We start from the raw sequence: 109,752 nt of genomic DNA, 5'->3' as shown, positions 1-109,752 counted from the left end.
GGTGAAGTTTCTCGACAACCAGTACGTCGAGGTGGATGGGCGGCAGAGCAAGTTTGTCGCCGGGGTCTTTTGCATTTTCGGTCACGGCAACGTGCTGGGGCTGGGCCAGGCGTTGCAGCAGGCGCCGGGCGAGCTGTTGGTGCACCAGGGGCGCAACGAGCAGGGCATGGCCCACGCCGCCATCGGCTTTGCCAAGCAGCACCTGCGACGCAAGATCTACGCCTGCAGCGCCTCGGTGGGCCCCGGCGCGGCCAATATGCTTACCGCGGCGGCCACTGCCACCGCCAACCGCATTCCCTTGCTGCTGTTGCCCGGGGATGTGTTCGCCAGTCGCCAGCCAGACCCGGTGCTGCAACAGATCGAGCAGTTCCATGACCTGAGCATCAGCACCAACGATGCCTTCAAGGCAGTGAGCAAATACTGGGACCGGATCAATCGCCCGGAACAGCTGATGAGCGCGGCGCTGCAGGCCATGCGGGTGTTGACCGATCCTGCGGAAACCGGCGCGGTGACCCTGGCGCTGCCTCAGGATGTGCAGGCGCAAGCCTACGATTACCCGGATTATTTCTTCGCCCGGCGGGTGCACCGCATCGACCGGCGCCCGGCCACCGAGGCCATGCTGGCGGACGCACTGGCGCTGCTGCAGGGCAAGCGTCAGCCGCTGATTATCTGCGGCGGCGGGGTCAAGTACGCCGGGGCCAACCAGGTGCTGCAGGACTTTGCCGAACGCTTCCAGATCCCGATCGCCGAAACCCAGGCGGGCAAGAGTGCGCTGCTGTCCAGCCATCCGTTGAATGTCGGCGGGATCGGTGAGACGGGCTGCCTGGCCGCCAATCTACTGGCCCGGGATGCCGACCTGATCATTGGCGTCGGTACCCGCTACAGCGATTTCACCACCTCGTCGAAGTGGTTGTTCCAGCACCCGCAGGTGCAGTTTCTCAACCTTAATATCCATCCTGGCGATGCCTTGAAACTTGATGGCGTGCAACTGCTGGCGGACGCCAAGGCCGGTTTGCAGGCGCTGGGCACACTCCTGGCGAGCCATGCCTACCGCGCCGACTGGGGCACGCAGGTGGCGGCGGCCAAGGCGCAACTGGAGGCGGAAGTGGACCGGGTTCATGGGCTGCACTACCAGAGCGATGGTTTTGTTGCCGAGATCAGCGACCGCCTGGACCCGGCAGTGCTGAGGGAATTCATCGAACTGAGCGGTTCCTGCCTGACCCAGAGCCAGGTGCTTGGAGTGCTCAACCAGACCCTGGCCGATGACGCGGTGATCGTCGCCGCTGCCGGCAGCCTGCCCGGTGACCTGCAGCGCAGCTGGCGCAGCAAGGGGGTCAATACCTACCACGTGGAATACGGCTATTCATGCATGGGCTACGAGGTCAGCGCGGCCCTTGGGGTCAAGCTCGCCGAGCCCGAGCGCGAGGTTTATGCCCTGGTGGGGGACGGTTCCTACCTGATGCTGCATTCGGAGCTGGTCACCTCGATCCAGGAGCGGCGCAAGATCAACGTGGTGTTGCTGGACAACATGGCCTTCGGTTGCATCAACAACCTGCAACTGGGCCAGGGCCTGGACAGTTTCGCCACCGAGTTTCGCTACCGCGATCCGCACACCGGCCAGCTCGATGGCGGCCTGATCCCGGTGGACTACGCAATGAGCGCCGCCGCCTATGGCTGCAAGACCTACACGGTGTGCACCCTTGAACAGCTGCACGCGGCCCTTGCGGATGCGCGCCGGCAGACCGTCTCGACCCTGATCGACATCAAGGTGCTGCCCAAGACCATGCTTCACGGCTACCTGTCGTGGTGGCATGTGGGGGTGGCCGAGGTCTCCACCAGCGCCCGGGTTGCCGCTGCCGCCGAGGGCATCCGCGAGCAACTGGCCAAGGCCCGGCAGTATTGAAACTCGCGAACCGAACAATCACAGGAGTACTTGCATGACTCTGCAATTAGGCGTTATCGGCACCGGTGCCATTGGTCAGGATCACATTCGGCGTTGCAGCCAGACCCTGTTGGGCAGTCGAGTGGTGGCTGTTACCGACATCAATCTGGAGCAGGCGGCCCGGGTGGTCAGCGAGCTGGGGCTCGACGCCGAGGTCTACGCGGACGGCCATGCGTTGATCAAGGCCGCGCACGTGCAGGCGCTGCTGGTCACTTCCTGGGGGCCGAGCCACGAGGCGTTCGTGCTGGCGGCGATTGCCGCCGGCAAGCCGGTGTTCTGCGAAAAGCCCCTGGCGGTCACCGCTGAAGGGTGCCGGCGCATCGTCGAGGCCGAGATCGCCCATGGCCGGCGACTGGTGCAGGTGGGCTTCATGCGGCCCTACGATGCCGGCTACCAGGCCCTCAAGGCGGTGATCGACAGCGGCCGGATCGGCGAGCCGCTGATGCTCCACTGCGCCCACCGCAATCCCAGGGTGGGGGAGAACTACCAGACCGACATGGCGATCACCGACACCTTGATTCATGAACTGGACGTGCTGCGCTGGTTGCTGGCGGACGACTATGTGTCGGTGCAGGTGCTGTTTCCGCGTACCACCCGCAATGCCCATGCCCGGTTACGCGATCCGCAGATTGTGCTGCTGGAAACCGCCCGTGGTACGCGCATCGACGTCGAAGTGTTCGTCAACTGCCAGTACGGCTACGACATCCAGTGTGAAGTGGTGGGGGAGAGCGGCATTGCCCGTTTGCCGGAGCCGTCCCAGGTGCAGCTGCGCAGCGAGGCCACGTTGTCCACGGCGATTCTGATGGACTGGAAAGACCGTTTCATCGCCGCCTATGACGTTGAGTTGCAGGCGTTTATCGACGGTGTGCGGGCCGGCCAGGTCGGTGGCCCCTCGGCCTGGGATGGCTTTGCTGCAGCGGTAGCGGCTGATGCCTGCATCCAGGCCCAGCAGAGCGGGGCGATTGTGCCGGTGAGCCTGCCTGAGCGGCCAGGGTTCTACGCCTGACTGTTGCCCAGAGGCTGGCGTGTTGCAGGGGCGGCAGGGCGGCGTTGCGTTGGCCGGTGCAGGCAGGCTCAAGACCGCGACAAAACTTGCCGGCCTCTGCGCCGGTAAGCCGCCACATGCGCAGGGATTAATGGCGGGTGGCGGGTGTTCGGAGGCGTCGGTGGGGGCTGCCAGTAACCGCATCTTGCCGGGATGGAAGAGCAATAGAATTAAATTCTAAAAGTTGTTGATATAGAAATTATTTTCCAATAAAGTCATTTTCAGGTTGCCGACTATCAAGGCTCCCACAGCCCTCAAGCCCCGCTTGAGAGCATGGCGAGCCAACCAACAAGAACAAACAGGTGCCGTTGATGAAAACCTTTCGCTCTGTTTTGCAACTGCCGTTCCGCGCACTTGCCACTTCACCCCGCGACCTGCTTCGCGTCCCGTGGTCTTCTCGATTGTTATCCCTGCTCAGCGGCCTGTGTGTTGAACACCAGGGCTCGTTGCTGTGCTGCATGCCCGGCGCGCCAGTGCTGTATGCGCCGGCTTGAGCGGCGACTGCGTTTTATCCATGAAAACCGATAAGAATGTGGAGAACGACTTTTGATGAACATTCAGATCCGAATGCTTTCCCTCAGCCTGGCGCTGATGGTGTTCAGCGGCGCGGCGCTGGCCCAGGTGCGAATCGGCGTGAGCATGTCGCAGTTCGATGACACCTACCTGACCTACCTGCGCGAGTCCATGGACCAGAAGGCCAAGTCCATGCCCGAGGGGGTGCAGTTACAGTTCGAGGACGCCCGCAGTGACGTGGTCAAGCAACTGAGCCAGGTGGAAAGCTTCATCAGCCAGAAGGTCGACGCGATTGTGGTCAACCCGGTGGACACCGCCGCCGTGCGCAAGATCACTGAAGCGGCGGTCAAGGCCGGGATTCCCCTGGTCTACGTCAACCGCCGCCCCGATGACCTGAACCTGCCCAGGGGCGTGGTCACGGTGGCGTCCAATGACCTGGAGGCGGGCAAGATGCAGATGCAGTACCTGGCCGAGAAAATGGGCGGCAAGGGCAGCATCGTGATGCTGCTGGGGGACTTGGCGAACAACTCCACGACCAACCGCACCAAGGGCGTCAAGGAGGTGCTGGCGCAGTACCCGGGCATCAAGGTCGACCAGGAACAGTCCGGCGTCTGGTTGCGGGACAAGGGCATGACCCTGGTCAATGACTGGCTGACCCAGGGCCGCCAGTTCAATGCGGTGGTGGCCAACAACGATGAGATGGCCATTGGCGCGGCCATGGCCCTGAAACAGGCCGGCGTGGCCAAGGGCAGTGTGCTGATCGCCGGGGTCGACGGCACGCCGGACGGCTTGCGCGCGGTTGAGCGTGGCGAGCTGGCGGTATCGGTGTTCCAGGACGCCAAGGGCCAGGCCGATGGCTCGGTGGAGACCGCAGTGAAGATGATCAACCAGCAACCGGTGGAGGCCGCAGTGTGGATTCCCTATCGGCTGATCACCCCGGAAAACGTCGCCCAGTTCAAGTAGCCAGCCGGTCCTTCAATCATCAAGCCGGCCGGGCGGCCATGCGCGCCGGGCGGCTGGAGTAGCTGATCATGCACGCTTGCGCGTCTGTTTCGAGCCTGGAACCCCTGAGCACGGTAGCCGTCGTGCCGCCCCAGGAGCCTTATCTGCTGGAGGTGATCAATGTCAGCAAGAGCTTCCCGGGAGTGGTGGCCTTGTCCGAGGTGCAGTTGCGAGTGCGTCCCGGCACGGTACTGGCGCTGATGGGGGAAAACGGCGCCGGCAAGTCGACCCTGATGAAGATCATCGCCGGCATCTATCAGCCCGACTCCGGCGAGCTGCGGCTCAAGGGCCGGCCGGTGAGCTTCGCCTCGCCGCTGGCGGCGCTGCAAGCGGGGATCGCGATGATCCACCAGGAGCTCAACCTGATGCCGCACATGAGCATCGCCGAGAACATCTGGATCGGCCGCGAGCAGCTCAACGCCCTGCGCATGATCGATCACCGGGAAATGCACCGCTGCACCGCGGCCTTGCTGGCGCGCTTGCGCATCGACCTGGACCCCGAGGAGCAGGTGGGCAACCTGAGTATTGCCGAGCGGCAGATGGTGGAGATTGCCAAGGCGGTGTCCTACGACTCCGGCGTGCTGATCATGGACGAACCGACCTCGGCCATCACCGACAAGGAGGTGGCGCACCTGTTCTCGATCATTGCCGACCTCAAGGCTCAGGGTAAGGGCATCATCTACATCACCCACAAGATGAACGAAGTGTTCGCCATCGCCGATGAAGTGGCGGTGCTGCGCGACGGTGCCTATATCGGCCTGCAACGGGCCGACAGCCTGGACGGCGACAGCCTGATTTCGATGATGGTGGGGCGCGAGCTGAGCCAGCTGTTCCCCCAGCGCGAGAAACCTGTCGGCGACCTGCTGCTCAAGGTCCGCGACTTGCGCCTGGACGGGGTGTTCGACGGGGTGTCGTTCGATCTGCATGCCGGGGAGATCCTGGGCATCGCCGGGCTGATGGGCTCGGGGCGCACCAATGTGGCGCAAACCCTGTTCGGCATCACCCCCAGCGACGGCGGCGAGGTGTTCCTCGACGGTCGGCCGCTGCACATCAGCGAGCCGTACATGGCCATCAGCCAAGGGTTTGCCCTGCTCACCGAGGACCGCAAGCTCAGCGGCCTGTTTCCCTGTCTGTCGGTCCTGGAAAACATGGAGGTGGCGGTGTTGCCGCATTACACCGGTGGCGGTTTCGTCCGGCAGAAGGCCCTGCGTGCGCTGTGCGAGGACATGTGCCAGCGGCTGCGGGTCAAGACCCCGTCGCTGGAGCAGTGCATCGATACCCTGTCCGGCGGCAACCAGCAGAAAGCCTTGCTCGCGCGCTGGCTGATGACCCAGCCGCGGATTCTGATTCTCGACGAGCCGACCCGGGGCATCGATGTCGGGGCCAAGGCCGAGATCTACCGGCTGATTGCCTTCCTCGCCAGCGAAGGCATGGCGGTGATCATGATTTCTTCGGAGCTGCCTGAGGTGCTGGGCATGAGCGACCGGCTCATGGTCATGCACGAAGGCCAGCTGATGGGCACCCTGGACCGCGCTGAGGCGACTCAGGAACGGGTCATGCAACTGGCCTCGGGCCTGAACTAGATATTCAACCCAGGGGCGCTGGCCCGGCGTGTCCGGCGCTGGCGTCGCTGTTGATCAAGGTGAGCGGTTATGAACGCAATACTGGAAAAAAAACCGGCAGCGGCAGTGGTCAACCGTCGCCGGCGACTGCCGAGCGAGTTGAGCATCTTCCTGGTACTGATCGGCATCGGCCTGGTGTTCGAGCTGTTTGGCTGGATCGTCCGCGACCAGAGCTTCCTGCTCAACTCCCAGCGCCTGGTGCTGATGATCCTCCAGGTGTCGGTCATCGGCTTGCTGGCCATCGGCGTGACCCAGGTGATCATCACCACCGGCATTGACCTGTCCTCCGGCTCGGTGCTGGCGTTGTCGGCAATGATTGCCGCGAGCCTGGCGCAGACTTCGGACTTCAGCCGCGCGGTGTTTCCCTCGCTGACCGACCTGCCGGTGTGGATTCCGGTACTGGTCGGGCTCGGGGTCGGCCTGCTGGCGGGGGCAATCAACGGTAGCGTGATTGCCCTGACCGGCATTCCGCCCTTTATTGCCACGCTGGGGATGATGGTCTCGGCCCGTGGCCTGGCGCGCTACTACACCCAGGGCCAGCCGGTGAGCATGCTCTCGGACGCCTACACCGCGATTGGCCAGGGCGCGATGCCGGTGGTGATCTTCCTGGTGGTGGCGGTGATCTTCCACATCGCCCTGCGCTACACCAAGTACGGCAAGTACACCTACGCCATCGGCGGCAACATGCAGGCGGCGCGCACTTCAGGGATCAACGTCAAGCGTCACCTGGTGATCGTCTACAGCATCGCCGGGTTGCTGGCGGGGCTGGCCGGGGTGGTGGCCTCGGCGCGGGCCGCGACCGGCCAGGCGGGGATGGGCATGTCCTATGAACTGGACGCAATTGCCGCCGCGGTGATCGGCGGCACCAGCCTGGCGGGAGGGGTCGGGCGCATCACCGGCACGGTGATTGGGGCGCTGATCCTCGGGGTCATGGCCAGCGGCTTCACCTTCGTTGGCGTCGATGCCTACATCCAGGACATTATCAAGGGCTTGATCATTGTGGTGGCGGTGGTCATCGACCAGTACCGCAACAAACGCAAGCTCAAGCGTTGAGTGCTGGAGTGGGGGCGGGCGGCCGAGGTTGATCAAGGTTGTTTTCGCAGCCACTTTTTGCCTGCAAAGAGGTTGGAAAACTGCAAGAAAACCGTGAATCTGCTGTCTGGTACTGCCGTTTGTCTTCTAACAGGCCCGCGGTTATGGAATTTTTTGTTATAAACGCACTCCGATAATCGCCACCAAAGCCCGCAATTGCGGGCTTTGCTCGGTTTGTCGGACAGATTCGCTGTCATTTCAGTTGCTGCGCCCTCAAACCGGCCTTAGACTGCCGCCCCTCGTAAATTGAGTGCCGGGTGGCGCTTAGAAGGTATGGCGCCTTTCTGATGACCTGACGGGTCAACCGGAAACAGTTTGAATTCGCCTTAATGCACGTATTTTTTATAGAGAAATCAATGACCAAGGAAAAGTTGCTGGCCATGCCGGCGGATGACTACATGAATGCCGAGCAGCACGCTTTTTTCAGCGATCTGTTGCAAGCCATGAAGGTGGAAACCCACGAGCGCATCGAACAGAACCGGATCGCCATTGAAAGCCTGGACACCCCGGCTGACCCGGCTGATGCCGCCTCCGTTGAAGAAGAGCGCACTTGGTTGGTCAACGCCATTGATCGTGACCAGCGCATGCTGCCGCAACTGGAGCAGGCCCTGGGCCGGATCAGTGACGACAGCTTCGGCTGGTGCGATGACAGCGGCGAGGCGATTGGCCTCAAGCGCCTGCTGATCAGCCCGACCACCAAGTACTGCATCGAAGCCCAAGAACGCCACGAGCAGATCGACAAGCATCAGCGACAGGCTTGATAGCCGCTGCAAGTTGCAAGCTTCAAGCGGCAAGAGAGGCGCCGGGCCCATGACCATGTGCTCCGGGGATCGACCTGCTCAATCCTGGCATTGTCCATTCGCTTGAAGCTCCGCCAGTGCGGGCGCAAGGAACGCGCCCACAGCGAACCTCCCAGGTTCCACCCCAGCCCTCATCGCCGAGTGCAAAAAGCCCTGCGCCTGCCGCTGCTTTATTGATCTCCTGCAACCCCCGCCCCCACAGACCCTGAATAATGGCCGACGCATGCCTCTGGCCGTTTATGGTTTGGAGCCTGCCGCTGCGCTGTCCTACTAAGGGACCATGGATAATGGCTTTCTAGTGGCGTCTAATGCCGGAAAACAAATAGAACGATGTGGGGTGAGCAACATGTCAAGAGAAGGATCTCTAGCGGTGCCTGTCGCGCAACCGCTGGCAACACCCGGGACTGCCAGCTGGTGGGCGCCGAGCTTGCAGAGCGCGGCCTTGATGGGGTTGCTGGGTGGCCAGGCCCTGGGCGAGTGGCCGCTATACCTGTGCCTGCCGCTGGCGGTGCTGGTGGTCTGGCTACCCAGGCTGCGGACGCGCAAGGCGCCCGAGGCGTCGACGGCAACCGCTGAAAATGAACTGTCCACGCTGACCCGCGACCTGTCCTACAGCACCACCCATAACGCGCTGTCCGCCGCCGGAGTGGCCTACTCGGTGACTCAACTGGCGGGCAAGCTGCAATCCCAGCTGGACGCTGCGGCACGCATCGTCGGCAGCGCCGAAGTGATGATCAAGACCGAACAGGCCACCTCGCAACTCAGTCGCCAGGCCCTGAGCGCCGCCAGTGAGGCCCACGCCCGCAGCGCGGAAGGGCGCACGGTGCTGGGCGAGTCCATCAGCCGCATGCACTCCTTGAGCCAGCGCGCCAATGGCAGCCGCGAGCTGATCGAGGCCCTGAGTCAACGCAGTGAGGAGATCCAGCGGGTGACCCTGGTGATCCAGTCGATCGCCAGCCAGACCAATCTGCTGGCCTTGAACGCCGCCATCGAGGCGGCCCGGGCCGGGGAGCATGGCCGCGGTTTTGCCGTGGTTGCCGACGAGGTGCGCGGGCTGGCCGGGCGTACCGCCACCGCCACCGATGAAGTCGGGGTGATGGTGGCCGATATCCAGCAACGCACCAGTGATGTGGTGGAGCAGATCCGCCAGCTGTCCGACGACCTGAACCTGGGGGTCGAGCAGGTGGAGCACACCGGCCAGCACCTGGACACCATCGCTCACTTGGCGGCAGGCGTGGAAGGGCAGGTCGGCGAGATCGCCCGGGGCGCCGAGACCAATCGCGAGCAGTTGGACAGTCTGTTCCATGCGGTGGAACAGATGCGCAGCGATCTGGCGGTCAGTGACCAGCAGACCCGCAGCCTGGCCCAGGCCGCGGTACAGATGGAGGGGCAGGCGGAAACCATCAGTGAGCGCCTGGCCGCAGTTGGCCTGGATGACTACCACCAGCGCATCTATGACCTGGCGCGTGAAGGTGCGAAACGCATCACCGAGCAGTTCGAGACCGACCTGGCAGAGAACCGGATCAGCCAGGATGACCTGTTCGACCGTCACTACCAGCTGATCGCCAACACCGATCCAGCCAAGTACCAGACCCGTTTCGACCGCTATACCGATCAGGTGCTGCCGCCGATCCAGGAATCCCTGCTGCCGCGCCACAATGGCCTGGTGTTCGCCATCGCCTGTACCCAGGAAGGTTATGTGCCGACCCACAACCAGGTGTTCTCCCAGCCACTGACCGGTGACCCGCAGGTGGACAACCTGCATAACCGCAGCAAGCGCAAGTTTGCCGATCGCACCGGCATCCGTTGTGGCAGCCACCAGCAACCGCTGTTGCTGCAGACCTACACCCGCGATACCGGCGAGCTGATGCATGACTTATCGGTGCCAATCATGGTTCAGGGGCGGCATTGGGGCGGCCTGCGCCTGGGCTACAAACCCGAGCAGGCAGCGCCGCAGCGCAAGGGCTGAGAACGGCGATTGTTACGCGTGATGTAACGCAGCTGTGCAGAATCAGGCTGTTGCGAGGACCAGGAAGTTATTAGTATGCCCAACATCGTTAGGCAGCTAACTAATTTCCTGGAGGGTTCTCCATGCACGGTAAAGTCGATGTGGCGGTGATGATAGGCAGTGGCGTACCGAGCTCACTGCGAGCCTTGGGGCGCAAGGCCTGCTGGGTGGTGCTGGTCAATGGCGAACAGCGCGGCACGGCCTTTGCCAGTCGCGCCGAGGCCGAAGAGTGCCGCCAGGCCTGGCAGCAGCAACTGGCGGTCTGCCAGCCTGGCCAGCGACACCTCAAGCACTCGGCTTAGCCCGCTTGATGCAGGCGCAGGTTGAGTTCGTCTACTACCGGGGTCCAGTCGGCGTCTTCGCGCAGTTGCTGCTTGAGGAAGGCCGCTTGTGGTGCGGTCCTGAATTCGGCGTCCACCAGTTTGCAGTCTTCGGCCAGGGGCGAATATTGGCTGATGAAGGCGTCGATGGCCGCGGGGCTGGAGTCCAGGCCCAATTGATCGAACAGGCCTTCGAGGGTGTGGGTTGGCGCTTCCATGATGATCCCCTTGCTTGGCGTGGCAGCACCGGCGCTGCCTCTGAGTCTCTGAGGCAGTGCGGGCTCGCAAGTTCGATCGGCGTCGTCAGGTCAGGGTGCCGCTCTGGGCTTGGAACAGCGCGGACTGGGCCATCGACAGGGCGGTGCTGTAGGCCATGACCTGGGCCTGCGCGGATGACCGGGCCATGGCGTGACCGGTCTCGGAGCTGGAGGTGGCCCCCTTGACTGTCTCCAGGCGTACCTTGGCCCGTAGCAGTTTGTGTTGCAGTAGCTCGATCTGTTTTTTCAACTGGCGGATGCGTTTCTTCTTGGCCAGCAGTAATGCCTCGGCCTCGCTGTTGGCACTGGAGCGACTGAGGACCAGGGTCTCGCCGTCGTCCGAGGGCTCCAGTGTGGCGGTGCCGGGAGGCGGGGTGAACAGTTCGGCAAGGCGAGTCGGTGGATTTAAGTTAATCATCGTGATGCTCTTAAAACGGATCTCGCCTTTGTGTCGGTCGCGCCGCCGGATCCTTGATCGGCGCGGCACACATCAGGCGTTCAGGGCGCCCTGGTCGACGGCCAGCTTGAGGGCCTTGGCGGACTCCCTGGCTGCCGCTGCCGCCTCTTCCGAGGTCTTGAACCAACGGTCGCGTTCCACTTGGTGGAAGGTGATCTGGGTGAGTGGAGGTTTGGCGCGCATGGCAATCACGGCCTGGAATTCGCCCTCGACTTCTCTGCACTCGCCACGAATGAAAAACTCGCCAATATCTAGTTCGATCACTTCTAGCCTTCCCTTGGAGATGAGTGAGTGCTTGAACGTCCGCATGCTGCGGTCATTCAACCAACAGCGGAGTATGGCAGTTGTTGCGCTGTGGTGGGCTGAGTTATGTCACCTGGGCTCTAGGTGGCGAGGAGTCTGATGGCCTAAACTGAAACTTCTTCTGTTTAACTCCGGCAATGTGCAGCAGCGTTTCAGAGTGTCAGTGGTTAGAATAGAGACGCCGTTGAGCACTGGTTCAGGGCAACATTACCCGCCGAAGAGCAAAAGAGCGGTTTGTTTGAGTACGCAGGTGCGAAGTGACAAGTCGCTTTAAATAGTCGAAATGCACAAAGTTGCTCTAGAATTGCCTCTGCAACCCGCAGTGGCTGCCGAACCGGGATTCATGATCTGGGTGTGTCCGGCCAGTTGGCCTGTTTCAGCCCTGTCCCGGATTATGCGCTGCCACATCGGGCTGTCAGAGCCTACTCCTTGAGCCTTCGACATGTGCCTGATGCATCGGCGAATTACGCTTTGCCCAGCGCCGTGGCCGCAGGAGTGCCAGGTTCACTAGAGCAATTGATGGATGATTGATTGGAGTCACTACGCCGCCATGGCGGTTTTTTCGTGCTGTCCGTTTTTCCTCGGGCGGCATCATTTTGAGTATCGGGGAGTGTTCCTTGGCAGTAAGTAATCTTGAAATGCATGCGTTGTTCGTTTTGGGCGATTTGCGCGCAAAACTGGTCAAGCAATTCCAATCTCGTTTTGTCTATGTCACCGAACAATCCGCCGAAGGTACCTACATCGCCGAGATCGACACCGAGACGGCTCTGGTGGTGGACGATAAGCAGCGCCTGGAACTCAAGGTCGGCGATCACTTTCGCGCCGCTGTGCTGCCCAGCCGAGAAGGCGGCAAGCTGGAGATCCGCTTTCGCGAGATCAAGCTGACGGTCTATGGTCTGGGCGACTACGCCTTTGTCAGCAGCCCTCTGGGGCAGGGGATCGTCTTCAAGGAAGGGCATTCGGTGGTGACGGTCTTCGCCGCCCACGAGCAATTGCAGGAAGGCCTGACCAAGACCCTCAAGGCCGTCACCGCCAAGGCCGCCAAGTTTCGCAAGGGTGAGTTGGTGAGCTTCAAGGCCAGCGAGTGACGCGCCAGAGCCGTGCCGAGTTTCATCAGCAGCACCTGGCCGCCGCCTGTAGCGAGGCCCAGCGCCTGTTCGCACAGAAGGCGGTGTTGCAGGGGGCCTGGCTGAGTTGGGTGGCTGCACAGATCTACGGCCTGCGCCCGGCGGCCTACGCCAGCATGGTGCGCCGTGAATTGCAGCGCCTGCAGGAGCCGGCGGAGCGATGACCGCCCGATCCGGCGTCACTCCGGGTGGAAAATGCGCAACCTCTACTACAGTCAGTTGACTTAATGCTTCAGGGGCCTGGCGTGCATACGCAGGAAGACCCTTTGGCCCTGATCCCGAGCCAAGAGGAGCACCCCACGCAAGGATTCCGAGCGCTGCTTGCCGGCAACCTGTTGACCCTGGCCGCGCTGAGTGCGCCGCCGGTGGCCGCGGCGTCCCAGCCGATTCACTTCGCCGACCGGAACTGGGAAAGCGGCAGCCTGATCACCGAACTCCTGCGGATTATTGTCGAGAGCGGTTATGGCCTGCCCACCGACACCTTGCCGGGTACCGGCATCACCCTGGAGACGGCCCTGGCCAACCACCACTCCAGATGCCGAAGCCTGGAAGACCCTGACCGACGCCGACAATCCCAACCCGCGCCCGACGCGTTCCCTGGCCTCGAAATTATCGATTGGTGTGTCCGCGCCTTTTCATAAGCAGTACCCGCAGTTGGTGGTTTCTTCAGCAAGGTCGACCTGCCCATCGACCCCTTGAACCAGGCCCTGGCGCAGATGAGTGAGAACCACAGCGCACCACGCGAGGCGGCCCGGGCATTCCTCAAGCAACACCCCGACATCTGGCGCGCCTGGGTGCCCGAAGACGTCGCCGATAAACTCAGCGCCGCCCTGTAGGCGCCGAACCTAAGGCCCCGGCAGACCTGCTCGTCGACCGGGGCGCGGTCTGGCTTAGAAGCGTGTCTGCACTGCGACCTCGAAGGTGCGCGGTGTGCCCAGGTAGTAGGCCGGCGAGACATGGGCAAACTGGCCGTAGACCTCGTTGGTCAGGTTGCGTACGCGGCCGGTGACGCTGGTATGGCTGTCGACCTTGTAGCGCAGGAAGCTGCCGTACAAGGTGTAGGCGGGCATGGTCAGGGTGTTGGCGTTGTCGGCGTAGACCGAGGCCACGTAGCGCGCATCGACCCCGGTCTGCCAGCTCGGCGTCAGGTCATAGGTCAGCCACAGGTTGGCCACCTGGTCCGGGACGTTGGTCGGGGTGTTGCCCTTGCGCGAGACCACCGCGCCGCTGGCGATTTTCTCGTTGAATGCACCGTACTCGGCATCCACCCAGGCGAAGTTGGCTTCCGCCAGCAGCTTGGGGGTGATGCGCAGGGAGCTGGCCAGTTCGATGCCCCTGGAGGTCTGCTGGCCCACCGGGATGCTGTTGGCCGGGTCCAGGGGATCGGTGACGGCAAAGTCCTTGCGCTCGATGCGATAGGCGGCAACGGTCGCCGAGCCGCGTCCGTCCAGGTAGTCGAACTTGCTGCCCACTTCCCATTGCTTGCCGGTCGACACCTCGAAGTTCTGGGTCCCGCTGGGCTGTTCGGCGGCGGTGCTGTATTGCACATAGACATTGGCACTGGGCAGGAACTGGTAAGTCAGCCCCAGGCGGCCGGTGATCGGCTCCCAGCTGCGTTTCAGGTGCCTTGGGTTGCTGGCGCTGATCACCCGGTGGTTGGTCACGTCGAGGTCGATGGCGTCATAGCGCAGGCCGCTGAGCAGGGACAGTTCATCGGTCAGCGCCAGGCGGTTCTCGACGAACAGCGCGTGGGTGGTGACCTGATTGGTCTTGTCCTTGACGAAGCCCTGGCGGGTGCCTTTCAGGTCATAGAAATACCCCGGCTGGAAATTGCCAGGATCGACACTGTTGGTGGCCGGCACATTCCACGGCGAACTGGTGGTGCTGTTGACCTTGTACTCCAAGCCCCCGGACCAGGTGGTGTCGAGCCCTAGCAGTTGGTCATCGTGGCGCAGTTCGAACTGGTTGCCGTATTGCTCGCCCTGGTGCCGTACCAGGTAGGCGGTGGAGCGGTTCACCTGGGTGTTGTCGGGGCTGTAGCGGTAGGTTTCCAGGTTGCGGTAGTCGCGCTGGCTGTCCAGGTGATAGAGGGTGCTGCGCAGGGTGGTGCTGGGGTTGATCCGATAGTCGATGATCGAGCGCAGCCACACCGTGCGCTGTTCATAGAGGCCGTCGGCGACGTTGTAGTTGTTGAAGCGGTTGTGCTTGTCGATCTTCAGTTCGCCGGCCTTGGGGTTGAGCACCGGGGTGCCCCAGTAGGGGCTGTCTTCGTGCTCGTCCTGGTACTCCAGGGCCAGGGTGTGGGACAGGTCCGGGGTCAGGTCGCTGAGCAGGGAAAACGCCAGGCTCCAGGCATCCCGCTGCTGGCGGTCGATGTAGCCGTTGCTGGTGTTGTGGCTGACGTCGAAGCGCGCGTAGTGCTGTACCTCGGCGCCGGCCGGGCTGAGGCCATGATTGACCCCAAAGGCGGTTTGCGTAGTGTCGTAGCTGCCATAGCTGAGCAGCCCTTCGGCAGCCTGTTCGCGACGCTCCGCGAGCTTGGTCACGTAGTTTAGCGAGCCGCCCACGGAGCCTGCGCCATTGACCAGCGACGAGGGCCCGCCCAGCAGTTCCACCCGGTCATAGATCCAGGCGTCCACCGGCCGCGCCAGGCCGGTGGCGACGTTGATGCCGTTGAACATCTGGGTGATCTGGCTGCTGGTAAAACCTCGGTAGGAGATGAAACCGCCAAAGCCTGGCGGTGCACTGGCATTGACCCCGGGCAGGGCATTGGCGGCGTCCTGGAAGGTCCGGGCGCCACGCCGTTCGAGGTCCTGGCGGCTGGCCACGGCCACCGAGGCCGGCGTCTCCCGCAGGCTCAGGCCCAGGCGCGAGGCCATGCCGCTGGACTGGTCCAGGCTCAGGCCCGGTTCGGCATCGGCCTCATCGGCGCCCACGGTGGTAGGGGCCAGTTCGAGGCTCGGCTGGCCCCAGGCGTTAACGCACAGGCAGCCCAGCAGGCTCGCCAGTAAAGGAAGGTGTTTCATCGGTGCATCCTGAATTCTTGACTAGGAAAAGGCCCACGAGACAGCGCCGCGCAAAGGCGCAGTGGGCTGATTGAGCACGAGCAAGAGTCAGGCGAGAGGCGGTGCCCGGGGATGGGCGTCGGGCCAGGTGTAGCGGGCGGGGAGATGAGGCGGGGCCGGGAGTGCCAGCGGCGGTGCCTGGGGTTGCGGCAGCACGACCAGGCTCAGGCTGGAGTTCAGCGCCGGGCCCATGCCGCCGGTGGAGCACAGCGGGCAACCGAAGGCCTTGGACAGGGTCGGCAGCGAGTCCTGTTCGGCCGGGTTCTGCGCCGGTGCCTGGGTGTTGGGATCGATGCTGCAGAACTGCCCGCCAATGCCGTTGAGCTGCATGCCGAGCATCTGCCCGTGACCGATGCTGCAGGCGAACACATTGAACAGGACGCAGCAATAGAGCATCCAGGCAACGAGTGAGCGATCGGATCGGGCAAATTTCATGGGGCGGCACTTTATCATCGAAGGTGACAGACGTACTTACAAAAGTTGCGATTCGGGTCCATTCTCTTTACGACTTTTTTACAAGGATGTCGGAACATGAATCTTCTGCTTGCGCAGGGAGTGGCTGGCAGCTTCCTGTTGATCAGCATGGCCCATCTGTACTGGGCCACCGGTGGCAAGCGTGGCAGTGATGCGGTGATTCCCCAAGTACCGGGGCCGTTGCCGGGAATGACCCAGCCGGCGTTTCACCCGCCGGCCTTGGCCACGATGCTGGTGTCGGTGGGGCTGCTGCTGGTGGCGATGCTGGTTTGCCTGCGGGTCGGGCTCTACCTGCCGACGGTGAGCCATCCCTCCCTGCAGTGGGTGATCAGCGCCATTGCCTTGCTGATGTTCGCCCGGGCCATTGGCGACTCCGAACTGGTGGGTTTTTTCAAGCAAGTACGGGATTCGAAATTCGCCCGCCTCGACACCCTGTTCTACTCGCCGCTGTGCGTACTGCTGGGCACCGGGCTGCTGGTCCTGGCCTGGGCCTGAAGGGCCGCCAGCTCGCTGCAGGCGCTGACGGGTGTAGGAGCTGGCTTGCCAGCGAAGGCGTTTTCAGAGTCGCTGCAAGGTTCACGGAGCTCCTCGCCGGCAAGCCGGCTCCTACGCTTGGCGGGCGTGGCTAATTGCCGGTCTCGTTGCGTTTGCTGCTGATTTCCGCCGGCACATCGTCGCCGGCCATGCGCTTGCGGAACAGCGCTGCCCGGGCCAGCAGCAGGGTGGTCACCGGCACGGTGATCGACAGCAGGATGGGGATCAGCCAGGCGTGCAGTACCAGCTCCGACTTGAGTGTCGAGAAGTACAGGATCGAGGCCAGGGCCACGCTCCAGGAGCCCATGGTCGAGGCCAGAGCCGGTGGGTGCATGCGCTGGAAGTAACTCTTCATGCGCAGGATGCCCAGGGCGCCGATCAGCGCGAAGACGCTGCTGATCACCAGCAGCAGGGCCACCAGGATCTCCACCCACAACGGCAGTTGTTCCAGGCTGTTCATTCGATCACCTCGCCACGCAGGAGGAATTTGGCCAGGGCAAACGAGCCGACAAAGCCGAACAGGGCGATCAGCAGCGCCGCCTCGAAATAGGTGTCACTGGCATAACGGATGCCCAGTACCAGCATCATCAGCATCGCCAGGATGTACAGGTAATCCAGGGCCAGGACCCGGTCCTGGGCCGAGGGGCCCTTGAACAGGCGCACCAGGGTCAGGACCATGGCCAGGGAAAACAGGAACAGGCTCAGCAGGATCGCGTTGGTCAACAGGACGCTCATTCGAAAATCTCCATCAGCGGCCGCTCGTACGTGGCCTTGAAGTGCTGGATGAATTGCGCCTCGTCCTGCAGGTCGAAGACGTGCAGCAACAGCAGGCTGCGGTCCAGGGACAGCTCGGACCAGACCGTGCCCGGCACCACCGTGGTGATGGTGGACAGCGCCGCCAGGCCGTTGGCGTCCCGCAGGTCGAGGGGGATCTTGACGAAGGCCGAGTGCACCGGGCGCCGGCTGTCATTGAGCACGCCCCAGGCCACCAGCAGGTTCGACACCAGCACATCGCGGCCCACCAGCAGGAACAGGCGCAGGATGGTGCCGGGGCGGCGGATGCGGATCGGCAGCGGCCGCAGCGGGCGCATCAGCAGCGGCGCGAGAAAGCCCAGCAGAGCGCCCAGCAGCAGGTTGCCCGGGCTCACGGAGAGGTTCAGCACCAGCCACAGCAGCCACAGCGCCAGGGACAGGAAGGGGGCGGGAAACAGGCGCTTCATGGTTGCACCTCCAGCACGGTGGCGGCCTTGGCTTCAGGGCTGAGTACGGTACGGGTGCCGAGCACCGCCATCACGTAATGCTCCGGGTGGTTGAGGCTGTCGGCGGTGGCCTGGGTGAAGCGCAGCAGCGGCTCGGCCTTGATGCTGAGCAGCACGCAGAGCCCCAGCAGCGCCACGATCGGCACGCACTCCAGACGCCGCAGCACCGGCGACGGGCGTTCCTCCGGGGTCCAGAAACGCTGGATACCCAAGCGTGCAAAGGCGATCAGCGACGCCAGGCCGGAGAGGATCAACAGCGCCAGGAAGCACCAGGCCGCCACCGAGATCGGTGTGCCATCGCTGACGCCCAGGCCCAGCGGGTTGAGCAGGGCGGCAATCAGGTTGAGCTTGCCGATGAAACCCGACAGCGGCGGCATGCCGATGATCAGCAAGGCGCAGGCAATGAAGCTCAAGCCGAGGAAGGCCATGGTCCAGGGAATCACCTGGCCCACTACGACCTTCTGTTCGTCATCCAGGTTGCTGCCCCGCGGTGGATGCAGCGACTCCAGCGGCCGCGGCAGGACCTCGCCTTCGTCTTCCAGGGGAATCTCGTTGGCCGAGCGCGAGCGCTCGATCAGCTCCGCCAGCAGGAACAGTGCACACAGCGCCAGGGTCGAGCTGAACAGGTAGAACAACGCCGCGCCGGTAAGGGCTGGCTGGGCGAAGCCGATCACCGAGATCAGGATCCCCGCCGAGACCAGGATGCTCAGGCTGGCCATGCGTTCCAGGCGCTGGGCGGGGAGAATCGCCAGGGCCGCGCAGAACATCGTTGCCATGCCGCCGTACACCAGCCACTGGCTACCGAAGTAGGCCGAGGCTCCGGCCTGCCCGGAGAACAGCAGGGTCCACAGGCGCAGCACGGTATACACCCCGACCTTGGTCATGACGGCGAACAGGGCCGCCACCGGGGCACTGGCCGAGGAATAGGCCGGCACCAGCCAGAAGTTCAGCGGCCACATCCCGGCCTTGGCCAGGAAGGCGATGGCCAGGATCGCGGTACCGGCGTGCAGCAGGCCGCGGTCGGCTTCCGGCACCAGGGGGATCTTCATCGCCAGGTCGGCCATGTTCAGGGTCCCGGTCACGCCATAGATCATCGCCGTGCCGATCAGGAACAGCGAAGAAGCCACAAGGTTGATGGTGACGTAGTGCAGCCCGGAGGATACCCGCGCTCGTCCCGAACCGTGCAGCATCAGGCCGTAGGAGGCCGCCAGCAGCACCTCGAAGAACACGAACAGGTTGAACAGGTCGGCGGTCAGGAAGGCCCCGTAGAGGCCCATCAGCTGGATCTGGAACAACGCGTGGAAGCTGGCCCCGGCGCCGTCCCAGCGGGCCATGGCGAACAGCAGCGCGCTGACCCCGATGATCCCGGTGAGCACCATCATCAGCGCCGACAGGCGATCCACCACCAGGACGATGCCGAAGGGCACTTGCCAGTTGCTCGGCAGGTACACGCCAAAGGAGCCGGTGGCGCCCTGGACCTGGGTCCAGTACAGCAGGTAGCAGGCCAGCCCCAGCCCCAAAAGACTGGAGAACAGGTTGATCCGGGCCTTGAGCGGGCGGTGTTTCTCGCCCAGCAGCAACATGATCGCCGCGGTCAACAGCGGCAGGAGGATGGGGGCAACTATCAGATGGGACAACGCACTCATTCCTTGGGCTCCCGGCCGTCGACGTGGTCAGTGCCGGTCAGGCCCCGGGAGGCCAGCAGCACCACCAGGAACAATGCGGTCATGGCGAAGCTGATGACGATGGCGGTGAGTACCAGTGCCTGGGGCAGGGGGTCGGTGTAGTGCAGCAGGTCCTGGGGTACGCCGTCCTTGATGATCGGCTCCTTGCCGATGAACAGGCTGCCCATGCTGAAGATGAACAGGTTGACCGCGTAGGACAGCAGGCACAGGCCCATCACCACCTGGAAGGTCCGCGGCCGCAGCACCAGCCAGACGCCGGATGCGGCCAGCACACCAATGGCGATTGCAATGACTTCTTCCATCAGGCGGCTCCGCTCTTGATCAGGGATTTGGACTGGCTGGCGGGCTTGTGGGCCCGCACCGACTGGTGCGCCAGTGCCGTGAGAATCAGCAGGGTCGCGCCCAGCACCACGGCAAACACACCGATGTCGAAGAACAGTGCGCTGGCCAGGTGAATGTCACCGAACAGCGGCAGGTCCAGGTGCAGGGTGTGGGTGGTGAGGAACGGATAACCCCAGGCCAGGGCGCCGAGCCCGGTGGCCAGGGCAAACAGCAACCCGGTGCCCATCCAGCGCAGCGGCCGCAGGCTCATTTGCGCCTCGACCCACTGGGTGCCGGCCACCATGTACTGGAGAATGAACGCCACCGACATCACCAGCCCGGCGACGAAACCGCCGCCCGGCAGGTTATGCCCACGCATGAACAGGTAGAAGGACACCACCAGGGCAATCGGCAGCAGCAGGCGCACCAGCACCGCGGGCACCATCATGAAGCCCAGGGCGGTGTCGCTGGCCTGGCGTGGGTTGACCAGGTCGGTGACCACGTCAGGCGCCAGCAGGCGCTGCTGGGCCGGCAACTGCATGCTTTCCTTGGGCGGGCGGAAGCGCCGCAGCAGGGCGAACACGGTCAGGGCCACCGCTGCCAGCACGGTGATCTCGCCCAGGGTGTCGAAGCTGCGGAAGTCCACCAGGGTCACGTTGACCACATTGGTGCCGCCGCCTTCAGGCAGCGCACGGCTGAGGTAGAACGAGGAAATATCGTTGGGGGTCGGGCGGGTCAGCATGGCGTAGGACAGCACGGCCATGCCCAGGCCGACGGCAATCGACAGGCACAAGTCGCGCAGGCGCCGGATACGTGCCTTGGGCACACTGCTGGGCAACGGCGAGACGTCTTCGATCCGGCGCGGCAGCCAGCGCAGGCCGAGCAGGATCAGCACCGTGGTCACCACTTCCACCACCAACTGGGTCAGGGCCAGGTCCGGTGCGGAGAACCAGACGAAGGTCACGCAGGTCATCAGCCCGCAGACGCTGACCATGGTCAGGGCGGCGAGACGGTGGTACTTGGCCTGCCAGGCGGCGCCCAGGGCGCAGGCAATGGCCAGCAGCCAGAAGGTCACAAAGACGATGGAACCGGGGATCTTCGGCCGGTCGCCCCAGGTCAGCTGGCTGTAGAGCATGGGGATCAGTCCGGCGATCACCGCCGCCAGCACCAGCAGGAACAACTGGGTCTGCAGGCGCTTGGTGCTCAGTCGGCGTTCCAGGCGCCGCGCCAGGCGCATCATGCCCACCAGGCTGCGTTCGAACAGGCGCTTGCCGTTGAGGCGGCCGACTCCCGGCGGGAAGGCGAAGCGACCCCGCACCAGCGGCTTGCGCAGCAACAGGTAGAGGAGGATGCCGCAGGCCATGGCAATCAGGCTCATGATCATGGGCGCATTCAGGCCGTGCCAGATCGCCAGGCTGTATTCCGGCAGGGTGCCACCCACCACCGGCAGGGCCGCGGCGGCCAGTGACGGGCCGATGATCTGCGCCGGGAAAATCCCCACCAGCAGGCAGGTGAACACCAGCAGTTCCACCGGCGCGCGCATCCAGCGTGGCGGCTCGTGCGGGGTGTGCGGCAGGTCAGTGGCCGGCTCGCCGAAGAATACGTCGACGGTAAAGCGCAGGGCATAGGCGACGCTGAAGGTCCCGGCGATGGTGGCGATCACCGGCAGGGCGGTTTCCACCCAGGCGGTGGAGTTGATGAACACCGTTTCGGCGAAGAACATCTCCTTGGACAAGAAGCCGTTGAGCAGCGGTACACCGGCCATGGAGGCACTGGCGACCATGGCCAGGGTCGCGGTAAAGGGCATCAGCTTGATCAGGCCGTTGAGCTTGCGGATATCGCGGCTGCCGCTTTCGTGGTCGATGATCCCCGCAGCCATGAACAGCGAGGCCTTGAAGGTGGCGTGGTTGAGAATGTGGAACACGGCCGCCACCGCCGCCAGGGGGCTGTTGAGGCCCAGCAGCAGGGTAATCAGGCCCAGGTGACTGATGGTGGAGTAGGCCAGCAAGCCCTTGAGGTCGTTCTGGAACATCGCGCAATAAGCGCCCAGCACCAGGGTGCAGGCGCCGGCGCCGCTGACCATCCAGAACCATTCATCACTGCCCGACAGCGATGGCCACAGGCGGGCCAGGAGAAATACCCCGGCCTTGACCATGGTCGCGGAGTGCAGGTAGGCCGAAACCGGTGTCGGTGCGGCCATGGCGTGGGGGAGCCAGAAGTGGAAGGGAAATTGTGCGCTTTTGCTCAAGGCGCCGAGCAGTATCAGAGGAAGCAGGACAGGGTAGAGGGCATGGGCCCTGATCTTGTCGCCGGCAGCTAATACCTGATCCAGGTCGTAGCTGCCGACCACATGGCCGAGCAGCATGACCCCCGCCAGCAGGCAGAGTCCTCCTGCGCCGGTCACCATCAGCGCCATGTAGGCGCCGCGGCGGGCGTCGGAGCGGTGGTGCCAATAGCCGATCAGCAGGAAGGAGAAGAGGCTGGTCAACTCCCAGAAGAACACCATCTGGATCAGGTTGCCGGAGATCACCAGGCCAAGCATGGCCCCCATGAACGCCAGGAAGAAGGCGAAGAAGCGCGGCACCGGATCTTCCGGCGACATGTAGTAGCGCGCGTACAGCGACACCAGGGTGCCGATCCCCAGTACCAGCAGCGAGAACAGCCAGGCGAAACCGTCCAGGCGCAGCACAAAGTTCACCCCCAGGCTCGGCAGCCAGGTGAACTCCTCGCGGATGACCCCTCCATCGGCGATCTGCGGGTACAGCAACGCCACCTGAATGGTGCCAATCAATGCCACCAGGCCGGCCAGCAGCGATTCGGTGTTACGTGCGTTGTGCGGCAACAGGGCCGCCAGACAGCTGCCTACGAACGGCAGAAGCAGTAGAACTATCAGGGACATAGGCTTCTAATCTGCGGAAAAGTATGAGGCATAATACGTGCCAGGCTCTGGATCACCAACCGCCAAGCGCAGCTAGGCCTTCATAAGAAATGTTACATGCGCTTTCAAAGGTAGGAGACAAATGCCCAATGCGCCCACTTACCGGGAGCTGTGGGGCAAATGTCCTGCCCAAGACAACCCGCTACAAGGATCGCTGACGGTGCACCTCATTCAAGGATCGACCATGGCTCGGATTATTCGACGTGTATGTTTCGCGTTGCTGTTCACCTGTTTCGGCGCGGCGCTGGGGCTCGGACTGGAGTATTTTCTCAACCGTCCCGAGATGCTCAAGACCCGCCAGGCCCTGGTCATCGAAGGCCCGTTGGGGGATGACCGCAGCTACGTGCTGCCGCCGGGCACGGTGCTCTACTTCGACCACGCCTTTGCCGAGGGGCACATGCTCTACCACGCCTATTTCTATTATCACGGCGAGCCCGAAAACGACCGGGTGCTACTGGAACCCAAGCACAAGGGCTCGCTGACCGTGCCCACCTGGCTCTACGGCCCCGAGTCCCTGTAGGCGCTGGCATCCAAGCCCGCCTTCGCCGGCAAGCCGGCTCCTACAGTCCCCACAACTATCCCTGCCAGCCGTAGGAGCTGGCTTGCCAGCGAAAGGGCCCTCAAGACCACCCTCACCAGCAAGCCGGCCCCTACCGCGGGCCGGTGCTCAGGACTCCAGCGCCTCGCCGCTCGGTTGCCCGGCTTCTGCCTTGGGTTTCCATTCGCTGATGATCACCGCCAGCACGATCAAGGCGCCGCCCAGCAATGCCAGCCCCGGCAGGCGTTCGCCGACGATCCGCCCGATCACTCCGGCCCACACCGGTTCACCGGCGTAGATCAGGGTGGCGCGGGTCGGCGAGACGCTTCTCTGCGCCCAGTTCATCGCCACCTGGATCGCCGCGCTGGCGGCGCCCAGGCCCAGGGCGCTGGCCAGCAGCAGCCAGGAAAACCCCGGCAGCGCCTCGCCGGTCGGTCCCACCACGGCAAAGGCCAGGAGCGAGGTGACGGCCAGTTGCACCACGGTGACCCGGCGCACATCCACGCGCCCGGCGAAACTGCTGATCATGATGATCTCGGCGGCTATCGCCACGGTGCTGATCAGGGTGGCGATCTCCCCCGGGCTGAAGTCCAGGGAGGCGCCGTTGGGCCCGGACAGCAGCATCAACCCAGTGAATGCCAGCATGATGCCGATGCTCGGCAGCAGGCCAGGGCGCTTGCCCATGAACAGCCATTGCAGCAACGGCACGAAGGGCACATACAACGCGGTGATGAACGCCGACTGGCTGCTGGGGATGCTTTGCAGGCCTACCGTCTGCAGGCCATAGCCGAGCATGATGGCGGTACCGATAAAACTGCCGGCGCGCAGCTCGAACAGGGTTAGGCCGCGCAGGTGGCGCAGGGAAAACAGGGTGACGATGCAGGCCGCCGCGGCGAAGCGCAGGCCGACGAAGAACATCGGCCCGCTGACGGTCATGGCCTGTTGCACCAGGTAGAAGGTGCCGCCCCAGATCATGGTGATCAGCACCAGCACGGCTTCGGCCTTGCTGAGTTTGAACTGCAATCCGCGGGAGGGTCTGGACGTCATGGCCTTGCGTGCTACCTGAGGGGGACGCACAATGCGCCGGAAGTTGGGCAGTATACTGCGCAGGCCTGGAGAGTGAGCAATATAGTGCACAAAGAAAACAGCCAGCGGGCTTCGGTCCTGCAACACGTCAGCCTCAATGTGCGGCGCCTGCGCCATGCCGCGGGCCTGAGCCAGAGCGCCCTGGCGGAAAAGTCCGATGTCAGCCGGCGAATGCTGGTGGCCATCGAAGCGGGGGAAAAGAATGTCAGCCTCGGCACCCTGGACCGGGTGGCCGAAGCCCTGGATGTGGCCTTCAGCGACCTGATCCAGGCCCCCGGTTCCCCGGACCCGAGCCGTATCAACGAACTGGCCTGGGCCGGTGTCATTCCCGGTAGCAAGGCGGTACTGCTGGCCAAGGCCGAGGCCCGGCGCGAAGTGGAACTCTGGGAGTGGCAACTGGAGCCGGGGGAGATCTACCGTTCGGAATGCGACGCCCAGGGCTGGAGCGAGCAGATCTATGTCTTCGAAGGCTGCCTGACGGTGTTCTTCGGCGACAGCGAGCGGCGTTTGCAAAGCGGTGAGTTCTTCATGTTCGCCAGCCATGTGCCCCACGGCTATCGCAATGACGGTAGCGAAGCCACGCGCTTCGTACGCAACGTGGTGATCTGAGGGCGAGGCTCGGTGGCTACTGTTGGCCCAGCAACAGTGATTGAACATTTTGCTGGTTTTCAGTTGATGTCGATTATTTGAATTGTTTTATAACTGATTGAAATAGAAGCATTTAAGTCGTTGGCTCGACTCCTGCAACGCTGCTGACAGGAACCCCTCCACGGGTGTTCATCTTGATCTTCAGGAAGCGGAGTCGGCCCATGACAGCCCCAGCTCAACCCCCATTCAGTGCCCATATCATCCGCAGTGATGCCGAGGCGATCAGCGTTGCCCGGGCGCTGGCCCAGCGCTTCGCGGTGGAGGCGGCGGTACGCGATCGCGAACGGCGCCTGCCGCTGGCGGAACTCGACGAATTCTCCGCCAGCGGCCTGTGGGGCATCACCATTCCCCGGGCCTACGGCGGTGCCGGAGTGTCCTATGTGACCCTGGTGGAGGTGATCAAGCTGATCTCCGCCGCCGACCCCTCCCTGGGCCAGTTGCCGCAGAACCACCTGGGGGTGGTGGACATCCTGCTGCAGACCGCCAGCGAGGAGCAGAAGCGCCATTACTTCGCCAAGGTGCTGCAGGGTCAGCGCTTCGGCAATGCGTTTTCCGAAGCCGGCAGCAAGCACGTCGGGGCCTTCGAGACGCAGATCCGTTTTACCGGCGACCAGGCGCAAATCGACGGTGAGAAGTTCTACTGCACCGGCGCCTTGTTTGCCCACATCGTTCCGGCGGTGGCGGTGGATGAGCACAACCAGGCCCACATTGCCTTTATTGAACGGGACAACCCCGGGTTGACGGTGATCGACAGCTGGGACGGTTTCGGCCAGCGCACCACCGCCAGCGGCGGCGTCAGCCTCAAGGCCGTACAGGTACCGCGCAGCGCGGTGATCCCGGCCCACCGGGCATTCGAGCAGCCCACCGCCGATGGTCCGATTTCGCAGATCATCCAGGCCGCGGTGGACACGGGCATCGCCGTCGCCGCCCTGGAAGACGCCAAGCAGCATGCCCGGCAATCCCGGCCGTGGATCGACAGCGGCCTGGATCATGGCTGGCAGGACCCGTTCACGATCGCCGCCATCGGCGATCTGGAATGGCGGGTTCATGGCACCGAAGCGGTGCTCGCCAAGGCCGCCCGGGCCATCGAGCAGGCCCTGGTCAATGCCAATGAGGACAGTGTCGCCCAGGCCTCGATAGTGGTGGCCCAGGCCAAGGTGTTGTCGGCGGAAAGCGCCTTGCTGGCAGCCAGCAAGCTGTTCGAGCTGGCCGGCACCCGTTCGGTGGCGGGCAAGTACAACCTCGACCGGCACTGGCGCAATGCGCGAACTCACACCCTGCATGATCCGGTCCGTTGGAAATATCACCTGATCGGCAACTTCCTGCTCAACGGCGTCAAGCCGGCCCGTCACGCCTGGAACTGAAGGAATCGGACATGAATGCATTGATCCACGCTCAAGCCCACAGCCCCCAGGCCGCCCTGGCCAGCAGCGCCGACGATCTACAACGAGCCCGCGGGCTGTTGCAGCGCAGCCTGGACTTCATCCGTGAGCAGGCACAGCCCTGGGCCGCCAGTGGCCTGGCCAAGGCCAGTGACGACCCTTATGTGATCAGTCGCTTTGGCGACCTGCAGGTCCGTATCGAAGTGGCGGCGGCCCTGCAAGAGCGGGCTGAGCTGCAGTTGGCAGAGGATCAGGAGCCGGCCGAGGTTAGCATCGCCCTGGCAGAAGCGGCGATTGCTGCTGCCGAGGCACTGCTGGCGGCCGCCAACGCCGAGTTCGAGCTCACCGGGCAGCGCACCCCGCAGCCGCCAACCGTGCAAGACCCGTTGCGCTGGAAGTACCAAGTGATCGGCAACTACCGCCTCAACGGCGTGCTCCCCCAGGGTCTCGGGAGTGCGGTGTGATGCCTCGTGAAATTCGCCTGAATGCGTTTGACATGAACTGTGTCGGTCACCAGTCGCCGGGGCTCTGGGCCCATCCTCGCGACCGCTCCTGGCAGTACAAGGACCTGGAGTACTGGACCGACCTGGCCAAGATCCTCGAGCGGGGCAAGTTCGACGGACTGTTCATCGCCGATGTGCTGGGCATCTACGACGTCTACCACGGCAATGGCGACGCGGCGATCCGCCAGGCGACCCAGGTCCCGGTGAACGATCCGCTGCAATTGATCCCGCCCATGGCCTTGGTCACCGAGCACCTGGGTTTTGGCCTGACGGCGTCGCTGTCTTTCGAACACCCGTATCCGTTCGCCCGGCGCCTGTCGACCCTGGATCATCTGACCAAGGGCCGCGCCGGCTGGAACATTGTCACCTCGTATCTGGAGAGCGGGGCGAAGAACCTCGGCCAGCAAGCCCAGATTGAACACGATGCGCGCTATGACTATGCCGAGGAGTACCTGGAGGTCTGCTACAAACTCTGGGAAGGCAGTTGGGAAGACGGCGCGGTCCTGCGTGACCGGGAGCGGCGGATCTTCAGCGACCCGAGCAAGATCCACGAGATCCGCCACGTCGGCAAACACTTCCAGGTGCCGGGGATTCACTTGTGCGAACCCTCGCCGCAACGCACCCCGCTGCTCTACCAGGCCGGGGCGTCGAGCCGCGGCAAGCAGTTCGCCGCCGAGCACGCCGAATGCGTGTTCGTCGCCGCGCCCTCCAAGGTGCTGCTGAAGAAGACCGTGGCCGACATTCGCCGGCGCGCCGCCGAGGCTGGGCGCGATCCGTCGAAGATCCTGGTCTTCAACCTGCAGACGGTGATTCTTGGCGAGACCGATGCCCAGGCCAAGGCCAAGTTCGAGGAGTACAAATCCTGGGTCAGCTACGAAGGCGCCATGGCGCTGATCTGTGGCTGGACCGGCATCGACTTCAGCCGCTTCAAGCCTGATGAACCCCTCAGGCACGTGCACACCAACGCTATCCAGTCGGCGGTGGACGCCTTCTCCACAGCGGACCCGAACAAGGTCTGGACGCCCCATGAGCTGGCCGACTGGGTTGGCATCGGTGGCTTTGGCCCACTGTTTGTCGGCAGCCCGGAGACTGTGTCGGACCTGCTTCAGGAATGGGTCGAAGAGACCGACGTCGACGGCTTCAACCTGGCCTACGCGTTGACCCACGAAACCTTTATCGACGCAGTGGAGCTGTTGGTGCCCGAGCTGCAAAAGCGTGGCGTCTACAAAACCGACTACGCCCCGGGCACTCTGCGGGAGAAGCTCTTCGGCGCTGCGCCACGGCTGCCCGAGAGCCACCCCGGCAGCGCTTGGCGCAACCTTGGCGGACAACGCCAGGAGGCGCATAAACGTGCATCTGCCTGACGGCCCTGCCTGCGAGCGACGCTTGCAACTGGCGCTGCGGTGTATTGGACAACGTATCCAGTGAGGCGCCGGTGCAGATGGGGGCTTGCCAGCGTAGAGGCTTGGTGAAGTCGCCTGCGCCGGCAAGTACGCTCCTACCGTGGGCGATCAGCTCGATGTTCATTTTCAGCCAGCGGAACACCGCACGCTTTGCCAAGCCCGCGAGGTTGCTCCATGAGCGTGCAGCTACTCAAACCGCCGTCGACTGCGGATTCGCCGCAACCACAGGCCCTGCTCCAGCTACCTGGAGCCCTGGAGCAATTGCACCATTGGGCCCAGGTCAGCCCGTTGCACAACGCCCTGCGCCACAAGCGCCACGGTCACTGGTACGCCTGGCGCTGGATCGACGCGTTGCGCGATGTTGAGCGCCTGGCCGACGGCCTGCACCAGCAGGGTTTCAATCAGCATTCGCGGCTGGCCCTGAGCGCGCTGTTCGAGCCTGACCTGTTGCTGCTGGCCCTGGCCGCCCTGAGCATCGGTGGCAAAGTTCTGAGCATCGACCATGAGCTGGGCCCCGAGGCTTTGCACCAGGCTCTGTGGCGCCTGCGGCCGACCCACGCGCTGGTCGATTCGCGCCAGCAGGTGTTGCGCTGGCTGGCTGCCGGAGAACGCTGCATGGCCCCGCAACTGTTGATCGCTCGGCAGGCCCAGCCGCGCCTTCCTGCGACTTCATCCGGGCGGCTGCGGGTCTTCAGCGAGTTGCTGCAGACCCGTGAAACGCCTCGGCGCCAGACCTGCTGGCGACACCCGATCGGCGCTGCACAGCTGTGGAGCGAGGAGGGCACGGAGTGGCAGGGCGGCTTGGCGGTGCTGTTGGAGCAGTGGCTGAGCAGCGGTCACAGCCTGGCCTTCCCCGAGGCCCGCCGCTCGGCCTGTCGCGACCGCCGCGACGTAGCCCCCAGCGGCCTGCTGCTTTCGCCCCAGCGCCTGCAACACCTGGCGAACCAGATCGAGCGCCGCCTGGCGCCTGCGGACAATTGGCGGCGGCGCCTGTGGGAGTGGGGCATCGCACATTCCCATCGCACCCTGCCAAGGCTGCTCATACAGCCCGTGCGCCGTCTGTTGGGCTTTCAGCGCCTGCAGTTCATCTGGCAACCGCCGTCCAGCCCACAGCCCACAGTCCCGGCCTGGGTCAGCGCATTCAAACGGAACATTGCATGACCCGGGTCGAGTCGATCCTTCACGGCGCCGCCCTTTGCCCTGGTCGCCAGCGCAGGGGCGCTGAGCAAGCGTCCTACTTTGGTACCGGTTGCTGAACCGTCCATGGTTTTGGCGCTTATTATCGTCCCGGCGATTTTCAGAGCGTCGCCCAGCTCAAGCACGGGGTGAGCCGCGCTTTATGTGGGCCAAGCGACGGATTGATCTGGCGCTCAAATGCGTTTCCCGTGCCTACTTGCCGGGCAGCGCCGAGCCACGATGGGGTCGGAGCGACCTGCACGACTTTTACCTGGGTAAACACTGACCGTGAGCATTCCATGAGCCAAACCGACGTTGCACAGGCAAACCCTGCCACCCGTGATGCCGAGGTTCTGATCGTCGGTGGTGGCCTCAGTGGCGCCTTGCTGGCGGCGCAACTGCTGCGTCTGCCGGGCCGGCGGCGGATCCTGGTGATCGAGTCGCGCAGTGAGCTGGGGCGTGGCGAGGCCTACAGCGCCGTGGAGCTTGGGCATACCTTGAACGGCAATGCCGCGCGCATGAGCGTCGACCCGGACAATCCCGATGACCTGACTCATTGGCTCACCCAGCATATCGCCGCTGGAGGCTGGCCCGAGTCGGACCGCCAGCATGTGCCAGTCAGTCAGCTGTTTGCGCCCCGCGGGCTGTTTGGCGTGTACGTCCAGCAGCGGCTGGCCGAAGCCCGGGAGCAGGGCCGGGCCCGGGGTTCCTCGGTGACCCATGTGCAGGGCGAAGCGGTGGACCTGGAGATCGACCGCGACGGCGCGCGGCTGAGCCTCGCGGATGGCCGGCAACTGCGCGGCGCCGTGGCGGTGCTGGCCACCGGCATGTTCCCCGCGGCGCGTACCCCGCAGACCCGCTCCAGCGGCCTGAATGCTGCAGCGCTGGACCTCTGGGATGTAGCCGCCATGGCCGCTCTTGACCCCCAGGCGCGGGTGCTGATCATCGGCTCCGGGCTGACCATGGTGGACGCCGTGGTGTCCCTGGAGCAGGCCGGGCATCGCGGGCCGATCGAGGTGTTTTCCCGCCATGGGCTACTGCCCCACGTGCGCCGCCAGCCCCCGGCCTGGGAGGACTTTCTCGCCGCCGACCTGAGCATCCGCAGCCCCCGGCAACTGCTGCGGGCGCTGCGCCAGCAATGCCACGCGGCCCAGGCCCAAGGCATCGACTGGCAGGCGCCGCTGGACACGGTGCGGGTGCATATCGGGCGCTTGTGGAGCCAGGCCACGGATGTTCAGCGGCGCCAGTTCGTGCGCCATGTGCGGCCGTGGTGGGAGAGCCATCACCATCGCTCGCCGCCCCTGAGCGCGGAACTGGTGGCGCGGCTGCATGGGCAAGGGCGCTTGCGGATTCATGCCGGGTCCTACCAGGGGCTTGAGCCGAGCGAAGACGGAGGGCTGGCGATCCGCCTGCGGTATCGGGGCAGCCAGGAGAGCGTGCGCCTGGCGGGTGATGCCCTGATCAACTCCAGCGGCATCGAATACGACTGGCGCCGGGTAGCGCGGCCCTTGCCCCGGCAACTGCTGGCCCGTGGCCTGGTCACGCCCGGGCCTTTGGCCCTGGGCATCAGCGCCGCTGCCGATGGCGCCGTGCACGACGCCCGGGGCCAGGCATCCGCGCGTCTGTTCGCCCTGGGCCCGCCCTTGCGTGGCATGTGGTGGGAAAGCACCGCGGTCACCGACGTGGCCCTGCAAGCCAAGGCCCTGGCCGCACGTCTGGCCGCGCTCCCCCTGTAACCCCACCGCGATATCTCTGCCAGCCGTAGGAGCTGGCTTGCCAGCGAAGAGGCCCGCAAGATCGCCTTCGCCGGCAAGCCGGCTCCTACAGACCCCCGCAATATCTCTGCCAACCGTAGGAGCTGGCTTGCCAGCGAAGAGGCCCGCAAGATCGCCTTCGCCGGCAAGCCGGCTCCTACAGACCCCCGCGATATCTCTGCCAGCCGTAGGAGCTGGCTTGCCAGCGAAGAGGCCCGCAAGACCGCCTTCGCCGGCAAGCCGGCTCCTACAGAACCTCCGCGATATCTCTGCCAGCCGTAGGAGCTGGCTTGCCAGCGAAGGGGCCCGCAAGACCGCCTTCGCCGGCAAGCCGGCTCCTACAGACCCCCGCGATATCTGTGCCAGCCGTAGGAGCTGGCTTGCCAGCGAAGAGGCCCGCAAGACCACCCGCGCCGGCAAGCCGGTTCCTACAGTGTCACCCAGCGCTGTTCCTCGGCGGCAATGCGGATCGCCGCCGCCAGGCGCTCCACTTCCCAGGCTTCCTGGAAATCCGTGCCATGGCGACCCTGTCCGCCCAGGGCCATGATCAGCTCCTGCACCTCCAGGGTCTTGAGTTCGTTGTACCCCAACTGATGCCCAGGTGCCGGGCTGAAGGCCGCATAGCCGGGCAGGGAAGGGCCGGCCAGCAGTCGCTGGAAACCTTTCTGGCCAACCCGGTACAGGCGCAGTTCGTTGAGCCGCTCCTGATCGAAAGCCAAGGTACCCAGGGTGCCGCTGATCTCGAAACTCAGGTGGTTCTTGTAGCCATGCTTGATCCAGCTGCTGCTTACCGTGCCCCGGGCGCCATTGGCAAAGCGCAGCAAGGCGTGGGCCTGATCATCCACGTTGATGCTGCGCCGCTCCTGGCTGCCGGCGCTGATGGGCCGTTGCAGATGCACGGTCTGGGTGTCGGCGCACACGGCCTGCACCGGGCCCATGAGAAAACGCGCCATCGCCAGCAGGTGGCTGCCCAGGTCCGCCAGGGCGCCACCGGCATGCTGCGGCTCGCAGCGCCAGGACCAGGGCGAGTCCGGGTCGGCCATGAAGTCCTCGCTGAACTCCCCCTGGAAACTCACCAACTGGCCCAGCTCGCCGTTGCCAATCAGCTCCCGGGCCAGGGTGATCATCGGGTTGTGCTGGTAGTTGTAGCCGACCCGCGTCACCACCCCGGCGGCCTGGGCTGCGTGATGCATTTGCCGGGCCTGCTCGACGCTGACCGCCAGGGGCTTTTCACAGTACAACGCCTTGCCCGCCGCCAGTGCTGCCATGGCCATGGGAAAGTGCAGGTGGTTGGGGGTGGTGATCGCCACCAGGTTGACGCGGGGGTTGTCGATCAACTGTTGCCAGTCGGCGTGGGCCTGGGCAAACCCCCAGGCGCCGGCACACTGTTCGGCGCGCTGAGGATCGGCATCCGCCAGGGCTGCCAGGTGCAGGCGCACCGGCAGTTCGAAGACCGCGCTGACGCTACGAAACGCCAGGGCGTGAGCGCGACCCATGAAGCCGGTACCGATCAAGCCAATGCCAAGTTCATCCATAACCGCACCTGCAGGATTATTGTTGTAGGAAGGGCTAGTTATGGAATAAATATTCTCTAATTGCAATTACTGGAATAAAAGTTTTGACCTCGTCGTGTAGGAGCCGGCTTGCCGGCGAAAGGGCCTGTGGCGGGGCGCTGGGTTCAAGGTCCTCTTCGCTGGCACGCCAGCTCCTGCGGGAAATGAAAAAGGCAGCCAGGGAGGCTGCCTTTTGGGTGGCGCAAGTGGACTTCAGGAAAGGAAGCCACCGTCCACGTTGAGCGCAACACCAGTGGTGTAGCTTGATGCATCACTGGCCAGGTAGAGCACCGCACCGGCCATTTCGCTCGGGTCGGCCACGCGTTTGAGGGGGATCTGTGCCAGGGCGGTTTTGAGGATGGCGTCGTTCTTCACCAGGGCCGAGGCGAACTTGGTGTCGGTCAGGCCCGGCAACAAGGCGTTGCAACGGATGCCGAACGGTGCGCATTCCTTGGCGAAGACTTTGGTCATGTTGATCACCGCGGCCTTGGTCACCGAGTAGATGCCCTGGAAGATCCCCGGCGACACGCCGTTGATCGAGGCCACGTTGATGATGCTGCCGCCGCCGTTCTCGCGCATCAGCTTGCCGGCTTCCACCGACATGAAGAAGTAGCCGCGGATGTTGACGTCGACGGTCTTCTGGAAGGCGCCCAGGTCGGTGTCCAGGACGTTGCAGAACTGTGGGTTGGTGGCAGCGTTGTTGATCAGGATGTCCAGGCGTCCGAACTGCTCGCGAATCCCGGCGAAGACCTGGCTGATCTGCTCCATTTCACCGATGTGGCAGGCAACGGCGGTGGCCTTGCCGCCCGCGGCGATGATGGCGTCGGCCACATGCTGGCAGCCCTCGAGCTTGCGGCTCGAGACGATCACATGGGCACCTTGCTGGGCCAGGAGCTTGGCGATGGCCTCACCGATGCCGCGGCTGGCGCCGGAGACGAATGCGATCTTGCCGTCGAGGTCGAACAACTGAGTCTTGGACATGGTGTTTCCTTGTTGGGCGGTCGGGTGCCGGGGCGCTGTCAGAGGCTGGATTTGCCGATGACTTGCAGGCTCATCTGCTCCAGCAGTGTGTTCATGTGGATGAACTGTGCGAAGCGTTTGTCCTGGGTCTGGCCGTGGTAGAAGCGGTAGTAGATCTGCTGCACGATGCCGGCCAGGCGGAACAGGCCATAGGTGTAGTAGAAGTCGAAGTTGCCGATCTGCAGACCTGCGCGCTCGGCGTAGTAGTCGACGAACTGCTGGCGGGTCAGCATGCCCGGAGCGTTGCTCGGCTGGCGGCGCATCAGTTGCACCGGCGCCGGGTCGGCGGCTTCGATCCAATAGGCCAAGGTGTTGCCCAGGTCCATCAGCGGATCACCCAGGGTGGTCAGTTCCCAGTCCAGCACGCCGATGATCTGCATCGGGTTCTGCGGGTCGAGGATCACGTTGTCGAAGCGGTAGTCGTTGTGCACGATGCTCGAAGTCGGATGGTCGGCGGGCATCTTGTCGTTGAGCCAGGCCTTCACCGCTTGCCACTGCGGTGCGTCGGGGGTCAGGGCCTTTTCGTAACGATCGCTCCAGCCCTTGATCTGGCGCTGCACGTAACCTTCGGGCTTGCCCAGGTCGCCCAGGCCGCAGGCGTTGTAGTCGACCCGGTGCAGTTCGACCAAGCGGTCGATGAAGCTCTTGCACAGGGTTTGGGTCTGGTTCGCGTCGAGCCCCAACTCCGGCGGCAAATCGGAGCGCAGGATGATGCCCTTGACCCGTTCCATGACATAGAACTCGGCGCCGATCACCGCTTCGTCGGTGCAATGCACGTAGGCTTTGGGGCAGTACGGAAAACCCTCGCGCAGCTGATTGAGGATCCGGAACTCGCGGCCCATGTCGTGGGCGGACTTGGCCTTGTGGCCGAAGGGTGGGCGGCGCAGGACGAACTCCTGGCCGGGGTATTCCAGCAGGTAGGTGAGGTTCGAGGCACCGCCCGGGAACTGGCTGATCTGCGGCGTGCCGGTCAGGCCTGGAATCTGTGCCTTGAGGTACGGATCGATCAGGCTGGCATCGAGTTCCTCGCCGGAGCGCGTTCGGGTGGATTGGTCTGTAAGCGCCATGCTTATCCCTTCTGCTTATTCTGGAGGCCAGAGATTATTGGCTAATCTAATGCGCCTACTGGCCCCTCACAATCGCGGCGGGCCTTTATAGGTGCGCGTGTTGCTGGACAATCATTGCTTTTGATACAAGCGTTTGAATCTGTAGCAACCGGCTTGCCGGCCAACCGAGTGTTCCTGGTTGCGAGGCGGTCGCTGGATCATTGTCATTGGCGAACGCAACAACCCCCGGTCGCCGTTACGAGCATAGGCCGTGCTTTCTATCAGGGGACGTTTCGGTTCGGCGCGGGCAGTGCCACCGGGGTCAGCAGCGGCTGGTCGGCGAAGTGCGCGAGCAGGTTGCGGCCGACCATTGCCACGGTGTCCTGGCTGGCCTGGGGCGAGAGCCCGGCGACGTGGGGTGTCAGCACTGTGTTGTCCAGGGCCTTGAGGCGTTCCGGCACCCCTGGCTCGTCATCGAACACATCCAGGGCCGCGCCGGCAATCCGCCGTTGTTCCAGGACCTGCAGCAGTGCGTCGGTGTCGACCACGCTGGCGCGGGCAATGTTCACCAGGAACCCCTCCGGGCCAAGAGCCTCGAGCACGGGGGAGCCCACCAAGTGTTGGGTCTCGGCGCCGCCGGGCGTGGCAATTACCAGCACGTCCGAGTCCTGCGCCAGCTCAACCAGGGTTGGGTAAAAGCGGTAGGGCTGGTCCGGTCTTGGCTGACGGCTGTGATAACCCACCGTCATGTCGAAACCCAGGGCGCAGCGCCGGGCGATCGCCTGGCCCACGGCGCCGAGGCCAAGGATCCCCAGGCGCATGCCGGCCAGGGACGGGCGCATGACTTTTGGCCATTGACCCTGGCGCACGGCGGCATCGGCCTGGGGAATGCCGCGCACCAGGGACAGCAGCAATGCCAGGGTGTGATCGGCCACGGAGGAGGCATTGACCCCGGCGCCATTGGTCACGGCAACCCCGTGGTTGCTCGCGGCTTGCAGGTCCACCTGCTCATAGCCGGCGCCGATCACGCAGATGATCTGCAGCTGGGGCAGGGCAGCGATCTCCGCCGCTGTCAGGCCCAGGGGGCCACGGGTCAGTACCGCGTCGATCTGTCCGGCATGGGTCTTGATTGCCTGGGCACGCTCGGCGGGCGTCGGCGCCAGGATCAGCTGGAAGCCCTGCTGTTCGAGCAGGGGCAGGTAGGCGTTGACGTTTTCAACCAGGACCAGGACGGTGGCGTGCATCAAGGATTTCCTCCGGGGGTTAACGGGGCAGGGGCTGGCGCAGTTGGAAGACGTTGCCTTCCGGGTCGACGCCGTCGCAGACCCGGGCCTCCTTGAACAGCCATTCGCGTTGGCTTTCGTACAGTTGGCCACCGGCGGCGGCAGCACGCTGGCGGGCCTGTTGCAGATCGTCGACCTGGAACACTGGCTTGCAGGGCGAGTCGCTGCGGGGGCGGGGCGGGACCTCTAACTGGATGCGTTCGGCAAGCGCCGCAGGCACCTGGACCAGGGTCAGTTCGAAGCCCTGGTGCTCGAGTTGCAGGTAGTCGTCGTGTCGTTCGCTGATTGGCCAGCCGAGGAGTTCGGCATAGAACTGCGCGAGGGTGGCCGGGTGAACGCTGTAGAGCACGCATCCGGCGACGGTCGTGGCACTCATGGAGAACTCCATAAAGGCGAGGAAAGGGCTCAAGAGTGCGGTTTTGCTGGAACTTTGGCAATGCTCGGTGAGGCCCTTGCCGGGGGGGCTGCGCCGTTGCCGGCGCGACCCGGGTAGGGGGCAGGTTTCTAGAAAGTCAGATCATGGGTCTTGGCCAGGCGCACGAAGGGGCCGTTCAAGGTGGCGTTATGGTGGGCAATGATTTTTTTCGCCCCCAGCAGCGGTGTGTCCATGCAGGTGTGGGCGTCCTCCGCCAGCAGCACCGTGAAACCCAGGTCGCCGGCGGCGCGGCAGGTGGCATCTACGCAGTACTGGGTCTTCATGCCGACGATCACCAGTTCATTGACCTCGGCGTCTTGCAGGTGCTCGGCCAGCCCGGTGCCGACAAAGCAGCTGGGGCGGGTCTTGTTCAGCACGCAGTCCTGTTCTTCATCCAGCTCCAGGGTGGGCAGCAACTGCCAGAACGCGCTGCCGGCGGCGATTGGGGAATCGGCGGGGCCGGTATGACGCATGGCGAAGATCGGCGCCCCGGCCTGGCGGGCGCGGCGGATCAGCTGGTTGATGTTTTCCAGGACTTGTTCGCGCTTGTAGGGTTTGTCCGGTCCGTTGAACAGTCCGACCTGCATGTCGATGACCAGCAGGGCACGCTTGGCATGGGTTGAAGGCATCTTGTCTCTCCTTGTAGGCCAGGTGGACGGAGAAACAAAAGGCCCCGTCCATTGCTGGCGGGGCCTTGGTTTTACTGTGCTTGCTTCATCCTGCACAGCCACCACACGACCCGCCGAAGGCAGTCGTGGTGCTAGTGACAGGGTTGAGCGCGTAAATATTCATGGGGCGGATCATGCCGTCGTCAGATGAATCTTGTCAACGCGATACCCGGCTCTGGCCCGCCCCCCGAAGCACCGGCCGATGCCCGTGGTGGTGTTGCCGAGTATCGGCAAAGTGGCGGGCCAGACACCTCGGTCCGCAGGAAGAATTTATCTGCGGCGTACAAACCGTTCCTCAGCTGAGTCTATGCAGCGCCCTTGGAATCCCGGACAATCGCGCCCCCCCTGTTTCGGTCGAGGCACTTATCGTCGGGTACTCCGACTCGCCCTGACCGAATGGCAAACGACCGGAATGTGGAGATCCCACCGGATGAATGATCAGGCCAACAGCGTCGATCAACGCTTTGAAGCGGCAGCCCCAGCAACTCTGAGCCGCTGGAACCGCCAAGACACCACCTGGATGCTGGGCCTGTTTGGCACCGCGATCGGTGCGGGTACCCTGTTTCTGCCCATCAATGCCGGCCTGGGTGGCTTCTGGCCGCTGCTGATCCTGGCGCTGCTGGCATTCCCCATGACCTTCTATGCGCACCGCGGGCTGACCCGCTTCGTGCTCTCTGGACGTGACGGTGCGGACATCACCGAAGTGGTGGAAGAGCACTTCGGGATCAAGGCCGGTGCGCTGATCACCTTGCTCTATTTCTTCGCGATCTTCCCGATCCTGCTGATCTACAGCGTGGCCCTGACCAATACGGTCGGCAGCTTCATGGAGCACCAGTTGCATATCGCGCCGCCACCGCGGGCGATCCTGTCCCTGCTGCTGATCCTCGGCCTGCTGGCCGTGGTGCGCTGCGGCGAGCAGGTGATCGTCAAGGCCATGAGCCTGATGGTCTATCCGTTCATCGTCGCCTTGCTGTTCCTCGCGGTGTTCCTGGTGCCTCACTGGAATGGCGGCATCCTCGCTACCGCGAGCGATGTACCGGCCCCTTCGGCCTTCCTGCATACCCTGTGGCTGGCGATTCCGGTGATGGTGTTCTCGTTCAACCACTCGCCGATCATCTCGGCCTTTGCCGTGGACCAGAAGCGTCGCTATGGCCAGCACGCTGAAGAGCGCAGCTCGCAGATCCTCTCCCGCGCCCACCTGCTGATGGTGGCCATGGTGCTGTTCTTCGTCTTCAGCTGCGTATTGACCCTGTCGCCTGCGCAACTGGCGGAAGCCAAGGCGCAGAACCTGTCGATCCTGTCTTACCTGGCCAACCACTTCAGCAACCCGACCATCGCCTTCGCTGCGCCGTTGATTGCCTTCGTGGCCATTTCCAAGTCCTTCCTGGGTCACTACATCGGTGCCAGCGAGGGCCTCAAGGGCCTGATCATCAAGAGTGGTCGACGTCCGGCGGCGAAAACCCTGGACCGCATGACCGCAGCCTTCATGCTGGTGATCTGCTGGGTGGTGGCGACCCTCAATCCGAGCATCCTGGGGATGATCGAAACCCTCGGTGGCCCGGTGATCGCCTCGATCCTGTTCCTGATGCCGATGTACGCGATCCGCAAGGTACCGGCCATGGCCCGTTATCGCGGCCAGGCGTCCAATGTGTTCGTGACCCTGGTGGGCCTGGTCGCTATTACGGCATTGGTGTACTCGCTGGCTTCTTGAGTCCTGGCTTGCCCATCAGGCGGGTTGGTCCGATGGGGTGAGCGGTTGCAAACGACGCCGCCGGTGCTGTGAAAGCACCGGCGGCGTTTTTGTTTGCGTCCTGGGAGCAGGTGGCGGTGTGGCGCCTGGTGGCCTCGGGAGTGCGGATGCAGGCGCGGGGTGAGCAAGCACGGTTGCAGGAAGTTGACGGAGATCCTCTGCCGCCGGGGAATAAAGGTCTAAGCTGATGATTTTGTTCCTGTCTGGAGTCACTTCATGGCCCGTGCCCGCCCGCAGTTGATCCGCGCCCGTCTGGAGACCCTGCACCCGACCCAACTCACCGTGGGGCTGGCCGAAGTTCAGGCCAAGCGCCAGGAATGGCAACAGCTCAAGCGCAAGGCGCGGACGGCTGCGCTGAACGATCACTGGTTTCCCTGCGTGCTGGGTCCCCGGCAGCGTTATTACATCGTCGATCACCACCACTTCGGCCTGGCCTTGCTGCAGGAAGAGGTGAAAGAGGTGCCGTTGCTGGTGCTCAAGGACCTGTCCTTTGTCGAGCCGGACAGCTTCTGGGAAGTGATGGGGTTCAACCAGTGGGCCCATCCCTATGACGCTCAGGGCGTGCGGCGCTCTTTCGAGCGCATCCCCGGGCGCATCCTCGACCTGCAGGACGATCCGTATCGCAGCCTGGCCGGCTTGTTGCGCCGCGCCGGTGGTTTTGCCAAGGACGCCACACCGTTCAGCGAGTTCCTCTGGGCGGACTTTTTCCGCCGGCGCATCGACATCGAGGCGTTGGGCAAGCTGGGGGCCAAGGTCCGGGCCCGCGGCATGAAGCTGGCCCGCAGCCAGGACGCACGTTACTTGCCAGGATGGGTGGGCCAGATTGTCGACTGATCAAGGGCAGGTTGCTGCCACTCCCGCGCCCCGGCGTTCTCGGGACCTGCTGGCTGGCTTGTCCATCGCTGGCCTGTTGCTGCCGGAAGCGGTGGCCTATTCGAGCATCGCTGCCTTGCCGCCCCAGGCCGGGGTCATTGCTCTGTTCGCCGGGCTGCTGTGCTATGGCTTGTTCGGTACCAGCCGCTTCGCCATCGTCTCGGCCACGTCCTCCTCGGCGGCGGTGCTGGCAGCGGCAACCCTGTCCCTGGCCGGGGGCGATGCGCAATTGCGCTTGACCCTGGCGTTTGCCCTGGTGCTGCTGACCGGGGTCTTCTTCTTGCTCGCCGGGCTGTTTCGCCTGGGGGGCGTGACCGCCTTCATCGCCAAACCGGTGCTGCGCGGCTTTGCTTTCGGCCTGGCGCTGACCATTGTGCTCAAGCAGTTCGCCACGGTGGTCGGGGTGCACTTGAGCACCGGCAACCTGGTGCGCTTTCTGCCGCAGTTGCTCGAGCAATGGCCCCAGTGGAACTGGGCCGGCGCCGGAGTCGCGGCGGCGGCCTTGCTGGTGCTGGCGATCTGTTCGCGAATTCCCTATGTGCCCGGGGGGCTGGTGGCCGTGGTCCTTGGCATCGGGGCCGGGCAGTGGTTGAACCTGCCGGCCCACGGCGTCGACCTGATCGGTGTTATCGAGCTCAATCTGGAGGTGCCGAGCCTGCCGCAGCTGCCGTTCGCCGACTGGCTGCGGCTGGGAGAGCTGGCGTTCGCGCTGGTGATGATCCTGTATGCCGAATCCTATGGTTCCATCAGCTCCTTTGCCTTGAAGCACGGCGACCGGGTGTCGTCCAACCGCGACTTGCTGGCCCTGGGTGCGTCCAACCTGGTGTCGGGGCTGTTCCATGGCATGCCCGCTGGCGCCGGTTACTCGGCCACCTCGGCCAACGAGGCGGCGGGGGCCCGGTCGCGGCTGGCCGGGCTGACTGCCGCTGCGGTGATGCTGGTCATCGTGCTCACCGTGCTGCCCTACATTGCCTTGACCCCGGAGCCGGTACTGGCGGCGATCGTCATGTATGCCCTGGGCCATGGCTTGAGCCTGCAGCCTTTGGGGCGCTATTTCATTTGGCGTCGGGACCGGGTGCTGGTGATCTGTGCGGTGATGGCAGTGCTGGTGCTGGGGGTGCTGGACGGCCTGCTGCTTTCCGTGGGCGTGAGCATTTTGTTGATGCTGCGCCAGTTGTCGTCAGCGGACATCCAGATTCTCGGCCAACTGGGCAGTGGTCACGACTTTGTCGACCTGAGCCGCCATCCCCAGGCCCGTCAGGTGCCGGGTATCCTGATCCTGCGTCCGGGTGAGGCGCTGTTCTTTGCCAACGCCGAGCGCATCCTCGGTGGTGCGTTGAGCCTGATCCGCCATGTCGAGGCGCCGATCCACACCATCATCCTCAGCCTGGAGGAGTCCCCGGACCTGGACGGCACCAGCATCGAGGCACTGGACGAGTTCTTCCGTCAGGTCAGCCTCGAGCACAAGCAGCTGGCCCTGGCTCGGCTCAAGCACGAGGCCAGGAATGCCCTCGCGGCCTTGCCATCAAGTGCCGAGTATCAGGTGCTGCTCAGTGGTACCAGTGTCGACGACACGCTGCAGGAGAGCCTGCGGGGCTGGAGGGCCGGGGAGTTATCCCAGGCATAAAAAACGCCGCGTATCGTGGGATACGCGGCGTTCCTTTCTACAACGCTACAACCTTAGGCTTGCACCACCGGGATGTTGGCGTTGGCGGCCGCTTCACGGAACTCGGCGATCTGGTCGAAGCTCAGGTAGCGGTACACGTCCGCTGCCATGCTGTCGATCTTGCCAGCGTATTCCATGTACTCCTCGACGGTCGGCAGGCGACCCAGGATCGATGCAACGGACGCCAGCTCGGCTGAGGCCAGGTAGACGTTCGCGCCGTCACCCAGACGGTTCGGGAAGTTACGGGTAGAAGTCGACACCACGGTGGAGTTCGGTTCTACACGTGCCTGGTTACCCATGCACAGCGAGCATCCCGGCATTTCCATGCGCGCGCCGGCCTTGCCGTAGATGCCGTAGTAGCCTTCTTCGGTCAGCTGGTGAGCGTCCATCTTGGTCGGTGGCGACAACCACAGACGAGTTGGCAGCTGACCCTTGACCTGATCCAGCAGCTTACCGGCCGCGCGGAAGTGACCGATGTTGGTCATGCACGAGCCGATGAACACTTCGTCGATCTTCTCGCCAGCAACGCTGGACAGCAGACGGGCGTCGTCCGGATCGTTTGGCGCGCAGAGCACAGGCTCCTTGATATCGGCCAGGTCGATCTCGATGATTTCGGCGTATTCAGCGTCAGCATCGGCAACCATCAGCTCAGGGTTGGCAACCCAGGCTTCCATCGCTTGCGCACGACGTTCCAGGGTCCGCGCATCGCCGTAGCCTTCGCCGATCATCCAGCGCAGCAGGGTGATGTTGGAGTTCAGGTACTCGGTGATGGAGTCTTTCGACAGCTTGATGGTGCAACCGGCAGCCGAACGTTCGGCCGAGGCGTCGGACAGCTCGAAAGCTTGTTCGATGCTCAGGTTGTCCAGGCCTTCGATTTCCAGGATGCGGCCGGAGAAAGCGTTCTTCTTGCCTTTCTTCTCGACGGTCAGCAGGCCAGCCTGGATCGCGAAGTAAGGGATGGCATGCACCAGGTCACGCAGGGTAACGCCCGGTTGCATCTCACCTTTGAAGCGCACCAGGATCGATTCCGGCATGTCCAGCGGCATCACCCCAGTGGCTGCAGCAAATGCCACCAGGCCGGAACCGGCCGGGAAGGAAATGCCCATCGGGAAACGGGTGTGCGAGTCACCACCGGTACCGACGGTGTCCGGCAGCAGCATGCGGTTCAGCCACGAGTGGATGATGCCGTCGCCCGGACGCAGGGAAACGCCGCCGCGGGTCATGATGAAGTCGGGCAGGGTGTGGTGCGTGGTGACGTCGATCGGCTTTGGATACGCCGCGGTGTGGCAGAACGACTGCATCACCAGGTCGGTGGAGAAGCCCAGGCACGCCAGGTCTTTGAGTTCATCACGGGTCATTGGACCGGTGGTGTCCTGGGAGCCGACGGTGGTCATTTTCGGTTCGCAGTAGGTACCTGGACGAACACCTTTGCCTTCTGGCAGGCCGCACGCCTTGCCGACCATTTTCTGTGCCAGGGTGTAGCCCTTGCCAGTGTCGACAGGTGCTTCAGGCAGTTTGAACAGATCGGTAGGGCCCAGGCCCAGCTCGGCACGAGCCTTGTCAGTCAGGCCGCGACCGATGATCAGCGGGATACGGCCGCCGGCACGAACTTCGTCCAACAGAACCGGAGTCTTCATTTCGAAGGTGGTCAGGACTTCGTCGGTGCCGTGTTTGCAGACTTTGCCAGCATGCGGGTACAGGTCGATCACGTCGCCCATGTTCATGTTGGTCACGTCGAATTCGATCGGCAGTGCGCCAGCATCTTCCATGGTGTTGTAGAAGATTGGAGCGATCTTGCTGCCGAAGCAGAAACCGCCAGCACGCTTGTTCGGTACGTAAGGAACGTCGTCGCCGAAGAACCACAGCACCGAGTTGGTTGCCGATTTACGCGACGAACCGGTACCGACCACGTCACCGACGTAGGCGATCGGGAAGCCTTGGCCGCGCATTTCCTCGATCTGTTTCATCGGGCCGGTAACGCCCTGGACGTCAGGAACGATGCCTTCACGGGCCATTTTCAGCATGGCCAGAGCGTGCAGCGGGATGTCCGGGCGGGACCAGGCGTCCGGGGCAGGGGACAGGTCGTCGGTGTTGGTTTCGCCAGTGACCTTGAACACCCGCAGGCTGATCTTGTCGGCCAGTACCGGACGGTTCTGGAACCACTCGCCGTCAGCCCAGGATTGCAGCACGCCTTTGGCGTGAGCGTTGCCGTTCTTGGCTTTTTCCGCGACGTCGTGGAAGGCATCGAACATCAGCAGGGTGTGCTTGAGTTGCGCGGCAGCGACCGGTGCCAGTTCGGCGTCGTCGAGCAGGTCAACCAGAGTCACGATGTTGTAGCCGCCTTGCATGGTGCCAAGCAGTTCAACAGCGCGCTTTTTGTCGATCAGAGGGGAAGTGGCTTCGCCTTTGGCGAGGGCGGACAGGAAGCCAGCCTTTACATAGGCTGCTTCGTCCACACCAGGTGGAATGCGGTTGGTGATCAGGTCAACCAGGAAAGCTTCTTCGCCAGCCGGGGGATTCTTCAGCAGCTCGACCAGGCCTGCAGTTTGTTCGGCGTTAAGCGGCTGGGGAACGATACCCAGTGCTGCGCGCTCTTCGATATGTTTGCGGTAGGCTTCAAGCACAGTTATTACCCTCATCAGTGGTCCCAAATGGGTGTCCGGGACGCTCATCCCGAAATTGCCGTACTCATGCGCTGCGTGGCGTTGTGGGCCACTTAGCCAGAATTACCGACAATTCCTTACAGAAGCTGCTTTCAAAGTTTTACGCCTGCAGAACGGGGAGCTGATGAGGGTTGGCGTTGAGTTTTTCCCCGCTGGAAAAACCCCTCGCCAACACCGCTCTGAAGGAACGACTGTGCTCGTGACGCTTTGAAAACAGCTTCAAACGGACATTGGCGCCTAAAAAGGCTGGCTAATTCTACGGCAAAAAAAATCTAAACGTAAGTTGGCGTATTAAAGTTTGAGGGGTGATCAATGTTAGACAAAGGGCTAACATGCCGACCTGTTTTGTTTTTCCGCGTGCTGTCTATCTATGCCCAATCAGACTATCAAGACCCCCTGCGTCGGCCTCTGCTCCACCGTCTACGGTGACCTGGTGTGCCGTGGCTGCAAGCGTTTCCACCATGAAGTGATCAACTGGAACGGTTACAACGAGGAAGAGAAACGCGCGGTCTGGTTGCGTCTGGAGCAACTGCTGGTGCAGGTAATGGCGGGCAAGCTGGAAGTCTTCGATTCGCCACGCCTGCGCGAGCAGCTGGAGCAGCGCAAGATTCGCTTCGTGCCGCATCAGTCGGAGTATTGCTGGGCCTATCAACTGATTGCCCGGGGCGCCCGGGTGATCAACCAGCTGGATGCCTATGGGATGGTGTTGCTGCCGGAGTTTCGCGACTGGAGCCTGCCAGAGTTGCGCGATGCCATTGATCGGGAATTCTTCCTGCTATCGGAAGCCCATTACCAGCGCTACATCGCCCCGGGGTTCCTCAAGGACGCCCTGGGCTGATTCCCCCCTCGGAAATGCCATCGTAGGAGCTGGCTTGCCAGCGAAGGCGCCCGCAAGGGCGGTACAAGGCCCGAAGGCCTCTTCGCCGGCAAGCCGGCTCCTACGCAAATGGCTCTGTAGGCGCTGGCTTGCCGGCGAAAGCGTCGTCATGGGCGGCGCAGGTTACGCAGTGGCGTAGCGGGGAGGGGGCTCAGGCCTTGGCCGCCAGCTCTTCCAGGTGGTCCATGATGTCTGCCGGCTTGAGCACCAGCACGTCGCTGTCCAGGGAATCAAGCACCACTTCGGCGGTGTTGCCGATCAGGGCCCCCGAGAACCCGGTCCGTGCCACGGTGCCGATGATTGTCAGTACCGCCCCCAGCTTGTGCGCCAGGTGTGGAATCAATACGTCTGCCGGGCCCTCCTCGATGTGCAGGTGCTGGTCGTCGATGTCGAACTCGGCCTGGAAGGTCTGGCACTGCTCGCGGTAACGCGCCTCGATGGTTTCCTTGAGCTGAAATACCGGATCGGCCGCCGACAGCATCGGTGATGGATGGGCACTGATCACATGCAGCTGGGCCTTGGCCAGGCTGGCGATGTCGAAGCCATAGTCGACGATGCTGGCGTGCAGGGCCCGATGTTCGCCGTCCATGTTGCCGACGTCGATCGCTGCCATGACCACACCGCCGGCCCAGGGCGTGGCAGTCTTGACCAGCAGCACCGGGGTCGGGCAGTAGCGCAGCAGTTTCCAGTCCGCCGGAGTCAGCAGGGCCTTTTTCAGCGGGGTGTCGGGCAGGTGTTGCTTGATCACCAGGCCGCAGCCTTCGGCTTGCTGCACCTCGATGATGGTTTCGTGCAGGCTCTCGTTCCAGGCTTGCTCGGTGGTGACGCTGTAGCCTTCGCCGCTCAGGCTGCTCTTGAGGACGCTGAGCAGCGCCGAGTGTTCGTGCTTCTTATCGCAGACCAGCAGGTGCAGATGGGCCTGGGTGACCCCGGCAATCAGCTTGGCGCGCTTGAGGGCGAGACTTTCGCCAGGCGTGGGATCGATGACCACCAGGATGCTGCGGATACTTTGCATGATCGGGATCTCCAGGAAAGGATGAACGGCTACCGTGCACAACTATAGTTGCTCGCGCCCAGAGCGGATGTTGATGCATATCAAGCGCGGCGGCTGGTGGTCTGCGGCATGGCCGGTATAATCGCCAGCCTTTTCGCTGTGAAGCCTTCTTGTCTCGTGAGCCTCATGTTATCGATCACTGATAGTGCCGCCATCCAGCTCCCGGCTGTGGTGGATTGCTCGGAAATACCCCGATGAACTTTCCGGAAATTAATGACTTTCTTGGCTGCCAGACCCCCGACGCCTGGGTCCAGGCCGCCCTGGCCGACCAGGAAACCCTGCTGATCGACCACAAGAACTGCGAGTTCAAGGCCGCCAGCACCGCCTTGAGCCTGATCGCCAAGTACCACTCCCATGTCGACCTGATCAACATGATGTCGCGCCTGGCCCGGGAAGAGCTGGTGCACCACGAACAGGTCATGCGCCTGATGAAGAAGCGCAAGGTCGAGCTACGCCAGCTGCACGCCGGGCGCTACGCCTCGGGCCTGCGCAAGGTGGTGCGCAGCCACGAGCCGGTGAAACTGGTGGACACCCTGGTGGTGGGCGCCTTTATCGAGGCCCGCAGCTGCGAGCGCTTCGAAGCCCTGGTGCCGCACCTGGATGAGGAGCTGGGCAAGTTCTACTTCGGCCTGCTGAAAAGCGAGGCCCGCCATTACCAGGGTTATCTGAAGCTGGCTTATCAATACGGTGACGCCAAGGACATTGCCCAGGTGATCGACAAGGTAAGAGCCGCGGAGCAGGAACTGATCGAGTCGCCGGATCAGGAATTCCGCTTCCACAGTGGCGTGCCGGCCTGGTAAACACGCGGCCCCTGTGTAAAAGCAGGGGCAAATTGTTAAAAACTCTTAAAAAAATGAAACTTCGCGCAAAAACCACTCCAGACCCCCGGTTTTGTGGCGGACGTTAGCCTTTCTTTAATCCTTTGCCGCCTATAATGCGCGCACTCAAATCGTGCGTTCACAGACTGGTATTTATGGATAACCTGGGTCTTGGCAAAGTGCTGCTGGTGGAAGATGACGAGAAGCTCGCTGGGCTGATCGCGCATTTCCTGTCCCAGCATGGCTTTGAAGTGCTGACGGTCCACCGTGGTGATGTGGCCCTCGCGGCGTTTCTCGAATTCAAACCGAAACTGGTGGTGCTCGACCTGATGTTGCCAGGGCAGAGCGGTCTGCACGTGTGCCGGGAAATCCGCGCGGTGTCCGATACCCCCATCGTCATCCTCACGGCCAAGGAAGACGACCTCGATCATATCCTCGGCCTGGAGTCCGGCGCGGACGACTATGTGATCAAGCCGATCAAGCCGGCGGTGCTGCTGGCGCGCCTGCGGGCCTTGCAACGGCGCCAGGTGCCGGAAGCGACGACCCCGCGCGGGGCCCTGGAATTTGGTGTGCTGAGCATCGATCGCAGCAGTCGCGAGGTGCGCCTCTCCGGCGAGCCGATCGAGCTGACCACCATGGAGTTCGAACTGCTCTGGCTGCTGGCCAGCGCGGCGGGCAAGACCCTGTCCCGTGACGACATTCTCAACCGCATGCGCGGCATCGAGTTTGACGGTCTCAACCGCAGTGTCGACGTCTACATCAGCAAGCTGCGCAACAAGCTCAAGGACAATCCGCGTGAGCCGGTCTGCATCAAGACGGTGTGGGGCAAGGGCTATCTGTTCAATCCGTTTGGCTGGGAGGTTTGAATGCTGCGGCTATTTCTCGGCTTGTACCTGTTCCTGGCCCTGGGTTTCGCCGGGGCCATGACGGCGGTGCAGCACATCTTCATGCACTACCTGGCAGCCGACCTGATCGAGTCCTACAACCGCGATGCGGTGCGTGGGCCGGCCTACAGCCTGGGCGAGCAGTTGCGGCCTTTCGACGAGGCCGGGCGCAAGCACCAGTTGGAGCTGCTCAAGCCCCATTACGGGTTGTTGCTCAAACTGGTGAAGGCCGATGAACTGGGCCTCACCGAGCGTGAGCAAGCCCTGCTGGGCTCCAACCAACTGGTGGTCCGCGAAGAGTTCACCGAGTTCATTTCCAGCATCGACGGCGGCTCGCAGCTGCTGAGCATCAAGCTGCCGGAAGACCCGCCTCTGACCCTGCTCTACAACATTGCCGCCTATGCCTTGCTCGGGGCGCTGGTGGGCATCGTCCTGTACTTCTGGGTCCGGCCGCACTGGCGTGACCTGGAGCGCCTGCGCCTGGCGGCCGAGCGGTTTGGCGACAATGACCTGAGCACCCGGCTGCATCTTTCGCGACGTTCCAATATCCGCGACCTGGCCCAGCACTTCAATCGCATGGCGGCGCGTATCGAGGGGCTGATCGCCAATCAGCGCGAGCTGACCAACGCGGTGTCCCACGAGTTGCGCACGCCGATCGCGCGCCTGTCCTTTGAACTCGACCAACTCCAGCAGCAACCGGACCCTGAGGAAAATCGCGAACTGATCGCCGACATGTACGCAGACCTTGGCGAACTGGAGGAAATGGTTTCCGAGCTGCTGAGCTACGCCAGCCTGGAGCACGGTGCGGCGACGATCAATCGGGAAAACATCCAGGCCCAGAGCTGGCTCGACAGTGTGGTCGGCAGCGTTACTCTGGAGGCCGAGGCGGCCGGGGTGCAGTTGTTGATACGTTCCTGCCAGGTGGAGTACGTGCGTATCGAGCCGCGCTTCATGGCCCGGGCGGTGATCAACCTGTTGCGCAACGCCATTCGTTACGCTGACCGGCGGGTGGAGGTGTCCCTGGTCCGCCTGGAGCACGGCTACGAAGTGCGGGTCAACGATGATGGCCCGGGCGTGCCGGTGGACGGACGGGAAAAGGTCTTTGAACCCTTCTCCCGCCTCGATGCCAGCCGCGACCGTCGTACCGGCGGCTTCGGCCTGGGCCTGGCGCTGGTACGGCGCGTATCGCAATGGCATGGGGGCAAGGTTGAAGTGGTGGATTCGGAGTGGGGCGGGGCCTCGTTCCGCATGACTTGGGCCCATGTCGATTGAGTTCGACCAAGCCCTTGTAGCGGCTGGCGGACCTGCGATCGAACGCCCAGTGGACGCAGGTCCGCTGGGCGTCGAAGTGCCAGCCGGCCAGGGCCTGGCCGCCGCCCTTGACCAGGGCAAGCCGGCCCATGATCACGGGCCGGTTCATTGACACCTTAGAAGCTGTACTCGATCTGCGTGCCGATGCTGGTCTGCATGCGCCGATCGACGATCGGGCTGTCACCGGCTTCCTTGCTCAGGTATTTCATCGACAGCAGGGTCGACAGCTTGGTCTGCTCGTTGAGGGGCAGGGTCCACGCCAGGTCGGCGCCACTGCTGACTCGTCCGCCCTTGGCGCGGTAGGTGCTGAAGCGGCTGTTGGCTGCCTGGGTGTCACTCACGCCATACCAGGTCTGCAGGTAGTCGGCGTTGCCAAACAGGCTGTTGACGCTGACGTCGAGGCTGCCGAAACCGCCCTCATACAGCTGGGTGCCAATGCTCAGCTCCAACTGGCTATAGGCCGAACCGGTGTCGCGGCGATCATTCTTCTTCATTGCGTGGGTCAGCGTGGCCCCCAGTTCGAAGGGGCCCAGGTCGTAGCCCAAATGTGCACCGAACTGTGCCCGGGACTTGATCTCACCCATGCCCTTGAGCCGCTTGGAGCCTTGGCCCATATGATTCTTGTCGCGCCGCTCCTCGCTTGCGCCAACCCAGGTACTGAACGACAAGTCACCCCATTCGCTACCCCAGCCCAAGCCCTGGTCCGTGTTGAGGAAAATGCCGTAGGGGCTGACGATCTCGCCGCCGAGCAGCGGTGCCACGGTGCGCTCGTCGCTGCCGCTGTAGCGTGGAACGCTGGCGACGCCGGCGTGCACGCCATATTTCCAGTCTTCGGCATGCAGCGGGGCGGACGCTGTGGTCAAGCCGATAGTGCTGACCCAAAGAGCCGCGGCAGTGGTGGAGCGTTTCAGGGTTTTCATCCCGGTTTAGAACCTCAGGTAGTGGTTGTTGTAGGTGCGTTTGAATGAGTAGCCGAGGACGTTGACCCCGTTGATCTGGCGGCGCACGGTGTCGCCCAGGCCTGGACCATGGCCGGCGATCACCGCGTGTGCGTTGTCCACTGGCGCCAGGATGTAGTCGGTGAGGGGACGGCCCTCATGCAGGCTGCGGATCATCAGGAAACCGTCTTCAAGGGTGATGCTGACGCCATTCATGGGGGCATTGGCCTGGCCTTCGTTGAGGGTCTGGTAGGTACCCACCGTGGCCAGCCAGTTGTCGGGCAGGGGCACCGGATCGATGCGTTCTCCTACCGCCAACAGCTGGCCATGACTCCTGGCGGTGAACACCCGGTGACCCTGGACGCTCATGACGTCCAGCTGCACCCGGCCTAGGTCGCCGAGGTCCTGCAGCCAGAGCCCGAGGAATTTCTTCTGTGCCCGCAGCCAGCCGTATTCGTCGCGCAGCAGTTCAAAGCGGGTGCCGGCCAGTTCGCCGAACAGGTGCTGGTCCTGGTCGCGGATCCGCAACACGCCCCAGGCTGTGGCATAGAAGCCGGCCAGGTGTTGGCGATCCGCGGCTTCCGGTACTCGACGCCGCTGGATCGGTGGGGGCGCTGCCTGAGCGGTGCTCGGTTGATCCTCGTCGGCAGTGCCGTGAGCCTGCAGCAGCATGCGCAGGACCTGATTCACCAGGGGCTGGGCGAGGGCTTCGCCGCTGCTGGAATTGCTCATTACGATCACCGCCAGTTGCTGCTCCGGGAGCACGCTGATCTGCGCATGAAAGTCGCCGCTCACTCCGCCGTGCTGCCAGGTGCGAATGCCTGGGCGCACCCACTCATCGCCGCAGGGTGAAAGGAACCAGCCCAGGCCCACCTGGCAATCGAAATCCAGCGGATTGCCGGTGTTCTGCGGGCGCACCATTTCGTTGATCGAAGCCGCCGACAACAGCTGGTGATTCTTGTAGTGGCCCTGGGCGAAGAGCATCCGCACGTAGCGACTCAGGTCCCGGGGGCTGCTCCACAAACCGTTGGCGGAGAGGTCGCGGACCAGGGTGTCGTTGCTGCGGGTGCCGTTTGCATAACCCTGGGCGCGATTGGGTTGGGCATGGCTGTCACCGCTGAAGCTCGACTGGCCCATGCCCAGTGGACGCAGCAGGGTTTTTTGCAGTTGCCGTTCGAGGTCCAGGCCGCTGCAGCGCTCGATCGCCGCGCCCAGCAGCGCATAGCCCAGATTGGAATAGGCGGTCTGGGTGCCCGGGGCGTTGCTCAGCCAGAGGCCGCTGAGCTTTCTCGGCAACTCGCCGAGGGCCGGGGGCGTGTGCAGTTCGCGCAGGTATTCGGCGGGCATCCCGGCCTGGTGGCTGAGCAGGCGACGCAGGGTCACCGCCTGGTCGGCGGCACTCTGCTCCTCGTGAAAGCGTGAGCGGACGTAGAACTCCTTGAGGGTGTCCTGCAGGGGCGCATCGAGTTGCAAGCGGCCTTGTTCAATCAGCTGCATGACTGCGGTGGCGGTCAGCAACTGGGACAGGGCGCCGGCACGAAAGGCGGTGTTCTCGGTGACTTGCACGCCCCGGGCCTGGTCGGCAAAACCAAAGCCCCGAGCCCAGATCAGTTCCTGGCCATCCACCAGGGCGATCGACAGGCCCGGTACCTGATGCCTGGCCATCTCCTGGGGGATGTACTGCTTCAGGTAGCGAATGATGCTGGCGTAGTCGCCAGGCTCGATAGGCGGCGCTAAAGCGGGCTGCTGATTGCAGCCCAGGCTACCCAGCAGAATGCCTAGCAACGGCAGGCCGAGAAGTTTGGCAGACATGCAACACCCGAGCGGAAATTTGATGTGCGCATGCTAGGGAAGGGGGGCTGGTCAGTCTTTGGCAGCTTTGTCTGGAAACTGTCAAAGAGTGTTAAGACCGCCGGCTCAGACATCCGCTGCCTTTCATGGGGGGCGCTGCAGGATGTTGCCGCCGAGCGTCATGAGCCCGTGTACGGCAATGAAATTTTCACAATCGACGGGCTAAGCTGCGCGCCTCTTTGGGGAGTAACCTGCCACCGCCTGCTGCGGTGGAGCCCGTATCAACACACTCGGCAACCTGCCGTGGTGCGGGCGCCGTTTCGGTTGGTGAGACCATCGACATACCTGTGCTGAAGTCGGGCGCGTGGGTATGTCGTGGACTCAAGCCCGACCGGAAGACCCAAGATGAACCCTGCCTCGATCATTTTCCTCGCCTTCGCCATGTCCACCGATGCCTTTGCCGCCGCGGTAGGCAAGGGTTCGGCCATGCTTAAGCCACGCCTGCTGGAAGCCTTGCGCATCGGCCTGATCTTCGGCGTCATTGAAGCCATCACCCCGGTGGTCGGCTGGTTCATCGGCCAGGCCGCGACGCAGTGGGTGGCCAACTGGGACCACTGGATCGCCTTCAGTCTGCTGCTGTTGCTGGGCCTGCACATGATCTACAACGGCACACAGCTGCAAACCGAAACCGAGGAAGAAAAGCCCCGCCAGCATGGTTTCTGGGTGCTGGCGGTCACCGGTTTCGCTACCAGCATCGATGCCTTGGCAGTGGGCGTGGGCCTGGCTTTCGTCGACGTCAACATCTGGGTCGCGGCCAGCGCTATCGGCCTGGCCACCATGACCATGGTCACTCTCGGCGTCATGCTGGGCCGGGCCATAGGTACGGTGATGGGGCAGCGTGCGGAAATATTGGGTGGCGTGGTGTTGATCATTGTCGGCTCCGGCATTCTCTACGAGCACTTGTCGGCGCTGGCTTGACTCTGTAGTTACTACAGGGTTTTTACTGGCGATCACAGTCTAGTGGAGTGATCGACATGAGCTTTTTCGGACGGTTGTTGGCAGGGCATCACGGTGGTGGGCACGACGGTTCTCGGGGCGGGCATCCGGGCTCTGGGCATTCGACAGGGGCCGGCAGCCCTTGCCCGCAATGCCGGGCGTTGAACCCTGCGTCCGCGCGTTTCTGCCAGCAATGTGCAGCATCGCTGGTGCCGGCCGGCTGCGCTCAATGCGGTGCGACATTGGCGGCGGGCGCGCGGTTTTGTGGGCAATGTGGCCGCGCCTCGAACTGAGGCGCGGTGCGGGCGGGAGGTTACAACTCCAGGCTGTGAATCACCTGGGTGGCATCGTCGGGGTCGATGGCGCTGCGCATGCCGAGGGTTTTCGCCAGCCGGCGCATGCTGTAGTTGGAAGCCGCATCCACCGAATACATCTGCTTGAAACCATTGTTTCGGGCCTCGTCGATCAGGTGCTGCATCAGCAGTGCGCCGAGGCCCTTGCCTTGCCACTCATCGGCGATGGTCACGGCGAATTCGCAGCGCCAGGGTTGATCGTCGAGTTGCGCGTAGCGGCTGATACCGACTTCGCGCAGGTCACCGTTGTCATGGACCAGGGCCACGTAGGCCATCCGTTGTGGGGTGCCAACGTCCATCAACTGATCCAGCAACTGGTCGCCCACCTCCTTGATTTCACCGAGGAAGCGCTGGTGCCGGGTGACGGGGGAGAGGTTTTCGATAAAGGCCTTTTCCCGCTCGCGGTCCTGAGGCCGGAGCGGACGGATCAGTACATGGCTGCCGTCGCTCAAGGCGTCGATCCAGTATTGGCCTTGTTGTGCCGGGAACGGCGGGGGGGCGAGAACATCGAGAGCGCTGTTGGGCATGATCAAGTCTCCGGAAAACCAAAGGGCGAGCAATTACCTAGAGCTTTACTCCGCTGCGGGGCCGGGCGCTTGACCGGCATCAATGTCTGTCACTGTCCCGGGCCTGATAGCGATCATCGGTCGCAGGCTGATCAGCGGCGTAACTGCCTTGGCGCGTGGGCGGCAGGGGCCTGGCACGGAAACCGGCAACGGCGCTGAAGCCCCTTTGCCTACCGTTGCAGGTCCAGGCGCGCATGCCATTGGTCGATGGATTCCTCGGGGTAGTGCGCGAACTGCAAGTCATGTGGCTGCCAGTCGATCTCCACCCAGGGCGCCATGGAGTCGAGCGTCAGGTGGGTATGTTCCGGCGGCACCGGCAACGGGGTGTCGATAGCCGAAGCGAAGGGGTGGATCAACTCCGGCCATTGCGGACTGAACAGCCACAGCCCGGAGCCGCAACGGCTGCAGAAATGGCGCTCGGCGCTGCTGCGTCGGGCCCGGCTGCCCCCGGGTTCCTTGATCAACGCCTGGTAGACGCTGATGTGCTGGCGGCCCCGGACCTTCAGGCTGGCCATATCACCCCCGAGGTTGATGGCATCGCCCTGGGTCTTGCGGCAGATCGAGCAGTAGCAGCGTTGATAGGGGGAGGGGGGGCGCTGTCCAGGCTGAAGCTGACGGCGCCGCAGTGACAGGAACCTTCGGGTTGCATGGGGACCTCAGGGAACAGACCGGGAGCCTGCCCAAGACTAGCCGCAGGCGGTGCGGCATGGATGCAGGCCAGGTTGTTGCCGTGGCCAAAACCGTGCAGGCATTTGGCTATTTACCCTAGTGCCTAATGGTCTTTTCACGGGTGTTTGCCCGCGTAAGCGCTGATCTACGCTCTGGATCAGGAAAAACAGGAGGCAGGACATGGACCGTCAAACTGGTAAGCACCCTATCCCTCGGCAGTTGATTCTCGGCGTGCTCGGGAGTGGCATGGTCCTGCTGGGGGCGATCTCCCAGGCCGCCCCGATGAGCATCACCGTCTCGCCCAAGGTGCCTGCCGATATTCCCGGAGGCGCGCCCCAGGCCTCGTTGGCGCAGGCCGCGGCCTTCGCCTGGCAAGAGTTCATTGCCCTCAATTGGCCAGCCCAGGCAGGGCAGCGTGATGTGGCCGATACCCGGCAGTTGTTCGGTAGCCAGACCGGCCCCCTGGTGTGGCAGACCTACCGCAGCAAGGTGGAGATTTTCCCGGGCAATGGCAACGCCAATATCGGACCGCCTGGCTATCCGGGGTCCGGGGCGGCCAGCAGTTATGGTTACAACTTTCCCCCGACCTACAATTACGCGATCAAGGTTCCGGCCTGTTCCGGCCAGGCCCCGGTGCGCCAGCCGGCCTGGGTCAACCTCGACGAAACCACCCAGATCGGCCTCGACCAGATGTTCGCCGGGGCATCGCCTTCGGCCCCCGTCGGCGGCAATTCCCAACCCCAGCTGGTGCGTTTCCTGGCCAAGGCCAACCAGGTGCAATACGCCTACGTGGCTGCCAATCAGTACTGGTACGCCAACTCCTCGCTGCGCCAGGCCGCAAACGCTTTCAACACGGCGGTCAAGCAAAAGCCGCCGGTGTTCCCCAGCGGCCCGCGGGTCAACTTTCCCAACGGCACCATCGAGGTCAAGTCTGCCTGGCGCAAGCTGGGCCCCGGGGAGAATCCGTCACGATTCCATGTGCAGACCGTGCGTTTCTATGAGCGGCAGAAGGCGCCGAACAGCGGCATCTGCTATTTCGAGGATCAGTGGGCCATGGTCGCGCTGCATATCATCCAGAAGACCCCCAGCGCCCCGAGTTTTATCTACGCCACCTTCGAGCAGGCCGACAACATCTTGCTGGCCAACGGCCGGGCGGTGGAAGATCAGGACGGCAACATCGTCAACCGGCCCTCGACGCCCTATCCCACCATGCCCAAGTTGAATTACCAGGACGCGATACCTACGCCCCAACAGCCCAATCTGCCGTTGGTCAAAGCCAGCGGTGGTTTTTGCAAGCCTGGAAAACAACTGTATTTCCAGGAGCAGAACAAGCCCGGGCTACCGTCTGGCGGCCCGATCTGTGTCAACCAGCGCTATGAGCCGATTACCTCGGCCGTGGTACAGGTCAATCAGGCCGCGCACCGGGCGATAGAGGAGTACAGCCAGGCTCGCAAGATCCAGAACTCCCCCTGGTTGTACTACAAACTGGTCTCGGTCCAGGCCCAGCCGTTCGATACCACTCAGATATCCCAGACCGATATCAGCCATGGCCGAGGGGTTTACTACCAGGCCAATATCATGGTGGAAACCGACTACACCCTGCAGCAGTTCAGGGGCCGAATTGCCGCCAGCGGCGCGCCGACTTCCTTCCCGACGGCAGGAGCACCGCCGCCACCGAACGTGTTCTCCAAGCGCACCAGTAGCTCCGCGGTGCAGGGGGTGAACATGGGCGGCTGCATGGGCTGCCATGGCAACGCCCAGGTCGCCGGCTACGACTTCAGTTTCATCCTGCAAGGCGGGAATGTCCGGTCGCCCGAGGCCGCAGGTGCCGAGTCGGCGGCGGCAGCCAGCGTGCAATATCTGCAGTTGTTCAATCCGCATATCGAAGGGGAATAAGCATGGCGCTCACCAGTTTCAAGGATGTGCAAAACCTTCTCGACAGCTACGTCGCGCAGAACAACCTGCCCATATCGGGGGCCCCCCATGGCGCCTTCTGGCAGACCACGTATCAGGCCTTCGTGACGGGCAGCGTGCCGGGGGTACAGGACCCGAACACGGGGTTGGCGCTACCGATCCTGAGCAAGGGTGACGGCGCCCACTCGAACCTCATCTATGCCTTGAGTGGTACGGCGGGCACCCTCTGGGGGCCGGAAGGAGCGATCGGCCCGATGCCTCCCGGGGGCCCTTCCATGCCTCAGGCACAGATAGACGAGCTCAGCGCCTGGATCAGCAACGGCTGCCCGCAGTAAGCCATCGACCCTGACCGCGGCCGCCATGCCCCGGGGGACCAGGCCCTGGGGTTTTGCCGCGTCTGAGGCCGGCCAGTGCCGGGCCGGCTTCACTCGTCAACCTGGCTCGGGACCGGCTCCACCGCCGTCGGCATCAGCGTCGCGATCAGCGCCCGCACGGTGCCGGGCAGGGCCTCCAGTTCGCGCACGATGATGCTGCGCTCGCGGATGGCCCAGGGCTCATCGAGTTTCACCGTCACCAGCTGCATGGTCCGGCTGTGCCGCAGCGCAGCGGATTCGGGAATGATGCCGATGCCGACTCCGGCCTCGACCATGCGGCAGATCGCCTCGAAGCTCGACACCTGAATGCGCAGCGACAGTTGCTTGCCCAGGCGCTCCACGTGCTCGCGCAGAAAACTCAGCAAGGTGCTGCCTTCCTGCAGGCCGATGTGCTGGTAGGCCAGGGTCTGTTCCAGGGTCAGCGCCGCCGCGCCGGCCAGCGGGTGGTCCACCGGCACCATCAGCACCAGGCGGTCGGTGCTGAAGTGCAGTACTTGCAGGCCGGCGGCTGCCACCGGGCCGGCGATGATGCCCATGTCCGAGGTGCCGTCCAGCACCCCACGGACGATGTCCCGGGACAGGCGCTCCTGCAGGTCCACCGTGACCCCCGGGCGCTTGGAGAGAAAACCCGCGAGTATTTCCGGAAGGAATTCGGTGACCGCCGTGGTGTTGGCGAAGATGCGGATATGCCCGGTGGCGTCACCGCCGTATTGGGTGAATTCGCTTTTCAGGTAATCCACTTGGCGCATGATCAGGCGCGCGTGCTGCAGCAGGCGTTCGCCGGCCGGAGTGACTTCCACGCCGCGGCTGTCGCGGTACAGCAGGCGGGTTTCAAGCTGGCCTTCCAGGGCCTTGATCCGTGCACTGGCGGCGGCCGGGGAGAGGAAGGCGCGGCGTGCGCCCTGGGTCAGGCTGGGGGATTCGGCAATATGGATAAACAGGCGGAGGTCCGCCAGATCGAAATGCATGTCCGGGCTCCTATGGGCGCAAGGCGTTCAGCATAAGCGAACGCCGGTTTATAAAAATGCAAATTCTCGATACGCACCGGCCCCTTGCATGATGGCCGCCATCACCTTTGCGTATCAGGATCCTGCCTCTATGAGTGCCATCGACCCCCGCACCTGGATTGGCCGCAGCCAGCGGATTGACGACCACCTCAGCCACAACCTGTTGGCGCGCATCGCCGCGACCCTGGGCCAGGAAACGCCTGCCCCGGGCCAAGCCTTGCCGCCCCTGTGGCACTGGTGCTTTTTCCAGCAGCCGCAGGCTGAGTCGGCCTTGGGCAGCGATGGTCACCCGGCCCGGGGCGGCTTCCTGCCGCCGGCGGACAGGCGCAACCGGATGTGGGCCGGTGGCCGCCTGGAATTCCATGAGCCGCTGCGGGCCGGCGCCGAGGCCAGTTGCCTGAGCACCATTACCCAGGTCCAGGAGAAGGCCGGGCGCACCGGCAAGCTGCTGTTCGTGACCTTGTGTCATGAGTATTTCCAGGACGGCCGATTGGCACTGCGTGAAGAGCAGGACATCGTCTACCGCGAACCGACTCCGCCCAAGCAGGACAGTGGCGAGGCGCTGATCCAGGGTGACTGGCAGGAGTCGCTGGTGCCGAGTCCAACCCTGCTGTTTCGCTACAGCGCGGTGACCTTCAACGGCCACCGCATTCATTACGACTATCCCTATGTCACCGCCACCGAGGGTTACTCCGGGTTGGTGGTGCACGGCCCGCTGATCGCCACCCTGAGCCTGGGGGCTTTCTGCCGGGCCAATCCCCGGGCGCGCCTGCGCACGTTCGCCTACCGCGGCCTGCGCCCGCTGATCGCCCCACAGCCCTTTGTCGTCGGCGGACGCCTCGGCGCTCCCGGCCACGCTGAACTGTGGGCCGGCAACGAGACCGGGCTGGCCCAGCGCGGCGCCGTGCAATTCGACTGAATTCCAACAATAACCCCAGGCGGAGAGCCTATTGATGCCCCCCCATGACACTGAAGCACTCAATGCCATACGTGAAGGCGTGCGCGCGCTGTGCGCCGAGTTCGATGCCGCCTACTGGCGCGGCATCGACGAACGCAAGGGTTTCCCGGAGGCCTTCGTCAAGGCGCTGACCGCGGCCGGCTGGCTGTCGGCAATGATCCCGCTGGAGTACGGTGGCTCCGGCCTGGGCCTGGCTGAGGCGTCGGTGATCCTGGAGGAGGTCAACCGTTGCGGTGGCAATTCCGGCACCGTCCACGGGCAGATGTACAACCTGTTCACCCTGCTGCGCCATGGCAGCGACGCGCAGAAAAGCTACTACCTGCCGAAACTCGCCAGTGGCGAACTGCGCCTGCAATCGATGGGCGTGACTGAGCCCAGCACCGGCACCGACACCACCAAGATCAAGACCACCGCACACAAGCGCGGCGACAAGTACGTGATCAACGGCCAGAAGGTTTGGATCTCCCGGGTCCAGCATTCCGACCTGATGATCCTCCTGGCCCGTACCACGCCGCTGGCCGAGGTCAAGAAGAAGTCCGAGGGTATGTCGATCTTCCTGGTGGACCTGCGTGACGCCATCGGCAACGGCCTGACCGTGCAACCGATTGCCAACATGGTCAATCACGAGACCAACGAGTTGTTCTTCGACAACCTGGAGCTGCCTGCCGACAGCTTGATCGGCGAGCAGGGGCAGGGCTTCAAGTACATCCTCGACGGCCTCAATGCCGAGCGCACGCTGATCGCCGCCGAGTGCATCGGCGACGGTCGCTGGTTCATTGAAAAGGCCAGCGCCTACGCCCGCGACCGAGTGGTGTTCGGCCGGCCCATCGGGCAGAACCAGGGGGTGCAGTTCCCCATCGCCGAGGCTCATGTCGAGATTGAGGCCGCCGACCTGATGCGTTGGCGCGCCTGCGAGGAGTACGACAGCGGACGCCACGCGGGGGCCAGCGCCAACATGGCCAAGTACCTGGCGGCCAAGGCCTCCTGGGAAGCAGCCAATGCCTGCCTGCAAACCCACGGCGGCTTTGGTTTCGCCTGCGAATACGATATCGAGCGCAAGTTCCGCGAGACCCGGCTGTACCAGGTGGCGCCGATCTCCACCAACCTGATCCTGTCCTACGTCGCCGAGCATCTGTTGGAATTGCCCCGCAGTTTCTGAGGAACCCCCCATGAGCCATACCCATGAACTGGCCGGGTTCCTTGCCGGCCTGCGCTACGACGATGTGCCCGAACAGGTGCTGCTGCGGACCGAGGAGCTGTTCCTCGACTGGCTGGGTTCGGCCCTGGCAGCCCAGGGTGCCCATCCGATTCCGCTGTTCGAGGCTTATGCCCGGCACATGGGGCCGGCGGACGGCCCCGCGCAAATCCTGGTCAATGACAGCCGCAGTTCAGCCTACTTTGCGGCCCTGGTGAACGCGGCCTCATCCCATCTGGTGGAACAGGACGACCTGCACAACAGTTCCGTGCTGCACCCGGCCACGGTGGTGTTTCCGGCGGCGCTGGCGGCGGCCCAGGACCTGGGCCGGTCTGGCCGCGAGCTGTTGCTGGCGGCGGTCGCCGGTTATGAGGCGGGGATTCGCATCGGTGAGTTCCTGGGTCGTTCCCACTATCGGATCTTCCACACCACGGCCACCGTCGGCACCCTGGCTGCCGCCGTGGCCGTGGGCAAACTGATGGACTTCGACACCGAGCAGTTCATCAACCTGCTGGGCAGCGCCGGCACCCAGGCCGCCGGGCTCTGGGAGTTCCTGCGCGACGCCGCCGACTCCAAGCAATTGCACAGCGCCAAGGCCGCGGCCGACGGCTTGCTCGCCGCCTACCTGACCCGGGACGGCCTCAGCGGTGCGCGCAACATTCTCGAAGGCCCGCAGGGCATGGCCGCGGGCATGTCCAGCGATGCCGAGCCGAAGTACCTGAGCGACCGTCTCGGCAGTCGCTGGGCGCTGCTGGAGACCTCGTTCAAGTTCCACGCTTCTTGCCGTCACACCCATCCCGCCGCCGATGCCTTGCTGGCCCTGATGCAGCGTGAGGGCTTGGCGCATCGGCAGATTGCCCGGGTACAGGCCCGGGTGCACCAGGGCGCGCTCGATGTACTGGGCCGGGTCCGGGTGCCGCAGACCGTGCACCAGGCCAAGTTTTCCATGGGCACCGTGCTTGGCCTGATCGCAGTGCATGGCAAGGCCGGGCTGCCGGAGTTCCAGCAGTGGGCCCTGACGGACCCGCAGGTGGCGATGTTTCGCGACCGGGTGACGATGCAGCTGGACCCCGAGGTGGACGCCGCCTATCCCAAGCTCTGGCTGGGCCGGGTCGAGGTGCGGTGCCTGGACGGCCGGACCTTGCACGGGGCCATCGACGAACCCAGGGGCGATCCGGGCAATGGCCTGTCCCGGGCCGAACTGGAGGACAAGTTCCAGCGCCTGCTGCAGTTCTCCGGGGCGCGTACCGCGCAGCAAGGCGCTGCGTTGATCCGCCGGGTCTGGGCGCTGCGCGATGTGGCCAAGCTCAATTCACTGCTCTGAACTCCCTGTTTCGATTCAGGGCGAGGACTGCACATGACACACGACACAGCACAGCCCCGGCCGTTGGACGGCATCACCGTGGTCAGCCTGGAACACGCGATTGCCGCGCCGTTCTGCACCCGCCAACTGGCGGATCTCGGCGCCCGGGTGATCAAGGTCGAGCGCCCCGGCAGCGGCGACTTTGCCCGGGGTTACGACCAGCGAGTCAAGGGCCTGGCATCGCACTTCGTCTGGACCAACCGCTCCAAGGAAAGCCTGACCCTGGACCTCAAGCAGCCCGAAGCCGAAGGCCTGCTGGACAGCTTGCTGGCCGAGGCCGACGTCCTGGTGCAGAACCTCGCACCGGGCGCGGCGGCGCGCATGGGGTTGTCCTTCGAAGCGTTGCACGAGCGTTTTCCCCGGCTGATCGTCTGCGATATTTCCGGCTACGGCGAGGGCGGTCCTTATGAAAAGAAAAAGGCCTACGACCTGCTGATCCAGAGCGAAGGCGGTTTTCTTTCGGTGACCGGCGGCCCGGGGGATGAGCAAATGGCCAAGGCCGGCTGCTCCATCGCTGACATCGCCGCTGGCATGTACGCCTACAGCGGGATTCTTTCGGCCCTGCTGCTGCGGGGCCGGACCGGCCTGGGCAGCCGGATCGACATCAGCATGCTCGAAAGCCTGGTGGAGTGGATGGGCTACCCGATGTACTACGCCTTCGACGGCGCCGAACCGCCACCCCGGGCCGGCGCTGCCCATTCGACGATTTACCCCTACGGTCCGTTTCCCGCCGGTGACGGCGGCACGGTGATGCTCGGCCTGCAGAACGAACGTGAATGGGCGGCGTTCTGTGACAAGGTCCTGGCGCTGCCGGCGCTGACGACTGACCCGCGCTTCAGTGCCAACTTCCTGCGCTCGGCTAACCGCGAGGCATTGCGCCAGATCATCGTCGAACATTTTGCTCGTCTGAGCGTCAGCCAGGTGATTGCCCGGCTGGACCAGGCGCAGATTGCCAACGCCCGGGTCAATGACATGCAGGGCGTGTGGCAGCACCCGCAACTGACGGCCCGGGATGCCTGGCGCCAGGTGGACAGCCCGGCAGGCAGGTTGCCAGCACTGCTGCCTCCGGCACGTAACAGCGCCTTTGTTCCGCGCATGGATGCAGTCCCGGCGCTGGGCCAGCACAGCGCGGCGATTCTTGACCAACTGGGCCTGACAGAGGAGCGCATCCAGCAGTTGCGCGCCGGCGGTGTGGTCTGACCCGGCGTTGGCTTGCCTATGAAGAAGGCCGCCAAAGCGCCTGCATCCACCGGACGCCACTTGCCTGCTCCCACGGTGTTTGCGCTGATCCGCTTATTGATAACAAGGAATCGAACATGTCCACCTCCATTGTCCGCTCCGCGCTGTTCGTCCCCGGCAGCCGTCCCGAGCGCTTTGCCAAGGCCTTGGCCAGCGGCGCCGATGCGGTGATCGTCGACTTCGAGGACGCGGTTGAAGAGCCCCTTAAGGTCCAGGCCCGGGAACATCTGGCGCAGTTTCTCGAGCAGCAGCCGTCAGCCCGGACCTGGGTACGGATCAACGCTGCGGAACACTCTGAGCATGTGGCCGATCTGGATTTCTGCACGCGCCATCCCGGCGTGGTGGGTATCCTCCTGCCGAAAGTCGAAAGCGCCGCCCAGGTCGCCCGGGTGGCCGCCACTGGCAAGTGGGTCTGGCCGATCATCGAGAGTGCCCGGGGCTTGTTGGCGCTGGCCGAGATCGCCAGGGCTGATGGGGTCCAGCGCTTGTCCTTCGGCGGCCTGGACCTGGCCCTGGACCTCAATCTCAGCAGCGGTTCTGCGGCCGCGCAGTTCGCGCTGGACCAGGCACGCCTGGCGCTGATCCTGCACTCCCGGGCGGCGGGGCTGCTGGCACCGCTGGATGGTGTGCACCCGGGGATCGACGACCTCGAAGGCCTGGCGGCCTCGATCCGGCATGCCTATGCGATGGGGTTTGCCGGTGCCCTGTGCATCCACCCACGGCAGGTGCCGGTGATCCACCAGGCCCTGGCTCCGAGCCCCGAGGAACTGGCTTGGGCCAGGCGGGTGGTGGCGGGCGGGCGCACCGGGGTTGGCGCGTATCAGGTCGATGGGCAGATGGTCGATGCGCCGGTGTTGCTGCGGGCCCAGCGTCTGCTGTCGCTGGCTTGAAGGGGCTGCGACGGCAAGAGCGGGGCGGTTAGTATGGTCGCGGTATTTTTCCTGCCGAGAGCGAACATGCAGACCATTGTCATCTCAACCGACGTCCGGAGTACCGGGCAATGAGCAGCCTGGAACGGGCTATCGCGATTGCCGCCCAAGCCCATGCCGGGCAAGTCGACAAGGGCGGCGCGCCCTACATCCTGCATCCGCTGCGAGTCATGCTGCGCTTGTCGGCGCCTGAAGAACGCATCGTTGCGGTGCTCCACGATGTCATCGAAGACAGCCCGGTGACCCTGGAAGAATTGCGTAGCGAGGGCTTCAGTGACCAGGTACTGCGTGCGCTGGCGGCGTTGACCAAGACCGCGGGTGAGGATTATCCAGCCTTTATCCGTCGTGCTGGGCAGAACCCGTTGGCGCGCCGGGTGAAGCTGGCGGACCTGGCGGAAAACAGTGATCTGTCGCGCATTGCCGCGCCCGGCGCGAGCGACCTGCAGCGGCTGGAAAAATACCGTGAGGCCATCGACTACCTGGAACGCTTGCGCCCGCTGTAGCCACTGGCGCAGACATTGGCTGCGTCAGGGCGTGCGCGTGGCGTGCTCAGGGCGTGTATCGATCACCAAGGCCCAGTGATCTGGTTGCAGTTGCGCGGGCTCGGCTGGCGGGCGCTCAGTTGCTGTAGCTGGAAAGGGCCAGCTCGGCGGTACGCGCCGGCGGCTTGCGGCCACGGGTGCGCCAGTGTTCGATCAGTGCCCGGCCGTGGGCCAGGCCGGCCTGCAGCGCGGCCTCGGTGCTGGTGTAGTCATTGCCATAAGGCGGGCAGGCGAAGTGCAGCGAAAAGCACGGGTGCTGGCCGCGGCCGGTAAGGCGGCCGACATAGCTGTAGCTGGAGCCGGATTGGTGCGGGTCAAGGCTTGGCGAGCTCGGCTCACGAATGAGCATCACGTAGATGTCGTGGTCGAATTGGGTGTCTTGATACCAACTGCTTGAATAGTCCATGGTCCACCTCCTTGTCCTTGTAGCGATGCCGTCTCAGCGGCGTCAGCGGGTTGTTCTGTACGGGTCTAGCGGGTTGACGCCGATGGTGCGTCAAGCAGCCCGGCGGGGTGCGCGAACACGCCTTCGGGCAACAGTTTTTCCAGGGTTCGGGCGGCGCGCAGCACTAACTCATCGCGGTCGAAGCGGGCGACGATCTGCAGGCCGATGGGCAATCCGCCAGCGCTCAGGCCGCAGGGCATGCTCAGCGCCGGCTGGCGGCTGAAGTTGAACGGGAAGGTGGTCGGCTGCCACATTGCGCTGATTTCACTCGGCCAGTCAGGTGAGCTCAGGCGCTCGACGGCGAACGGCTCGATCACCGCGGTGGGGGTCAATAGCAGGTCGTAATCGCAGAGAAAATCATGCAGCTTGTGCGCGACCTGATGCCGCTCCTGTACTGCGCAGGCGTAATCCAGGGCATTGAGCTGGCGCGCCCGGACCTGGGCCTGCTGGAGGAAATCCCCTACCAGGTGGCGGCGCTCGGCAGGAATTTCCTGGACCACCGCGCAGGCGACTTCCACCGGCCAGGCGCGCAGATAGTTCGGTGCCGGGTTGCCGATGTCCGGCGAGGCCTGGACCAGGATCGCGCCCGCCTGTTGCAAGTGCTGGGCAGCGGCCAGGCAGGCTGCGGCGATCTGTGGGTCGACATGGGCGGCGTAGCCCAGGTCGGCGCTGAAGGCGATGCGCAGTCCGCTGACACCGTCCTCGATGTGTTGCAGAAATTGCTTGGGCCCATGGGGCCGGGCAAACGGTTCGCCGGGTTCGTCGGCGCTGAGGAGTTCCATCAGCAGGGCGATGTCACGCACATGGCGGGCAATCGGTCCTTCGGCGGCCATGCCTCCGGGGTCGATGCTCGGGCAGGCGGAAACCAGGCCATGGCTGGGCTTGAAACCTATCACTCCGCAAAAGCTGGCCGGGGTGCGAATCGATCCTGCGGCATCGTTGCCGGTGGCCGCCGGGGCGTAACCTGCGGCCACGCCAGCGGTACTGCCGCCACTGCTGCCACCGGCATGCAGGGCGAGGTTCCACGGATTGCGGGTGATCCCGGTCAGTGGGCTGTCGGTCAACGGTGTGCTACCCAACTCGGGCAGGGTGGTCTTGCCGATGAAAATTGCCCCAGCCTCGCGCAGCCGCGCCACCAGGCTGGTGTCGCGGCTCATTGCCGGTCGATCCGCCAGGGCCTTTGAGCCGCTGCGGGTCTGCCAGCCTTGAATGTCGCTGTTGTCCTTGACCAGCAGTGCAATACCGTCCAGCCGGCCCAGCGGTTGCCCGGCCGCCCAGCGTGCGCTGGACGCTTGGGCGGCGAGCAGCGCTGCCGCGTCCTGACGCTCGCACAGGGCATTGAGCTGCGGTTCGTGGCGTTCGATCTGGGCCAGCAGCGCTTGCAATAGGTCCACCGGAGTGAACTGCCGGGTGGCAAAACCTTGCAGCAACGCCTCGATGGACAGCAGGTGCAGGGCCGGATGGCTGGAGGTGGCTAACGACATGGACGGGTCTTCTTTCAAGGACGCAGGGCGCGGGCTGCGCACCGGCGTGGAAAGTCTCCGGACGCACCGCTGGCGGCGGCCCGGAGAACCTTCGGAGTGAGTGACTCAGCGCCCACTGGTGACCTTGACCCAGGTGCGGGTACGGGTGCGTTCGGCCTTGGCCGGCAGCGGCGCCAGGGGGAACAGGCGGGTCATGGTCTCGGCACTGGGGAACAGGTCCGGGTTGTCCAGCAGCGACTGCAGGATGAACGGCTTGGAGTCCTTGACGCCGTTGGGGTAGCCAACGTAATTGCTGACGGAAGCGATGACTTCAGGCTCCATCAGGTAATTGAGGAACTCATGGGCGGTGTCCACATGCTTGGCACCGGCGGGGATGGCCACGGTGTCGATCCACACCAGGGTGCCTTCCTTGGGAATGCGCATTTCGATGTGCACGCCGTTCTTGGCTTCGTTGGCGCGGTTGGCAGCCTGCAGGAAGCCGCCGGAGTAGCCCACGGCCACGCAGATGTTGCCGTTGGCGATATCGCCCATCCACTTCGCACCGTGGAAGTAGCGCACATAGGGACGCAGCTTGAGCAGCATGGCCTCGGCCTTGCGATAGTCCTCGGGGTTCTGGCTGTTGGGGTCCAGGCCCAGGTAATGCAGGGCCAGGGGCAGCATTTCCGCTGGCGAATCGAGGAAGGTCACGCCGCACTGGCTGAGCTTCTTCAGGTTCTCTTCCTTGAACACCAGGTCCCAACTGTTGACCGGCGCATCAGTGCCCAGCAGTTCCTGGACCTTGTCGCGGTTGTAGCCGATCAGGTTGGTGCCCCACATGTAGGGGATCACGTAGCGGTTGCCGGGGTCGCTCTGCTCCAGCAGCTTCATCACCGCCGGGTCGAGGTTCTTCCAGTTTGGCAGTCGCTTGCGATCCAGGGGCTGGAAGGCGCCGGCGCTGATCTGCTTGCTGACGAAACCACTGGAAGGCACCACCACGTCGTAGCCGCTGTTGCCCGTGAGCAGCTTGGCCTCGAGGACTTCATTGCTTTCGAAGATGTCGTATTTGACCTTGATCCCGCTGCCTGCCTGGAAGTCCTTGATGGTGTTGGGGGCAATGTATTCCGACCAGTTGAAGATGTTCACCGTGCGCTCGGGGGCGGCCAGGGCGCTGTAGGAACAAGTCATGGCCAAGCCTAAGGCCAGGCGGCTAAGGACGGTGTGCAGCGATTTCATACGACAACTCCATGTCTGAAATGATCAGAATTTTCTGATCAGTCATTCTTGGCCGGATGGCCGGTAGAGAGAATGTTGGCAACGGTCAATAGGGGATATTTAGCGTCATTCTTCAGCACAGTCGGAGAGCGGGCCGAGTTGCCCGGCCAACTGCCGAAAGCGCCCTGGGGCGACGCCGCTCCAGCGCAGGAAGGCATGGCGGAAACTCGCGGTCTCCTTGAAGCCCAGGGCTTCGGCGATGCGGTAGATGGGCAGGCTGTGCTGCCCCAGCAGTTGCTGGGCACGGGCGTAGCGCAGTTCGTCCAGCAACTGCTGATAGCTGGTGTCCTGGGCCCGCAGGCGCCGGCGCAGGGTGCTGGGGGAGCAGTGCACCTGGCGCGCCAGGCTGTCGAAGTCCGGCACTGCGTGCAGTTGTTCATTGAGGATGCGCCGTACCTGATCGATCCAGGTCGGCCGCGCGCTGAGCTCCTCGTTGAGACGGATGCAGCGTTGCAGCATGTCGTTCTGGGTCACCAGGTCCGCCAGGGGCAGGCGCCGGTCCAGCCATTCCAGGTCGAAGCCGATGGCGTTGCGTTCGGCGTTGAAGCGCACCGGGCAATTGAAGGCCTGTTCGTAGCTGTCCAGGTAGGGTTGCGGGCCATGCACCAGGTGCACTTCGCGCAGCGGCAGGCTGCAGCCCAGCAGGTCCTGGCAGGTGACCCGGTACGACGACATGCAGAAATCGGTGTTGAACACCTCCAGTTCGGTTTCGCTGTACTGGTCGGCGGTGAGCCAGGCCAGGCCATCGCGGATCTCCAGGTCGAGGCGGAAGAAGGTGCCCAGCAGCAACGGATAGCGCAGCGCCAGGGACCAGCCCTCGCGCAGGGTGGCACTGGTCAGCAGGGTCAGGCCGAACATGCCATAGGCCGAGATGTGCAGATTGCGGCCGAGCACCAGGCCCAAGTCCTGGCGCAAGGCTACGGCGTTGCTGAACACACGCATTTCCTGGCTGATGTTGATCAGGCTGTTGGGCAGGTCGAGGTCCGCGAGCTGGATGCCACTGCCCTCCAGCAGTACCTCGGCGGGCACCTCGCTGTCGCGAAAGGCGTCCAGCACCGCTTGCGTGGTGTGCAGGGTAGTCAGGCGAAGTACGGCCATCGGCGATCTCAAGGTGATATCGGAGGCGTGACTTTAGGGGTTACGCGTGCGCGGTTCAATTGCCCCCTTGCAGGAGCTGGCGTGCCAGCGAAGGCGTTGGCGGGTGCAGCGCCAGGCTTGAGGGCCCTTTCGCCGGCAAGCCGGCTCCTACGGGGTGGCGGTTGGCGCCGATTTCGCAGGCACCGCCCTGGTAGGAGCTGGCTTGCCAGCGAAGGCGTCGGCGAGGGCTGCGCCAGGCTTGATGGCCCTTTCGCCGGCAAGCCGGCTCCTACGGGGCGGCGGTTGGCGCCGATTTCGCAGGCACTGCCCTTGTAGGAGCTGGCTTGCCAGCGAAGGCGTCGGCGAGGGTTGCGCAAGGCTTGAGGGCCCTTTCGCCGGCAAGCCGGCTCCTACGGGACGGCGGTTGGCGCCGATTTCGCAGGCACCACCCTGGTAGGAGCTGGCTTGCCAGCGAAGGCGTCGGCGAGGGCAGCGCCAGGCTTGATGGCCCTTTCGCCGGCAAGCCGGCTCCTACGGGACGGCGGTTGGCGCCGATTTCTCAGGCACTGCCCTTGTAGGAGCTGGCTTGCCAGCGAAGGCGTCGGCGAGGGCAGCGCCAGGCTTGATGGCCCTTTCGCCGACAAGCCGGCTCCTACGGGACGGCGGTTGGTGCCGATTTCGCAGGCACCACCCTTGTAGGAGCTGGCTTGCCAGCGAAGGCGTCGGCGAGGGCTGCGCAAGGCTTGAGGGCCTGTTCGCCGGCAAGCCGGCTCCTACAGAGGGGGTGTTCGGCTGGGGTGAACGCGGGTATCAAAAATTCGAAATTCTCTATACGCCGCACCTTGGGCACTCTTCCCTCAATCACAACAATAAAAAGGTGAAGTCCATGTTCAAGCTCTCAAGAGCGCTGTTCTGTGCCGCCGCATTGCTCGTTGCCGGGTTGGCCCAGGCCGCCGAATCCACCGGCAACCCGATCATTATCAAGTTCGCCCACGTGGTGGCCGAGAACACCCCCAAGGGCCAGGGCGCGCTGCTGTTCAAGAGGCTTGCCGAGGAACGGTTGCCCGGCCGGGTCAAGGTCGAGGTCTATCCCAACTCGTCGTTGTTCGGTGACGGCAAGGAGATGGAGGCGCTGCTGTTGGGGGATGTGCAGATGCTGGCGCCGTCCCTGGCCAAGTTCGAGCAGTACACCAAGCAGATCCAGATCTATGACCTGCCGTTCCTGTTCGATGACCTGGCGGCGGTGGACCGCTTCCAGGCGGCGCAAGGTCGTCAGTTGCTGACCACGATGCAGGCCAAGGGCGTTCTCGGCCTGGCCTACTGGCACAACGGCCTCAAGCAGTTGTCGGCGAACAAGCCCCTGCGCGAGCCCAAGGACGCTCGGGGCCTGAAGTTCCGGGTGCAGGCCTCCAGCGTGCTTGAGGAGCAGTTCAAGGCCTTGCGGGCCAACCCACGCAAGATGAGCTTCGCCGAGGTCTACCAGGGCCTGCAGACCGGCACGGTGAATGGCACCGAGAACACTTGGTCGAACTACGAAAGCCAGAAGGTCAACGAGGTGCAGAAGTACTTCACCGAGTCCAACCACGGCCTGATCGACTACATGGTGATCACCAACGCGAGCTTCTGGAACGGCCTGCCGGCGGATCTGCGCGGTGAGTTGGAAGCGATCATGGTTGAGGTCTCGGTGGAGGTGAACAAGCAGGCCGAAGCCCTGAACCAGAGCGCCAAGCAGAAGATCGTCGAGGCCAAGACCAGCGAAATCATCGAGCTGACCCCGGAGCAGCGCCAGGCCTGGCGCGACACCATGCGCCCGGTGTGGAGCCAGTTCGAGGGCCAGATCGGCGCCGAGCTGATCCAGGCCGCCGAAGCCGCCAACCAGCGCCCCTGATTGCGCTACGTCCGCCGCTTGCGGTCGTCCACCTGCGGGCGACCGTTTCCCGCCTGTTTCGCGAGGTATCTCTATGCAGTCCCTGAGACGTATCTGGGAGCACCTGGAGGAGGGCCTGATCGCCCTGCTGCTGGCGACCATGACCCTGGTGACCTTCGTCTACGTAATGCTCAACAACGTCTACACGCTGTTCTTTGCCCTGGCTGACAAATGGGCCCTGGGCAGCAGCGTCTTCAATACCCTGGGGGACGCGACCATGGGCCTGGCCCAGGACATGACCTGGAGCGTGGCCCTGACCAAGGCGCTGTTCGGCTGGCTGATCTTCTTCGGCATGTCTTATGGCGTGCGCACCGCCGGGCACCTGGGAGTCGATGCTTTGGTGCGCCTGACCCCGCGCCCGGTGCAACGCTACCTGGCGCTGCTCGCCTGCCTGTGCTGCCTGGTGTATGCCGGGCTGTTCATGGTGGCCAGCTACAAGTGGCTGAGCGCGATCATGGCCGCGCACATCGGTGCCGAGGACCTGGACCGCTTCGGCATCCAGATCAGCCATATCGTAGTGATCGTGCCCATCGGCTTCGCCCTGGTGCTGGTCCGCTACCTGGAAATCTTCTACCGCATCTTCACTCGACGGCAGGTCGGCCTGGGCCTGGCCGACGAGGCGGGCGAGGCCAGCAAGCTGGCGGGCAGCCATGAGGAGCGTCACTGATGACCGTGCTCTGTCTGTTCCTGTTGCTGCTGGTGTTGATGTTCCTCGGCGTGCCGATCGCGATTGCCCTGGGCCTGTCTGGGGCGCTGTCGATCCTGATGTTCAGCCAGGACTCCCTCAGCTCCCTGGCGATCAAGCTGTTCGAGACCTCAGACGCCTATACCTTCCTGGCGATTCCATTCTTCCTGCTGTCCGGAGCCTTCATGACTACCGGCGGCGTGGCCCAGCGCCTGATCGATTTCGCCAACGCCTGCGTCGGGCACATTCGTGGCGGCCTGGCGATTGCCGCAGTATTGGCGTGCATGCTGTTCGCCGCCTTGTCCGGCTCCTCGCCGGCCACCGTGGCGGCGGTGGGGTCGATCGCGGTGGCAGGCATGGTGCGCTCCGGCTATCCGAAGGAGTTCGGCGCCGGGATCATCTGCAACGCCGGGACCCTGGGCATCCTGATCCCGCCATCGATCGTGATGGTGGTGTATTCGGCGGCCACCGAAACTTCAGTCGGCAAGCTGTTCATGGCCGGGGTGATTCCCGGCCTGTTGCTGGGGTTGCTGCTGATGGTGGCGATCTACATCGTGGCCCGGGTGAAGAAACTGCCGGCCCAGCCACGGGCCACGTTCCGCGAGTGGCTGAGCTGCGCGCGCCGGGCGTTCTGGGGGTTGCTGTTGCTGGTGATCATCCTCGGCGGCATCTACAGCGGCATGTTCACCCCCACTGAAGCGGCGGCGGTGGCCGCGGTGTATTCGGCCTTCGTCGCGCTGTTCGTGTACCGCGACATGAAACTGCGAGACTGCCCCAAAGTGCTGCTGGAGTCGGGGCGGCTGTCGATCATGCTGATGTTCATCATCGCCAACGCCATGCTCTTCGCCCATGTGCTGACCACTGAGCAGATCCCCCAGGAAATCACCGCCTGGGTGATCTCCGAGGGGCTGACGCCGCTGGGTTTCCTGCTGATGGTCAACGTGGTGCTGCTGGTGGCGGGCAGCTTCATGGAGCCCTCGGCGATCGTGCTGATCCTGGCGCCAATCTTCTTCCCGATTGCCATGAAGCTGGGGATCGACCCGATTCACCTGGGGATCGTCATGGTGGTCAACATGGAGATTGGCCTGGTGCATCCGCCGGTGGGGCTGAACCTGTTCGTGACCTCGGCGGTGACCGGCCTGACCTTGGGCCAGACCATCCGCGCGGCGATGCCGTGGCTGATGATCCTGCTGCTGTTCCTGATCCTGGTGACCTACGTCCCGCTGATTTCCCTGGCCTTGCCCAACTGGCTGGGCATGTAGGAGCCGGCTTGCCGGCGAACCGCGCAGCGGCCAGGCGGTGCCGGTTCAGCGGTTGGATATTGCGTCGCGCTTGCGGGCGCTTTCGCTGGCAAGCCAGCTCCTACAGACAGACATATTTCCGTAGGAGCCGGCTTGCCGGCGAACCGCGCAGCGGCCAGGCGGCGCCGGTTCAGCGGTTGGATATTGCGTCGCGCTTGCGGGCGCTTTCGCTGGCAAGCCAGCTCCTACAGACGGACATATTTCCGTAGGAGCCGGCTTGCCGGCGAACCGCGCAGCGGCCAGGCGGCGTCGGTTCAGCGGTTGGACATTGCGTCGCGCTTGCGGGTGCTTTCGCTGGCAAGCCAGCTCCTACAGACGGACATATTTCCGTAGGAGCCGGCTTGCCGGCGAACCGCGCAGCGGCCAGGCGGCGCCGGTTCAGCGGTTGGACATTGCGTCGCGCTTGAGGGCGCTTTCGCTGGCAAGCCAGCTCCTACAGACGGATATATTTCCGTAGGAGGCGGCTTGCCGGCGAACCGCGCAGCGGCCAGGCGGCGCCGGTTCAGCGGTTGGACATTGCGTTGCGCTTGCGGGTGCTTTCGCTGGCAAGCCAGCTCCTACAGACGGACATATTTCCGTAGGAGCCGGCTTGCCGGCGAACCGCGCAGCGGCCAGGCGGTGCCGGTTCAGCGGTTGGACATTGCGTCGCGCTTGCGGGCGCTTTCGCTGGCAAGCCAGCTCCTACAAAACGACATATCCCTGTAGGAGCCGGCTTGCCGGCGAACCGCGCAGCGGCCAGGCGGTGCCGGTTCAGCGGTTGGACATTGCGTCGCGCTTGCGGGCGCTTTCGCTGGCAAGCCAGCTCCTACAGGTGGATGGCGCGGTGGTCTGCCGGGTTCGGTTCAACGACTAATGCCCATGAGTGGGTCAGGCCGACGGCACGCGCCACAGGTACCAGGCTGCGGTGGTGCGCCAGGGGCTCCAGGCCTGGCCGATCTGGCGCAGTTGCCGGGGGCCGGGCTGCTTTTCCAGGCCCTTGAGCCGGCGGTAGCCTTCGCGTACGCCAAAATCATCCACCGGCAATATGTCCTCGCGCTCAAGGCTGTAGATCAGCAGCATCTCCACGGTCCAGCGGCCGATGCCCGGCAGTTGGGTCAGGCGCTCGATCAGTTGTTCATCGTCCATCTTTCGCGCATCCCGGGCATCCGGCACGCGGCCGTCGAGCCGGGCTTGGGCGATGCCTTGCAGGGTCGCCACCTTGCGTGCGGAAAAGCCGCAGCCGCGCAGGCTTTCAAGGCTGGCATCAGCCAGTTGCCGGGGCGTAGGGAAGTCCTGCCCGGGAAACAAGGCGCGCAGGCGGCCCAGTATCGCGTCGCCGGCGCGGGCATGCAGTTGCTGGTAAGCCACCGCGCGCACCAGCGCCTGATAAGGCTCGCGCTCCGGGCGGGGTTGGTGCAGACAGGGGCCAACGGCGGCGATCAGCGCGGCCCAGTCGGCATCCAGTGCGGCAAGAAAACGAGTGGCAGGGCAGGTGGGCATTGGTGATCCGGAACAGGTGGCGGGGCGAGCGGCAGATTAGCCTGCCGCCCCGGCGCGTGCACCCGGTCTCTTGCGCTGGAACTCGTGGCCCGGGCCTTGCACCCGGGCGCAGGGTTTTCAGTCCTGGGTCGCCGACAGGTAGAGCCGCTCCAGCACGTAGTGCAGCGAGGCCGCCAGGGTTTGGCCATGGCTGAGCTTTTCGAAGCTGTGGTAGTCCAGCGCCAGCCCCGGCACCTGGGCCAGTTGCCCCTGCAACTGTCTGGCGCGCTGGTCGGCTTCGGGCCCCGGCGGCTGGCGCGGGTTGCCCGGCTCGGCGCCGCCGCGCATCAGCAGCAATTGCGCACGGTGCCCCTGCAGACGCTGCTCCAGACCTTGGGCCTGGCCGAGAATCAGGCCGTCACCCCACCACAGCGAGGGGCTCGCAGCAGCGTAGTGGCGAAACTCCTGCGGGTGCTTGAACAACGCCTGCAACACCAGCAGGCCACCGTAGGAGTGGCCCCACAAGGTCTGTTGTGCAGGATCGATCGGCACCTGTGCCGCCACCGCTGGCCGCATGCGCTCGCGCAGCCCTTGCAGGAAGGCTTCGGCACCGCCGCTGGGCTGTCCGGTCAGCGGGTCTTTCTGCTCTTCAAGGCCCGGCTGGTGCGGGGTGTAGTCATAGGTCCGGGCGGTGCGCTCGATGCGCAGCGGGGTCTGGTAACCCACGGCCACCAGCAACGGTGCCTGATCGGCGGGCAGGCGCTTGAGCTGCTCGGGGTCGAGGGCGCCGATGGCGGCGTTGCCATCGAGCATCCACAGCACCGGGTAGCCCTGGGGCGGCGGCGCCTGCAGCGGCTTGCCGATCCACAGTTGGTAGTGCCGCTGGCCGTCGGCGGAATCCAGTTGCAGGCTGCTGAAGCGGTAAGGCAGGTCCTGGCGTTGCAGCAGGCTGCGGTCCATGGGCTGGTCCGCGGCGGGGGCGGCCAGGGCCGCTCCCGCAAGGCCCCAGGCCAGGGCCAGGGGCAGGAAGAAAGTTCTCATCAGGCGTTCTCGGCGGGTTCTTGGTGATGGCTCAGAACGATGCGGTCAGGCTGGTATACAAGGTGCGCCCGGGTTCGTTGTAGGTGGCGGCGCCGGCGCCAGCGATGTTGTTCACGCCCTGGGCATTGCCTTCACGGAACAGGCGCTTGTCGAACAGGTTGTCGACCCCGGCAGTCAGGCTCAGGTTGCGGGTCAGGGCGTAGGTGCCGCTGACCCCGGCAATGGCGTAGGGCGCCAGTTGCTGGGTGGCGCTGCCGGTGACGCGGTCGCCGTGGTAGTCGTACTTCTTCGGCGTCTGCTGGCCGTACCAGGCCACGGTGGCCTGCAGCGACAGGTCCTGGGTGGCCTGCCAGTCGAGCATCGAGTTGAGGGTGTAGCGCGGGGTCACCGAGAGGTAGTCGCCGGTTTGCTTGTTCTTCGATTGCAGCATGTAGGTGAAGTTGTTGTTCCAGGTCAGCTGGCTGGCCAACGGAATCGTCAGGGTGCCTTCCAGGCCTTCCACCAGGGCCTTGGGCACGTTTTCCCACTGGTAGATCGCCGCGTTGCGGTAAGCGCCGCTGCCACCGCTGGCCTTGCTCACCGGAGCCAGGCCGGATTCCACCTTGTTCTTGTAGTCGTTGCGGAAGTAGGTCAGGCCGGCAACCCAGCCGTCGGCCTTGTACTCCAGGCCCAGTTCCTTGTTGACGCTGGTTTCTGCCTTGAGCTGGTCGTTGCCCTGCAGGTAGCAACTGGTGCTCTGCCCGTAGCAGCCCTGGCCGCGGCTGTAGAGCAGGTAGTCGGGATTCAGCTGGTAGAGGTTCGGCGCCTTGTAGGCACGGGCGATACCGGCTTTCAGGGTCAGGCTGTCGCTGAGGGCGTGGGACAGGTTGAGCGAGGGGCTCCAGTTGTCACCGACGACGCTGTGGTGGTCGAAGCGCAGGCCCGGGGTGAGCATGGTGCCCGGCTGCAGTTCGATGTTGTCTTCGGCGAACAGCGAGAAGATCTGCGCACTGGACTGGGTGCTGCGGTTGCTCGAGGTCAGGCCGTTGACTGCGCCGCCCTCGCTGGTGGCCTGGCTGTTGGCGCTGGGGTCGTCAAGCTTCTGCTGGGACCATTCGCTGCCCAGGGTCAGGGTCTGCTCGAAGCCAGCGTGCAACGGCAGGTTGAGCTCGCCATGGGCGGTCAGGTCGCGCAGCACCGCGGTGTAGAAATTGCTGTTGCTGAAGATACCTTCAGTGCCGCCGGCCAGGCCTTCGTTGATCCGCGTGTTGCGGGTTTTTTCGTATTGCAGGTAGGCCATGGAGCTGCCGAAGTCCCATTCGCCGCGATGGGTCAGGGAATAGGTTTCGCGGTAGCTGCGGTTGGTCTCGTGGCCCAGCAGGTTTTTCACATTGCTGTTGCTGTTGGTGTTCTGGGTGTCGCCGGTGTAGAGGTTGCCCTGGCGGCTGAAGCCGGTTTCGACATCCAGGGTCTGGTCCGGCGTCAGGTGCCAGCTGAGCAGGCCGTTGAGGTCCTTGTTGCGCACGCCTTCGCGGCCGGCGGGCAGGGTGCCGACCTGGTTGCCGGTACGCAGGGATTGGTGGCCGGCGTTGATGTCGGCGTCGTCGGAATCGGTCTTGGCGATGTTGCCGTAGACCCGGTAGCTGAAGTTTTCGGTCAGCGGGCCATTGAGGCCGAAGCTCATGCGCTGGGTCGCGCCCTCGTCCTTGTGGGTCGGGAACGAGCTGTAGACGGTGGCGTTGCCGTGGGTCTGGCTGCCGGCCTGCTTGGTGACGATGTTGATCACCCCACCGGCCGCGCCGTTGCCGTAGCGCGCGGCTGCCGGGCCACGAATCACTTCGATGCGTTCCACCTGGTCGGCCGGTACCCAGTTGGTGTCGCCACGGCTGTCTCGCTCGCCGCGCCAGCCGTAGCGTACCGAGTTGCGGCTGCCCACTGGCTTGCCGTCCACCAGGATCAGGGTGTTTTCCGGGCCCATGCCGCGGATGTCGATCTGCCGGTTGTTGCCGCGTTGGCCGCTGGTGGAGTTACCGGTGAGGTTGACTCCGGGCATGCTGCGGATGATTTGCGACAGGTCGTTGGCCGGTGGGCGTTTCTGGATATCTTCGGCGGTGATCACCGAGACCCCCGGCGCCTGCTTGGTTTCTTCCTTGGCGGTGGCGATGACGGTCTGCGGTTCCAGTTCCAGAGTCGTCCGGGTCGGGTCTGCAGTGGCCGCCTGCACGGCTTGGCTGAGCAGGCAGCAACCGGACAGCAGGAAAGGGGTGAAAGGGCGCATCGAGCACTTGGACATCGGTGATCTCCGGGACAGGGCTGTAACAGGAAGATCACGAATGATAATGACTGCTAATTGCGAGTAAAGCGCATTAACTTTCTAAACACTTCTCAGGCGGCGGGCAGCAGCACATGCATGCACAGGCCGCGGCTGCCATTGCTGGCCCAGATCCGCCCCTGGTGCAGTTCGACGGCGCGCCTGGCAATGGCCAGGCCGAGGCCGAAACCATCGCCTTGGGCCGAGTCCAGGCGCTGGTAGGGCTGGAAAATCCGTTGCAGGTCGTGCTCGGCAACCCCGGGGCCCTGGTCTTCCAGGCACAGGTGCCAGTGGCTGCCCTCGCGCCAGCCACGCAAGCTCACTCGGCCTTCGGCGGGGGAATAGCGAATGGCATTGCGCAGCAGGTTTTCCAGGGCCTGGGCGATGCTGTCCAGGTGCACCAGTACCCGGCAATCGGCGTCCAGCAGGCACGGCAGGCGTGCGGCGTCCCAGCCACTTTCAAAGCAGGCGTCCTCGCGCAGGGCCTCCCAGATCGACAGCACTTGCACCGGCTCGGTGGGCAGTTGTGGGCGCTCGGTGTCGAGCCAGGCCAGGTCCAGGGTGTCTTCCAACAGGCGTTGCATGTCGGCTATTTCCCGGTCCAGGCGCTGGCGCAACTGTTCCGACGGCAGTTGGCTGTCATGGGCGATGCGCAACCGCGCCAGGGGCGTGCGCAGTTCATGGGACAACGTACGCAGCAGCAGGCGCTGCTGGGCCAGGCTCTGGCGCAGGCGTTCGGCCATGTGCTCGAAGGCCAGGGCCAGCTCGCCCAGTTCGTCGTGGCGGTTCACCAGGGGCGTGCCCAGCCCCTGGCTTTCCAGGTCATCGGCGCGCAAGGCGTCGGCGCGGTCGCGCAGGCGGTTCAGCGGCAGCACCAGGTGGCGGTACAGCAACAGGCCGAGCAGGGCGGCCAGCAGGGTCGGCACCACGCCATGGCTGAACACGTGGGTCCAGGGCGTCAGGCCGCCGGGCAGCAGGCGCTCGGGCAGTTGCAGCACCAGCCGGCCTTGCTCCGGGTGTTCGGGGAATTCGATGCTGACGTAGGGCAACTGGTCTTGCAGGCGCCGGCTCATGGGCCAATCGAGCTTGCGCATGAAGGTCAGGCGGCTGGCTTCTTCAGCGGTCAGCGCGGTGCTGCCCAGGCGTTGCAGGCGCTCGCCAAGCACCGCGACCCAAGTGTCTTCCTCGGCCGCCAAGCGTTTTTCGAAGGCATCCACCGCCGCCGCCCCGCCCTGGTGCCAGGCGGCCTCGGCCTGCTGGGCGTAGTTCGCCAGGTACTGGCGGTCAGCGGGGTCGAGGAAATAGGTGCTGCGCTCGGCCGACAGGCCCCAGGTCCAGATGATCCAGGTCAGCAGCAGGCAGAAGCCGATCTGCAGTCCGGCCAGTTTCCACAGCAGGGGATGGCGGCGCATCAGTGACGGTCCGCTTCCACGAGGATGTAGCCGGCGCCGCGCACCGCCTGGATCTGCAGGTGCTGCACCCCCAGGTCGGCAAGTTTGCGCCGCAGGTTGCACACGTGCACGTCCAGGCCGCGATCCAGGCGGGTGTAGATGCGATGCAGCACCTGCTGATAGAGGAAGGGCTTGCTCAGGGTTGCCCCGGGATGCTCGCGCAGGGTCACCAGTAGCCGGTATTCGGAACCGGTAAGGCCGGCCGCACGGCCCTGGTGCAGCACGTCCTGGGCCTGGTCGTCGAAGCTCAGGTCCGGGTCCAGGCATGTGGCCTGCTGCTGTTGCACCCGGGCCATGCGCCGCAGCAGGGCGTCGGCCCGGGCGTCCAGTTCGGCCAGGCTGAAGGGCTTGGGCAGGTAGTCGTCGGCGCCGCGGGTGAAGCCGGTGATGCGGTCCTGCTCGGCGCCCAGGGCCGACATCAGCATCACTGGCGTGCCCTGTTCCTGGCGCAAGGTTTCCAGCAGGGCCAGGCCGTCCATGCCCGGCAGCATGATGTCCAGCAGCACCAGGTCGAAGTGGCCGGCACGCACGGCCGCCAGGCCCTGGCGGCCATCGGCGCAAGGGGTGACGGCAAAGCCGCGCTGGCGGAAATGCAGGTCCAGGTCGTTACGCAGGCGGGCGTCGTCTTCCACGAGGAGCAGGTTGGGGATCATGGGGGAGAGCACTTGAATGAAGGGGCTGGCTTTAATGAGAATGTTTTACATTTGCGAATATTGCAGCAATGCCCCGGGCTATGCAATTGCCATGATGGACGGCCGTGATCGGGATTAGCCAAACAAAAAGTTGAATATTCAACAAGGCGTTGATATTTTTCCTGGCTGTTTTCCCTGGTAGCCGTCTATGAACCCGTCTTCCGCTTCCCTGCTTGCCGAGCGCCAACTGGTGTTGCAGGTGCTGCGCAGCACCTTGCAGATGCTCGCCGGTGTGGTTGGCCCCCATGTGGAAATCGTCCTGCATGACCTCGACCGGCCCGAGTCTTCGATCGTCGCCATCGCCAATGGGCATGTCACCGGGCGTCGGGTCGGTGGCCCGGTGCTGGGCGGGCCGCGCCAGGACCTGGGCTTTGCCGCCGTGATGCAGGCCCTACAGGATCGCTCCGCCGGCACCCCGCTGGTGCTGGAGAACTACCCGACCCTGGCCCCCGACGGCCGTGAGCTGCGCAGCTCCACGGTGATCTTCCGCGACAGCAGCGGACAGCCCTTCGCCAGCCTGTGCAGCAACAGCGACCTGAGCGGCATTGCCGCCGCCCACGCCTGCCTGGGGCAGATGCTGGGGCTGGGCGGCGCGCCTGCGCCACGCGGCGACGAACCCCGAGACCTGGAGCAGGTGCTGGCGCAGATCATCCACGGTGCCTGTCCAGCCGGGGTGCGCATGACCAAGCAGCACAAGCTCGACGCCGTGCGCCAGATGCAGGAACGCGGAGTGTTCATCGTCAAGGGCGGGGTCGAGAAAGCTGCCACGGCCCTGGGGGTGACCCGCTACACCATCTACAACTATCTGGAACAGATCCGCGCCCAGGGCGCCGAGGAATGACCGCGATGCAACTCGATATCTTTCAAGTGGATGCTTTTACCTCCCAGGTCTTTGGTGGCAACCCGGCTGCGGTATGCCCTCTGGATGCCTGGTTGCCGGACGCGGTCCTGCAGCGCATTGCCCTGGAGAACAACCTGTCGGAAACCGCCTATTTCGTGCCCCGGGGCGAAGTCTTCGAACTGCGCTGGTTCACTCCCGCGGTGGAAGTCGACCTCTGCGGGCACGCCACTCTGGCAGCGGCGTGGGTGCTGTTCGAGCAGTTGGGCGAGCAGCGTGAGGTGTTGCGCTTTGCCACCCGCAGCGGCGAGTTGCGGGTGAGCCGCGAGGGCGGCCTGCTGTCCATGGACTTTCCGGCAAAGCAACCCGAGCAGGTGGCCATTCCAGCGGCCCTGCTGCAAGCCCTGGGGTTGCCTGCCGCCGAGGCTCTGTACCGCACCGATGACTACCTGCTGGTGGTGGACGACGAGCGTCTGCTGGACGAGCTCAAGCCCGATTTCGCCGCCCTGGCCGCCTTCGATGTGCGGGGTATCGCGGTCACGGCGCCGTCACGGGAGTTCGATTTTGTCTCGCGCTGGTTCGGCCCGCGGGTCGGGGTCAATGAAGACCCGGTCACCGGTTCCGCCCATACCTCGCTGGCGCCTTACTGGGCCGCGCGCCTGGGCAAGCGCCAACTGCGGGCGCAGCAGGGCGGGGCGCGCAAGGGCCAGTTGCAGTGTCAGTTGCTGGACCACGACCGGGTATTGATCAGCGGCTACGGCGCGTTGTACCTCAAGGGCAGCATCTTCCTCTGAACCATCTGCGGCGCCGCTCTGTCATGGGAACCTGGCGCCCTCAGGCAGATTTGTCTCGGCAGTGCCTGCGGGAGTAGAGTCGCGCTTTTTTCGCCTGCTCAGGATGCTCCAGACCATGCAACGGACCCGCACCTTGCCCCGCCTTTCCAGCACATCGCTGATGGCCCTGTTCTTCGGCCTGTGGGCCGCAAGCTCCCAGGCGACCAGCCTCAGCGAGAGCCTGCTGGAGTGCCAGCCGGGGTTCTTCAAGGCCCTGTATCAGCAGCGCGCCGAGCTCGGGCAGGTGGTGAAACTGGCGGAGAATCAGCGCCAGGGCATCGCCTGGATTCCGGTGGTCGAGCGCCGCAACAGCGCTACCGCGCTGACGGTGTTTTCCCGCCCGCTGCTGGACCAGGGCCTGCTCCTGACCGCCTACTACGACCGCCAGTTTGACCTGGGCGAGCAGGGCATCTTCCACTTCTGGGGCTTTGAAATCGACGCCAGCCGCAAGGCGGTCATGGCCGCGCTGCCCCAGGCCGGTTGGCAGGAGGCCGGCGAATACTTCATCTCCCGGCCGCAGATCAAGGCCAACGCCGCCGCGCCCTGGCAGGACAACCCGGCCGCCGCCTCGGGCATCGCCCCGGCGCCGGGTTCCGCAGAAAAGATCCTGATGCTCAGCGATGAGGACGGCAAGACCCGTTTGCTCTGCTCGTTGCAGGGCAGCATCGAGCAGCCACTGCTGCACCAGGAACGGCCGGACCTGGCCCAGGGTGCGAGCCGATGAACAAGCTGTTGAGCTTGAGCGTGGCGGTTGTGCTCGCCGGTTGCGCACATTCGGGTGCCCCCAAGGAGGCCCCGGCGGCGCAGCGTCCGGACGGCATGTTCAAGGTGCTGGAGACCCCGGAGCTGGGCACCTACTTCGCTGCCAACTCGCTGGCCCTTTACCAGAACAACCCGAACCTGCGGCAGTTCTATCTGGTCAACAACTACGCCAAGCCCACCCAGCTCAGCGACGGCAAACCGCCGATCTACAGCTCCCGGGCGACCCGGGTAATCAACTGCGAGAAGGATGAGTCGGCGCAGTTCGGCCGGGTGTATTTTTCCGAGCCTTACGCCCAGGGCGTGGAGGTCACGCGCAAGGACGATCTTGCCCAATGGACCGCGTTCCCGCGCCAGTCGCTGTTGGGGGAATTGCGCAACATGGCCTGCGGGGTCGATCCGACCCGGCTCAAGCTGGCCCCGGCCACGCCATGATCAGTTCGGCCTGCCCGGTATCGGGGTCGATGCCGTTGTCGATCACCTGGAAACCCTGCTGGCGGTAAAAACCGATGCTTGGCAGGTTGTCGGCATACACCGCCAGCTCCAGGCGCGAGCGCCGTTCACGGGCATCGACCAGCAGCTGCTTGCCCAGGCCCTGGCCTTGCTGCTGGACCCTGACGAACAGCGCCGCCAACTGGTCCTGGACCAGGCAGTAGAAGCCCAGAAGCTCGCCGTCGCGTTCGGCCACCCGGGTCTGGGCATTGGGAATGTAGAGGTTGCCCATGTCCTCGACCTTGGAGCGCCAGAAGTCGGGGTCGACAAAGTGGTGGGCCTGGATCGAGGCATCCAGCCAGAGTGTCAGCAACCCTTGAAGGTCGCTGGATTGATAGTCCCTGATCAACATGTGCGGGGGCCTGTCTGATTGAAGTGAGCGCCGCACGCTACCCAGGTGACGGCGGTCTGTCCAACTGTTCAGAAGCAAGGAGCTATTCGATGCTGGAAAGCAACCGCACCATCACGCTGTCAGGCGAGCAGGCACTGCAAGCCCTGGCGGAGTTGGAGTTCGTCCTGATCTCGCTGCACAAGATGGGCGCCTATTACATGGATAAACCCGTGGCCGACTACCAGCGTGCGACCACCGATTTCATCGATAACCAGCAGGTCACCCAGCGTCTGGCCCTGGTGCGCAGGATTCTCAGCGAACCCTTCGACAGCACCCTGGGGGACGACGACATGGATGACATCGAACGTCATGTGCAAGGGCTCGAACTGTGGCGCCCCGAGTAACCGCGCGGTCATTACCCGTCGTTTTTTCAAGGAACCTGCCATGTCCCGGATCAGCATCGCCACAGCGACTCCCACCAACAGCCTGGCACTGGTGAAGTTTCTCCATCAGCGCCTGGGCCTGTCCCTGAGCGTTGCCCAGGGCTATCTGCGCCGTGGCGCCGAGGGCTTCTTCTACAGCGCCAAGCTGTTTCACAACGACCATGTGGAGCGTGAGCAGGAACTGCGCGACATCCTCGCCTTCTGCAATGAAGCCCAGGTGCCGCTGCTGATTGTGGAGACCGACCCCGAGCTGGAGTGGACCGGTGTGGCGCCCGCAGAGATCGACATGTTCTCGATGCCCGACGAGCACCTGCTCAATCTGCTCGATGCCTGCGACGGCTATTGTTGATGCTGCGGGCTTGGGGAGCCGTAAAGCGGTAAGTGAAACGCCGCTGAGCCGGGGCAGGGCCAGCGGCCTGCTTGAACTTGCGTCCTCCGACTGTTCCTCAAATCTATAAAGTACAAGTTGATTGTCAACTAACTATAAGTTGGCTATCGAACAAGTCTTCGATGTGGGCGTTGATTCGGCGACCGGTGCCCCACTTATCGTCTGGACCGATCCTGCCGGATCGATCGGCTCGTATCGCAAGGCTTGTGAGGGCGCCGATCCGCGCTACCAGCGCATTTTCGAATGCATGACGGCTTCTGACACATCCGCGGTCCCAGGAGGCAAGTTCGAAGTCTGCAAGTACGGTCAACCAGGCTGTGCCGAGCCGTTCAAGGGGGCTGGTCCAGACAGGAAAGTGGCTTACATCGATGCGTTGAACGGTATTACCCAATTCAATTCGCCAGGATCCGGGGGAGGAGCCCACAGTGATATCTATCGCCTGCCGATGAGCCGTCTGCTGTGGAAGCTGATTGAGGAATATGCGCCAGCCCGATGACTTGCGGGCCTGAGTGCTGCCGCCCTGTTCAAATGCAACTGCGGATGCTCCAGCTTGATCAGACCTTCAAGGCCTGGAGCAAGGAAGAGGCGCGTGATTCGCTGAGCAAGGCATCCGATGCTCATGAGCGCAGATCAGACTGCGCGGCAGGCCGCTCTGAACTTGCTTGAGAAGTATTGCGGCCATTTTTCAGCGGCCTCTGTCCTGGAATAGAAATCCTCGCTGGGCACATGCTCGCAAGTCGGCAGGCCGGATAAATACTCCTCGAATGTTGGTGGCGCAGGGGCTTATGTGGGAGTGCCTTGTAGCGGGCCTGTCACCGGGAGCGGCCAGGTGAGCAGTCTTCTGATGCGCTTGAGCATGGGGCAATGTCGATCGTTGGCGGGCAGATTTCCCTGAGCGGAAAATCTGCCGTTTCTTGAACCCCGGGGGGCTTTGGGGCGGGTGTCAGCGCTGCGCCGCCCAATAGGCATGCAGCGTGCGCGCCGCCGGTTCGATGGCCGCCACTTGCTGGCGATGCTGCTCCAGGTTCAGGTCGGCCGGCAGTTCGAAGTTGTCCTGTTCGGCGCAGTCGATGATCGCTTGCAGCAACCCGGTCTGCGGCGCGGGCATTTCCGGCCAGTTGCCCACCGCCACGCCGCGCAGGTAGCCGAAGCACCATTCTTCGGCCAGCAGCAGGTCATGGCCCTGGTGCTCGGTCTGTTCGAAGCGCGCCTTGAACGCTTGCGGGGCCTGGGTCAATTGCTCGGCCAGGGTGTTGATGTGGCGCACGCACAGGTCGATGAACTGCCGGCATTGCTCCGGGGTTTCCCAGTTGGGGTTTTCGCCGCCCCAGATGCCCGGGAACCATTCGGCGATATCGACTTGAGCCGGGCCCGACACCAGCGCGGTGAAGTAGCCGTCCAGTTCGCAGGGGTTGAGCACCGAGTGGTCGTCGCCGTACTGGAGCAGGGTGTCTTCGATCAGCTCGAAGTCGGCGGCGTTCAGTGGGGTGTTTTGCATGAAGGAAGTCCTGGAAAAAGCAGCGGCAAGTTTCAGGGTTCAGGCGCCAGGCTGCAAGCCTTGAACGGCAGGACTGATGCGTCGACGCGCCGCCCTCAGGTGCCGCGCAACAGGTCCTGGGAGTCCAGCAGGCGCTAGGCGATTTCCGGGCGGTTCTCCATGGCCCGGCGAATGGCGGCCGGAATCGATTGTCGGATCTTGCGGCACAGGCCGGGCAAATCGCCGAGGGAAATCGAGATGCCGCGCATGCTGCGCACTTCGTTGAAGCTGGGGCTGATGTCGACGCGGATGCCCAGTTGCTCGTACATCCCCACCACTTGCGCTATGGGTGGCCCGGATGGGTTGTTCAGGTCGATGATGGGCAAGGGCGTCTGGTCGAGAACCTTCGGCTGGACGTTCTGCACGTAGTCTCGGTTTTGCAGCGTAACCGTCGGGCTACAGCAGCACGGCGTGGTCAAGCCCCTTGGACAGGCTGGTGGTGCGCCAGCGGATAGGGTCGCCCTCGCGGACGTTGACCACCAGTTCGTCGGTACCCTCGGACGTCTGGTTGGTCGCGTCGCGCCGGGCCACCATGTAGATCGCCTGGCTGGAGAGTCGTCCCGACGGGTTGGTGTAGTTGTAAAGGTGGGTGGGGGCGTTCGGGTTGTTTTTTTCGAGATGGAATGCGCCGGAGTCGAAGGTTTGGCCTTCGCTGCCCAGGAGAGTGTCCACATCGATGGTGACCATGATGTCTACGTCGCTCATGTCCAGCTCCCTGCTGTCGCGTTGGATGCCCGGGTGCCCGCTGTCAGCCCGGGCCTGGCCGCTGCAGATGCTCTTCCAGCCAGTGCGCCGCCAGGTTGGCGTGGGTCAGGCCCAGGTCGTGGTCGGCTCCCGGTACGATGCGCAGGCGGGCCCGGGGCAACAGGCGGGCCAGGCGCTGACCCACCGCCACCGGGCTGATCGGGTCGCAGTCGCCCCACAGCAGCAGCGTCGGCATGCGCAACTCCCCGAGTCGCGGGCCGAGGTCGCTGTGATCGTCGATAAACCAGCGAGGCAACCGCGGATAGGCCGCGGCATAGTCGCCACGCCAGTCCGTGGCGCCAAGGTCGCGCATGTCCACGCCGCCGGAGGTGACACTCAAGACCAGATGGGTGATCAACTCCGGCTGCTGCAGGGCCGCACGCACTGCGATGATGCCGCCCATGGACTGGGCCACCAGCGCCGTCGGCCGGTCGACCCGTTGCAATACCAGGTCGACCAGATCGTCCATGCCCTGGACGTCCGGCTGTGCCGGGGTGTCGCCGAAACCCGGCCAGCCCAGGTGCACCTGGCGCGCCGGATGGCGCAATTGCGCGGCCAGGGGTTGCCAGAATTGCCGATTGCCCGAGGCGCCGGGCAGGAACAACAGTTGTTGGGGGGCTTGGGGCATGGCATCGCTCCGGGTCCATGGGCGGCGAATAGAACCCTCGCGCTGACGGCCAGGCCGCGCGAGGGCGCTAGAAAATACGGTGCTCGGGTTGCACGAGCAAGCGCTGTATCAGGCGACAGCAGGGCGCCATGCCGCCGCCCCGGAATTGGCCGCGACGGTTTATCATGCTGCGCTGCTGCCCGTTGCCTGTCCGACAAGGGGCTGCTCTTTTCCCCACCGTGGAGGCGCCCGCCGTGTCCGATCTGCCCAAGCCTGCTGCCCGTCCAGCCGCCATCCCCGAGTTCCCCGTGTGTCACGCCCGTGGCGGCACCTCCACCGGGCTGATCCTGGCCCGCGAAGCGCTGCCCCGGGACGAAGCCCTGGTGGAGGAGCTGCTGCGTCACCTGATGGGCGTGCCCTTGCACGGTGAGTGGCCGGGCAACACCCAGATCACCGGCCTGGGGCGCGGCGGGCCCACCAGCAACAAGGTGTTCATCGTCGAGCGCCGCCCTGGCGAGACGCGGATGATCAGTACCCTGGCGCAGTTGGCTGCGGGCAAGAGCGCCATCGACTGGAGCGTCAACTGCGGCAACATGTCCGCGGCCCTGCCGTTGTACGCCCTGCAGCGCGGCTGGCTGGAACCCGAGGAGGGCGGTGGACAGATCGAGATCTACAACAGCAACACCCAGACCACGATGTACGCGCGCCTGGGGTTCGCCGATGGCCGACTGCTGAGCGACACGCGGATTCCCGGGGTCAACGGGGTGTTTCCCGGGGTCGACCTGTTTCTCGACAAGCCGGTGGGGGCCAAGACCGGCGCACTGTTTCCCAGTGGGCAACGGGTGGACCTGCTGGACGGGATTGCCGCCACCTGCATCGATGTGGCGGTGCCCATGGTCATCATCCGCGCCGCCGACCTGGGCAAGACCGGGCAGGAGCCCCCGGCCGAACTGGACGCCGATCCGCAGTTCAAGGCGCGCCTGCTGGAACTGATGGTGCTGGGCGGGTTGCGCATGGGCCTGCGCCAGCGCGACGGCAGTTTGATGAGCGCCGACGACCTGCGGTGCAGCGAAACCATCCCCAAGATCTGCATCGTCAGCCCGGCGCGAGAAGGCGGCGATATAGCCACCCGCTACTTCACCCCGCAGAACGCCCATCCGTCCCTGGCGGTGTCCGGTGGCTGCTGCCTGGCGGCGGCCTGCCTGGCCGAGGGCACCGTGGCCCATGCCCTGCTGGCGCGTGCACCGGCCATCGGCGAGGAGCAGGGCGAGTACCCGCTGGCGATTGAAAACCCCGCCGGAGTGCTGGAGACCCTGATCAATGCCCGGCGGGCCGGCGATGAGTTGTTGATCGATGGCGCCGCCTACCGACGCAGCGCGCAGATTCTGTTGCAGGGCAGCACACCGCTGTACAACGCCTCGCCTGAACTGACGGCCGCCCTTGGCGCCTTGTAGCCGCTGCCGAAGGCTGCAAACTAGCCGCCGGCTCGCCTGCGATATCCCAACCGCCGAGGTCCCTGCGATGCCTTGCGCAGCCTGCGGCAGCGGCTACAGAGGGCGGTCTTGCTGGCTCAGCGCGCAGGGAAATCCCGGCGCAGGGCATCCACCATCACTCGCAGTCGAGGTACGCAGTTGCAGCTAAGGGGCAGGGTCACTTGGCAACCGTCCAGCCGTTGCTCCGGCTCCAGCCAGGGCGGTGCCGCCTCATGGGAAAAGTGAACCTGGATCTGCGGCTCGGAGCCGCCCAGGTAGTGGAGCTCCAGGCAGGGCTCGGTGAACCAGCAGGGCCGGGCAGGGCCTTCGGGTTGCTCCAGGGCTTGAAGCCACTGGGCCAGCTTGTCCAGTTCGAAGGTGGTCAGGCAGGCATCCTCGAAGCTCCAGGCGCCCCGGGGATGCTGAATGCGGCCGCGCACCAGCAGCCAGTTGCCGTCCAGGCGCTCACGGCTCTCGGGGAACTGGTAGCCGAGGATCTCCAACTCCACCCGCAGCTCCGGCGGCGCCCTGAAGATCAACGCCATATCAGCGAGCCGCGCTGTCATCGGGGAGAAACTGCGGAACCTTCTGCTGCAACAACTGGATCAGCTCCGGGTCCATGAACTCGTAGTCATCGGGAATGTTCAGACAGACGATCTGCTGCTTGTGCAGGTGCGCCTTGAAGCGTTTGCGCAGTTTTTCCCGGTGCCGGGTTTCCATCACCACAATCAGCCCGGCCCATTCCACCAGCTCCGGGCCCAGGGGCACCTCGGCGTCGTGGTTGAGGCCCGCCGAGGCGGTCTCGATCCCCGGCCAGTCGGCGAACAGCTGCTCGGCGGTGGGGCTGCGCAGCTTGTTCTGGCTGCAGACAAACAGGACATTGAGCATTCGGCCAAACTCCCTGGCACATACACCCGGCCCGTAGAGGGCGGAGCAAAGGCGCTGATTTTTCGGGGCTTTGGCCGCGCTGTCCAGTGGCTTGTGGCGGGCAGCGGGTTTTTTATGGGGCAGCGCTAGTTGCCCGCCGTCGGCCGAGGCTGCGAAACTGTCGGCCCTTGACCTGTGCCGCCCTTGCCATGTCCGCAGCCTTGTTCACCTCCCTCCATCGGGACCTAGCCCTCAGGCGCTGGCGCCTGCTGCACCGGATCAAGCAGCCGCCCGCCGCCGAGCGGTTCGGTGGCAGCGCCGTCCGGCGCCTGGATGGCGCCGAGTGATCCCCACTCTTTTATTGAATGGAGTACCCCGACCTTTATGAGCGTTATTCTCAGAGCCGAACGAGCCGACGACATCCCTGCCATCGAACAGGTCACCCGCGAAGCCTTTCTTGACGCCGCGCATTCCAGCCACACCGAGCAGTACATCGTTAACGCCCTGCGCAGTGCCGGCGCCCTGACCCTGTCCCTGGTGGCCGAAGACGAAGGGCAGGTGGTGGGCCATGCCGCGATCTCGCCGGTGACCTTGAGCAGCGGCGAACCCGGCTGGTACGGGCTGGCCCCGGTGTCGGTGACGCCGGCGCGCCAGGGCCAGGGCATTGGCGCGCAACTGGTCCGCCAACTGCTGGCTCAACTGCAAGCCCTGGGTGCGGCCGGCTGCGTGGTGCTGGGCGACCCCGGCTACTACTCGCGCTTTGGCTTCCAGGCCGGGCAGGGCCCGCTGCTGCCCGGAGTCCCGCCCGAGTACTTCCAGGCCCTGGCGTTCCATGGGCCATACCCGACGGGCGAGGTCAGCTTCCACCCGGGCTTCGACGCCCAGGGTTGAGGCGTTGGGGCGCGGCCAGCGCGCCCTGATTCAAGAAACCCTGCAACGGTCATGGTTTTTTTATGCCGAGGTCATGCAGCGAAGCTATTTTTACCTTCGCTTGCCCTTCACTACGCTTTTCATACGGACGTCCAGCCTCGGGCCGACATCGAGCGACCAGGTAGCCGCGCCCGAAGGAGTGAATCATGTCCAACCAAGCCAAGTGTCCGTTCAAACACAGCGCCGGCGAAGGCACCAGCAACCGTGACTGGTGGCCCGGCCAACTGAACCTGAAGATCCTCCACCAGCACTCGCACCTGTCCGACCCCATGGCCGAGGGTTTCGACTACGCCGCCGAATTCAACAGCCTGGACCTGGCCGCAGTGAAGCGCGACCTGCTGGCGCTGATGACCGATTCCCAACCCTGGTGGCCGGCGGACTTCGGCCACTACGGCCCGCTGTTCATCCGCATGGCCTGGCACAGCGCCGGCACTTACCGCATCGCCGATGGCCGTGGTGGCGCCGGCGGCGGCCAGCAGCGTTTCGCCCCGCTCAACAGCTGGCCGGACAACGTCAGCCTGGACAAGGCGCGGCGGCTGATCTGGCCGATCAAGCAGAAATACGGGCGCAAGCTCTCCTGGGCCGACCTGATCATCCTCACCGGCAACGTCGCCTTGGAATCCATGGGCTTCAAGACCTTCGGCTTTGCCGGTGGCCGCCAGGACGTCTGGGAACCGGAAGACAGCGTCTACTGGGGCAGCGAAACCACCTGGCTCGGCGACAGCCGCTACAGCGGCGATCGGGAGCTGGAGAACCCCCTGGGGGCGGTGCAGATGGGCCTGATCTACGTCAACCCGGAAGGCCCCAACGGCAACCCCGACCCCCTGGCGGCGGCCCGGGACATCCGCGAAACCTTCGCCCGCATGGCCATGGACGACGAAGAAACCGTGGCCCTGATCGCCGGCGGTCACACCTTCGGCAAGAGCCACGGCGCCGGCCCGGCGAGCCACGTCGGGCCAGAACCGGAAGCCGCCGGCCTCGAACAGCAAGGCCTGGGCTGGCACAGCAGCTTCGGCACGGGCGTCGGCGGTGACGCCATCACCAGCGGCCTGGAAGTGATCTGGACCACCACCCCGACCCACTGGAGCAACGACTTCTTCGACCACCTGTTCGGCTTCGAATGGGAGTTGACCACCAGCCCCGCCGGCGCCCACCAATGGCAACCCAAGGGCGGCGCCGGGGCCGACAGCGTGCCCGACCCCCACGATCCGAATAAACGCCGCACGCCGTCGATGCTCACCACCGACCTGTCGCTGCGTTTCGACCCGGCCTACGAGGCGATCTCCCGGCGCTTCCATGAGCACCCCGAGCAACTGGCCGAAGCCTTCTCCCGCGCCTGGTTCAAACTCACCCACCGCGACATGGGCCCCCGGGCCCGCTACCTGGGCCCGGAAGTGCCGGCCGAGGAACTGATCTGGCAAGACCCGATTCCCGCGGTGAACCACCCGCTGATCGACGCCCAGGACATCCAGGCGCTTAAGGAGCAGATCCTTTTGTCCGGGCTGTCCGTGGCGCAACTGGTATCCACCGCCTGGGCCTCGGCCTCGACCTTTCGCGGCTCGGACAAGCGCGGCGGCGCCAACGGAGCGCGTATTCGCCTGGCGCCGCAGAAAGACTGGGAGGTCAACCAGCCGGTGCAACTGGCCCAGGTGCTGCGCAGCCTGGAAGCCATCCAGGGGGCCTTCAACAATGCTCAGAGCAACGGCAAGCGCGTATCCCTGGCGGATCTGATCGTCCTCGGCGGCTGCGCGGCGATGGAGCTGGCGGCAAAAAATGCCGGCTACAGCATCACGGTGCCGTTCGCCCCAGGGCGCATGGACGCCAGCCAGGAACAGACCGATGTCGAATCCTTCGCCGTGCTCGAACCCGTGGCCGATGGCTTTCGCAACTACCTCAAGCCGGTCAGCGGCGTCACCGCCGAGGCCCTGCTGGTGGACCGAGCGCAACTGCTGACCCTGACCGCCCCGCAACTCACCGTACTGCTGGGCGGCTTGCGGGTGCTGGGGGCCAACGTCGGGCAATCGCCCCACGGCGTGTTCACCACCCGGCCGCAAACCCTGAGCAACGACTTCTTCGTCAACCTGCTGGACATGGGTACCGAATGGAAAGCCCTGTCCGAGGCCCGCGAACAGTTCGAAGGCAGCGACCGCGTCAGCGGGCAGTACAAGTGGAGCGGCACTCGGGTTGACCTGCTGCTGGGCTCCAACTCCCAGTTGCGGGCCCTGGCCGAGGTGTATGCCGCGGCGGACGCGGGCGAGAAGTTCGTGCGCGACTTTGTCGCGGCCTGGGACAAGGTGATGAACCTGGATCGGTTCGATCTGCGCTGAGGGCAGGGGGCTTAACGTTTAGCAACTGGCGGCCTTCGACTTGAGTATTCAGGTCGAGGGCTGCGTCTGTCTGTGACAAATTCTGGCGATGCCCTCGATCCTCTCAACCCCAAGCGGGAGGTTTAGTGGCAGGCAAAAGCTACTGCGAACTCGCGCGGTGCAGGATGCGCTATGGCAAAATGCCCTGTATCAATTCAGGGAGTTAGGGATGAAAGCCATTGTCATTGCAGCGCTGCTGTTACTTACAGGGTGTGTAGCAAAGATTGTTGAGTACAAGGCATTGCCTATTACACAGAGCCAGGCGGAGTCGATCATCGAACAGGTTCTGATGGAACAACCGCTGAAAACCAGACCCGAACAAGTGTTCTTCACCGACGAATACATCGGTTATGGCAGCGGAACTATTTCCGCCACTAGCGGCTTTGCAAGTGCAACGCCTATCGGTGTAGGAGCCATAGCAGCCGGCAGCTCCAAGACTTCCTCCAAAGCGGTGCAAACCCGTATTTATTTCAACTCGATTGGTAGCGTCACGCTCTACTCAAAGCGTGGTCGTTGGGTCGTGCAGACCAGGAACCAGGCAGGTGGAGTGCTGAACAGTTCGCAGGTCGACACGCAGCAGAAGGCTCAGCGGTTCGTTGACGCCATGTTGTTTTTCAAACGGACCTAATGCCGCGCAGGGTAGCTCACTGAAAGGCAGCGGCAGGTGATGGTCCCTAGTCGCTTGATCTGCTTCAAGGCAACTTCAGACCGGGTAAAACGATAACGCCTCCCTAGGGAGGCGTTTTTGCCAGCGCGGTCGAGGCGTTTCGAGCACGACTGGCGGCAATCAGGGCGGGCCATGTAGCGCCTGCCAAGCGCTTACTTGGTCTTGAGGTACTCATTGAGGAACGCCTGGGCATCGCCATAGCTGGACAGGTTGCTGTCATAACCCACCTTCAGCGGCTTGGCCTCACCCGGCAGATGCAACTCGCCATAGCCTTCCTGAAGCAGCAGCACCACGAACTTCTGCCCGTCCACCTGAGTGAAGTAACGGGTGTCACGCGAGGTTTGCTCCACGCTCATTTTCTGAATGCGCATGTTCCAGTCGTGGTCGGCGTCTTCCACCTGCACCAGCGCCTGATTGGCGCTGCGCTCACCGATGCGCAGAGTCCAGACCTTCACCCCGTGTGGCCCGGTGTAGGCCAGGATCTTGTCCGCCACCTGTGGCCGTTCCTCGGCTTGCGCCAGCCCAGCTCCCAGTACCCACGCCATGACCCATGCGGCTGTCCAGCGGTAATAAAGCTGCATCCTTCAAGCTCCTGAATATGTAAACGGGGGCTCATTGAAGCGGACCGGTGCTGCTCTGCCAAGTACCCTGAACAGTGCACGGGGTCCAAATCCCTGTACACACAACCCGCGCAGGGCCCGCAGCCAGTGGGTTACCATCCGCCGCCTGGGCGCCAAGGCACAACGCCTGCGCTTGCCCGGCAAGGTAGCCGGTAACCCCCCAGCCTCTTAAGGACAATTCCCATGAGCCAACTGACAGCGCTGATTGAACAAGCCCGTGAAGGACTTTGCATCCAGCAAAGCATCTCGCCGATCGGCTGGGAACTCATCTCCAGACAATGCGGCGCGGCGGAAATTGCCGAGATCAAAACCCGAATCGCTTCCCTCACCGCTGCCAGGGAGGCGGTCGAAGAATGGGATGGCGACACCCTGGATGATTACTACTTTGCGATTGCCAGCTTCACCCGTCTGCTGGAACTGGCCACGGCCTACGCACAAGGTGAATGAACATGTCGGTTGACCGCACAACGGATTATTTCGAGAGCAGCGAGGGCGCCGTGCGCCTATGGATAGAGCAGGGCAGTGCAATTCATCTCAAGGCCATCAGCCCGCACAACGACCCGGTGGAACTGACGGCAGAACAGGCCCTGCAACGTTTGGCCAGCCGCCTTGCGGACTGAGCAGCCCCAGCGCCCACGCAACCACCTGGGCAACGGCACACCTGAGAGGAACAGATCCTGTTTAACGAACTGGTGTTTTTGCCCGAAGAGCCCGACCAGGACTCCGCCTACCTCGGCGGCAACCCCTACCTGCCTGAGTCCATCCCTTGGCCCACTGACTCGACGGGCGCCCCCTTGCTGCACCTTGCCAGTCTGCCGGCCAGCGTTATCAATCGATACCTTGCCGGCATGCAATTGAATGACGAGCTGGTGGTTTCGCTGTTTACGCCTTACTCAAGCGTCAGCGATACCTACATCGACCAGGCCATGCAAGAGGGCGGCAAGGTGCTGGCCTACAGACCCGCGGCGCGACAGGTGGATGGTTACGGACAGCCCATCACCCCGGCGCGGCGAATCGAAGTGGTTGAAAATCCGCGGCAGGACAGCGACGAAAACGGCCTGGCCAAGATCGCCGGAATACCCGCCTGGATTCAGGATCAAGAGACACGCCCAGGCTTGAACTATGTGCTGCAGATCAACAACTCCCGGCTGAACAGGGCCGCTCCAGGGCACAAGGGCATTTTGGTCGGCGGAACCGGCTATCTGCTATTGAAGCAAGGCATTGATGACGAAGACCTGATGGCCGGGGCCCTGATCATCCAGAGTTCATAAGACAGGGGGCGGGCCCTCAGCCCACGAGGGCAAAATCCTTGGGATCGAAGCGCTCGCGGGTGTCCATCTGAATGTTGCGCAGGCTCGCGGTTTGCTGATGGCTGGCGTACAGCGGCTCGGCAAAGTAGGCGATCAGCAGCGAACGCCGGCGCGCACCGCTGGGGTTCAGACTGGCCCCATGCACCAGATCGGCATCGAACAGCAGAATGTCCCCCGCCGCACCAGAAAGCTGCACCGTGCGGGATTCGTCGGCGAAGTCGAACGCCCCTTCCTGCCCCCCCGGGCGATGACTGCCGGGAACAAGGCGCGTCGCACCGTTCTCTGGGCCGTAGTCATCGAAATAGGCGATAGCGTTCACCACATCCCCTGGCCGCTGCGCCGAAAAATCCCGGTGCAACTGCTGATGGCCGCCCCCGGCCAGCGGCTCGCGCCCCTCCACTTGGGCGAGAAAGAAACGCTCGGCGATCAACTCGCCCACCACCGCCAGCACCTGGGGCAGGCGGCATAGGGCCTGCACCTGTGCATCCGTATCCAACTGCGAATGGCGCCAGTCCCAGCCACGGGGCACGGGCCATTGGTCCGACGGCTTTACCCCGGCATCGAAGGTGGCGCGCAGGTCCGTCAGCCAGTCGAGCGGGATGGCCTGGCGCAGCAGGGCATAGCCATTGCGGTGGAGTTGTTGGCGGGCGGTCATAGGGGCTGGATATCCTTATCTGCAATAACCCGTCGAGCATACCTGTGGGAAAAAGCCCTGGACATAACCGGCGACGGTTTAGCCATTGCCCCAGCGCGAACAGCCGCCTAGTCTGCTGCGGTCGCTGCAAAATCAGCGACCGGGCCTGAGAACCCGATCAGATGCAGGCACATTGTTGATCAGGGAGTTTCAATCATGTCTGCCGGTAATCTGTCCATAATTTTCTGCCGTTCCATTCACCTTCCTCCGCTCAAAAGCCTCTGCTGCCAGACCCTGGCGGGAGGTGCCCGATGAGCCAGTCAACCCCCATCAAAACCCAGGGTTTTGTCACCTTTGGCCAATGTGCCGATCCTGAACTAACGTTGTTTCGCGTCAATGCGGATGTGCCTTTGCAGCAGGCGCTGGAGCAGGCTTCGACCTTGTTGTACTACGCAAAGAAGTTAGCGCTGGATGCGGCTATGGAAGAGCAGGGGGAGCGGTATGCGTGGGCGGCGTACTTTTTGGCGGAGATGGGGAAGGCGGTGATTGATGATGTTGGGTTGGGGTTGAGGGAAAGAGAGGGTGGGATTCTGAGTTAGGGCCACACCGTACTAGGTAGATATAAACGCCGCTTACCGCTGGTTGATAAGTGGCGTCTTTATGATTTGAGGGACAGCTATCGGCCAAAAGCGGACGTTTGAGAGCGGCACCTTCCGGCCAGAAGCGGTCGGTCAGTCCGAGGCGAACTAAGCAGTCGGGAAGCTTCGAAATCAGAGGTAATTTAGCTCTTTGTTGGTAGCTGATTTATCACCGAAGCTAACGAAATCGGTTTTTAAGGAGGCACGAATTGAACTATTGCACATCAGATGCCATAGTGCCATACAATGCAAAATTGCAGTGAGGCTTGGTGAATTGGTGAATCTGTATAGGCGTCTGCAAGCAGGCAGATCGACGCTGAATCCAATGAGAGCACTTCGAGTACTCAGCGGATACGTAAGGAAGCTCTGGTGGGCATTGCCAATGCTGCTAGTACTTATAGCTTTTGTCGCTTTTTATTTAGGCTACATTCCTGTCAAAGGAAATAATTTTGAACAGCGCGGCCAGTTTGGTGATAGTTTTGGCGTTCTGAACTCCTTATTCTCGGGCTTGGGTTTCGGTGGCGTAATAATTACCCTCCTCTATCAACAGAAACAAATTACCCTTCAAGAAAAAGAAGTGAGTGCTCGAAGGAAGTTCGACGAGACGCAGCACTATGAGGAATTGTTTTATAGATTACTTTCCCTCTATTCAAAAACCTTAGGAGAGGTCACTAACAAAAATCGCGAACTCACCGGTCGAAACGTATTAAGAGGTTCCATAGATAGGGCGTACCGTGTATTACGGGAGCAAGGCGTTAACAATATCCCTCATTCGCTACGTATCAAGCACGACAAAAACAATCTCTCAACTGAAAATCAAGAGTTAATTGATTATTTTTATTTTCGAAATTTTAAAATACTTAGAGTTGAGTTGGAAAGACAAAAGCGCTTGGTTGAAACGTTCAAAATGCTTTTGAAGCATACAGTTCGCGCGCTACCCGCCCACCTTGATGGGCAACCATATTTTGATCTTCTTAAGGCGCAGCTAAATCATACAGAGACCTCGTACTTTTTTTTAATCGCGCTGACGTTTAACGATGAATATAGTCTCCGAGAGTTATTGGCGGACACGGGTTTATATCACAGTATCGCAAACACTAAAATCCTTCGGGTTCACGAAATGATGCACAAGGAATTTTGGGGTATCGATCTTGAGTTGTACAAGTACAGACAGCAGTTACCCATTAGTGATAAACGAATCGATCGAGCGATTAGAATCTACACGCGAACCGGCTTGGTCGGTGCAGATACTGACTTAAAAAAATACACCCCGTCCAAAGTTAAAGTTAGTAGCTCAAAATTAATTTTGAATGAGTCGGCGAGCAACGAAGAAAGTTTCGAAGATTCGAAAGATGGTGATTGAGTGATTAAATATTGTAATAGCAAAACAACCTTTAGTCAGCTTTCAATATGTAATATCAAGTTAACCGCTTTTGAAGTTCTCTATTTACGCCGTGAGTCATCCTGCGCTTGAGTTCTCCAGCAAACTGAGTGATTTCTTTCACCGCCACCTCGAGTATCTCTAGCTCAATAATAACGGATTCGCCGGATAGATTGACGCCATTCCGATGAACGATATCGTGGCGCTGCTCGATAATTGGTAGTATATCGGAAATATTTAACTCGCCTTCCCTTTCGTTAAACATAGAGCTGAATATTTTTTTTATCTTCTCGGGGTTATGAAATACATCATTCCGCAATAACTCGATTATTTTCCCCTCTGCATAATTTGACAGGCTCAAGGCCTGACTCAAAGTCATCTTCGGTACAAAGCCGTCATAATATTTAGCAAGTCCATCGATAAATGAACTATGTCGCCGCACGAGCGATATTAGAGACTCAGCAAGGAATACTTCGAGAAGAGTCACCGAGTGCGAGTAGGCCATTGCGTATGCGAGCCGTCTGTGCCGTTGGTTTACATTCGCGTAAGCCACTTCCATTGCGTTATTAAGCCCTACCAAGAGAAGAGCATATCCTTTTGCGTGTGGGTAACAAGCGTCGAACTCCTCGGAGGGTGGCGCATTAGATCCATAACCGAAAAATATTTCATGATCAATATCTATTCTTTCTTCGATCAACACCAAGACCTCATCTCTCTCTTGGCAAACCGAGAGTAAAAACTCACCCATTCGCGACATTTTTCACATCCTACATATAGAGTTTTATCAGAGTCTAAGCTACAGCCTTAAACTTTTCACCTTTTGCGTTTATTTCTATCACTCCATTGAATTATACAATCACTACTAAGCGCTAAGATCCGTTTGTGTAACTCCACAGCTTGTGGTAATTTCCTTTTCCGGAACTACGATTACTCGCTGAGTTTAACTCCTATTCTACTTGAATATGGATTGTCCGAGAGTATTTCGGAAGTCATTTTTGATATCTATTGATCTCTCAATGTTCGGGCCAATGAGTAGCGATTTTTGGCTCTGATGATTTATGAACCCTCTTTGGTTTAATATACGCTGTTTAGCCACCGCCATTGGACGATCTAGACGTGTCGCGGCGGGCGGGAATGGGCTAGAAATCGCCAGTGCTAGAGGTTGAATGAGGTTAAGCTTAGGGCGGTGGAAGCCATGGCTGAGGATCGACGAAAATACATGGGATGAAAAATCAACATCAAATTTTTCGTGCCGAGCTAATGCGCACTCCCTTTCCGAAGGCTGCGAAGCTCGACTGATTGATAGATTAGGTGTGAAGTTAAGAGTTAAGTTGTCGAGTGGAATATTTATTTTTAAGGATTCTGTCGTGGAAATTTTGCAGCTCGCAGTAAGAAAACTCGCAAACTCGATGAGAATTTATGGTGAGGCGCACTGTGACTTCCAGAGACTTAAATATATAGACAAAGAAGAGGCAATTGATAATTTAGACCGCGCCTTTGAGTCAAAGCTTGAGGCTTTTCATAGCTTGTACGATGTATCAAAAAATCAAGTCGACTATTTTTCCAGCGCAGATACAGCATCTTTAATACTCATGCGTAATGCGATCCATCATCGTGATCACTTGCTTTTCAATAGCTGGAATCATGAAGTGGCGCTAGATGAAAAGTATAAAAATTATCTTGGGGCAGAATTTCTTTTAGTTGACTACCCTGTGCTAGGGGCTCCCTCTAAGATGAGGTACTTCTACAAACTCGAAGACTTTTATCTTCGGCTAGATGATAGTCTGAGCTCTCCCTATCTAGAGAAAAAAATGGGAGTTGCGAAGCGGGCGTCACTTCTAGATGCAATGGATTCCGAGCTTAGTTTCTTGGAAATAAAAAAGTATGCAAAATCTGAAAAATATCCAATTGGACAGATCTATATTAATATTATACCTGTCTTCATTTCTGCGACCTGCCGGGTATTTGGTACCTTAAAGAAAAATGGATTTACATTCTCCGGTTTCGATGCAAGGGTGTACGAAGAACCATTTACAAATGAGCTGGAAGTTGATTTTTCTAAGTTTACACACATGCCTTTACGTATACTTTGAGTACGGAGGCGTGTTTAAATCGATAAGACATCGTTGCGCAGCTCAATTCAGATTTATAAAACTTAGGAACGACCGTCCTGGGGGAAGCTGAGTGACTGTTATTGGCCGCAAGCAGACGCTGGTACTGCATACGACTACGCTCGCCCCGGGTGAAGTGACAACAGAGGAGCAGATATCCTCCGCATCAATCTAAAGGCTGCTTATCCAAACGCTCTGTTTAAGGGACCAGACATGACCGTTGAAATCATCGAGTTCAGAAAATTGCTAGAAGCCGGGCGGCGCTATCTGGCAAACACCGCCACCCTCGCGGAGCTAAACGGTCGAGTCAGGGCAACGCTGGAGGCCGGACACTTCTGGGGAGCAGCAGCGCCACTCATGGAAGTCGCCCGAGATTGGGAGCACATGATTAACCGCACCTGGAATGAAATGGGCGAGCAACCCGCTCCGCTGACCGAGGTCCAGTTCAGCGAGTGGTTGCGGCAGCAGTTCTACTTCCCAGCCTGTGACAGCTAGTTGTCACTAAACGAAAGAGCGGTGCAGGGCGCTACCACTCAGAATTACCTCCCTCAAAACGTCGGCGGCGTGATCACCTACAACACCAGCGCATCCTCCTCCCCAGAATTCCCATACTTATGCGGTTCCTGGCTGGAGTTGCCCTGAGCGTCCGGCAAGCACGCCTGCCTGAGGCCTTCGCCTTTATGGCTGGAATAGCGAAGGTGACTTCGCCGGACACTTAAGGGCAGCGATAAACATTTCCTGAGAGGGTGACGTTGGTTTGCTCCAATCGGTTGTCCGAACCGGTTTGGCCAGCTCGTTGAGTGAGCAGATAAACCCGATTGCCGCCCATCGCAGCTGCTTTGTTTTTCAGGTCATTACGGGCTCCGGTCTCTAGGTCGGCGTTCCCGGTGATACTGCCCAGCAGAAAGTTGCCTTGACTACCCGTGACATCCCCCAAGAATTGGCATTCTGGGCCTGGCTCGTTATGGGTGATGCGTACGGTGTTGGCAGTGGGACCCACAATAGGTGTAGGCGCACAACCTGCCAGCCCAAGTAAAGCAGTGGACAAACTGATGCAAATTAGAGCGCGAGAGACAAGCATGTACACGATTCCTTTCCTACCAAAATGAAGTTGCCCTTTGGATAGTCTGCTAGGGCTTTAAGCCCGCGCAGTATCTGGTTTCGGTAGAGCAAGAACTGTATTGATTAGTAATTTTTCCTGTGCATTTTTAAACAGTTATCCTGTGAGCCGGACGCCCATTCGTATACGGCCTGGCATCCCGTCTTGTGCAACTGAACTGATTCAGCTGCTTGTGCTTAAGCTGATGATTTGCTGGAGTCGGTGGCACTCCAGCTCAGCAAGACGACATCCTATTCCGATCACGCGGAGGTTCAGAGTAAATGGTCATCGTGTGAGTAATTCCTCAAGCGTTATAAACACTGAACTTCGAAACCTCCCCTGAGCGACTTATCCAAAGTCCTTGAACGGTGCTAAATGGGGAAACACTTAAGTCAAGTGACGAGCTATTAGAAGCAACCCAATCACGGTGGCCTGTCAGTCTTGGAAAGAAGCGCCACATTCACTTTGAAGTCGCAGGCTGATGAAGTCTGCTTTTAGTCGAAAGCTGTGGTGTTGACTCCAACCTTTCCACGCCCCTTAAAACGTCGGCGGCGTGATCACCCACAACACCAGCGCATCCTCCTCCCCAGGATTCCCATATTTATGCAGCTCCTGGCTGGAGAAGCTAAAGCTATCCCCCTCACTCAACTGAAAATGCCGTTCGCCCACCCACAGCTCAAAACTCCCCGACAGCACATACCCGGCTTCCTCGCCCTCATGGCTATGGCTCTCCTTGCTGTACATCCCCGGCGGAAACCTCGAGTGCAGAAACTCCAGCTGCCGGGTCGGTTGAGGCGTCAGCAACTGATCAATAATCCCGTTCTCATAATTCACCTGCAGCCGCATCACGCTGTCAGGCGAGCAGGTACTGCAAGCCCTGGCGGAGTTGGAGTTCGTCCTGATCTCGCTGCACAAGATGGGCGCCTATTACATGGACAAACCCGTGGCCGACTACCAGCGCGCCACCACCGATTTCATCGATAACCAGCAGGTCACCCAGCGTCTGGCCCTGGTGCGCAGGATTCTCAGCGAACCCTTCGACAGCACCCTGGGGGAGGACGACATGGATGACATCGAACGTCATGTGCAAGGGCTCGAACTGTGGCGCCCCGAGTAACCGCGCGGTCATTACCCGTCGTTTTTTCAAGGAACCTGCCATGTCCCGGATCAGCATCGCCACAGCGACTCCCACCAACAGCCTGGCACTGGTGAAGTTTCTCCATCAGCGCCTGGGCCTGTCCCTGAGTGTTGCCCAGGGCTATCTGCGCCGTGGCGCCGAAGGCTTCTTCTACAGCGCCAGGCTGTTTCACAACGACCATGTGGAGCGTGAGCAGGAACTGCGCGACATCCTCGCCTTCTGCAATGAAGCCCAGGTGCCGCTGCTGATTGTGGAGACCGACCCCGAGCTGGAGTGGACCGGTGTGGCGCCCGTAGAGATCGACATGTTCTCGATGTCCGACGAGCACCTGTTCAATCTGCTCGAGGCCTTTGAAGAGGACTATCAATAACGCCCGGGAGCGGGCCTGTGGCGCCCAACTGAATGCGCGGTGTTCCTAAAGTTATGGCCTTCGGGGTCGAGACCTTGGTGCTGTCCGTCCGTCAATAAGGATATTCCGTGTTCAGAACCCTCCTCAGGGCCACCGCCCTTGTCGCCACGCTGGCGATGACCGGCTGTGTCTCCTACAACGTCACCGGCCCCCTGGGCGCGCCGCTGCATTCAGCGCCTGTCAGCAGCCCGCGCACCGCGCAAATCGCCGATGTGCAGGTGTCCGCCCCGGGCATTGACGAAGCCAACCGCACCGCCATCGGCCGCTCCCTGACCGCCCAGTTGACGCCCTACGTGAAGAGCGCCGGCTACTTCCAGCAGCTCAGCGAATTCCCCACCCGCCTGGGGGAGAACGACGTGGTGCTGAAGTTCAACATGACCTCCCTCAAGGGCCACCGCGGGCCGCACCCGGGCTACGTGCCGGGGGCCTTGCTGACCCTGACCCTGTGGATCTGGGTCAACGGCCCGATCTACGTCGACAGCTTCGACCTGGCCGGTGATCTGTCGATCGTCGACCGCGACGGCAAGGAACTGGCCAGTGCCAGGGAGCAGCTGAAGTTCGAGCGCAATGTCGGTCTGTATGGGCGCGAATACTGGGCCCCGACCCAGGGCGCCAAGCAACTCAACGAGCTGGTCGGCAAATTGCTCGACACCGCCACCGCCCGGTTGGCGCAACACTAGGATCAAGGAGCGTCACATGCTGGGTTTCATCAAACACACACTGGTACTCGCCGCAGTGCTGCTGAGCGGCTGCGTGTCGTACTCGCAAAAGGAACTGGCGCCGGTCACGGCCTGGCCACCCACCGCCCAGGCGGAACAACACAAACCCACGGCCTTCGTACGCACCACGGCGATGAATCAGGTCAATGGCGGCCCGGCCAATGCCGCTGCCGGCGCTCCGGCCGCCGCCTGGGAAGCGGTGGTGGCCGAGACCTACCGCCAGTCCGGGCGCCTGTCCCGGGTCAGCACCGACAAGGTCGAATCGGATCTGTACGCCGAAGCCACCCTGTACAACAACGAACAGTTCAGCATGGCCTCGGCCATCATCACCGGCGCCACCTTCTTCATCATCCCGTCCACGGCGAAGAACACCTTCACCCTGGAAACCGTGTTCAAGGACAAGGACGGCAAGGAACTGGGGCGGATTCGCAAGAGCGAGTCGGTACGCACCTGGATGCAACTGTTGCTGATCGTGGCGATTCCCTTCCAGCAGGACACCCGCGACGTGGTCCGGGAGCTGGCCCGCAGCACCCTGGATGAAGCGGTGCAACGCCGTCTGCTGTAGGGGTTGTTGCAGCGGGATGGATGCAGTTGAAGCGCCGCTTGTCCCTGGGAGGGCAAGCGGCGTTTTTTCATCGGCGGGGTTTGGCTTTTGAGGCCCGGGGCCTTAGCGCTGCTCCAGCCAGTATTGATGCAGGGCCCGGGCCGCGGGCTCGATCGCGGCCACCTGCTGGCGATGCTGATCCAGGTCCAGGTCGGCGGGTAGTTCGAAGTTGTCCTGTTCGGCACAGTCGATGATTGCCTGCAGCAGAGCGGCTTGTGGCGCCGGCATCGGCGCCCAGTTGCCCACGGCCACCCCGCGCAGGTAGCCGAAACACCATTCCTCAGCCAGGGTCAGCATCTGTTGCTGATGCTCGGTCTGCTCGAAACGGGCATGGAAAGCGCTGGGGTCGGCGCTCAGCTGTTGTGCCAGGGTATTGATATGGCGCACACAGAGGTCGATGAACTGACGGCATTCCTCGGGGCTTTGCCACTCCGGGTTTTGCCCGCCCCAGATGGCTGGGAACCACTCGGCGATATCCACCTGCGCCGGGCTCGACACCAGGGCGGCAAGGTAGCCATCGAGTTCGGAGTGATTGAGTACCAAGTGATCGTCACCGTACTGCAGCAGGGTGTTTTCGATGACGTCGAACTCGGCGTCGTTCAGTGGCTGATTCTGCATGTCGCTATTCCTGGATGAGGCCTGTCCCGCTGATCAAGCCACGGGATGAAAAAAGTGCCGCGCAGAATGAGGCTTGAAGGTTTTTTTCCAGATCCGATTATCCAGATGTCTCGGCCATCTCACGGCATTCGAACCCCTTTGCTTGCGGTTTGCAGATAAGCGCGTGCAGCGCTCAAGCATCCCTGAGCAAGTCCTGGGCATCCAGCAGGCGATAGGCAATTTCCGGGCGATTTTCCATGGCTCGGCGGATCGCCGCCGGGATCGATTGGCGGGTCTTGCGGCACAGACCGGGGTGCTCGGCCAGGGCGATGGCGATGCCGCGCATGCTGCGCACTTCGTTGTCGCTGGGGGTGATTTCTACGCGGATGCCCAGTTGCTGGTACATCCGCCGTTGCATGTGTTCCAGGTCCGCCAGGTCCTTGAGGTTTTCCAGGCGTTCGAGCAGGCGTTTTTCCTCCTGGCGCGTGAGGTTGAGGATGCGCAGGTCGGCTCCGGGGGTGTCCAGCAACTGCTCGCGCTGGCAAATACAGGCGCCGGGCGGGCAGGGTAGGCGGATTGGAGTGCTAGGGTTCATGGGGAACCATCATAGCGACCCCGCAGAAGCTGTCAGAGAAAAATATGCAGTCGACCGCATCCGTTTTCCCGGTAGGTCCGTATGGTCCTTACCCTTCCGGTGAAGGGGCAAGCTTCCTCATCAGGGAGAGCCAGGGACATGCAAGCACTGCAGCCAGCAAACCCCGTAGTAACCCAGGACGACCCACAGTTGTTGCCGCGCCTGCTGGCCGGCGAGCAGCAGGCCTATCGCGAACTGGTCAGGCGGCATTCGGGTGCCATGCGTTCGGTGGCGTTTGCCATCGTCGGCCAACGGCACGTCGATGACGTGCTGCAGGAAGCCTGGTTGGCCATCGTGCGCAATCTCGGTGGCTTCCAGTGTCGTTCCAGCCTCAAGACCTGGATGCTGACCATCACCGCCAATGCGGCCAAGAGCCGTTATGTACAGAATCGTCGCGATCTGGGGCACAGCACGCTGCCGGCGCCCCCTGGCAGTCTTGGCCCTGAGCGCTTCTCGGCGACGGATGGCAGCTGGGCATCGGCGCCCGTGGAATGGCATGAGGACAGCCCGGAAGCGCTGCTGGATGAAGAACAGTTGCGTGATTGCATGGAGCAAGTATTGAGTGCCATGCCGGGGCTGCAAAGCCGGGTGTTGTTGCTGCGTGAGCGTCAGGGCCTGGAGCTGGAGGCGATCGCCGAGCAACTGCAGATTTCCCTGACCAACGTGCGAGTGCTGCTGCACCGTGGGCGCTTGAAGCTGTTCGCTGCCATCGAGCGCCATCAAGGGGGCTGATGCGCTGTCAGTACATCCTGCGCCTGGCTTCGATCCTGGTAATGGTCGGGGCATTCAGGATCGCTGGCTGCCGTTGCGAGTGGTTCAAGGGGGGGCTGGATCAAGGATGCAGTGGTCGAGGATCAAGCTACAGGTTGCGTTGCGCCTCACGACTATTTATTTTTTGACTCTTGAGAACAACAACGACCCTCGGTACTTGGAGCCTTCATGAACCTTGCCACTCTGGCATTATTTCTCCCTGCCTGTTTCGCACTGAACATGGCGCCTGGTCCCAATAACCTGCTCTCGGTACGCAACGCCACCACCTATGGCTTTCGCACGTCATGCCTGGCCGGAGTTGGGCGTCTGCTAGCGTTTTCGCTGATGATTGCCCTGGCCGCAGCCGGGCTCGCGGTGGTGCTGCAAGCCTCGGAGTTGCTGTTCTACGGAATCAAGATCCTCGGGGTGGCCTATTTGCTGTACCTGGCCTATCAGTTATGGACGGCGGACACCCAGGTCGAAAGCGAGAAAAAGACGCGGTTGTCCGGTCTGTTCGCCTTGAGCCGGCAGGAATTCCTGGTGGCCATCGGCAACCCGAAAGCGGTGTTGATCTTCACCGCGTTCCTGCCCCAGTTCGTTGATCCTGCAACGCCGGTAGCCCCGCAGTTCTTGCTGCTGGGGGCGCTGTTCCTGGTGCTGGAGTGGATCGCCATCAGTGCTTATGCCGGTATGGGCCTGCACATGCGGCGCTGGTTCGCGGAGCCGGGTGGCAAGCGGTTGTTCAATCGTTGCTGCGCGGTGTTGCTGTCTATCGCGGCGTCAGTGTTGGTATTGGCCCGTCGCAGTTGAGAGTAATGATTAAGCGCGAGTGACAATGTTATGTCAGAGATCGTGGTACTGGGCATAATACATGAAGAACCCTCTTGCGAACTTTGTCGCAAGAGGGTGTTATTGCTTAATTGACGTAGATGTACGGGTCCCAAGAGCAGTAGCCAAGAACTTTGTTACTGCTGTCAACGATCATGAAAGCCCAGGAGTATCTGATTTTTCCAGGTCTTTCTGCGTTACCTTGCCAATAAAAGTTCTCCACGCTTTGTTTTTGTGGCGTGCCGGCATGATTTTTTGTATTAATCAGTGGCAAGGGCGAGTTGTATACATCGGAAGGTGCCGGGCCATCAGAGTTGGGGCCAATGGAACCGGGACCGTCTGTTTGTGAGTACTGATACAGCAGTACCGCCTTATCTAGCCCTTTGGACAGGCTGGTGGAGCGCCAGCGAATCACGTCGCCGGACTGGACGTTGATGGACAGCTCAGCTGTGCCCTGGCTGGCGCCGACAATATCGGCATTGCTGATCATGTGGATGACTTGTTGGTCCAGGCGAATGCCGTTGACAAAGAAATTGTAGAGCTGGGTGGGCGCGGCCGAGTTTTGACTGATATTGAATGGCTTGCCGCTCAAGCTCTTGCCGTTATAGTCGAGAATGCTTTGTGCATCGATAGCAACCAGGATGTTCCAGATGTTGGACATTTATAGCTCCTTGATACTGCGAGAGACACTATGGCGTTCTTGGCCAACTACAGCATCGAGTGGATGTTGTATGATTTAAGTGCTTTTTCTCATCGCAGCCGTCCTTGCCTTGGTGCTGTTGTGTTGAATCAACTTTCAACAGGCTGCGGGTGAAATCTAGCTCTTGAGGTTTTTTAGTCAAATTGATCTTGGTGAAAAGGGTGGAATTAAGACGGGTGGCAGATTAGTTGTGTTCTATTGCCATCGGCTATTAACTCAAGGCTGATTCAATTTAACGAAACCAAGTAATAACAAATAACCCCGTAGTCCACGGAAAATGACCAGGCATGCCGCCACCTTGGAGCAGGTATCATGTACCGCCGCTGTCCCTTGATCGGCAGGCGACGCGACCTTCTCTCCTGCGATTACGGACGCGCCCGACATGTCAGAGCCTCAAGCCCGTTGCGTCATCCCTGTTGCCATCCCCTAGTTCCCGGTGTGCCACGCCCGTGGCGGCACTTCCACCGGCCTGATCCTGGCCAAGGAAGCGCTGCCCCGGGATGAAGCCCTGGTGGAAGAGTTGCTGCGTCACCTGATGGGCGTGCCTTTGCACGGTGAGTGGCCGGGCAACACCCAGATCACGGGCCTGGGCAGAGGCGTGCCGACTAGCAACAAGGTATTTATCGTCGAGCGCCGCCCCGGCGAGTCTCGAATGACCAGCACCTTGGCGCAGATGGCGGCGGGCAAGAGTGCCATCGACTGGAGTGTCAACTGCGGCAACATGTCGGCGGCCTTGCCGTTGTATGCGTTGCAGCGGGGCTGGCTGCTACCGGGCGAGCGCGATAGCCAGATCGAGATCTACAACAGCAACACCCAGACCACGATGTACGCCCGACTTGGGTTCGCCGATGGGCGCCTGCTCAGTGACACGCAGATTCCTGGGGTCAATGGCATGTTTCCCGGGGTCGACCTGTTTCTCGACGACCCGGTTGGGGCCAAGACCGGGGCCTTGTTTCCCACTGGGCAACGACTCGACCTGCTCGACGGCGTCGCTGCTACCTGCATCGATGTGGCGGTGCCGATGGTCATCGTCAAGGCCAGTGACCTGGGCAAAAGTGGCCAGGAGACCCCGGCGCAGTTGGATGCCGACCCGCAGTTCAAGGCCCGGTTGCTGGAGCAGATGGTCAAGGGCGGCTTGCGCATGCAACTGCGCAACCGCGATGGCCGCCTGATGAGTGCCGATGAGCTGCGGTGCAGTGAAACCATTCCGAAGATCTGCATCGTTAGCCCGGCCCAGGGGGAGGGGCCGCTGTCTACCCGGTATTTCACTCCGCAGAATGCCCATCCGTCCCTGGCGGTGTCCGGTGGCTGCTGCTTGGCAGCGGCGTGCCTGGCTGAAGGCACGGTGGCCCATCAGCTATTGGCCCAGGGGCCGCAGTTGAGTGCGTCTTTGGGTGAGTATGCGGTGTCCATCGAGAACCCGGCCGGGGTGCTCGAGACTTTGATCACTGCGCGTCTTGATGGGGCGCAGATGCTGATCGAGGGCGCGGCTTACCGGCGCAGTGCGCAGATTCTGTTGCAGGGGACGCTGCCGTTGTACAACGCTTCGCCGGCCCTGGTCGACGCGCTGCAGCATCGCAACTAAAGCGCTTTCAGCGCACTGGAAAGCGTTGCCGCAGGGCATCGACCATTACCAGCAGAGCCTGTAGCGGATTGTTCGCCAGGGGCAGGCCGACCTTGAAACCATCGGCCTTCTGCGCCGGGTCAAGCCAGTGCGGTGCGGCTTCATGGGCAAACAGGATCTCGATCTGCGCATGGGGGCCTGGGTGAAAGTGAAACTCCAGGCACGGCTCGGTGAACCAGCAGGGCTTGCATGGGCCTTGGGCGGTGGTCAAGGCCTCGAGCCAGAGAGCCAGTATGTCCTACTCGAAAGCGGTCAGGCAGGCATCTTCAAAGCTCCAGGCGCCTTGGGGGTGTTCGATCCGCCCTTGGATGCGCAGCCAGTTAGCGTCCCAGCGTTCACGGCTGTCGGGAAACTGATAGCCGAGAATGTCCAGTTCAACGCGTAGGGCGGGAGTGTCATTGAGTGTTAGTGACATGCAGATCGGGGCTCGAGCTTGAGGGCGGTGCTGATGGCAGGAATTGTGGAGCTCGCTGACCGAGCAATTGGACCAGCGCGGGGTCCATGAATTCGTAGTCGTCGGGAATGTTCAGGCAGATGATTTTTTCTGTCCCAGGTACTGCTTGAAGCGTTTGGATAGCTTGCTGCGGTGGCGGGCCTCCATGACCAGAATCAGTTGTGCCCACGTCAGCAGCTCCGGGCCAAGCGGCACTTCGGCGTCGTGGTTGAGCCCGGCGGAAGCCGTTTCGATCCCCGGCCAATCGGCGAAGACCTGTTCGGCGGTGGGGCTACGCAGGCGGTTCTGACTACAGATAAGCAATACTTTCAGCATCCTGCTGAACTCCCTCTTGCACTGCTGTGGGTGTTGAGCGGCGATTGTTCGTGGCTTTCTACCTGGCTGTCCTGCATCTGTCGAAGCACGGTAGGGCTGCAGGTCGATGTCATCACTCAAGCGATTGAAGGGCGTTTCTGGCTACGCTGATGGGTGTAGTACCTGCTTCTTTATGAGGCTATGCCAGAACCCTGGGGCATTCAGTGTTTTTATGCCGAGGTGATCAAGCAAAATTCGACGTTGTCGGACCCGGTGTCGGGAAATTTGGTGTTTCTATAAGTTCGCAATGCCTCTCTACTATATAGAAGGCGTTTTTTGCTTACGCCAAAGGGCTGTGCTTAGCGGGCGTTGGATGAGCGAAGCTGTCCAGTATTGCTGATCTAGACGTTTATGCTGTGATTCAAGAGGCTCTAGCTGTGATGTTGATTTGCCAGAGATTGAGTGGACTGTTGCTGGAGACATGCCGATTGCTGCTGTCCTTAATAAGGTAGGCCTGGTGAAGAATGCTGCCGTAGCGCGAGACCTTCTAGGGGCGGGTGGTGTGCGGGTAGATGACGAGGTTGTCGATCGCACCTATATATAGCCTTGCGAAAGCTCCTGTTTCAGGGGCTTTTGATCTTATTCATAGAAAATTCAATTTAAGTGTTGACGGCAGATTCTACACGTCTATAATTCGCCCCACTTCCGGCGCAGTCGAAACGGAAAACTCCTTGAGATTCAACGAGTTACGCAGTTTTCGGCAGCGGTTACGCTTCAGTTCATCGAAGCCAGAAGGAGTTGGTAAGGCAGTGAGTTTTAGCCTTATTAACGATTCGATCCTCTCGGTCGAAAGCGGTGAAAAA

113 protein-coding genes, 6 pseudogenes and 1 riboswitch (1 of these 120 only partly in view) are annotated in these 109,752 nt (G+C 62.8%); of the genes and pseudogenes, 67 read left to right on the top strand and 52 right to left on the bottom strand.

Translation table 11 applies throughout. The features are described 5' to 3' along the window. The 9 genes from iolD to GV818_RS10295 all read left to right on the top strand — a co-directional run. On the top strand, positions 1–1,903 hold the 3' portion of the coding sequence (gene iolD / locus GV818_RS10335; protein ID WP_161758199.1) for a 3D-(3,5/4)-trihydroxycyclohexane-1,2-dione acylhydrolase (decyclizing). The gene continues 35 nt to the left of window position 1, outside the view; the window shows 1,903 of its 1,938 coding nt (coding positions 36–1,938); its start codon lies off the left edge, out of view; the stop codon is at positions 1,901–1,903. Between the two features lie 34 nt (positions 1,904–1,937). Further along, positions 1,938–2,948 carry a Gfo/Idh/MocA family protein gene (locus GV818_RS10330; protein WP_161758200.1) on the top strand — a complete coding sequence of 337 codons (1,011 nt, stop codon included), beginning with the start codon at positions 1,938–1,940 and terminating at the stop codon, positions 2,946–2,948. 350 nt (positions 2,949–3,298) lie between these two features. Beyond that, complete coding sequence (locus GV818_RS10325) at positions 3,299–3,481, top strand: hypothetical protein (protein WP_178124843.1); 183 nt, start codon at positions 3,299–3,301, stop codon at positions 3,479–3,481. A 55-nt stretch (positions 3,482–3,536) separates the two neighbouring features. Continuing rightward, complete coding sequence (locus GV818_RS10320) at positions 3,537–4,463, top strand: sugar ABC transporter substrate-binding protein (RefSeq protein ID WP_161758202.1); 927 nt, start codon at positions 3,537–3,539, stop codon at positions 4,461–4,463. A 68-nt stretch (positions 4,464–4,531) separates the two neighbouring features. Beyond that, positions 4,532–6,085: a sugar ABC transporter ATP-binding protein gene (locus GV818_RS10315; protein ID WP_161758203.1), complete on the top strand. Its 1,554-nt coding sequence runs from the start codon at positions 4,532–4,534 to the stop codon at positions 6,083–6,085. Between the two features lie 69 nt (positions 6,086–6,154). Continuing rightward, positions 6,155–7,177 carry an ABC transporter permease gene (locus GV818_RS10310; protein WP_161758204.1) on the top strand — a complete coding sequence of 341 codons (1,023 nt, stop codon included), beginning with the start codon at positions 6,155–6,157 and terminating at the stop codon, positions 7,175–7,177. Positions 7,178–7,572: 395 nt separating this feature from the next. Then, positions 7,573–7,977, top strand: a complete 405-nt coding sequence (locus GV818_RS10305; RefSeq protein ID WP_161758205.1) for a TraR/DksA family transcriptional regulator — start codon at positions 7,573–7,575, stop codon at positions 7,975–7,977. A gap of 319 nt (positions 7,978–8,296) precedes the next feature. Then, positions 8,297–9,985: a methyl-accepting chemotaxis protein gene (locus tag GV818_RS10300; protein ID WP_434738394.1), complete on the top strand. Its 1,689-nt coding sequence runs from the start codon at positions 8,297–8,299 to the stop codon at positions 9,983–9,985. Positions 9,986–10,107: 122 nt separating this feature from the next. Then, positions 10,108–10,326: a hypothetical protein gene (locus GV818_RS10295; protein ID WP_161758207.1), complete on the top strand. Its 219-nt coding sequence runs from the start codon at positions 10,108–10,110 to the stop codon at positions 10,324–10,326. Here the strand turns inward: GV818_RS10295 and GV818_RS10290 are convergent. The 3 genes from GV818_RS10290 to GV818_RS10280 form a co-directional block, all read right to left on the bottom strand. Then, on the bottom strand, positions 10,323–10,562 hold the full coding sequence (locus GV818_RS10290; protein WP_161758208.1) for a DUF2789 domain-containing protein: 240 nt from the start codon (positions 10,560–10,562) through the stop codon (positions 10,323–10,325). The genes GV818_RS10295 and GV818_RS10290 overlap by 4 nt on opposite strands. A gap of 85 nt (positions 10,563–10,647) precedes the next feature. Further along, positions 10,648–11,019: a hypothetical protein gene (locus GV818_RS10285; protein WP_161758209.1), complete on the bottom strand. Its 372-nt coding sequence runs from the start codon at positions 11,017–11,019 to the stop codon at positions 10,648–10,650. 72 nt (positions 11,020–11,091) lie between these two features. Next, positions 11,092–11,322 (bottom strand): hypothetical protein, encoded by a 231-nt coding sequence (locus tag GV818_RS10280; protein ID WP_368668929.1) that lies wholly within the window; start codon positions 11,320–11,322, stop codon positions 11,092–11,094. Between the two features lie 656 nt (positions 11,323–11,978). On the opposite strand from GV818_RS10280, the gene GV818_RS10275 reads away from it, so the two are divergent. The 3 genes and pseudogenes from GV818_RS10275 to GV818_RS10265 all read left to right on the top strand — a co-directional run bounded on the left by GV818_RS10275 (position 11,979) and on the right by GV818_RS10265 (position 13,324). Next, positions 11,979–12,449: a hypothetical protein gene (locus tag GV818_RS10275; protein ID WP_306108697.1), complete on the top strand. Its 471-nt coding sequence runs from the start codon at positions 11,979–11,981 to the stop codon at positions 12,447–12,449. Next, positions 12,446–12,652, top strand: a complete 207-nt coding sequence (locus GV818_RS10270) for a hypothetical protein (RefSeq protein ID WP_161758211.1) — start codon at positions 12,446–12,448, stop codon at positions 12,650–12,652. The genes GV818_RS10275 and GV818_RS10270 overlap by 4 nt, the downstream gene beginning before the upstream one ends. A 153-nt stretch (positions 12,653–12,805) precedes the next feature. Then, positions 12,806–13,324 (top strand): annotated as a pseudogene (locus tag GV818_RS10265) (glycine betaine ABC transporter substrate-binding protein). A 54-nt stretch (positions 13,325–13,378) separates the two neighbouring features. Here GV818_RS10265 and GV818_RS10260 read toward each other — a convergent pair. Beyond that, positions 13,379–15,514: a TonB-dependent receptor gene (locus tag GV818_RS10260; protein WP_161776485.1), complete on the bottom strand. Its 2,136-nt coding sequence runs from the start codon at positions 15,512–15,514 to the stop codon at positions 13,379–13,381. 87 nt (positions 15,515–15,601) lie between these two features. Further along, positions 15,602–15,988: a DUF2946 domain-containing protein gene (locus GV818_RS10255; protein ID WP_178124842.1), complete on the bottom strand. Its 387-nt coding sequence runs from the start codon at positions 15,986–15,988 to the stop codon at positions 15,602–15,604. Between the two features lie 96 nt (positions 15,989–16,084). Between GV818_RS10255 and GV818_RS10250 the strand changes: the two genes are divergently transcribed. Next, positions 16,085–16,522, top strand: a complete 438-nt coding sequence (locus GV818_RS10250; RefSeq protein WP_161758214.1) for a DUF3995 domain-containing protein — start codon at positions 16,085–16,087, stop codon at positions 16,520–16,522. A gap of 130 nt (positions 16,523–16,652) precedes the next feature. Here GV818_RS10250 and GV818_RS10245 read toward each other — a convergent pair whose 3' ends face one another. The 6 genes from GV818_RS10245 to GV818_RS10220 are packed head-to-tail and all read right to left on the bottom strand — an operon-like array spanning position 16,653 to position 22,725. Next, positions 16,653–17,021, bottom strand: a complete 369-nt coding sequence (locus tag GV818_RS10245; RefSeq protein ID WP_161758215.1) for a Na+/H+ antiporter subunit G — start codon at positions 17,019–17,021, stop codon at positions 16,653–16,655. Then, positions 17,018–17,296 (bottom strand): K+/H+ antiporter subunit F, encoded by a 279-nt coding sequence (locus GV818_RS10240; protein WP_016962858.1) that lies wholly within the window; start codon positions 17,294–17,296, stop codon positions 17,018–17,020. The genes GV818_RS10245 and GV818_RS10240 overlap by 4 nt, the downstream gene beginning before the upstream one ends. After that, positions 17,293–17,781, bottom strand: a complete 489-nt coding sequence (locus tag GV818_RS10235) for a Na+/H+ antiporter subunit E (RefSeq protein WP_161758216.1) — start codon at positions 17,779–17,781, stop codon at positions 17,293–17,295. The genes GV818_RS10240 and GV818_RS10235 overlap by 4 nt, the downstream gene beginning before the upstream one ends. Next, on the bottom strand, positions 17,778–19,466 hold the full coding sequence (locus GV818_RS10230; protein WP_161776483.1) for a monovalent cation/H+ antiporter subunit D: 1,689 nt from the start codon (positions 19,464–19,466) through the stop codon (positions 17,778–17,780). The genes GV818_RS10235 and GV818_RS10230 overlap by 4 nt, the downstream gene beginning before the upstream one ends. Continuing rightward, positions 19,463–19,807, bottom strand: a complete 345-nt coding sequence (locus GV818_RS10225) for a Na+/H+ antiporter subunit C (protein ID WP_159898144.1) — start codon at positions 19,805–19,807, stop codon at positions 19,463–19,465. Before GV818_RS10225 ends, GV818_RS10230 begins: the two co-directional genes overlap by 4 nt. Continuing rightward, on the bottom strand, positions 19,807–22,725 hold the full coding sequence (locus GV818_RS10220) for a monovalent cation/H+ antiporter subunit A (RefSeq protein ID WP_161758218.1): 2,919 nt from the start codon (positions 22,723–22,725) through the stop codon (positions 19,807–19,809). Before GV818_RS10220 ends, GV818_RS10225 begins: the two co-directional genes overlap by 1 nt. Positions 22,726–22,948: 223 nt before the next feature. On the opposite strand from GV818_RS10220, the gene GV818_RS10215 reads away from it, so the two are divergent. Then, the gene (locus tag GV818_RS10215) at positions 22,949–23,284 is read left to right on the top strand and encodes a hypothetical protein (protein WP_161776482.1); all 336 of its coding nucleotides are present in this window, start codon (positions 22,949–22,951) and stop codon (positions 23,282–23,284) included. Between the two features lie 147 nt (positions 23,285–23,431). Here the strand turns inward: GV818_RS10215 and GV818_RS10210 are convergent, their stop codons facing one another. Further along, positions 23,432–24,439 (bottom strand): DMT family transporter, encoded by a 1,008-nt coding sequence (locus GV818_RS10210; RefSeq protein ID WP_161776481.1) that lies wholly within the window; start codon positions 24,437–24,439, stop codon positions 23,432–23,434. Here GV818_RS10210 and GV818_RS10205 point away from each other — a divergent pair. From GV818_RS10205 to GV818_RS10180, 6 genes are all read left to right on the top strand, one after another. After that, positions 24,434–24,997, top strand: coding sequence for a helix-turn-helix domain-containing protein (locus GV818_RS10205; RefSeq protein ID WP_161776480.1), 564 nt, complete (start codon positions 24,434–24,436; stop codon positions 24,995–24,997). The genes GV818_RS10210 and GV818_RS10205 overlap by 6 nt on opposite strands. Before the next feature lie 200 nt (positions 24,998–25,197). Beyond that, on the top strand, positions 25,198–26,400 hold the full coding sequence (locus tag GV818_RS10200; protein WP_161758222.1) for an SfnB family sulfur acquisition oxidoreductase: 1,203 nt from the start codon (positions 25,198–25,200) through the stop codon (positions 26,398–26,400). An 11-nt stretch (positions 26,401–26,411) separates the two neighbouring features. After that, positions 26,412–26,882: an acyl-CoA dehydrogenase gene (locus GV818_RS10195; protein WP_161758223.1), complete on the top strand. Its 471-nt coding sequence runs from the start codon at positions 26,412–26,414 to the stop codon at positions 26,880–26,882. After that, the gene (locus GV818_RS10190) at positions 26,882–28,285 is read left to right on the top strand and encodes an LLM class flavin-dependent oxidoreductase (RefSeq protein WP_161776479.1); all 1,404 of its coding nucleotides are present in this window, start codon (positions 26,882–26,884) and stop codon (positions 28,283–28,285) included. The genes GV818_RS10195 and GV818_RS10190 overlap by 1 nt, the downstream gene beginning before the upstream one ends. Positions 28,286–28,498: 213 nt before the next feature. After that, entirely contained in the window at positions 28,499–29,485 is a 987-nt protein-coding gene (locus tag GV818_RS10185) for an AMP-binding protein (protein ID WP_161776478.1), read from the top strand. 314 nt (positions 29,486–29,799) lie between these two features. Then, the gene (locus GV818_RS10180; protein WP_161776477.1) at positions 29,800–31,236 is read left to right on the top strand and encodes an FAD/NAD(P)-binding protein; all 1,437 of its coding nucleotides are present in this window, start codon (positions 29,800–29,802) and stop codon (positions 31,234–31,236) included. A 446-nt stretch (positions 31,237–31,682) separates the two neighbouring features. On the opposite strand, the gene GV818_RS10175 is transcribed toward GV818_RS10180, so the two are convergent. The 6 genes from GV818_RS10175 to GV818_RS10150 all read right to left on the bottom strand — a co-directional run bounded on the left by GV818_RS10175 (position 31,683) and on the right by GV818_RS10150 (position 37,200). Then, on the bottom strand, positions 31,683–32,789 hold the full coding sequence (locus GV818_RS10175) for a Gfo/Idh/MocA family protein (protein ID WP_161776476.1): 1,107 nt from the start codon (positions 32,787–32,789) through the stop codon (positions 31,683–31,685). A 231-nt stretch (positions 32,790–33,020) separates the two neighbouring features. Further along, entirely contained in the window at positions 33,021–33,788 is a 768-nt protein-coding gene (locus GV818_RS10170; RefSeq protein WP_161776475.1) for an SDR family oxidoreductase, read from the bottom strand. 38 nt (positions 33,789–33,826) lie between these two features. Then, positions 33,827–34,894, bottom strand: a complete 1,068-nt coding sequence (locus tag GV818_RS10165; protein WP_161758228.1) for a phosphotransferase family protein — start codon at positions 34,892–34,894, stop codon at positions 33,827–33,829. A 260-nt stretch (positions 34,895–35,154) separates the two neighbouring features. Beyond that, positions 35,155–36,117, bottom strand: a complete 963-nt coding sequence (locus GV818_RS10160) for a 2-hydroxyacid dehydrogenase (RefSeq protein WP_161758229.1) — start codon at positions 36,115–36,117, stop codon at positions 35,155–35,157. 19 nt (positions 36,118–36,136) lie between these two features. Then, positions 36,137–36,532 (bottom strand): VOC family protein, encoded by a 396-nt coding sequence (locus tag GV818_RS10155; protein WP_161758230.1) that lies wholly within the window; start codon positions 36,530–36,532, stop codon positions 36,137–36,139. Positions 36,533–36,660: 128 nt separating this feature from the next. Next, positions 36,661–37,200, bottom strand: coding sequence for a cysteine hydrolase family protein (locus tag GV818_RS10150; RefSeq protein WP_161758231.1), 540 nt, complete (start codon positions 37,198–37,200; stop codon positions 36,661–36,663). Between the two features lie 469 nt (positions 37,201–37,669). On the opposite strand from GV818_RS10150, the gene GV818_RS10145 reads away from it, so the two are divergent. The 3 genes from GV818_RS10145 (at position 37,670) to GV818_RS10135 (ending at position 41,489) form a co-directional block, all read left to right on the top strand. Then, on the top strand, positions 37,670–38,950 hold the full coding sequence (locus GV818_RS10145; RefSeq protein WP_161758232.1) for a serine/threonine transporter: 1,281 nt from the start codon (positions 37,670–37,672) through the stop codon (positions 38,948–38,950). A gap of 255 nt (positions 38,951–39,205) precedes the next feature. Next, positions 39,206–39,823 carry a ParB-like protein gene (locus GV818_RS10140; protein ID WP_161776474.1) on the top strand — a complete coding sequence of 206 codons (618 nt, stop codon included), beginning with the start codon at positions 39,206–39,208 and terminating at the stop codon, positions 39,821–39,823. Continuing rightward, positions 39,813–41,489 carry a SulP family inorganic anion transporter gene (locus tag GV818_RS10135; RefSeq protein ID WP_161758234.1) on the top strand — a complete coding sequence of 559 codons (1,677 nt, stop codon included), beginning with the start codon at positions 39,813–39,815 and terminating at the stop codon, positions 41,487–41,489. Before GV818_RS10140 ends, GV818_RS10135 begins: the two co-directional genes overlap by 11 nt. Before the next feature lie 53 nt (positions 41,490–41,542). Here the strand turns inward: GV818_RS10135 and acnB are convergent, their stop codons facing one another. Then, positions 41,543–44,152 carry a bifunctional aconitate hydratase 2/2-methylisocitrate dehydratase gene (acnB, locus tag GV818_RS10130; protein ID WP_161758243.1) on the bottom strand — a complete coding sequence of 870 codons (2,610 nt, stop codon included), beginning with the start codon at positions 44,150–44,152 and terminating at the stop codon, positions 41,543–41,545. 409 nt (positions 44,153–44,561) lie between these two features. Here acnB and GV818_RS10125 point away from each other — a divergent pair, with 409 nt between their 5' ends. Then, complete coding sequence (locus tag GV818_RS10125; RefSeq protein ID WP_161758235.1) at positions 44,562–45,029, top strand: DUF1289 domain-containing protein; 468 nt, start codon at positions 44,562–44,564, stop codon at positions 45,027–45,029. A 190-nt stretch (positions 45,030–45,219) separates the two neighbouring features. Here GV818_RS10125 and GV818_RS10120 read toward each other — a convergent pair whose 3' ends face one another. Continuing rightward, positions 45,220–46,083: a universal stress protein gene (locus GV818_RS10120; protein WP_161759600.1), complete on the bottom strand. Its 864-nt coding sequence runs from the start codon at positions 46,081–46,083 to the stop codon at positions 45,220–45,222. A 233-nt stretch (positions 46,084–46,316) separates the two neighbouring features. On the opposite strand from GV818_RS10120, the gene GV818_RS10115 reads away from it, so the two are divergent. From GV818_RS10115 to GV818_RS10100, 4 genes are all read left to right on the top strand, one after another. Further along, positions 46,317–46,922, top strand: coding sequence for a tRNA-(ms[2]io[6]A)-hydroxylase (locus tag GV818_RS10115; RefSeq protein WP_161759601.1), 606 nt, complete (start codon positions 46,317–46,319; stop codon positions 46,920–46,922). 173 nt (positions 46,923–47,095) lie between these two features. Beyond that, positions 47,096–47,806 (top strand): winged helix-turn-helix domain-containing protein, encoded by a 711-nt coding sequence (locus tag GV818_RS10110; protein ID WP_161759602.1) that lies wholly within the window; start codon positions 47,096–47,098, stop codon positions 47,804–47,806. Then, entirely contained in the window at positions 47,807–49,096 is a 1,290-nt protein-coding gene (locus GV818_RS10105; RefSeq protein ID WP_161759603.1) for an ATP-binding protein, read from the top strand. Beyond that, the gene (locus GV818_RS10100) at positions 49,086–49,247 is read left to right on the top strand and encodes a hypothetical protein (protein WP_161776473.1); all 162 of its coding nucleotides are present in this window, start codon (positions 49,086–49,088) and stop codon (positions 49,245–49,247) included. Before GV818_RS10105 ends, GV818_RS10100 begins: the two co-directional genes overlap by 11 nt. Positions 49,248–49,251: 4 nt before the next feature. On the opposite strand, the gene GV818_RS10095 is transcribed toward GV818_RS10100, so the two are convergent. Continuing rightward, entirely contained in the window at positions 49,252–50,055 is an 804-nt protein-coding gene (locus GV818_RS10095; protein ID WP_161759604.1) for a MipA/OmpV family protein, read from the bottom strand. A gap of 6 nt (positions 50,056–50,061) precedes the next feature. Then, positions 50,062–51,885, bottom strand: a complete 1,824-nt coding sequence (locus GV818_RS10090; RefSeq protein WP_161759605.1) for a serine hydrolase domain-containing protein — start codon at positions 51,883–51,885, stop codon at positions 50,062–50,064. A gap of 213 nt (positions 51,886–52,098) precedes the next feature. Beyond that, positions 52,099–52,259: riboswitch (yybP-ykoY riboswitch) on the top strand. A 10-nt stretch (positions 52,260–52,269) separates the two neighbouring features. Here GV818_RS10090 and mntP point away from each other — a divergent pair. Then, positions 52,270–52,842, top strand: a complete 573-nt coding sequence (gene mntP, locus GV818_RS10085; protein WP_161759606.1) for a manganese efflux pump MntP — start codon at positions 52,270–52,272, stop codon at positions 52,840–52,842. A 56-nt stretch (positions 52,843–52,898) separates the two neighbouring features. Continuing rightward, a complete protein-coding gene (locus tag GV818_RS10080) occupies positions 52,899–53,153 on the top strand; it encodes a double zinc ribbon domain-containing protein (RefSeq protein WP_161776472.1) in 255 nt (84 codons plus the stop codon). A 20-nt stretch (positions 53,154–53,173) separates the two neighbouring features. Here GV818_RS10080 and GV818_RS10075 read toward each other — a convergent pair whose 3' ends face one another. Beyond that, positions 53,174–53,740: a GNAT family N-acetyltransferase gene (locus GV818_RS10075; protein ID WP_161759608.1), complete on the bottom strand. Its 567-nt coding sequence runs from the start codon at positions 53,738–53,740 to the stop codon at positions 53,174–53,176. Between the two features lie 209 nt (positions 53,741–53,949). After that, a pseudogene (locus GV818_RS10070) lies at positions 53,950–54,428 on the bottom strand (GFA family protein). Between the two features lie 200 nt (positions 54,429–54,628). On the opposite strand from GV818_RS10070, the gene GV818_RS10065 reads away from it, so the two are divergent. Together GV818_RS10065 and GV818_RS10060 are read left to right on the top strand one after the other, a co-directional pair. After that, entirely contained in the window at positions 54,629–56,344 is a 1,716-nt protein-coding gene (locus GV818_RS10065) for a hypothetical protein (protein ID WP_161776471.1), read from the top strand. 2 nt (positions 56,345–56,346) lie between these two features. Next, positions 56,347–56,697, top strand: a complete 351-nt coding sequence (locus GV818_RS10060) for a hypothetical protein (RefSeq protein WP_161759610.1) — start codon at positions 56,347–56,349, stop codon at positions 56,695–56,697. Positions 56,698–56,786: 89 nt separating this feature from the next. Here the strand turns inward: GV818_RS10060 and GV818_RS10055 are convergent, their stop codons facing one another. Beyond that, entirely contained in the window at positions 56,787–57,704 is a 918-nt protein-coding gene (locus GV818_RS10055) for a LysR family transcriptional regulator (RefSeq protein WP_161776470.1), read from the bottom strand. Positions 57,705–57,834: 130 nt separating this feature from the next. On the opposite strand from GV818_RS10055, the gene GV818_RS10050 reads away from it, so the two are divergent. From GV818_RS10050 to GV818_RS10025, 6 genes are all read left to right on the top strand, one after another. Beyond that, positions 57,835–58,662, top strand: a complete 828-nt coding sequence (locus GV818_RS10050; protein WP_161776469.1) for an FAS1-like dehydratase domain-containing protein — start codon at positions 57,835–57,837, stop codon at positions 58,660–58,662. A gap of 34 nt (positions 58,663–58,696) precedes the next feature. After that, positions 58,697–59,860: an acyl-CoA dehydrogenase family protein gene (locus tag GV818_RS10045; protein WP_161776468.1), complete on the top strand. Its 1,164-nt coding sequence runs from the start codon at positions 58,697–58,699 to the stop codon at positions 59,858–59,860. Positions 59,861–59,870: 10 nt separating this feature from the next. Continuing rightward, on the top strand, positions 59,871–61,220 hold the full coding sequence (locus tag GV818_RS10040) for an MmgE/PrpD family protein (protein WP_161776467.1): 1,350 nt from the start codon (positions 59,871–59,873) through the stop codon (positions 61,218–61,220). Between the two features lie 33 nt (positions 61,221–61,253). Beyond that, on the top strand, positions 61,254–62,459 hold the full coding sequence (locus GV818_RS10035; RefSeq protein WP_161759615.1) for a CaiB/BaiF CoA transferase family protein: 1,206 nt from the start codon (positions 61,254–61,256) through the stop codon (positions 62,457–62,459). 116 nt (positions 62,460–62,575) lie between these two features. Beyond that, entirely contained in the window at positions 62,576–63,388 is an 813-nt protein-coding gene (locus tag GV818_RS10030) for an HpcH/HpaI aldolase/citrate lyase family protein (protein WP_161776466.1), read from the top strand. Positions 63,389–63,498: 110 nt separating this feature from the next. Beyond that, entirely contained in the window at positions 63,499–63,930 is a 432-nt protein-coding gene (locus tag GV818_RS10025) for an HD domain-containing protein (protein ID WP_161776465.1), read from the top strand. Positions 63,931–64,045: 115 nt separating this feature from the next. On the opposite strand, the gene GV818_RS10020 is transcribed toward GV818_RS10025, so the two are convergent. The 4 genes from GV818_RS10020 to GV818_RS10005 all read right to left on the bottom strand — a co-directional run bounded on the left by GV818_RS10020 (position 64,046) and on the right by GV818_RS10005 (position 68,247). Next, positions 64,046–64,375, bottom strand: a complete 330-nt coding sequence (locus GV818_RS10020; protein ID WP_161759618.1) for a hypothetical protein — start codon at positions 64,373–64,375, stop codon at positions 64,046–64,048. 65 nt (positions 64,376–64,440) lie between these two features. Next, positions 64,441–65,898: an amidase gene (locus tag GV818_RS10015; RefSeq protein ID WP_161759619.1), complete on the bottom strand. Its 1,458-nt coding sequence runs from the start codon at positions 65,896–65,898 to the stop codon at positions 64,441–64,443. Between the two features lie 105 nt (positions 65,899–66,003). Further along, complete coding sequence (locus GV818_RS10010) at positions 66,004–67,110, bottom strand: polyamine ABC transporter substrate-binding protein (protein ID WP_161759620.1); 1,107 nt, start codon at positions 67,108–67,110, stop codon at positions 66,004–66,006. Positions 67,111–67,215: 105 nt separating this feature from the next. Continuing rightward, on the bottom strand, positions 67,216–68,247 hold the full coding sequence (locus tag GV818_RS10005) for an AraC family transcriptional regulator (RefSeq protein ID WP_161759621.1): 1,032 nt from the start codon (positions 68,245–68,247) through the stop codon (positions 67,216–67,218). Between the two features lie 865 nt (positions 68,248–69,112). Here GV818_RS10005 and GV818_RS10000 point away from each other — a divergent pair. The 3 genes from GV818_RS10000 (at position 69,113) to dctM (ending at position 72,100) form a co-directional block, all read left to right on the top strand. After that, positions 69,113–70,114 (top strand): TRAP transporter substrate-binding protein, encoded by a 1,002-nt coding sequence (locus GV818_RS10000; protein ID WP_161776464.1) that lies wholly within the window; start codon positions 69,113–69,115, stop codon positions 70,112–70,114. A gap of 73 nt (positions 70,115–70,187) precedes the next feature. Continuing rightward, complete coding sequence (locus GV818_RS09995) at positions 70,188–70,820, top strand: TRAP transporter small permease (RefSeq protein WP_161759623.1); 633 nt, start codon at positions 70,188–70,190, stop codon at positions 70,818–70,820. Further along, positions 70,820–72,100 carry a C4-dicarboxylate TRAP transporter large permease protein DctM gene (dctM, locus tag GV818_RS09990; protein ID WP_161759624.1) on the top strand — a complete coding sequence of 427 codons (1,281 nt, stop codon included), beginning with the start codon at positions 70,820–70,822 and terminating at the stop codon, positions 72,098–72,100. Before GV818_RS09995 ends, dctM begins: the two co-directional genes overlap by 1 nt. A 906-nt stretch (positions 72,101–73,006) precedes the next feature. Here the strand turns inward: dctM and GV818_RS09985 are convergent. The 5 genes from GV818_RS09985 to GV818_RS09965 all read right to left on the bottom strand — a co-directional run bounded on the left by GV818_RS09985 (position 73,007) and on the right by GV818_RS09965 (position 79,032). Beyond that, a complete protein-coding gene (locus GV818_RS09985) occupies positions 73,007–73,618 on the bottom strand; it encodes a DNA-3-methyladenine glycosylase family protein (RefSeq protein WP_161776463.1) in 612 nt (203 codons plus the stop codon). A gap of 117 nt (positions 73,619–73,735) precedes the next feature. Continuing rightward, complete coding sequence (locus GV818_RS09980) at positions 73,736–74,638, bottom strand: alpha/beta hydrolase (protein ID WP_161776462.1); 903 nt, start codon at positions 74,636–74,638, stop codon at positions 73,736–73,738. Between the two features lie 31 nt (positions 74,639–74,669). Beyond that, complete coding sequence (locus GV818_RS09975; RefSeq protein ID WP_161759627.1) at positions 74,670–76,910, bottom strand: TonB-dependent siderophore receptor; 2,241 nt, start codon at positions 76,908–76,910, stop codon at positions 74,670–74,672. Positions 76,911–77,002: 92 nt separating this feature from the next. Continuing rightward, positions 77,003–78,340 carry a HAMP domain-containing sensor histidine kinase gene (locus GV818_RS09970; protein WP_161776461.1) on the bottom strand — a complete coding sequence of 446 codons (1,338 nt, stop codon included), beginning with the start codon at positions 78,338–78,340 and terminating at the stop codon, positions 77,003–77,005. Then, complete coding sequence (locus tag GV818_RS09965) at positions 78,340–79,032, bottom strand: response regulator transcription factor (RefSeq protein WP_161759629.1); 693 nt, start codon at positions 79,030–79,032, stop codon at positions 78,340–78,342. Before GV818_RS09965 ends, GV818_RS09970 begins: the two co-directional genes overlap by 1 nt. Before the next feature lie 187 nt (positions 79,033–79,219). Here GV818_RS09965 and GV818_RS09960 point away from each other — a divergent pair, with 187 nt between their 5' ends. The 4 genes from GV818_RS09960 to GV818_RS09945 all read left to right on the top strand — a co-directional run bounded on the left by GV818_RS09960 (position 79,220) and on the right by GV818_RS09945 (position 81,936). Continuing rightward, entirely contained in the window at positions 79,220–79,912 is a 693-nt protein-coding gene (locus tag GV818_RS09960) for a helix-turn-helix transcriptional regulator (protein WP_161776460.1), read from the top strand. Between the two features lie 5 nt (positions 79,913–79,917). Further along, positions 79,918–80,703, top strand: a complete 786-nt coding sequence (locus tag GV818_RS09955) for a PhzF family phenazine biosynthesis protein (protein WP_161776459.1) — start codon at positions 79,918–79,920, stop codon at positions 80,701–80,703. Between the two features lie 115 nt (positions 80,704–80,818). Next, positions 80,819–81,466, top strand: a complete 648-nt coding sequence (locus tag GV818_RS09950) for a hypothetical protein (RefSeq protein WP_161776458.1) — start codon at positions 80,819–80,821, stop codon at positions 81,464–81,466. After that, a complete protein-coding gene (locus tag GV818_RS09945) occupies positions 81,463–81,936 on the top strand; it encodes a surface-adhesin E family protein (protein ID WP_161776457.1) in 474 nt (157 codons plus the stop codon). The genes GV818_RS09950 and GV818_RS09945 overlap by 4 nt, the downstream gene beginning before the upstream one ends. Here GV818_RS09945 and GV818_RS09940 read toward each other — a convergent pair. Beyond that, positions 81,911–82,345 (bottom strand): N-acetyltransferase, encoded by a 435-nt coding sequence (locus GV818_RS09940; protein WP_256679451.1) that lies wholly within the window; start codon positions 82,343–82,345, stop codon positions 81,911–81,913. The two genes, GV818_RS09945 and GV818_RS09940, sit on opposite strands and share 26 nt — an antisense overlap. An 89-nt stretch (positions 82,346–82,434) precedes the next feature. Here GV818_RS09940 and GV818_RS09935 point away from each other — a divergent pair, with 89 nt between their 5' ends. The 3 genes from GV818_RS09935 (at position 82,435) to GV818_RS09925 (ending at position 83,651) form a co-directional block, all read left to right on the top strand. Then, on the top strand, positions 82,435–82,728 hold the full coding sequence (locus GV818_RS09935; protein WP_161759634.1) for a hypothetical protein: 294 nt from the start codon (positions 82,435–82,437) through the stop codon (positions 82,726–82,728). A 40-nt stretch (positions 82,729–82,768) separates the two neighbouring features. Next, a complete protein-coding gene (locus tag GV818_RS09930) occupies positions 82,769–83,116 on the top strand; it encodes a hypothetical protein (protein WP_161759635.1) in 348 nt (115 codons plus the stop codon). Between the two features lie 121 nt (positions 83,117–83,237). Continuing rightward, entirely contained in the window at positions 83,238–83,651 is a 414-nt protein-coding gene (locus GV818_RS09925) for a hypothetical protein (protein ID WP_256679450.1), read from the top strand. A 447-nt stretch (positions 83,652–84,098) separates the two neighbouring features. Here GV818_RS09925 and GV818_RS09920 read toward each other — a convergent pair whose 3' ends face one another. From GV818_RS09920 to GV818_RS09905, 4 genes are all read right to left on the bottom strand, one after another. Beyond that, positions 84,099–84,653 (bottom strand): UPF0149 family protein, encoded by a 555-nt coding sequence (locus GV818_RS09920; protein WP_161776456.1) that lies wholly within the window; start codon positions 84,651–84,653, stop codon positions 84,099–84,101. 134 nt (positions 84,654–84,787) lie between these two features. Beyond that, positions 84,788–85,057, bottom strand: a complete 270-nt coding sequence (locus tag GV818_RS09915; RefSeq protein WP_161776455.1) for a hypothetical protein — start codon at positions 85,055–85,057, stop codon at positions 84,788–84,790. Positions 85,058–85,088: 31 nt separating this feature from the next. Then, positions 85,089–85,397 (bottom strand): AidA/PixA family protein, encoded by a 309-nt coding sequence (locus GV818_RS09910; RefSeq protein WP_161759638.1) that lies wholly within the window; start codon positions 85,395–85,397, stop codon positions 85,089–85,091. Positions 85,398–85,440: 43 nt separating this feature from the next. After that, a complete protein-coding gene (locus tag GV818_RS09905) occupies positions 85,441–86,064 on the bottom strand; it encodes an alpha/beta fold hydrolase (protein ID WP_161776454.1) in 624 nt (207 codons plus the stop codon). A gap of 233 nt (positions 86,065–86,297) precedes the next feature. On the opposite strand from GV818_RS09905, the gene GV818_RS09900 reads away from it, so the two are divergent. Continuing rightward, complete coding sequence (locus GV818_RS09900) at positions 86,298–87,497, top strand: PrpF domain-containing protein (RefSeq protein ID WP_161776453.1); 1,200 nt, start codon at positions 86,298–86,300, stop codon at positions 87,495–87,497. 116 nt (positions 87,498–87,613) lie between these two features. Here GV818_RS09900 and GV818_RS09895 read toward each other — a convergent pair whose 3' ends face one another. Together GV818_RS09895 and GV818_RS09890 are read right to left on the bottom strand one after the other, a co-directional pair. Next, positions 87,614–88,060 (bottom strand): WapI family immunity protein, encoded by a 447-nt coding sequence (locus tag GV818_RS09895; protein ID WP_256679449.1) that lies wholly within the window; start codon positions 88,058–88,060, stop codon positions 87,614–87,616. Between the two features lies 1 nt (position 88,061). After that, positions 88,062–88,403, bottom strand: coding sequence for a low molecular weight protein tyrosine phosphatase family protein (locus GV818_RS09890; RefSeq protein ID WP_161776451.1), 342 nt, complete (start codon positions 88,401–88,403; stop codon positions 88,062–88,064). A gap of 363 nt (positions 88,404–88,766) precedes the next feature. Between GV818_RS09890 and GV818_RS09885 the strand changes: the two genes are divergently transcribed. From GV818_RS09885 to GV818_RS09875, 3 genes are all read left to right on the top strand, one after another. After that, entirely contained in the window at positions 88,767–89,273 is a 507-nt protein-coding gene (locus GV818_RS09885; RefSeq protein ID WP_161776450.1) for a GNAT family N-acetyltransferase, read from the top strand. Positions 89,274–89,458: 185 nt separating this feature from the next. Further along, positions 89,459–91,639: a catalase/peroxidase HPI gene (gene katG / locus GV818_RS09880; RefSeq protein WP_161776449.1), complete on the top strand. Its 2,181-nt coding sequence runs from the start codon at positions 89,459–89,461 to the stop codon at positions 91,637–91,639. 208 nt (positions 91,640–91,847) lie between these two features. Then, positions 91,848–92,306, top strand: a complete 459-nt coding sequence (locus GV818_RS09875) for a hypothetical protein (protein WP_161776448.1) — start codon at positions 91,848–91,850, stop codon at positions 92,304–92,306. Between the two features lie 191 nt (positions 92,307–92,497). Here the strand turns inward: GV818_RS09875 and GV818_RS09870 are convergent, their stop codons facing one another. Next, the gene (locus tag GV818_RS09870) at positions 92,498–92,926 is read right to left on the bottom strand and encodes a hypothetical protein (RefSeq protein WP_161776447.1); all 429 of its coding nucleotides are present in this window, start codon (positions 92,924–92,926) and stop codon (positions 92,498–92,500) included. Between the two features lie 222 nt (positions 92,927–93,148). On the opposite strand from GV818_RS09870, the gene GV818_RS09865 reads away from it, so the two are divergent. From GV818_RS09865 to GV818_RS09860, 3 genes are all read left to right on the top strand, one after another. After that, positions 93,149–93,412 carry a hypothetical protein gene (locus GV818_RS09865; RefSeq protein ID WP_161759649.1) on the top strand — a complete coding sequence of 88 codons (264 nt, stop codon included), beginning with the start codon at positions 93,149–93,151 and terminating at the stop codon, positions 93,410–93,412. Positions 93,413–93,414: 2 nt separating this feature from the next. Next, positions 93,415–93,585 carry a hypothetical protein gene (locus GV818_RS34105; protein ID WP_178124840.1) on the top strand — a complete coding sequence of 57 codons (171 nt, stop codon included), beginning with the start codon at positions 93,415–93,417 and terminating at the stop codon, positions 93,583–93,585. A 78-nt stretch (positions 93,586–93,663) separates the two neighbouring features. Further along, complete coding sequence (locus tag GV818_RS09860; protein WP_218586301.1) at positions 93,664–94,236, top strand: DUF1963 domain-containing protein; 573 nt, start codon at positions 93,664–93,666, stop codon at positions 94,234–94,236. A 16-nt stretch (positions 94,237–94,252) separates the two neighbouring features. Here GV818_RS09860 and GV818_RS09855 read toward each other — a convergent pair whose 3' ends face one another. Then, positions 94,253–94,930 carry a phytanoyl-CoA dioxygenase family protein gene (locus GV818_RS09855; protein ID WP_161776446.1) on the bottom strand — a complete coding sequence of 226 codons (678 nt, stop codon included), beginning with the start codon at positions 94,928–94,930 and terminating at the stop codon, positions 94,253–94,255. Positions 94,931–95,220: 290 nt separating this feature from the next. Here GV818_RS09855 and GV818_RS09850 point away from each other — a divergent pair, with 290 nt between their 5' ends. Beyond that, positions 95,221–95,508: a DUF3077 domain-containing protein gene (locus GV818_RS09850; protein WP_161776445.1), complete on the top strand. Its 288-nt coding sequence runs from the start codon at positions 95,221–95,223 to the stop codon at positions 95,506–95,508. A gap of 421 nt (positions 95,509–95,929) precedes the next feature. Further along, positions 95,930–96,910 (top strand): hypothetical protein, encoded by a 981-nt coding sequence (locus GV818_RS09845; protein ID WP_161776444.1) that lies wholly within the window; start codon positions 95,930–95,932, stop codon positions 96,908–96,910. A gap of 55 nt (positions 96,911–96,965) precedes the next feature. Here the strand turns inward: GV818_RS09845 and GV818_RS09840 are convergent, their stop codons facing one another. Further along, a complete protein-coding gene (locus tag GV818_RS09840) occupies positions 96,966–97,685 on the bottom strand; it encodes a hypothetical protein (protein ID WP_161776443.1) in 720 nt (239 codons plus the stop codon). A gap of 610 nt (positions 97,686–98,295) precedes the next feature. Between GV818_RS09840 and GV818_RS09835 the strand changes: the two genes are divergently transcribed. Together GV818_RS09835 and GV818_RS09830 are read left to right on the top strand one after the other, a co-directional pair. After that, positions 98,296–99,021, top strand: coding sequence for a hypothetical protein (locus tag GV818_RS09835; protein ID WP_161776442.1), 726 nt, complete (start codon positions 98,296–98,298; stop codon positions 99,019–99,021). 231 nt (positions 99,022–99,252) lie between these two features. Continuing rightward, positions 99,253–99,534 carry a hypothetical protein gene (locus GV818_RS09830; protein ID WP_161776441.1) on the top strand — a complete coding sequence of 94 codons (282 nt, stop codon included), beginning with the start codon at positions 99,253–99,255 and terminating at the stop codon, positions 99,532–99,534. A gap of 220 nt (positions 99,535–99,754) precedes the next feature. Here the strand turns inward: GV818_RS09830 and GV818_RS34995 are convergent, their stop codons facing one another. Both GV818_RS34995 and GV818_RS09820 read right to left on the bottom strand, forming a co-directional pair. Beyond that, positions 99,755–100,120 carry a DUF4156 domain-containing protein gene (locus GV818_RS34995; RefSeq protein ID WP_161776440.1) on the bottom strand — a complete coding sequence of 122 codons (366 nt, stop codon included), beginning with the start codon at positions 100,118–100,120 and terminating at the stop codon, positions 99,755–99,757. Between the two features lie 555 nt (positions 100,121–100,675). Further along, positions 100,676–100,981, bottom strand: a pseudogene (locus GV818_RS09820) (cupin domain-containing protein); the annotation flags it as partial. A gap of 43 nt (positions 100,982–101,024) precedes the next feature. Between GV818_RS09820 and GV818_RS09815 the strand changes: the two are divergent. The 4 genes from GV818_RS09815 (at position 101,025) to GV818_RS09800 (ending at position 102,969) form a co-directional block, all read left to right on the top strand. Beyond that, complete coding sequence (locus GV818_RS09815; RefSeq protein WP_256679448.1) at positions 101,025–101,255, top strand: hypothetical protein; 231 nt, start codon at positions 101,025–101,027, stop codon at positions 101,253–101,255. A gap of 40 nt (positions 101,256–101,295) precedes the next feature. Further along, entirely contained in the window at positions 101,296–101,646 is a 351-nt protein-coding gene (locus tag GV818_RS09810; protein ID WP_161776439.1) for a hypothetical protein, read from the top strand. A gap of 107 nt (positions 101,647–101,753) precedes the next feature. After that, the gene (locus GV818_RS09805) at positions 101,754–102,365 is read left to right on the top strand and encodes a hypothetical protein (protein WP_161759658.1); all 612 of its coding nucleotides are present in this window, start codon (positions 101,754–101,756) and stop codon (positions 102,363–102,365) included. 16 nt (positions 102,366–102,381) lie between these two features. Continuing rightward, entirely contained in the window at positions 102,382–102,969 is a 588-nt protein-coding gene (locus GV818_RS09800; protein WP_161776438.1) for a hypothetical protein, read from the top strand. Positions 102,970–103,071: 102 nt separating this feature from the next. On the opposite strand, the gene GV818_RS09795 is transcribed toward GV818_RS09800, so the two are convergent. Then, the gene (locus GV818_RS09795; protein ID WP_161776437.1) at positions 103,072–103,626 is read right to left on the bottom strand and encodes a UPF0149 family protein; all 555 of its coding nucleotides are present in this window, start codon (positions 103,624–103,626) and stop codon (positions 103,072–103,074) included. A 172-nt stretch (positions 103,627–103,798) separates the two neighbouring features. Beyond that, positions 103,799–104,200 carry a hypothetical protein gene (locus GV818_RS09790; protein ID WP_161759661.1) on the bottom strand — a complete coding sequence of 134 codons (402 nt, stop codon included), beginning with the start codon at positions 104,198–104,200 and terminating at the stop codon, positions 103,799–103,801. A gap of 138 nt (positions 104,201–104,338) precedes the next feature. Between GV818_RS09790 and GV818_RS09785 the strand changes: the two genes are divergently transcribed. Continuing rightward, entirely contained in the window at positions 104,339–104,971 is a 633-nt protein-coding gene (locus GV818_RS09785) for an RNA polymerase sigma factor (protein ID WP_161776436.1), read from the top strand. Positions 104,972–105,178: 207 nt separating this feature from the next. Continuing rightward, a complete protein-coding gene (locus tag GV818_RS09780; protein ID WP_161776435.1) occupies positions 105,179–105,799 on the top strand; it encodes a LysE family translocator in 621 nt (206 codons plus the stop codon). Between the two features lie 106 nt (positions 105,800–105,905). Here GV818_RS09780 and GV818_RS09775 read toward each other — a convergent pair whose 3' ends face one another. After that, positions 105,906–106,478 carry an AidA/PixA family protein gene (locus GV818_RS09775; protein WP_161759664.1) on the bottom strand — a complete coding sequence of 191 codons (573 nt, stop codon included), beginning with the start codon at positions 106,476–106,478 and terminating at the stop codon, positions 105,906–105,908. Positions 106,479–106,953: 475 nt separating this feature from the next. On the opposite strand from GV818_RS09775, the gene GV818_RS09770 reads away from it, so the two are divergent. Continuing rightward, positions 106,954–108,102, top strand: coding sequence for a PrpF domain-containing protein (locus tag GV818_RS09770; RefSeq protein WP_161776434.1), 1,149 nt, complete (start codon positions 106,954–106,956; stop codon positions 108,100–108,102). A 7-nt stretch (positions 108,103–108,109) separates the two neighbouring features. Here the strand turns inward: GV818_RS09770 and GV818_RS35295 are convergent. Further along, positions 108,110–108,556 (bottom strand): annotated as a pseudogene (locus GV818_RS35295) (WapI family immunity protein). Then, positions 108,537–108,910, bottom strand: a pseudogene (locus tag GV818_RS09760) (low molecular weight protein tyrosine phosphatase family protein). Before GV818_RS09760 ends, GV818_RS35295 begins: the two co-directional pseudogenes overlap by 20 nt. Before the next feature lie 424 nt (positions 108,911–109,334). Between GV818_RS09760 and GV818_RS09755 the strand changes: the two are divergent. After that, positions 109,335–109,490 (top strand): annotated as a pseudogene (locus GV818_RS09755) (tyrosine--tRNA ligase); the annotation flags it as partial. A 78-nt stretch (positions 109,491–109,568) separates the two neighbouring features. On the opposite strand, the gene GV818_RS34220 reads toward GV818_RS09755, so the two are convergent. Then, positions 109,569–109,752, bottom strand: a 184-nt coding sequence (locus GV818_RS34220) for a hypothetical protein (RefSeq protein ID WP_218586300.1), incomplete at its 5' end; no start/stop codon positions are given.

Source organism: Pseudomonas sp. Fl4BN1 (genome assembly GCF_009908285.1).
Lineage (GTDB): Bacteria > Pseudomonadota > Gammaproteobacteria > Pseudomonadales > Pseudomonadaceae > Aquipseudomonas.
The sequence above is the reverse complement of the archived record's forward strand: the minus strand, read 5'-3'. Positions and strand labels throughout refer to the sequence as shown.

What these genes read in the sequence shown, in the direction of transcription:
- GV818_RS09995 (WP_161759623.1), top strand. Translation starts at nt 70,188, where the DNA reads ATGCAGTCCCTGAGACGTATCTGGGAGCACCTGGAGGAGGGCCTGATC.
- GV818_RS09850 (WP_161776445.1), top strand. Translation starts at nt 95,221, where the DNA reads ATGAGCCAGTCAACCCCCATCAAAACCCAGGGTTTTGTCACCTTTGGC.
- GV818_RS10010 (WP_161759620.1), bottom strand. Translation starts at nt 67,110, where the DNA reads ATGAAATCGCTGCACACCGTCCTTAGCCGCCTGGCCTTAGGCTTGGCC.
- GV818_RS10175 (WP_161776476.1), bottom strand. Translation starts at nt 32,789, where the DNA reads ATGGATGAACTTGGCATTGGCTTGATCGGTACCGGCTTCATGGGTCGC.
- GV818_RS10000 (WP_161776464.1), top strand. Translation starts at nt 69,113, where the DNA reads ATGTTCAAGCTCTCAAGAGCGCTGTTCTGTGCCGCCGCATTGCTCGTT.
- GV818_RS09985 (WP_161776463.1), bottom strand. Translation starts at nt 73,618, where the DNA reads ATGCCCACCTGCCCTGCCACTCGTTTTCTTGCCGCACTGGATGCCGAC.
- GV818_RS10065 (WP_161776471.1), top strand. Translation starts at nt 54,629, where the DNA reads ATGGACCGTCAAACTGGTAAGCACCCTATCCCTCGGCAGTTGATTCTC.
- GV818_RS10060 (WP_161759610.1), top strand. Translation starts at nt 56,347, where the DNA reads ATGGCGCTCACCAGTTTCAAGGATGTGCAAAACCTTCTCGACAGCTAC.
- GV818_RS09870 (WP_161776447.1), bottom strand. Translation starts at nt 92,926, where the DNA reads ATGCAGCTTTATTACCGCTGGACAGCCGCATGGGTCATGGCGTGGGTA.
- katG (WP_161776449.1), top strand. Translation starts at nt 89,459, where the DNA reads ATGTCCAACCAAGCCAAGTGTCCGTTCAAACACAGCGCCGGCGAAGGC.
- GV818_RS09840 (WP_161776443.1), bottom strand. Translation starts at nt 97,685, where the DNA reads ATGTCGCGAATGGGTGAGTTTTTACTCTCGGTTTGCCAAGAGAGAGAT.
- GV818_RS10095 (WP_161759604.1), bottom strand. Translation starts at nt 50,055, where the DNA reads ATGAAAACCCTGAAACGCTCCACCACTGCCGCGGCTCTTTGGGTCAGC.
- GV818_RS10150 (WP_161758231.1), bottom strand. Translation starts at nt 37,200, where the DNA reads ATGCCTTCAACCCATGCCAAGCGTGCCCTGCTGGTCATCGACATGCAG.
- GV818_RS10215 (WP_161776482.1), top strand. Translation starts at nt 22,949, where the DNA reads ATGGCTCGGATTATTCGACGTGTATGTTTCGCGTTGCTGTTCACCTGT.
- GV818_RS09975 (WP_161759627.1), bottom strand. Translation starts at nt 76,910, where the DNA reads ATGTCCAAGTGCTCGATGCGCCCTTTCACCCCTTTCCTGCTGTCCGGT.
- GV818_RS10120 (WP_161759600.1), bottom strand. Translation starts at nt 46,083, where the DNA reads ATGCAAAGTATCCGCAGCATCCTGGTGGTCATCGATCCCACGCCTGGC.
- GV818_RS10155 (WP_161758230.1), bottom strand. Translation starts at nt 36,532, where the DNA reads ATGAGTGCCACGACCGTCGCCGGATGCGTGCTCTACAGCGTTCACCCG.
- GV818_RS09950 (WP_161776458.1), top strand. Translation starts at nt 80,819, where the DNA reads ATGCAACGGACCCGCACCTTGCCCCGCCTTTCCAGCACATCGCTGATG.
- GV818_RS09980 (WP_161776462.1), bottom strand. Translation starts at nt 74,638, where the DNA reads ATGAGAACTTTCTTCCTGCCCCTGGCCCTGGCCTGGGGCCTTGCGGGA.
- GV818_RS10225 (WP_159898144.1), bottom strand. Translation starts at nt 19,807, where the DNA reads ATGGAAGAAGTCATTGCAATCGCCATTGGTGTGCTGGCCGCATCCGGC.
- GV818_RS10245 (WP_161758215.1), bottom strand. Translation starts at nt 17,021, where the DNA reads ATGAACAGCCTGGAACAACTGCCGTTGTGGGTGGAGATCCTGGTGGCC.
- GV818_RS10165 (WP_161758228.1), bottom strand. Translation starts at nt 34,894, where the DNA reads ATGGCGCTTACAGACCAATCCACCCGAACGCGCTCCGGCGAGGAACTC.
- GV818_RS10230 (WP_161776483.1), bottom strand. Translation starts at nt 19,466, where the DNA reads ATGAGTGCGTTGTCCCATCTGATAGTTGCCCCCATCCTCCTGCCGCTG.
- GV818_RS09875 (WP_161776448.1), top strand. Translation starts at nt 91,848, where the DNA reads ATGAAAGCCATTGTCATTGCAGCGCTGCTGTTACTTACAGGGTGTGTA.
- GV818_RS10260 (WP_161776485.1), bottom strand. Translation starts at nt 15,514, where the DNA reads ATGAAACACCTTCCTTTACTGGCGAGCCTGCTGGGCTGCCTGTGCGTT.
- GV818_RS10255 (WP_178124842.1), bottom strand. Translation starts at nt 15,988, where the DNA reads ATGAAATTTGCCCGATCCGATCGCTCACTCGTTGCCTGGATGCTCTAT.
- GV818_RS09945 (WP_161776457.1), top strand. Translation starts at nt 81,463, where the DNA reads ATGAACAAGCTGTTGAGCTTGAGCGTGGCGGTTGTGCTCGCCGGTTGC.
- GV818_RS10050 (WP_161776469.1), top strand. Translation starts at nt 57,835, where the DNA reads ATGAGTGCCATCGACCCCCGCACCTGGATTGGCCGCAGCCAGCGGATT.
- GV818_RS10220 (WP_161758218.1), bottom strand. Translation starts at nt 22,725, where the DNA reads ATGTCCCTGATAGTTCTACTGCTTCTGCCGTTCGTAGGCAGCTGTCTG.
- GV818_RS10300 (WP_434738394.1), top strand. Translation starts at nt 8,297, where the DNA reads ATGGATAATGGCTTTCTAGTGGCGTCTAATGCCGGAAAACAAATAGAA.
- GV818_RS10030 (WP_161776466.1), top strand. Translation starts at nt 62,576, where the DNA reads ATGTCCACCTCCATTGTCCGCTCCGCGCTGTTCGTCCCCGGCAGCCGT.
- GV818_RS34995 (WP_161776440.1), bottom strand. Translation starts at nt 100,120, where the DNA reads ATGCTTGTCTCTCGCGCTCTAATTTGCATCAGTTTGTCCACTGCTTTA.
- GV818_RS09910 (WP_161759638.1), bottom strand. Translation starts at nt 85,397, where the DNA reads ATGAGCGACGTAGACATCATGGTCACCATCGATGTGGACACTCTCCTG.
- GV818_RS10250 (WP_161758214.1), top strand. Translation starts at nt 16,085, where the DNA reads ATGAATCTTCTGCTTGCGCAGGGAGTGGCTGGCAGCTTCCTGTTGATC.
- GV818_RS10105 (WP_161759603.1), top strand. Translation starts at nt 47,807, where the DNA reads ATGCTGCGGCTATTTCTCGGCTTGTACCTGTTCCTGGCCCTGGGTTTC.
- GV818_RS09970 (WP_161776461.1), bottom strand. Translation starts at nt 78,340, where the DNA reads ATGCGCCGCCATCCCCTGCTGTGGAAACTGGCCGGACTGCAGATCGGC.
- GV818_RS10045 (WP_161776468.1), top strand. Translation starts at nt 58,697, where the DNA reads ATGCCCCCCCATGACACTGAAGCACTCAATGCCATACGTGAAGGCGTG.
- GV818_RS10195 (WP_161758223.1), top strand. Translation starts at nt 26,412, where the DNA reads ATGAATGCATTGATCCACGCTCAAGCCCACAGCCCCCAGGCCGCCCTG.
- GV818_RS10200 (WP_161758222.1), top strand. Translation starts at nt 25,198, where the DNA reads ATGACAGCCCCAGCTCAACCCCCATTCAGTGCCCATATCATCCGCAGT.
- GV818_RS09865 (WP_161759649.1), top strand. Translation starts at nt 93,149, where the DNA reads ATGAGCCAACTGACAGCGCTGATTGAACAAGCCCGTGAAGGACTTTGC.
- GV818_RS10055 (WP_161776470.1), bottom strand. Translation starts at nt 57,704, where the DNA reads ATGCATTTCGATCTGGCGGACCTCCGCCTGTTTATCCATATTGCCGAA.
- GV818_RS10330 (WP_161758200.1), top strand. Translation starts at nt 1,938, where the DNA reads ATGACTCTGCAATTAGGCGTTATCGGCACCGGTGCCATTGGTCAGGAT.
- GV818_RS09885 (WP_161776450.1), top strand. Translation starts at nt 88,767, where the DNA reads ATGAGCGTTATTCTCAGAGCCGAACGAGCCGACGACATCCCTGCCATC.
- GV818_RS09795 (WP_161776437.1), bottom strand. Translation starts at nt 103,626, where the DNA reads ATGCAGAATCAGCCACTGAACGACGCCGAGTTCGACGTCATCGAAAAC.
- GV818_RS10025 (WP_161776465.1), top strand. Translation starts at nt 63,499, where the DNA reads ATGAGCAGCCTGGAACGGGCTATCGCGATTGCCGCCCAAGCCCATGCC.
- GV818_RS10075 (WP_161759608.1), bottom strand. Translation starts at nt 53,740, where the DNA reads ATGCCCAACAGCGCTCTCGATGTTCTCGCCCCCCCGCCGTTCCCGGCA.
- GV818_RS10235 (WP_161758216.1), bottom strand. Translation starts at nt 17,781, where the DNA reads ATGAAGCGCCTGTTTCCCGCCCCCTTCCTGTCCCTGGCGCTGTGGCTG.
- GV818_RS09905 (WP_161776454.1), bottom strand. Translation starts at nt 86,064, where the DNA reads ATGCCCCAAGCCCCCCAACAACTGTTGTTCCTGCCCGGCGCCTCGGGC.
- GV818_RS10180 (WP_161776477.1), top strand. Translation starts at nt 29,800, where the DNA reads ATGAGCCAAACCGACGTTGCACAGGCAAACCCTGCCACCCGTGATGCC.
- GV818_RS09935 (WP_161759634.1), top strand. Translation starts at nt 82,435, where the DNA reads ATGCTGGAAAGCAACCGCACCATCACGCTGTCAGGCGAGCAGGCACTG.
- GV818_RS09955 (WP_161776459.1), top strand. Translation starts at nt 79,918, where the DNA reads ATGCAACTCGATATCTTTCAAGTGGATGCTTTTACCTCCCAGGTCTTT.
- GV818_RS10190 (WP_161776479.1), top strand. Translation starts at nt 26,882, where the DNA reads ATGCCTCGTGAAATTCGCCTGAATGCGTTTGACATGAACTGTGTCGGT.
- GV818_RS09930 (WP_161759635.1), top strand. Translation starts at nt 82,769, where the DNA reads ATGTCCCGGATCAGCATCGCCACAGCGACTCCCACCAACAGCCTGGCA.
- GV818_RS10090 (WP_161759605.1), bottom strand. Translation starts at nt 51,885, where the DNA reads ATGTCTGCCAAACTTCTCGGCCTGCCGTTGCTAGGCATTCTGCTGGGT.
- GV818_RS10035 (WP_161759615.1), top strand. Translation starts at nt 61,254, where the DNA reads ATGACACACGACACAGCACAGCCCCGGCCGTTGGACGGCATCACCGTG.
- mntP (WP_161759606.1), top strand. Translation starts at nt 52,270, where the DNA reads ATGAACCCTGCCTCGATCATTTTCCTCGCCTTCGCCATGTCCACCGAT.
- GV818_RS09810 (WP_161776439.1), top strand. Translation starts at nt 101,296, where the DNA reads ATGTCCCGGATCAGCATCGCCACAGCGACTCCCACCAACAGCCTGGCA.
- GV818_RS10080 (WP_161776472.1), top strand. Translation starts at nt 52,899, where the DNA reads ATGAGCTTTTTCGGACGGTTGTTGGCAGGGCATCACGGTGGTGGGCAC.
- GV818_RS09890 (WP_161776451.1), bottom strand. Translation starts at nt 88,403, where the DNA reads ATGCTCAATGTCCTGTTTGTCTGCAGCCAGAACAAGCTGCGCAGCCCC.
- GV818_RS10310 (WP_161758204.1), top strand. Translation starts at nt 6,155, where the DNA reads ATGAACGCAATACTGGAAAAAAAACCGGCAGCGGCAGTGGTCAACCGT.
- GV818_RS10320 (WP_161758202.1), top strand. Translation starts at nt 3,537, where the DNA reads ATGAACATTCAGATCCGAATGCTTTCCCTCAGCCTGGCGCTGATGGTG.
- GV818_RS09965 (WP_161759629.1), bottom strand. Translation starts at nt 79,032, where the DNA reads ATGATCCCCAACCTGCTCCTCGTGGAAGACGACGCCCGCCTGCGTAAC.
- GV818_RS09785 (WP_161776436.1), top strand. Translation starts at nt 104,339, where the DNA reads ATGCAAGCACTGCAGCCAGCAAACCCCGTAGTAACCCAGGACGACCCA.
- GV818_RS09920 (WP_161776456.1), bottom strand. Translation starts at nt 84,653, where the DNA reads ATGCAAAACACCCCACTGAACGCCGCCGACTTCGAGCTGATCGAAGAC.
- GV818_RS09895 (WP_256679449.1), bottom strand. Translation starts at nt 88,060, where the DNA reads ATGGCGTTGATCTTCAGGGCGCCGCCGGAGCTGCGGGTGGAGTTGGAG.
- GV818_RS10145 (WP_161758232.1), top strand. Translation starts at nt 37,670, where the DNA reads ATGAATGATCAGGCCAACAGCGTCGATCAACGCTTTGAAGCGGCAGCC.
- GV818_RS09790 (WP_161759661.1), bottom strand. Translation starts at nt 104,200, where the DNA reads ATGAACCCTAGCACTCCAATCCGCCTACCCTGCCCGCCCGGCGCCTGT.
- GV818_RS10100 (WP_161776473.1), top strand. Translation starts at nt 49,086, where the DNA reads ATGTCGATTGAGTTCGACCAAGCCCTTGTAGCGGCTGGCGGACCTGCG.
- GV818_RS10290 (WP_161758208.1), bottom strand. Translation starts at nt 10,562, where the DNA reads ATGGAAGCGCCAACCCACACCCTCGAAGGCCTGTTCGATCAATTGGGC.
- GV818_RS10240 (WP_016962858.1), bottom strand. Translation starts at nt 17,296, where the DNA reads ATGAGCGTCCTGTTGACCAACGCGATCCTGCTGAGCCTGTTCCTGTTT.
- GV818_RS10015 (WP_161759619.1), bottom strand. Translation starts at nt 65,898, where the DNA reads ATGTCGTTAGCCACCTCCAGCCATCCGGCCCTGCACCTGCTGTCCATC.
- GV818_RS10285 (WP_161758209.1), bottom strand. Translation starts at nt 11,019, where the DNA reads ATGATTAACTTAAATCCACCGACTCGCCTTGCCGAACTGTTCACCCCG.
- GV818_RS09800 (WP_161776438.1), top strand. Translation starts at nt 102,382, where the DNA reads ATGCTGGGTTTCATCAAACACACACTGGTACTCGCCGCAGTGCTGCTG.
- GV818_RS09855 (WP_161776446.1), bottom strand. Translation starts at nt 94,930, where the DNA reads ATGACCGCCCGCCAACAACTCCACCGCAATGGCTATGCCCTGCTGCGC.
- GV818_RS09775 (WP_161759664.1), bottom strand. Translation starts at nt 106,478, where the DNA reads ATGTCCAACATCTGGAACATCCTGGTTGCTATCGATGCACAAAGCATT.
- GV818_RS09940 (WP_256679451.1), bottom strand. Translation starts at nt 82,345, where the DNA reads ATGTTGATCAGGGACTATCAATCCAGCGACCTTCAAGGGTTGCTGACA.
- GV818_RS10110 (WP_161759602.1), top strand. Translation starts at nt 47,096, where the DNA reads ATGGATAACCTGGGTCTTGGCAAAGTGCTGCTGGTGGAAGATGACGAG.
- GV818_RS10125 (WP_161758235.1), top strand. Translation starts at nt 44,562, where the DNA reads ATGCCCAATCAGACTATCAAGACCCCCTGCGTCGGCCTCTGCTCCACC.
- GV818_RS09845 (WP_161776444.1), top strand. Translation starts at nt 95,930, where the DNA reads ATGCTGCTAGTACTTATAGCTTTTGTCGCTTTTTATTTAGGCTACATT.
- GV818_RS10185 (WP_161776478.1), top strand. Translation starts at nt 28,499, where the DNA reads ATGAGCGTGCAGCTACTCAAACCGCCGTCGACTGCGGATTCGCCGCAA.
- GV818_RS10305 (WP_161758205.1), top strand. Translation starts at nt 7,573, where the DNA reads ATGACCAAGGAAAAGTTGCTGGCCATGCCGGCGGATGACTACATGAAT.
- GV818_RS10005 (WP_161759621.1), bottom strand. Translation starts at nt 68,247, where the DNA reads ATGGCCGTACTTCGCCTGACTACCCTGCACACCACGCAAGCGGTGCTG.
- GV818_RS10325 (WP_178124843.1), top strand. Translation starts at nt 3,299, where the DNA reads ATGAAAACCTTTCGCTCTGTTTTGCAACTGCCGTTCCGCGCACTTGCC.
- GV818_RS10115 (WP_161759601.1), top strand. Translation starts at nt 46,317, where the DNA reads ATGAACTTTCCGGAAATTAATGACTTTCTTGGCTGCCAGACCCCCGAC.
- GV818_RS10315 (WP_161758203.1), top strand. Translation starts at nt 4,532, where the DNA reads ATGCACGCTTGCGCGTCTGTTTCGAGCCTGGAACCCCTGAGCACGGTA.
- GV818_RS10160 (WP_161758229.1), bottom strand. Translation starts at nt 36,117, where the DNA reads ATGCACGCCACCGTCCTGGTCCTGGTTGAAAACGTCAACGCCTACCTG.
- GV818_RS10040 (WP_161776467.1), top strand. Translation starts at nt 59,871, where the DNA reads ATGAGCCATACCCATGAACTGGCCGGGTTCCTTGCCGGCCTGCGCTAC.
- GV818_RS09960 (WP_161776460.1), top strand. Translation starts at nt 79,220, where the DNA reads ATGAACCCGTCTTCCGCTTCCCTGCTTGCCGAGCGCCAACTGGTGTTG.
- GV818_RS10295 (WP_161758207.1), top strand. Translation starts at nt 10,108, where the DNA reads ATGCACGGTAAAGTCGATGTGGCGGTGATGATAGGCAGTGGCGTACCG.
- GV818_RS10170 (WP_161776475.1), bottom strand. Translation starts at nt 33,788, where the DNA reads ATGTCCAAGACTCAGTTGTTCGACCTCGACGGCAAGATCGCATTCGTC.
- GV818_RS34105 (WP_178124840.1), top strand. Translation starts at nt 93,415, where the DNA reads ATGTCGGTTGACCGCACAACGGATTATTTCGAGAGCAGCGAGGGCGCC.
- GV818_RS10140 (WP_161776474.1), top strand. Translation starts at nt 39,206, where the DNA reads ATGGCCCGTGCCCGCCCGCAGTTGATCCGCGCCCGTCTGGAGACCCTG.
- dctM (WP_161759624.1), top strand. Translation starts at nt 70,820, where the DNA reads ATGACCGTGCTCTGTCTGTTCCTGTTGCTGCTGGTGTTGATGTTCCTC.
- GV818_RS09830 (WP_161776441.1), top strand. Translation starts at nt 99,253, where the DNA reads ATGACCGTTGAAATCATCGAGTTCAGAAAATTGCTAGAAGCCGGGCGG.
- GV818_RS09780 (WP_161776435.1), top strand. Translation starts at nt 105,179, where the DNA reads ATGAACCTTGCCACTCTGGCATTATTTCTCCCTGCCTGTTTCGCACTG.
- GV818_RS10020 (WP_161759618.1), bottom strand. Translation starts at nt 64,375, where the DNA reads ATGGACTATTCAAGCAGTTGGTATCAAGACACCCAATTCGACCACGAC.